General features: G+C 35.5%; 95 protein-coding genes, 39 pseudogenes, 1 riboswitch and 1 other annotated feature (2 of these 136 cut by a window edge). Of the genes and pseudogenes, 60 read left to right on the top strand and 74 right to left on the bottom strand.

Translation table 11 applies throughout. The annotated features are described in order from the left end of the window. The 3 genes in view from prmC to hemA are tightly spaced (at most 29 nt apart) and all read right to left on the bottom strand, a layout consistent with a single transcriptional unit that may run on beyond the window. A protein-coding gene (gene prmC / locus ARADI_RS02430; RefSeq protein ID WP_119711016.1) for a peptide chain release factor N(5)-glutamine methyltransferase crosses the window boundary here: on the bottom strand, window positions 1–246 show its 5' end (the start). Its footprint begins 606 nt before the window's first position; the window shows 246 of its 852 coding nt (coding positions 1–246); it begins with the start codon at window positions 244–246; its stop codon lies off the left edge, out of view. Continuing rightward, window positions 246–1,328 carry a peptide chain release factor 1 gene (prfA, locus tag ARADI_RS02425; protein ID WP_119711015.1) on the bottom strand — a complete coding sequence of 361 codons (1,083 nt, stop codon included), beginning with the start codon at window positions 1,326–1,328 and terminating at the stop codon, window positions 246–248. The genes prmC and prfA overlap by 1 nt, the downstream gene beginning before the upstream one ends. Before the next feature lie 29 nt (window positions 1,329–1,357). Next, entirely contained in the window at window positions 1,358–2,620 is a 1,263-nt protein-coding gene (hemA, locus tag ARADI_RS02420) for a glutamyl-tRNA reductase (protein ID WP_119711014.1), read from the bottom strand. Between the two features lie 244 nt (window positions 2,621–2,864). On the opposite strand from hemA, the gene lolB reads away from it, so the two are divergent. The 3 genes from lolB to prs all read left to right on the top strand — a co-directional run bounded on the left by lolB (window position 2,865) and on the right by prs (window position 5,391). After that, window positions 2,865–3,518, top strand: coding sequence for a lipoprotein insertase outer membrane protein LolB (gene lolB, locus ARADI_RS02415; protein WP_119711013.1), 654 nt, complete (start codon window positions 2,865–2,867; stop codon window positions 3,516–3,518). After that, window positions 3,515–4,381: a 4-(cytidine 5'-diphospho)-2-C-methyl-D-erythritol kinase gene (ispE, locus tag ARADI_RS02410; protein ID WP_119711012.1), complete on the top strand. Its 867-nt coding sequence runs from the start codon at window positions 3,515–3,517 to the stop codon at window positions 4,379–4,381. Before lolB ends, ispE begins: the two co-directional genes overlap by 4 nt. Window positions 4,382–4,443: 62 nt before the next feature. Beyond that, window positions 4,444–5,391 (top strand): ribose-phosphate diphosphokinase, encoded by a 948-nt coding sequence (gene prs, locus ARADI_RS02405; RefSeq protein WP_119711011.1) that lies wholly within the window; start codon window positions 4,444–4,446, stop codon window positions 5,389–5,391. 143 nt (window positions 5,392–5,534) lie between these two features. Here prs and ychH read toward each other — a convergent pair whose 3' ends face one another. Then, on the bottom strand, window positions 5,535–5,756 hold the full coding sequence (gene ychH / locus ARADI_RS02400; protein ID WP_119711010.1) for a stress-induced protein YchH: 222 nt from the start codon (window positions 5,754–5,756) through the stop codon (window positions 5,535–5,537). A gap of 295 nt (window positions 5,757–6,051) precedes the next feature. Here ychH and pth point away from each other — a divergent pair. Further along, window positions 6,052–6,641 (top strand): annotated as a pseudogene (pth, locus tag ARADI_RS02395) (aminoacyl-tRNA hydrolase). A 119-nt stretch (window positions 6,642–6,760) separates the two neighbouring features. Beyond that, entirely contained in the window at window positions 6,761–7,852 is a 1,092-nt protein-coding gene (gene ychF, locus ARADI_RS02390; protein WP_119711009.1) for a redox-regulated ATPase YchF, read from the top strand. 171 nt (window positions 7,853–8,023) lie between these two features. On the opposite strand, the gene ARADI_RS02385 is transcribed toward ychF, so the two are convergent. The 9 genes and pseudogenes from ARADI_RS02385 to ARADI_RS17105 all read right to left on the bottom strand — a co-directional run bounded on the left by ARADI_RS02385 (window position 8,024) and on the right by ARADI_RS17105 (window position 11,998). Next, window positions 8,024–8,239 carry a hypothetical protein gene (locus ARADI_RS02385; protein WP_119711008.1) on the bottom strand — a complete coding sequence of 72 codons (216 nt, stop codon included), beginning with the start codon at window positions 8,237–8,239 and terminating at the stop codon, window positions 8,024–8,026. Then, window positions 8,223–8,393 carry a hypothetical protein gene (locus ARADI_RS02380; protein ID WP_182853038.1) on the bottom strand — a complete coding sequence of 57 codons (171 nt, stop codon included), beginning with the start codon at window positions 8,391–8,393 and terminating at the stop codon, window positions 8,223–8,225. Before ARADI_RS02380 ends, ARADI_RS02385 begins: the two co-directional genes overlap by 17 nt. An 80-nt stretch (window positions 8,394–8,473) precedes the next feature. Beyond that, window positions 8,474–8,647, bottom strand: a complete 174-nt coding sequence (locus ARADI_RS02375) for an SGNH/GDSL hydrolase family protein (protein ID WP_182853037.1) — start codon at window positions 8,645–8,647, stop codon at window positions 8,474–8,476. Beyond that, window positions 8,637–8,954 (bottom strand): hypothetical protein, encoded by a 318-nt coding sequence (locus ARADI_RS02370; RefSeq protein ID WP_119711007.1) that lies wholly within the window; start codon window positions 8,952–8,954, stop codon window positions 8,637–8,639. The genes ARADI_RS02375 and ARADI_RS02370 overlap by 11 nt, the downstream gene beginning before the upstream one ends. Window positions 8,955–9,788: 834 nt before the next feature. Then, window positions 9,789–10,581, bottom strand: a pseudogene (gene phoH / locus ARADI_RS02365) (phosphate starvation-inducible protein PhoH). Window positions 10,582–11,006: 425 nt separating this feature from the next. After that, entirely contained in the window at window positions 11,007–11,183 is a 177-nt protein-coding gene (locus ARADI_RS21505) for a sunset domain-containing protein (protein WP_439647070.1), read from the bottom strand. A 173-nt stretch (window positions 11,184–11,356) separates the two neighbouring features. Next, window positions 11,357–11,512: pseudogene (locus tag ARADI_RS21500) on the bottom strand (endonuclease); the annotation flags it as partial. Next, window positions 11,470–11,661, bottom strand: coding sequence for an endonuclease (locus ARADI_RS19385; RefSeq protein ID WP_255420592.1), 192 nt, complete (start codon window positions 11,659–11,661; stop codon window positions 11,470–11,472). The pseudogene ARADI_RS21500 and the gene ARADI_RS19385, both read right to left, overlap by 43 nt. 136 nt (window positions 11,662–11,797) lie before the next feature. Continuing rightward, entirely contained in the window at window positions 11,798–11,998 is a 201-nt protein-coding gene (locus tag ARADI_RS17105; RefSeq protein WP_238149078.1) for a hypothetical protein, read from the bottom strand. A gap of 203 nt (window positions 11,999–12,201) precedes the next feature. Here ARADI_RS17105 and ARADI_RS02355 point away from each other — a divergent pair, with 203 nt between their 5' ends. Next, window positions 12,202–12,378 carry a hypothetical protein gene (locus ARADI_RS02355; RefSeq protein ID WP_182853036.1) on the top strand — a complete coding sequence of 59 codons (177 nt, stop codon included), beginning with the start codon at window positions 12,202–12,204 and terminating at the stop codon, window positions 12,376–12,378. Here ARADI_RS02355 and ARADI_RS02350 read toward each other — a convergent pair. The 4 genes and pseudogenes from ARADI_RS02350 to ARADI_RS02335 form a co-directional block, all read right to left on the bottom strand. Further along, a pseudogene (locus ARADI_RS02350) lies at window positions 12,375–12,843 on the bottom strand (threonine/serine exporter). The gene ARADI_RS02355 and the pseudogene ARADI_RS02350 overlap by 4 nt on opposite strands. Further along, window positions 12,834–13,632 (bottom strand): annotated as a pseudogene (locus ARADI_RS02345) (threonine/serine exporter family protein). Before ARADI_RS02345 ends, ARADI_RS02350 begins: the two co-directional pseudogenes overlap by 10 nt. Window positions 13,633–13,869: 237 nt before the next feature. After that, window positions 13,870–14,259: a universal stress protein gene (locus ARADI_RS02340; RefSeq protein WP_238149231.1), complete on the bottom strand. Its 390-nt coding sequence runs from the start codon at window positions 14,257–14,259 to the stop codon at window positions 13,870–13,872. A 185-nt stretch (window positions 14,260–14,444) separates the two neighbouring features. Beyond that, on the bottom strand, window positions 14,445–14,873 hold the full coding sequence (locus ARADI_RS02335; protein ID WP_119711006.1) for a universal stress protein: 429 nt from the start codon (window positions 14,871–14,873) through the stop codon (window positions 14,445–14,447). Between the two features lie 432 nt (window positions 14,874–15,305). On the opposite strand from ARADI_RS02335, the gene ARADI_RS20525 reads away from it, so the two are divergent. Next, the gene (locus ARADI_RS20525) at window positions 15,306–15,446 is read left to right on the top strand and encodes a DUF2594 family protein (RefSeq protein WP_119711005.1); all 141 of its coding nucleotides are present in this window, start codon (window positions 15,306–15,308) and stop codon (window positions 15,444–15,446) included. A 39-nt stretch (window positions 15,447–15,485) separates the two neighbouring features. Here the strand turns inward: ARADI_RS20525 and htpX are convergent, their stop codons facing one another. Next, on the bottom strand, window positions 15,486–16,367 hold the full coding sequence (gene htpX / locus ARADI_RS02325; protein WP_119711004.1) for a protease HtpX: 882 nt from the start codon (window positions 16,365–16,367) through the stop codon (window positions 15,486–15,488). 873 nt (window positions 16,368–17,240) lie between these two features. Here htpX and ARADI_RS02320 point away from each other — a divergent pair. Continuing rightward, entirely contained in the window at window positions 17,241–17,522 is a 282-nt protein-coding gene (locus ARADI_RS02320) for a hypothetical protein (RefSeq protein ID WP_119711003.1), read from the top strand. A 305-nt stretch (window positions 17,523–17,827) separates the two neighbouring features. On the opposite strand, the gene prc is transcribed toward ARADI_RS02320, so the two are convergent. The 3 genes and pseudogenes from prc to ARADI_RS02305 form a co-directional block, all read right to left on the bottom strand. Next, window positions 17,828–19,852, bottom strand: a complete 2,025-nt coding sequence (gene prc, locus ARADI_RS02315) for a carboxy terminal-processing peptidase (protein WP_119711002.1) — start codon at window positions 19,850–19,852, stop codon at window positions 17,828–17,830. Between the two features lie 19 nt (window positions 19,853–19,871). Beyond that, entirely contained in the window at window positions 19,872–20,594 is a 723-nt protein-coding gene (proQ, locus tag ARADI_RS02310; RefSeq protein WP_119711001.1) for an RNA chaperone ProQ, read from the bottom strand. A 94-nt stretch (window positions 20,595–20,688) separates the two neighbouring features. Continuing rightward, a pseudogene (locus ARADI_RS02305) lies at window positions 20,689–21,173 on the bottom strand (GAF domain-containing protein). 509 nt (window positions 21,174–21,682) lie between these two features. Between ARADI_RS02305 and ARADI_RS02300 the strand changes: the two are divergent. Then, window positions 21,683–21,822 (top strand): annotated as a pseudogene (locus ARADI_RS02300) (DUF1480 family protein); the annotation flags it as partial. A gap of 391 nt (window positions 21,823–22,213) precedes the next feature. Here the strand turns inward: ARADI_RS02300 and ARADI_RS02295 are convergent. Together ARADI_RS02295 and ARADI_RS02290 are read right to left on the bottom strand one after the other, a co-directional pair. Continuing rightward, on the bottom strand, window positions 22,214–22,561 hold the full coding sequence (locus ARADI_RS02295) for a YebY family protein (protein ID WP_119711000.1): 348 nt from the start codon (window positions 22,559–22,561) through the stop codon (window positions 22,214–22,216). Between the two features lie 183 nt (window positions 22,562–22,744). Then, window positions 22,745–23,173 (bottom strand): annotated as a pseudogene (locus ARADI_RS02290) (ferritin-like domain-containing protein). Between the two features lie 341 nt (window positions 23,174–23,514). Here ARADI_RS02290 and ARADI_RS02285 point away from each other — a divergent pair. Next, a complete protein-coding gene (locus ARADI_RS02285) occupies window positions 23,515–23,745 on the top strand; it encodes a DNA polymerase III subunit theta (RefSeq protein ID WP_119710999.1) in 231 nt (76 codons plus the stop codon). 107 nt (window positions 23,746–23,852) lie between these two features. On the opposite strand, the gene ARADI_RS02280 is transcribed toward ARADI_RS02285, so the two are convergent. Beyond that, a complete protein-coding gene (locus ARADI_RS02280) occupies window positions 23,853–24,179 on the bottom strand; it encodes a YebF family protein (RefSeq protein WP_119710998.1) in 327 nt (108 codons plus the stop codon). 103 nt (window positions 24,180–24,282) lie between these two features. Continuing rightward, window positions 24,283–24,453 (bottom strand): YoaH family protein, encoded by a 171-nt coding sequence (locus tag ARADI_RS02275; protein WP_119710997.1) that lies wholly within the window; start codon window positions 24,451–24,453, stop codon window positions 24,283–24,285. A 123-nt stretch (window positions 24,454–24,576) separates the two neighbouring features. On the opposite strand from ARADI_RS02275, the pseudogene pabB reads away from it, so the two are divergent. The 10 genes and pseudogenes from pabB (at window position 24,577) to ARADI_RS02230 (ending at window position 33,396) form a co-directional block, all read left to right on the top strand. Beyond that, window positions 24,577–25,937 (top strand): annotated as a pseudogene (gene pabB, locus ARADI_RS02270) (aminodeoxychorismate synthase component 1). Continuing rightward, window positions 25,931–26,155 carry an NUDIX hydrolase gene (locus ARADI_RS20520; RefSeq protein ID WP_369406914.1) on the top strand — a complete coding sequence of 75 codons (225 nt, stop codon included), beginning with the start codon at window positions 25,931–25,933 and terminating at the stop codon, window positions 26,153–26,155. Before pabB ends, ARADI_RS20520 begins: the two are co-directional and overlap by 7 nt. A 60-nt stretch (window positions 26,156–26,215) precedes the next feature. Beyond that, a complete protein-coding gene (locus ARADI_RS20515) occupies window positions 26,216–26,515 on the top strand; it encodes an NUDIX hydrolase (protein ID WP_369406913.1) in 300 nt (99 codons plus the stop codon). Between the two features lie 168 nt (window positions 26,516–26,683). Next, window positions 26,684–28,031, top strand: a pseudogene (locus ARADI_RS02260) (L-serine ammonia-lyase). A 448-nt stretch (window positions 28,032–28,479) separates the two neighbouring features. Then, entirely contained in the window at window positions 28,480–29,448 is a 969-nt protein-coding gene (gene manX / locus ARADI_RS02255) for a PTS mannose transporter subunit IIAB (RefSeq protein ID WP_119710996.1), read from the top strand. Between the two features lie 72 nt (window positions 29,449–29,520). Beyond that, entirely contained in the window at window positions 29,521–30,321 is an 801-nt protein-coding gene (locus ARADI_RS02250; RefSeq protein WP_119710995.1) for a PTS mannose/fructose/sorbose transporter subunit IIC, read from the top strand. Window positions 30,322–30,336: 15 nt separating this feature from the next. Then, window positions 30,337–31,194, top strand: coding sequence for a PTS mannose transporter subunit IID (locus ARADI_RS02245; protein ID WP_119710994.1), 858 nt, complete (start codon window positions 30,337–30,339; stop codon window positions 31,192–31,194). A gap of 100 nt (window positions 31,195–31,294) precedes the next feature. Continuing rightward, window positions 31,295–31,750, top strand: coding sequence for a DUF986 family protein (locus ARADI_RS02240; protein WP_119710993.1), 456 nt, complete (start codon window positions 31,295–31,297; stop codon window positions 31,748–31,750). Window positions 31,751–32,143: 393 nt separating this feature from the next. Next, window positions 32,144–32,551 (top strand): manganese efflux pump, encoded by a 408-nt coding sequence (locus ARADI_RS02235; RefSeq protein ID WP_439647069.1) that lies wholly within the window; start codon window positions 32,144–32,146, stop codon window positions 32,549–32,551. 488 nt (window positions 32,552–33,039) lie between these two features. After that, a complete protein-coding gene (locus tag ARADI_RS02230; RefSeq protein WP_119710992.1) occupies window positions 33,040–33,396 on the top strand; it encodes a helix-turn-helix domain-containing protein in 357 nt (118 codons plus the stop codon). A 160-nt stretch (window positions 33,397–33,556) separates the two neighbouring features. Here ARADI_RS02230 and lplA read toward each other — a convergent pair. The 18 genes and pseudogenes from lplA to ARADI_RS02140 form a co-directional block, all read right to left on the bottom strand. After that, window positions 33,557–34,555, bottom strand: a pseudogene (gene lplA / locus ARADI_RS02225) (lipoate--protein ligase). 71 nt (window positions 34,556–34,626) lie between these two features. Continuing rightward, window positions 34,627–35,121 (bottom strand): annotated as a pseudogene (locus ARADI_RS02220) (C40 family peptidase). A gap of 141 nt (window positions 35,122–35,262) precedes the next feature. Then, window positions 35,263–35,655, bottom strand: coding sequence for a 4-amino-4-deoxy-L-arabinose-phosphoundecaprenol flippase subunit ArnF (gene arnF / locus ARADI_RS02215; protein WP_119710991.1), 393 nt, complete (start codon window positions 35,653–35,655; stop codon window positions 35,263–35,265). Continuing rightward, window positions 35,652–35,990, bottom strand: coding sequence for a 4-amino-4-deoxy-L-arabinose-phosphoundecaprenol flippase subunit ArnE (gene arnE, locus ARADI_RS02210; RefSeq protein WP_119710990.1), 339 nt, complete (start codon window positions 35,988–35,990; stop codon window positions 35,652–35,654). The genes arnF and arnE overlap by 4 nt, the downstream gene beginning before the upstream one ends. After that, window positions 35,987–37,651 (bottom strand): lipid IV(A) 4-amino-4-deoxy-L-arabinosyltransferase, encoded by a 1,665-nt coding sequence (arnT, locus tag ARADI_RS02205; protein WP_119710989.1) that lies wholly within the window; start codon window positions 37,649–37,651, stop codon window positions 35,987–35,989. Before arnT ends, arnE begins: the two co-directional genes overlap by 4 nt. A 6-nt stretch (window positions 37,652–37,657) precedes the next feature. After that, window positions 37,658–38,551: a 4-deoxy-4-formamido-L-arabinose-phosphoundecaprenol deformylase gene (gene arnD / locus ARADI_RS02200; protein WP_119710988.1), complete on the bottom strand. Its 894-nt coding sequence runs from the start codon at window positions 38,549–38,551 to the stop codon at window positions 37,658–37,660. Continuing rightward, entirely contained in the window at window positions 38,551–40,551 is a 2,001-nt protein-coding gene (arnA, locus tag ARADI_RS02195; RefSeq protein WP_119710987.1) for a bifunctional UDP-4-amino-4-deoxy-L-arabinose formyltransferase/UDP-glucuronic acid oxidase ArnA, read from the bottom strand. Before arnA ends, arnD begins: the two co-directional genes overlap by 1 nt. Then, window positions 40,551–41,543, bottom strand: coding sequence for an undecaprenyl-phosphate 4-deoxy-4-formamido-L-arabinose transferase (gene arnC, locus ARADI_RS02190; RefSeq protein ID WP_119710986.1), 993 nt, complete (start codon window positions 41,541–41,543; stop codon window positions 40,551–40,553). The genes arnA and arnC overlap by 1 nt, the downstream gene beginning before the upstream one ends. Beyond that, the gene (gene arnB / locus ARADI_RS02185; RefSeq protein WP_119710985.1) at window positions 41,543–42,688 is read right to left on the bottom strand and encodes a UDP-4-amino-4-deoxy-L-arabinose aminotransferase; all 1,146 of its coding nucleotides are present in this window, start codon (window positions 42,686–42,688) and stop codon (window positions 41,543–41,545) included. The genes arnC and arnB overlap by 1 nt, the downstream gene beginning before the upstream one ends. Window positions 42,689–43,063: 375 nt before the next feature. Beyond that, on the bottom strand, window positions 43,064–43,360 hold the full coding sequence (gene ihfA, locus ARADI_RS02180; RefSeq protein ID WP_119710984.1) for an integration host factor subunit alpha: 297 nt from the start codon (window positions 43,358–43,360) through the stop codon (window positions 43,064–43,066). Window positions 43,361–43,364: 4 nt separating this feature from the next. Then, on the bottom strand, window positions 43,365–45,752 hold the full coding sequence (gene pheT, locus ARADI_RS02175; RefSeq protein ID WP_119710983.1) for a phenylalanine--tRNA ligase subunit beta: 2,388 nt from the start codon (window positions 45,750–45,752) through the stop codon (window positions 43,365–43,367). Between the two features lie 14 nt (window positions 45,753–45,766). Beyond that, window positions 45,767–46,750: a phenylalanine--tRNA ligase subunit alpha gene (pheS, locus tag ARADI_RS02170; protein ID WP_119710982.1), complete on the bottom strand. Its 984-nt coding sequence runs from the start codon at window positions 46,748–46,750 to the stop codon at window positions 45,767–45,769. A 65-nt stretch (window positions 46,751–46,815) separates the two neighbouring features. Continuing rightward, window positions 46,816–46,935: a sequence feature (Phe leader region), on the bottom strand. After that, the gene (pheM, locus tag ARADI_RS20510) at window positions 46,890–46,934 is read right to left on the bottom strand and encodes a pheST operon leader peptide PheM (protein ID WP_225507512.1); all 45 of its coding nucleotides are present in this window, start codon (window positions 46,932–46,934) and stop codon (window positions 46,890–46,892) included. Its footprint overlaps the feature before it by 45 nt. 95 nt (window positions 46,936–47,030) lie before the next feature. Next, the gene (rplT, locus tag ARADI_RS02160; protein ID WP_119710981.1) at window positions 47,031–47,387 is read right to left on the bottom strand and encodes a 50S ribosomal protein L20; all 357 of its coding nucleotides are present in this window, start codon (window positions 47,385–47,387) and stop codon (window positions 47,031–47,033) included. Window positions 47,388–47,444: 57 nt separating this feature from the next. Then, entirely contained in the window at window positions 47,445–47,642 is a 198-nt protein-coding gene (gene rpmI / locus ARADI_RS02155) for a 50S ribosomal protein L35 (RefSeq protein WP_119711609.1), read from the bottom strand. Window positions 47,643–47,729: 87 nt separating this feature from the next. Then, window positions 47,730–48,269 carry a translation initiation factor IF-3 gene (gene infC / locus ARADI_RS02150; protein ID WP_119710980.1) on the bottom strand — a complete coding sequence of 180 codons (540 nt, stop codon included), beginning with the start codon at window positions 48,267–48,269 and terminating at the stop codon, window positions 47,730–47,732. 3 nt (window positions 48,270–48,272) lie between these two features. Continuing rightward, window positions 48,273–50,195, bottom strand: a complete 1,923-nt coding sequence (gene thrS / locus ARADI_RS02145) for a threonine--tRNA ligase (protein ID WP_119710979.1) — start codon at window positions 50,193–50,195, stop codon at window positions 48,273–48,275. 437 nt (window positions 50,196–50,632) lie between these two features. Beyond that, window positions 50,633–51,292, bottom strand: a complete 660-nt coding sequence (locus tag ARADI_RS02140) for a transglycosylase SLT domain-containing protein (RefSeq protein WP_238149077.1) — start codon at window positions 51,290–51,292, stop codon at window positions 50,633–50,635. A 215-nt stretch (window positions 51,293–51,507) separates the two neighbouring features. Here ARADI_RS02140 and ARADI_RS02135 point away from each other — a divergent pair. The 6 genes and pseudogenes from ARADI_RS02135 to ARADI_RS20500 all read left to right on the top strand — a co-directional run bounded on the left by ARADI_RS02135 (window position 51,508) and on the right by ARADI_RS20500 (window position 55,051). Continuing rightward, window positions 51,508–52,422: pseudogene (locus tag ARADI_RS02135) on the top strand (metal ABC transporter substrate-binding protein). Window positions 52,423–52,424: 2 nt separating this feature from the next. After that, a pseudogene (locus ARADI_RS02130) lies at window positions 52,425–53,299 on the top strand (ATP-binding cassette domain-containing protein). Between the two features lie 3 nt (window positions 53,300–53,302). Further along, a pseudogene (locus ARADI_RS02125) lies at window positions 53,303–54,193 on the top strand (metal ABC transporter permease). 4 nt (window positions 54,194–54,197) lie between these two features. After that, window positions 54,198–54,445 (top strand): annotated as a pseudogene (locus tag ARADI_RS20505) (metal ABC transporter permease). Beyond that, window positions 54,346–54,924, top strand: coding sequence for a metal ABC transporter permease (locus ARADI_RS02120; RefSeq protein ID WP_369406971.1), 579 nt, complete (start codon window positions 54,346–54,348; stop codon window positions 54,922–54,924). The pseudogene ARADI_RS20505 and the gene ARADI_RS02120 overlap by 100 nt, the downstream one beginning before the upstream one ends. Further along, on the top strand, window positions 54,806–55,051 hold the full coding sequence (locus tag ARADI_RS20500; protein ID WP_369406970.1) for a metal ABC transporter permease: 246 nt from the start codon (window positions 54,806–54,808) through the stop codon (window positions 55,049–55,051). Before ARADI_RS02120 ends, ARADI_RS20500 begins: the two co-directional genes overlap by 119 nt. Before the next feature lie 510 nt (window positions 55,052–55,561). Here the strand turns inward: ARADI_RS20500 and ARADI_RS02115 are convergent. Then, a pseudogene (locus ARADI_RS02115) lies at window positions 55,562–56,101 on the bottom strand (YniB family protein). A 179-nt stretch (window positions 56,102–56,280) separates the two neighbouring features. On the opposite strand from ARADI_RS02115, the pseudogene hxpB reads away from it, so the two are divergent. The 3 genes and pseudogenes from hxpB (at window position 56,281) to ARADI_RS02100 (ending at window position 59,264) form a co-directional block, all read left to right on the top strand. After that, window positions 56,281–56,958 (top strand): annotated as a pseudogene (gene hxpB, locus ARADI_RS02110) (hexitol phosphatase HxpB). Window positions 56,959–57,145: 187 nt separating this feature from the next. Beyond that, window positions 57,146–57,739 carry a metal-dependent hydrolase gene (locus ARADI_RS02105; protein ID WP_119710978.1) on the top strand — a complete coding sequence of 198 codons (594 nt, stop codon included), beginning with the start codon at window positions 57,146–57,148 and terminating at the stop codon, window positions 57,737–57,739. A gap of 160 nt (window positions 57,740–57,899) precedes the next feature. Beyond that, window positions 57,900–59,264: an L-cystine transporter gene (locus ARADI_RS02100; protein WP_119710977.1), complete on the top strand. Its 1,365-nt coding sequence runs from the start codon at window positions 57,900–57,902 to the stop codon at window positions 59,262–59,264. A gap of 256 nt (window positions 59,265–59,520) precedes the next feature. Here ARADI_RS02100 and thiD read toward each other — a convergent pair whose 3' ends face one another. Together thiD and ARADI_RS02090 are read right to left on the bottom strand one after the other, a co-directional pair. After that, window positions 59,521–60,318, bottom strand: coding sequence for a bifunctional hydroxymethylpyrimidine kinase/phosphomethylpyrimidine kinase (thiD, locus tag ARADI_RS02095; protein ID WP_119710976.1), 798 nt, complete (start codon window positions 60,316–60,318; stop codon window positions 59,521–59,523). Between the two features lie 1,702 nt (window positions 60,319–62,020). Continuing rightward, the gene (locus tag ARADI_RS02090; protein ID WP_182853035.1) at window positions 62,021–62,161 is read right to left on the bottom strand and encodes a helix-turn-helix domain-containing protein; all 141 of its coding nucleotides are present in this window, start codon (window positions 62,159–62,161) and stop codon (window positions 62,021–62,023) included. A 398-nt stretch (window positions 62,162–62,559) separates the two neighbouring features. Here ARADI_RS02090 and ARADI_RS02085 point away from each other — a divergent pair, with 398 nt between their 5' ends. The 13 genes and pseudogenes from ARADI_RS02085 to ARADI_RS02025 all read left to right on the top strand — a co-directional run bounded on the left by ARADI_RS02085 (window position 62,560) and on the right by ARADI_RS02025 (window position 70,719). Beyond that, the gene (locus tag ARADI_RS02085) at window positions 62,560–62,859 is read left to right on the top strand and encodes a phage holin family protein (protein WP_119710975.1); all 300 of its coding nucleotides are present in this window, start codon (window positions 62,560–62,562) and stop codon (window positions 62,857–62,859) included. An 871-nt stretch (window positions 62,860–63,730) separates the two neighbouring features. Further along, window positions 63,731–63,901, top strand: a complete 171-nt coding sequence (locus tag ARADI_RS02080) for a hypothetical protein (protein ID WP_182853034.1) — start codon at window positions 63,731–63,733, stop codon at window positions 63,899–63,901. Between the two features lie 172 nt (window positions 63,902–64,073). Further along, on the top strand, window positions 64,074–65,000 hold the full coding sequence (locus ARADI_RS02075) for a hypothetical protein (protein ID WP_119710974.1): 927 nt from the start codon (window positions 64,074–64,076) through the stop codon (window positions 64,998–65,000). Next, window positions 64,948–65,343: a hypothetical protein gene (locus ARADI_RS02070; protein WP_119710973.1), complete on the top strand. Its 396-nt coding sequence runs from the start codon at window positions 64,948–64,950 to the stop codon at window positions 65,341–65,343. The genes ARADI_RS02075 and ARADI_RS02070 overlap by 53 nt, the downstream gene beginning before the upstream one ends. Before the next feature lie 415 nt (window positions 65,344–65,758). After that, on the top strand, window positions 65,759–66,364 hold the full coding sequence (locus ARADI_RS02065) for a DJ-1/PfpI family protein (protein WP_119710972.1): 606 nt from the start codon (window positions 65,759–65,761) through the stop codon (window positions 66,362–66,364). Window positions 66,365–66,446: 82 nt separating this feature from the next. Continuing rightward, window positions 66,447–67,031, top strand: a complete 585-nt coding sequence (locus ARADI_RS02060) for a chorismate mutase (protein ID WP_119710971.1) — start codon at window positions 66,447–66,449, stop codon at window positions 67,029–67,031. Between the two features lie 190 nt (window positions 67,032–67,221). After that, window positions 67,222–67,398, top strand: a complete 177-nt coding sequence (locus ARADI_RS02055) for a hypothetical protein (RefSeq protein WP_182853033.1) — start codon at window positions 67,222–67,224, stop codon at window positions 67,396–67,398. Between the two features lie 300 nt (window positions 67,399–67,698). After that, window positions 67,699–67,938: a hypothetical protein gene (locus ARADI_RS02050; RefSeq protein ID WP_119710970.1), complete on the top strand. Its 240-nt coding sequence runs from the start codon at window positions 67,699–67,701 to the stop codon at window positions 67,936–67,938. Between the two features lie 189 nt (window positions 67,939–68,127). Next, a complete protein-coding gene (locus ARADI_RS02045) occupies window positions 68,128–68,346 on the top strand; it encodes a PsiF family protein (protein WP_238149076.1) in 219 nt (72 codons plus the stop codon). A gap of 478 nt (window positions 68,347–68,824) precedes the next feature. After that, window positions 68,825–69,369: pseudogene (locus ARADI_RS02040) on the top strand (DUF924 family protein). Window positions 69,370–69,631: 262 nt separating this feature from the next. Continuing rightward, window positions 69,632–69,799 carry a hypothetical protein gene (locus ARADI_RS02035; RefSeq protein WP_182853032.1) on the top strand — a complete coding sequence of 56 codons (168 nt, stop codon included), beginning with the start codon at window positions 69,632–69,634 and terminating at the stop codon, window positions 69,797–69,799. 352 nt (window positions 69,800–70,151) lie between these two features. Then, the gene (locus ARADI_RS20495) at window positions 70,152–70,409 is read left to right on the top strand and encodes a glycosyltransferase (protein WP_369406969.1); all 258 of its coding nucleotides are present in this window, start codon (window positions 70,152–70,154) and stop codon (window positions 70,407–70,409) included. Window positions 70,410–70,455: 46 nt separating this feature from the next. Continuing rightward, window positions 70,456–70,719: a hypothetical protein gene (locus ARADI_RS02025; protein ID WP_119710969.1), complete on the top strand. Its 264-nt coding sequence runs from the start codon at window positions 70,456–70,458 to the stop codon at window positions 70,717–70,719. An 80-nt stretch (window positions 70,720–70,799) separates the two neighbouring features. On the opposite strand, the gene ARADI_RS02020 is transcribed toward ARADI_RS02025, so the two are convergent. Then, the gene (locus ARADI_RS02020) at window positions 70,800–71,225 is read right to left on the bottom strand and encodes a hypothetical protein (RefSeq protein WP_119710968.1); all 426 of its coding nucleotides are present in this window, start codon (window positions 71,223–71,225) and stop codon (window positions 70,800–70,802) included. Between the two features lie 39 nt (window positions 71,226–71,264). Further along, window positions 71,265–71,600 carry a glycosyltransferase family 25 protein gene (locus ARADI_RS02015; RefSeq protein ID WP_182853030.1) on the bottom strand — a complete coding sequence of 112 codons (336 nt, stop codon included), beginning with the start codon at window positions 71,598–71,600 and terminating at the stop codon, window positions 71,265–71,267. Window positions 71,601–72,112: 512 nt separating this feature from the next. On the opposite strand from ARADI_RS02015, the gene ARADI_RS02010 reads away from it, so the two are divergent. Beyond that, window positions 72,113–73,144: a glycosyltransferase gene (locus ARADI_RS02010; protein ID WP_119710966.1), complete on the top strand. Its 1,032-nt coding sequence runs from the start codon at window positions 72,113–72,115 to the stop codon at window positions 73,142–73,144. A gap of 100 nt (window positions 73,145–73,244) precedes the next feature. Here ARADI_RS02010 and ARADI_RS02005 read toward each other — a convergent pair. Together ARADI_RS02005 and ARADI_RS02000 are read right to left on the bottom strand one after the other, a co-directional pair. Further along, a pseudogene (locus ARADI_RS02005) lies at window positions 73,245–74,206 on the bottom strand (aldo/keto reductase). A 143-nt stretch (window positions 74,207–74,349) separates the two neighbouring features. Then, window positions 74,350–75,739: pseudogene (locus tag ARADI_RS02000) on the bottom strand (DASS family sodium-coupled anion symporter); the annotation flags it as partial. On the opposite strand from ARADI_RS02000, the gene ARADI_RS17100 reads away from it, so the two are divergent. After that, window positions 75,639–76,094, top strand: coding sequence for a hypothetical protein (locus tag ARADI_RS17100; RefSeq protein WP_238149261.1), 456 nt, complete (start codon window positions 75,639–75,641; stop codon window positions 76,092–76,094). The pseudogene ARADI_RS02000 and the gene ARADI_RS17100 overlap by 101 nt on opposite strands. Before the next feature lie 585 nt (window positions 76,095–76,679). Here ARADI_RS17100 and gnd read toward each other — a convergent pair. Then, window positions 76,680–78,092 (bottom strand): NADP-dependent phosphogluconate dehydrogenase, encoded by a 1,413-nt coding sequence (gene gnd, locus ARADI_RS01995; RefSeq protein WP_119710965.1) that lies wholly within the window; start codon window positions 78,090–78,092, stop codon window positions 76,680–76,682. 233 nt (window positions 78,093–78,325) lie between these two features. Between gnd and ARADI_RS01990 the strand changes: the two genes are divergently transcribed. After that, on the top strand, window positions 78,326–79,912 hold the full coding sequence (locus ARADI_RS01990) for a TerC family protein (protein WP_119710964.1): 1,587 nt from the start codon (window positions 78,326–78,328) through the stop codon (window positions 79,910–79,912). Between the two features lie 40 nt (window positions 79,913–79,952). Here ARADI_RS01990 and asmA read toward each other — a convergent pair whose 3' ends face one another. From asmA to apbC, 4 genes are all read right to left on the bottom strand, one after another. Continuing rightward, complete coding sequence (asmA, locus tag ARADI_RS01985; RefSeq protein WP_182853029.1) at window positions 79,953–81,779, bottom strand: outer membrane assembly protein AsmA; 1,827 nt, start codon at window positions 81,777–81,779, stop codon at window positions 79,953–79,955. Window positions 81,780–81,919: 140 nt separating this feature from the next. Next, the gene (gene dcd / locus ARADI_RS01980) at window positions 81,920–82,522 is read right to left on the bottom strand and encodes a dCTP deaminase (protein ID WP_119710962.1); all 603 of its coding nucleotides are present in this window, start codon (window positions 82,520–82,522) and stop codon (window positions 81,920–81,922) included. Window positions 82,523–82,565: 43 nt separating this feature from the next. Next, window positions 82,566–83,207 (bottom strand): uridine kinase, encoded by a 642-nt coding sequence (gene udk, locus ARADI_RS01975; protein WP_119710961.1) that lies wholly within the window; start codon window positions 83,205–83,207, stop codon window positions 82,566–82,568. Window positions 83,208–83,391: 184 nt separating this feature from the next. After that, on the bottom strand, window positions 83,392–84,507 hold the full coding sequence (gene apbC / locus ARADI_RS01970; RefSeq protein ID WP_119710960.1) for an iron-sulfur cluster carrier protein ApbC: 1,116 nt from the start codon (window positions 84,505–84,507) through the stop codon (window positions 83,392–83,394). A gap of 217 nt (window positions 84,508–84,724) precedes the next feature. Between apbC and metG the strand changes: the two genes are divergently transcribed. The 4 genes and pseudogenes from metG to ARADI_RS01950 all read left to right on the top strand — a co-directional run bounded on the left by metG (window position 84,725) and on the right by ARADI_RS01950 (window position 88,955). Then, window positions 84,725–86,755, top strand: coding sequence for a methionine--tRNA ligase (metG, locus tag ARADI_RS01965; protein WP_119710959.1), 2,031 nt, complete (start codon window positions 84,725–84,727; stop codon window positions 86,753–86,755). Between the two features lie 140 nt (window positions 86,756–86,895). Continuing rightward, window positions 86,896–87,285, top strand: a complete 390-nt coding sequence (locus ARADI_RS01960) for a CidA/LrgA family protein (protein ID WP_119710958.1) — start codon at window positions 86,896–86,898, stop codon at window positions 87,283–87,285. 59 nt (window positions 87,286–87,344) lie between these two features. Beyond that, a pseudogene (locus ARADI_RS01955) lies at window positions 87,345–88,036 on the top strand (CidB/LrgB family autolysis modulator). Window positions 88,037–88,392: 356 nt separating this feature from the next. Continuing rightward, window positions 88,393–88,955: pseudogene (locus tag ARADI_RS01950) on the top strand (YdcF family protein). 22 nt (window positions 88,956–88,977) lie between these two features. Here ARADI_RS01950 and ARADI_RS01945 read toward each other — a convergent pair. The 6 genes from ARADI_RS01945 to ARADI_RS19380 all read right to left on the bottom strand — a co-directional run bounded on the left by ARADI_RS01945 (window position 88,978) and on the right by ARADI_RS19380 (window position 92,729). Continuing rightward, window positions 88,978–89,217 (bottom strand): DUF418 domain-containing protein, encoded by a 240-nt coding sequence (locus ARADI_RS01945; RefSeq protein ID WP_238149226.1) that lies wholly within the window; start codon window positions 89,215–89,217, stop codon window positions 88,978–88,980. Between the two features lie 439 nt (window positions 89,218–89,656). Continuing rightward, complete coding sequence (locus ARADI_RS01940) at window positions 89,657–89,890, bottom strand: hypothetical protein (RefSeq protein ID WP_119710956.1); 234 nt, start codon at window positions 89,888–89,890, stop codon at window positions 89,657–89,659. A 6-nt stretch (window positions 89,891–89,896) separates the two neighbouring features. Beyond that, the gene (locus ARADI_RS01935; RefSeq protein WP_182853028.1) at window positions 89,897–90,067 is read right to left on the bottom strand and encodes a hypothetical protein; all 171 of its coding nucleotides are present in this window, start codon (window positions 90,065–90,067) and stop codon (window positions 89,897–89,899) included. Between the two features lie 14 nt (window positions 90,068–90,081). Continuing rightward, entirely contained in the window at window positions 90,082–90,741 is a 660-nt protein-coding gene (gene folE / locus ARADI_RS01930; RefSeq protein ID WP_119710955.1) for a GTP cyclohydrolase I FolE, read from the bottom strand. 1,068 nt (window positions 90,742–91,809) lie between these two features. Further along, window positions 91,810–92,604 (bottom strand): NAD-dependent epimerase/dehydratase family protein, encoded by a 795-nt coding sequence (locus ARADI_RS01925; protein WP_119710954.1) that lies wholly within the window; start codon window positions 92,602–92,604, stop codon window positions 91,810–91,812. Continuing rightward, entirely contained in the window at window positions 92,595–92,729 is a 135-nt protein-coding gene (locus ARADI_RS19380) for an NAD-dependent epimerase/dehydratase family protein (protein ID WP_119710953.1), read from the bottom strand. Before ARADI_RS19380 ends, ARADI_RS01925 begins: the two co-directional genes overlap by 10 nt. Before the next feature lie 564 nt (window positions 92,730–93,293). Here ARADI_RS19380 and moeA point away from each other — a divergent pair. Both moeA and moeB read left to right on the top strand, forming a co-directional pair. Further along, window positions 93,294–94,536 (top strand): annotated as a pseudogene (gene moeA / locus ARADI_RS01915) (molybdopterin molybdotransferase MoeA). A 2-nt stretch (window positions 94,537–94,538) separates the two neighbouring features. Then, window positions 94,539–95,286 (top strand): annotated as a pseudogene (gene moeB / locus ARADI_RS01910) (molybdopterin-synthase adenylyltransferase MoeB). Between the two features lie 103 nt (window positions 95,287–95,389). Here the strand turns inward: moeB and ARADI_RS01905 are convergent. Further along, window positions 95,390–95,924 (bottom strand): annotated as a pseudogene (locus ARADI_RS01905) (LOG family protein). Between the two features lie 332 nt (window positions 95,925–96,256). Here ARADI_RS01905 and rhtA point away from each other — a divergent pair. The 3 genes from rhtA (at window position 96,257) to ARADI_RS01890 (ending at window position 98,303) form a co-directional block, all read left to right on the top strand. Then, window positions 96,257–97,132 (top strand): threonine/homoserine exporter RhtA, encoded by an 876-nt coding sequence (gene rhtA, locus ARADI_RS01900; protein WP_119710952.1) that lies wholly within the window; start codon window positions 96,257–96,259, stop codon window positions 97,130–97,132. A 248-nt stretch (window positions 97,133–97,380) separates the two neighbouring features. Beyond that, window positions 97,381–97,839 (top strand): DNA starvation/stationary phase protection protein Dps, encoded by a 459-nt coding sequence (gene dps, locus ARADI_RS01895; RefSeq protein WP_119710951.1) that lies wholly within the window; start codon window positions 97,381–97,383, stop codon window positions 97,837–97,839. A gap of 218 nt (window positions 97,840–98,057) precedes the next feature. Next, window positions 98,058–98,303: an alkylphosphonate utilization protein gene (locus tag ARADI_RS01890; RefSeq protein WP_119710950.1), complete on the top strand. Its 246-nt coding sequence runs from the start codon at window positions 98,058–98,060 to the stop codon at window positions 98,301–98,303. Window positions 98,304–98,319: 16 nt separating this feature from the next. Here the strand turns inward: ARADI_RS01890 and dinG are convergent. Next, window positions 98,320–100,444, bottom strand: a pseudogene (gene dinG / locus ARADI_RS01885) (ATP-dependent DNA helicase DinG). 249 nt (window positions 100,445–100,693) lie between these two features. Here dinG and sseA point away from each other — a divergent pair. Beyond that, window positions 100,694–101,464 (top strand): annotated as a pseudogene (gene sseA / locus ARADI_RS01880) (3-mercaptopyruvate sulfurtransferase). A 72-nt stretch (window positions 101,465–101,536) separates the two neighbouring features. On the opposite strand, the gene ARADI_RS01875 reads toward sseA, so the two are convergent. The 5 genes and pseudogenes from ARADI_RS01875 to ARADI_RS01865 all read right to left on the bottom strand — a co-directional run. After that, window positions 101,537–101,788, bottom strand: a complete 252-nt coding sequence (locus ARADI_RS01875; RefSeq protein ID WP_119710949.1) for a GlsB/YeaQ/YmgE family stress response membrane protein — start codon at window positions 101,786–101,788, stop codon at window positions 101,537–101,539. A gap of 273 nt (window positions 101,789–102,061) precedes the next feature. Then, window positions 102,062–102,289, bottom strand: a complete 228-nt coding sequence (locus ARADI_RS17095; protein WP_238149075.1) for a hypothetical protein — start codon at window positions 102,287–102,289, stop codon at window positions 102,062–102,064. Further along, entirely contained in the window at window positions 102,286–102,345 is a 60-nt protein-coding gene (locus tag ARADI_RS19375) for a hypothetical protein (protein WP_255420637.1), read from the bottom strand. Before ARADI_RS19375 ends, ARADI_RS17095 begins: the two co-directional genes overlap by 4 nt. A gap of 130 nt (window positions 102,346–102,475) precedes the next feature. After that, a pseudogene (locus tag ARADI_RS01870) lies at window positions 102,476–102,937 on the bottom strand (tRNA-dihydrouridine synthase). A gap of 169 nt (window positions 102,938–103,106) precedes the next feature. Continuing rightward, window positions 103,107–104,258 (bottom strand): annotated as a pseudogene (locus ARADI_RS01865) (DEAD/DEAH box helicase); the annotation flags it as partial. A 248-nt stretch (window positions 104,259–104,506) separates the two neighbouring features. On the opposite strand from ARADI_RS01865, the pseudogene hlyD reads away from it, so the two are divergent. The 4 pseudogenes from hlyD to ARADI_RS01845 all read left to right on the top strand — a co-directional run bounded on the left by hlyD (window position 104,507) and on the right by ARADI_RS01845 (window position 109,479). Continuing rightward, window positions 104,507–105,486 (top strand): annotated as a pseudogene (hlyD, locus tag ARADI_RS01860) (secretion protein HlyD). Then, a pseudogene (locus tag ARADI_RS01855) lies at window positions 105,483–107,217 on the top strand (ATP-binding cassette domain-containing protein). The pseudogenes hlyD and ARADI_RS01855 overlap by 4 nt, the downstream one beginning before the upstream one ends. Further along, window positions 107,214–108,369, top strand: a pseudogene (locus ARADI_RS01850) (ABC transporter permease). Before ARADI_RS01855 ends, ARADI_RS01850 begins: the two co-directional pseudogenes overlap by 4 nt. Window positions 108,370–108,378: 9 nt before the next feature. Then, window positions 108,379–109,479: pseudogene (locus ARADI_RS01845) on the top strand (ABC transporter permease). A 62-nt stretch (window positions 109,480–109,541) separates the two neighbouring features. On the opposite strand, the pseudogene ARADI_RS01840 reads toward ARADI_RS01845, so the two are convergent. The 5 genes and pseudogenes from ARADI_RS01840 to moaA form a co-directional block, all read right to left on the bottom strand. Continuing rightward, window positions 109,542–110,247 (bottom strand): annotated as a pseudogene (locus tag ARADI_RS01840) (Bax inhibitor-1/YccA family protein). 177 nt (window positions 110,248–110,424) lie between these two features. Then, a pseudogene (gene moaE, locus ARADI_RS01835) lies at window positions 110,425–110,890 on the bottom strand (molybdopterin synthase catalytic subunit MoaE). Beyond that, a complete protein-coding gene (gene moaD / locus ARADI_RS01830; protein ID WP_119710948.1) occupies window positions 110,891–111,136 on the bottom strand; it encodes a molybdopterin synthase sulfur carrier subunit in 246 nt (81 codons plus the stop codon). Next, window positions 111,133–111,484: pseudogene (gene moaC, locus ARADI_RS01825) on the bottom strand (cyclic pyranopterin monophosphate synthase MoaC); the annotation flags it as partial. The pseudogene moaC and the gene moaD, both read right to left, overlap by 4 nt. A gap of 15 nt (window positions 111,485–111,499) precedes the next feature. Next, window positions 111,500–112,483, bottom strand: a pseudogene (gene moaA / locus ARADI_RS01820) (GTP 3',8-cyclase MoaA). Next, a riboswitch (molybdenum cofactor riboswitch) is annotated at window positions 112,473–112,622 on the bottom strand. It overlaps the preceding pseudogene by 11 nt. Before the next feature lie 277 nt (window positions 112,623–112,899). On the opposite strand from moaA, the pseudogene ARADI_RS01815 reads away from it, so the two are divergent. Continuing rightward, a pseudogene (locus tag ARADI_RS01815) lies at window positions 112,900–113,789 on the top strand (gluconeogenesis factor YvcK family protein). A 101-nt stretch (window positions 113,790–113,890) separates the two neighbouring features. Here the strand turns inward: ARADI_RS01815 and uvrB are convergent. Then, window positions 113,891–115,343 carry the 3' portion of an excinuclease ABC subunit UvrB gene (gene uvrB / locus ARADI_RS01810; RefSeq protein WP_119710947.1) on the bottom strand. Its footprint extends 560 nt past the window's final position, so 1,453 of the gene's 2,013 nt are visible here — the last part of the coding sequence; the start codon falls outside the window, past its right edge — the gene reads right to left on this strand; its stop codon occupies window positions 113,891–113,893.

Raw genomic sequence — 115,343 nt, 5'->3', positions numbered from 1 at the left:
CATTGGTAACGACCAAAACTCTTTTTCTTCTACTAAATAGGCCATAGGCTCACCCTTAGCCCGACGAGCTAATAGATGTTCAAGCTGCTGTTGTTGCTTAACGGTTAATTCTGTTTCTCGAAATGCAATAAGAAAAGTCCGTGTTTTTCCGGTTATATATTGCAACAAAATTTCAGCATCACGTTTAGCACTATCACTGTGGCAAAGTTTATTAGCCGCATAGGCTAACCAATGCTGATAATTCATTAATCCCGTTCTGATAAAGCAGAGAGTTGATCTGCTTGATATTCGTTAATAATCGGTTGGATTAATATATCTAATTTTCCCTCTATCACTTCATCTAAACGATAGAGAGTTAAATTGATACGATGATCAGTAATGCGGCCTTGGGGAAAATTATAAGTTCTGATCCTATCGGAACGATCACCTGAGCCGAGTAAATTACGGCGCTCAGATGCTTCTGCTTCATGGCGTTTTTGCATTTCCAATGCACGAATACGGGCAGCTAAAACTGACAGCGCTTTGGCTTTATTTTTATGCTGAGAACGTTCATCCTGACACTCGACCACAATTCCGGTTGGAATATGGGTAATACGGATCGCGGAGTCAGTGGTATTAACGTGCTGTCCGCCAGCGCCTGATGAACGAAAAGTATCAATTCTTAAGTCACTAGGGTTGATATCCGGTAACTCTGTTGCTGGAATTTCAGCCAGAATGGCTACTGTACAAGCAGAAGTATGAATACGCCCTTGAGATTCAGTCTCCGGTACGCGCTGGACACGATGTCCCCCTGACTCAAACTTTAGGCGGCCATATACACTATCACCAGAAACTTTAGCGATAATTTCTTTGTAACCACCGTGTTCTCCTTCACTGGCATTCATAACTTCAATCCGCCAGCGTCGGGATTCAGCATAGCGGCTATACATTTTAAAAAGATCACCGGCAAATATCGCCGCCTCATCACCACCGGTACCGGCCCGAATTTCTAAAAAGCAATTTTTTTCATCATCGGGATCTGTTGGTAACAATAAAATCTGTAACTGTTGTTCAAATTCCTCATTACGCTTTTTCGCTTCTTTTAATTCGTCCTGAGCCATCTCGCGCATTTCAGGATCATGCAATAATATTTCAGCCGTCTCAATATCTTGCTGAACAGTGCGCCATAACTGAAAACATTTGGTTACATCTGTTAACTGAACATACTCCTTAGACAACGCCTGGAAACGCTCTTGATCTGCGATCACCTCAGCATCAACCAGGTGTGCTTGAATTTCTTCGTAGCGTTCCTGCAATGCTTCTAACTTAGCAATTATTGAAGGCTTCATTCGTTATGTTAGACCTTACTAAAGGTAGTTTAATTTTGCTCCAGTCCTAAGCTATCTTTTAAAATATTAAGACGGTGAATATCACCATCTGTCGCTGCTTGCTGGAGTGATTTGGTTGGTGTGTGGATCAGGCGATTCATTAACTGATAGGTCAATTGATTGATCACTTGCTCGTTATCTGCGCCATTTCGCAGCGAAGCAAGTGCTTTTTCTGCCATTTCAGCCCTAATTTGCTCTGCCTGACCACGATAATCACGAATTGTATTGACTGATGACTGAGAACGCAACCAATCCATAAAATAAGCACTTTCTTGCTCAACAATAAGCTCAGCCTGAACTGCCGCCATTTTCCGTTGTTCGACATTGCGTTGCACAATCGCATACAAATCATCAACGCTATAGAGATAAATATTATTTAATCTGTCAATATCAGGTTCAATATCTCGCGGAACAGCAATATCAATCAGCAACATCGGCTTATTACGGCGGACTTTCATTGCCCTTTCAACCATCCCTTTACCAATGATCGGTAAAGGGATGGCAGTAGAACTAATCACAATATCCGAATCGGCTAAACGGGTATCAATTTCAGCTAAAGTGATAACTTCCGCACCAACTTGATTAGCAAAACGTGCAGCGCGTTCTCGAGTTCGGTTAGCGATAATCAAATGCTTAGCATGATGTTCACGCAGATGGCGCGCAGCCAGTTCGATAGTCTCGCCGGCACCTACCAGTAAAATATGCAATTCAGACAGTGATTCAAAAATTTGACGAGCTAGCGTACAAGCGACAAAAGCAACTGAAACTGCATTAGCGCCAATTTCGGTTTCCGTACGAATACGTTTAGCAACTGAAAATGAACGTTGAAATAAACGCTCCAACTCACTAGATAACTTTGTATAGTGCTGAGATTTAGAAAATGCTTGTTTAACTTGACCTAAAATTTGCGGCTCACCTAAGACTAATGAATCTAATCCACTGGCAACACGCATTAAGTGGCTAACAGCAGCATTATCTTGGTGCCAATAAATACTTGTTCTAACATCATTTAAATTTAAACGATGATAGTTACATAACCAATCAATTAATTGATCTTGTAAGGATTCTTGTGAATCAACGCATAGATAAAGTTCAGTACGGTTACACGTAGAGAGTACAACGCCACTGTGAACAAGTGGCTGCTGAAGTAAATTATCCAGTGCGTGTTCAATTTTTTCCGGCCCAAAAATTAACCGTTCACGTAACGTTATAGGCGCGGTTTTATGGTTTATACCGAGTGCAAGTAATGTCATATTCACTAAATCAAGTAACTAAATGGTTTCTAAACATCTGTTAAGCACACAAAAATAAAACCAATAACTTTAATAAGGAAATTTTGAGGTAGTATTCTACTTTATGCAACTAGGCAATTAAAGATGTTAAACTAAGCAAATGAATAATTCGGGCATTTTTTCCCAATTGTAGTTACATTTACCTTAATAATTTTCTGATCGATATCAACAAATTAATACCACTTGTGTGAATAGGAAATATTTAATGATACTCATTGCCAAGCAGTTTGCCAATTTACGTCACTATTGTTGCAAATTTATTCCACTAATTGCTGTTTTTTTGACCGCCTGTACATTCAATCAACAATTAACAACTGAAAAAAACGGCTCATTAACCAATCCATTATGGATAAACCACCAGCAGCAACTGGTCAAGTTGACAAAATTTCAAACCCATGGTGCTTTTGCCTATATTGGCCCAGATAATAAAACCTATGCCAAATTCTTTTGGCAACAATATATGCTGTCTAATTACCGCCTGTTACTGACCAATCCATTAGGGACAACAGAATTAGAGCTCAATGTAACCCCTGGCGTTACTCAACTAATGGATAGAGAAGGTAAAAAATATGTCAATCATCATCCAGCACAGATGATTTATCAATTAACAGGTATGGAAATCCCAATTGAAAATCTGTCCTATTGGTTAATCGGTTTACCCACTAATGCCACATCATTCACATTAGACGAAAATGGCCTGTTAAAAACCATCGAATATAGGCAAAATGGCGAAACCTGGCATTTGAACTACCTTGCTTATCATCAGGATAGCCAGCCTAAACTACCTAGCCGAATTGAATTAACCCAAGGTAAACAACGTATTAAGTTAAAAATGGACAGTTGGACGCTAAACGAATGACATTAACCTGGCCCTCTCCAGCAAAGCTTAACTTATTTCTATATATTACCGGCCGTCGAGCTGATGGTTACCATCAACTTCAGACTCTGTTCCAATTTCTTAACTATGGTGATGAAATTACAATCAAACCACGTGAAGATAATCAAATTCGGCTGCTTACACCCTTTACTAATCTGCCAGCAGAAAATAACCTTATTGTTAAAGCAGCGCGTTTATTACAGCGCTATTGCATTGAAGTAGATCGCGCTAATAATCATCAAGGTGCCGATATTTATGTTAAGAAAAGGTTACCTACGGGTGGTGGTTTAGGTGGTGGCTCCTCTAACGCAGCAAACACATTGATTGCCTTAAATTACCATTGGCAAACTCATATTGATGATAATACTCTAGCCGAGCTTGGCCGTCAGCTCGGTGCCGATGTTCCGGTATTCGTAATAGGTCATGCCGCTTTTGCACAAGGCATCGGTGATCAACTTTTACCGGTCAATCCGGCAGAAAAATGGTATTTAGTGGCCCACCCTGGAATAAATATTGCTACTCAACAAATTTTTGCTGATCCGGAATTAAAACGAAATTCAGCAAAACGCTCGTTAAGCGCATTGTTACAAGGGCCATACGCAAATGATTGTGAACCAATCGCAAGAAAACGTTTCCTTGAGGTTGAAGAGCTTATTTCATGGCTGCTAGAATATACATCATCACGTCTTACCGGCACAGGTGCTTGCGTTTTTGCTGAATTCGAAACTGAAGCTGCTGCCCGTAAGGTGTTAAATAAAGCCCCAGAGTGGGTGCAGGGTTTCGTTGCGCAAGGTGTTAACCAGTCTCCTTTGCATACATTCCGCGCTGGGATTTCCAGATATTGAAACCATCAATAATATTTTTTGGTCGATAATATCTTTATAGACGCAAGCCTGAGGTTTTTTACGTGCCTGATATGAAGCTTTTTGCTGGTAATGCTACACCGGAACTTGCTCAACGTGTTGCTAACCGACTGTATACGAGCCTTGGCGACGCTGCGGTTGGTCGTTTTAATGATGGTGAAGTTAGTGTACAAATTAATGAAAATGTCCGTGGTGGTGATGTTTTCATCATACAATCAACATGTGCACCAACAAATGACAATTTAATGGAGCTTGTTGTCATGGTTGATGCACTACGCCGTGCATCTGCTGGTCGGATCACCGCTGTCATTCCCTATTTTGGTTATGCGCGTCAAGATCGCCGTGTACGTTCAGCGCGTGTGCCTATTACCGCTAAAGTAGTGGCCGATTTTCTTTCCAGTGTCGGTGTTGACCGGGTCTTAACTGTCGATCTACATGCCGAGCAAATCCAGGGTTTTTTTGATGTGCCGGTAGATAACGTTTTTGGTAGTCCGATCTTGTTAGAAGATATGCTACAACAAAATCTAGACAATCCGATCGTCGTTTCACCCGATATAGGTGGAGTAGTACGCGCCCGCGCCATTGCCAAATTATTAAATGACACAGATATGGCCATTATTGATAAACGTCGGCCACTAGCAAATGTTTCCCAAGTTATGCATATTATTGGTGATGTCGCTAATCGAGACTGTGTACTAGTTGATGATATGATAGATACCGGTGGTACCTTGTGTAAAGCCGCTGAAGCACTTAAGGAACGAGGCGCTAAACGGGTCTTTGCATATGCTACCCATCCCATATTTTCCGGTAATGCCGTCGCTAATATTAAAGATTCAGTTATTGATGAGGTGGTTGTTTGTGACACTATTCCCTTATCCGCTGAAATCAAAAAGCTCAATAAGGTTCGCTCATTAACGCTATCAGGCATGTTGGCTGAAGCTATTCGCAGGATCAGCAACGAAGAGTCAATCTCAGCGATGTTTGAACACTAAATAATAAATTACGCATAGTTAAATTTTTAGCTGCCGCATTTATTAACTTAATACTACCGAAAACCCTTTGATATTTATCACGGGGTTTTTCTTTACTGTAAAATAGATTACCGACGATGGCGCTCGTCAAAATTTCGTAGCCACTAATAACGATCAGCAATGCCTTCACGGCCACTCACCCTGGCACCGGCTAACCAAATCAAAGCACCAATAAAAAGACTAATCAGTGATATTTCTGCTAAATATTCTGGTAGATCTAATTCAAAAACATGATTGCAAATATTATATGCAATACTGATCACCATAATAGCCATGCCAGTTACCATCAAGCAATTACCTAATAAAAAAGACTGTTTTCTTTTCATATCATACCCTCCAAAATACTTATCACTATGTATAATATTGAATAATAAAAATACCTGCTCTTTTGCTATATTATAGTAATAGTTTTCCGACTCAGATTGAGGAAATGATCACATTAGATAATATTTTACTCACAAATCTATACATAAAATTATTTTTTTTGAAAAAATAGTAGCTATTATGCAGCTAACCTGATCAACCTATTCTACTGTCATCAAATTTAACTTTTTGTAGTCGGTTATCAGAAAAGGTAAGCTATGTTCTTTAATTAAAACCGCTCAATAGTGAAAGAATATGGTGAGTAACATAAAACTGATCGTCGGTCTGGCTAATCCAGGTTCTGAATATGCCCTTACTCGGCATAATGCAGGCGCCTGGTATGTCGAATTATTAGCCAAACAACATAATCAATTACTAAAAGAAGAAAGTAAATTCTTTGGTTATACCGCCAGGATCAACTTTTCGAATAATGACGTTCGCTTACTGATACCGACAACATATATGAATCTCAGTGGAAAATCAGTGTTAGCATTAGCCAGTTTTTATCGCATAAAGCCGCTGAAATTCTTGTCGCCCATGATGAATTAGATTTAATGCCAGGTAGCGCCAAAATAAAATTAGGCGGCAGCAATGGCGGACATAATGGTCTTAAAGATATTCAAAACAAACTAGGCAACAACCCTAATTTTTACCGTTTACGCATCGGGATTGGTCACCCCGGTGATAAAAATAAAGTTGTCGGCTTTGTGTTGAATAAACCCACCCTTAAGGAACAAAAATTAATCGATGATACCATTGATGAAGCAATACGTTGTACACCGATCCTGCTTAATGAAGGCGTCAATAAAGCAGTAAACCAGTTACTCGCTTTTAAACCATCGAGTTAATACTATTACATCATATCTTCGGCAAGGTAACTTTTACGTGTATAATCATCGATAAATTCATTCATATTTATCAATTAGCGATACGCGATTGAACAGATAAAAACTAAGGTAACATATTTATGGGATTTAAATGCGGTATCGTTGGTCTGCCAAATGTAGGAAAATCAACGCTTTTTAATGCACTGACCAAAGCAGGCATCGAGGCAGCAAACTTCCCTTTTTGTACTATTGAGCCTAATACCGGTGTGGTAACGATGCCCGATCCTCGTCTTGATCAATTGGCGCAAATTGTCAAGCCACAGCGAGTACTACCCACAACAATGGAGTTTGTCGACATTGCCGGACTGGTAAAAGGCGCATCTAAAGGTGAAGGTTTAGGCAATCAATTCTTAACTAATATTCGTGAAACTGAAGCGATAGGCCATGTTGTTCGCTGTTTTGACAATGATAATATCATCCATGTTGCCGGCCAGGTTGATCCACTAGCGGATATTGATATCATTAATACTGAATTGGCTTTAGCTGAATTAGATAGCTGTGAACGCGCTATTCATCGCATTCAGAAAAAAGCTAAAGGTGGCGACAAAGAAGCAAAAATTGAATTAGACATTTTGACAAAATGTTTACCGCATCTTGAAAACGCAGAGATGCTACGAACTCTAGTGTTAAGTAAAGAAGAAAAAGCCGCCATCCGCTATCTCAGCTTTTTAACCCTCAAACCAACTATGTATATTGCCAATGTGAGTGAAGATGGCTTTAACAATAATCGCCACCTAGATGCAGTGCGGGCCATTGCTGAAAAAGAGGGCTCGGTGGTGGTGCCAGTATGTGCTGCCGTTGAAGCCGATATCGCCGAACTGGATGAAGATGAACGCGACGAATTTATGGCTGAACTGGGTATTGAAGAACCGGGACTAAATCGTGTGATCCGCGCCGGTTATAAGTTACTTAATTTACAAACTTACTTCACTGCCGGAGTCAAAGAAGTTCGCGCCTGGACCATCTCAATTGGTGCCACCGCACCACAAGCGGCAGGTAAAATTCATACCGATTTTGAAAAAGGTTTTATCCGCGCCCAGACAATCTCATTTGCCGATTTTATTCACTATAACGGCGAGCAAGGCGCCAAAGAAGCCGGTAAAATGCGCGCCGAGGGGAAAAATTATATTGTGCAAGATGGCGATGTAATGAACTTTTTGTTTAATGTTTGATCCATTCTAGTCGGCTTTATGGCATCTCAATACAATCTATAAAGATCGGAAAAAAACTTAACGCCCACGCAATTTACGTGGGCTTTTCTTTTCCATAGGGATACAATTTTTTATGCTAGCTCAATCAAAGCCGAGTACAAAATTGAGTATCACTATGATTACAACCCTTGGTTACCGGAAGCATGCCAAAAGTGTAGCCTCTTTCCCACAAATTTTTTGCCATACCATGCGATAGACACGATCTGTCGGATGAGCTTTATCTGAAGTAGACACTTTACTGTTATGACCCATAATAATATCGTAATTACAGCTATCGATAAATTGATTGCTAGCTCCAACTTTTTGCACCCCTTCTGATAAATGTAACTTTTCATACAGATTTGACATCGATTCTGGCTTCAGTAATCTCTCTTAGTGTGTGGTTAAATAACATCGTCCCACTTTCAAAATTATTAATTTGTCGCCTAACTTCATCATAAATACGTTTAGCTTTCTTCTCGTTGGTAGACGTTTGATATTTCGCTTTGGCAGAACTAGCCATCTCCTGATAACGAACAGCCTATAGTGGAAGTCCCATATTTATATAAATAAAGTGTGCATTACTTAAACCAACAATGTTAACTAATTCTTCTCTAGCTTATGAGCAATTTTAATTGCCACTTTATGCATCTCGGTGGCAGGCAAACCTGCCGTGTATAGGTCGTTAGCGCCAAACCAAACAATAAAAAGAAAATTTTCATTATTTATAACTTGTAATGAGAAATCTTTCTCAAAAGCCTTCACCTCATTTTTCATAGTAGTAAGTGAACATATATGTGCAATAGCGTGCGGTATTCCCCACCGTAGCACCACCAACTGCATAATTAGCATATCGAAACCACAGGTCAGAACCTTGTCCCCAGCTGGATTCTTGAGAAAATGATTGATGCTTGCTAGTTAATTTTTTCGAAGTGCTAGCATTAGCCATCACAAGTGATCCTCCACCTGTCGCCGCTTCATACATATAATCTGTCCAGTTACGGCAATAACTGTAACGACCTGTCGGATTCACCGTCATGGCACCGAATGCGCTAGCTAGCTTGCCAATATAGGAACTGGCCATAATACCTGTGTCAGACAAGCTGTCCAGAAAACAATAACATTACGAAATCGTGTCGTTTGCATTCCTTTTCCCTCGCTCACATTTTAGCATCATTAAATGATGTCATAAATTAAATAAAACATTTTTCGTTAATAGTAAGAACAACCGAACAATCGCATTGCTGTTCTGTCAGTTTGTTTGTCATTTCTTACCGTAAGTTTTATACATCCAATTCACAGAAATTGAGTGACTTTATTGAATAAATAGGACTATTACGAAAAAACTCACCAACTATTGCCAGCCTTTTGCAGTTGGGTTTACTAACTATTATTTCAGCCAGGCATGCGTGAACAGGTAGAAGGTATAAAACCGTCCTTTGTAACACTGGCCACAGTATCAACAGCAGACCAAATAAGTGGTTAAAACGGTAATTAACGCAATGATAATGGAGGGCTAAATCAGGCAGAGTGTAGCGGAAATTAATTAAAATACCGGTTATATAGATAAAAAAGATAAGTAACGGATCAATGCAGTGATGACAGTCGGCTACCTGCCACCACTGCTAACCACGCAACTAATAAGATCAGTCACAATAGTCAGCAGCGATTATAAAGTAAAATCCCAAACGATGAAACAACCAACTGTAAAATCAAGATGATATGCAACCGGTTAGTCATTTTGCCAATAAAAACCAAACTTTAACCCGCAGATAGAGATTAGTAGTAATTGGTTGAATATATTGTGTTTAATTTAGCTGAGCATTTCACCATCAGTTACCGAGCAAGCTGTTAAGTTTGCCAAATAAATAGCGCTCAGATGATCTGAGCGCTATTCAAATTAACAATAGATTGTTTATCAAAGCTCGTAGGCTAATAAGGCTTTGTGGCAGAGTTCAGAGCGGACACAATCACCAATGGTAAATTTGACGATGGTAACCAAATCGTCACAATCAAAGTGTCGTAACGCATCTTACAGAACAGACATGATCCCTAACGACAAGTCACATTGGGAAACATCGCCATTGACGACGACAGTCACGTTTTCTCCTAAGCGAGTTAAAAACATTTTCATTTGATTAGCCGTGACATTTTGTGCTTCATCCAGTATCACAAACGCGTTCTCAAATGTTCGGCCACGCATGTAAGCAAAAGGTGCAATTTCTACTTTGCCTATTTCTGGTCGTAAACAGTATTGTAGAAAAGAGTGTCCCAATCTTTTGGCTAAAATATCATATACCGGCCGAAAGAAAGGTGCGAATTTCTCTGCCATATCACCCGGAAGAAACCTAAATCCTCCTCTGCTTGTAGAACCGGGCGAGTTACAATAATTTTATTGATTCTTTATTAATGAGAGCATCAGCAGCCATTGCAGAACTAATAAATATTTTACCACATCCTGGCTTCACACCATTTGCCAAAATCAATTTTTGCCACTTAATAGCTTCAATATATTTTCTTTGTGCTTCACTGCGAGGAATAATCGGAGAACGATCACGAGTTTCACATGCCATACCAATGGTTTCAATACCTGTAAAATCAGCAAAAGATGCCACATTGTTGATCTCTTTTAAACGAGATGAGCGACTCTCTTTTCTTAAACATCTTCTTAATTTTCGGGGTGCTCTTGTTGCAGCTTTCTGTCTACTCATAGTTTTACCTTTCGATAGTCTATATGTCGATGGTAATAATATTTGAATATCTACACAAAAAAGCTATTTAAAACAGAGGATTGTCTCCAATTTTATGATTTGCAAGAAAAAACCGGTTACAAATTTCTCCATCTTGCATGTTATGGATAACTTATAACCGGTTAATGACTGAAGAGTATATTTTAAACATTTTATCATCTATATCCCCTATGCTAAACATCCTCAAGAGCCTAATATTATTTTATATCCATTAATTGACTATAAAAATATTTTAACATCTCTGATACAAAAAATATTGTCGATTATTGCTTGCCGGTCAACTTTATTACGCAAACAATTACCTTAAGTCATCTGATAATTTATTAATAACCGCAGTTAACGTGATCAACTTGATAATATGCTATTTGTTTGATAATAAGTGTTTTTTATTGTCGCGTGCAATTTTTGGCTAATCGATAACCCGCAGCAATAGCGGCCTGCTCATTTTCAAAAACAATACTATTTTTGGCTGATAAAACCTTATATCCCTGACAGTAAGAAAAGTGGTATATTTGGCTAATTTGATTACCTTTAATCGCAGCAGTAAGATAATTGCGCGCCATAGTAGAAATATTACTTTTTGTTTTAATTGATTTTTTTCTATTTCAGTAGTTGCAACTGATAAACCAGCCGCCTGATTTCTATGACCTAATTGCCAGGTTAATTCACCGGTGACAAAAAACGGGTTATAGTGTCCGGTAATTTTGCCAATTCGCTCATTTTGCAACTTTTCCCAACGATTAACCGGAAATTGTCGATCCCAAGCCATTAATAACTGTTGTTGTTGCTTAGACATAGTAAGATTATATCGGTCATACATATAGAACATTACACGAGCAACCTGGCCTTTTACTTCATTTCTAGGCTCAAAAATACTATTTTTAAAATCCACCTTGCTTTGGCATTGGCCATAAGGTGATAAAACTCTGAAGAGGCTAATTGACCATAATTAAAATTGCTTCTATCACCATTTACTTCGCCAATAGAAGGCGCAATGTTATACAGATCGGCTTCGATGGCGCGAAAAACAGGATCTGTCATGACATAATTCTTTCGTCCCCCTTTTTGCTAACATTGACGCTGATGACCAAATACCTATGCCGGCACAATATGTTCCCACTCTATTCGCTGTGCTCTATTTATTTGTTTTCTTACTGGTAACCGCAGCTAGTTAAATCTACCCTAACACCACTTTTACCCATCCATTGCCATCCGCAATAGAGCGTTCCTTGATTTCCACCAGCTTGATCAAAGTAAATTTCATTACGGGCAATTTTTTTGCTTCATCAAAGCTAATCGGTGTTGCTAATAAATTAAATGGCGCACAAAAAACTACCATCACGGTAATTATTACCGTTAAAAAATGTATTAATTTCAAAATTAACGTCCTGGTTAAAATTAATAAATAAATCGACTATTTTAGTCATATAATTTTTTCATTATTATCGACAATTGTATGAAAAAATTTAATTTTATTTTCTTATTTTATATGATGAATATCTATAAAAACCTTATCTTTTTTTGTATAAAAATATAATTAATTATTTAAAAATAAAATTTAATTTTCATTTAGGAAATAAAATGAATACATTAATAAAACATTTAAAAGAAGAACTAATTGATGTGACAAAAAAACATGCTCAAGAAAATAATGTTAAAGTCATTATTGCTAAATATTCAGAAGAAGAACTTAATATTCAAATCATAATATCTGGTGAGCAACAATTTGATATTACCTTAAATTCAATACAAGATTAAACTCGTGGACGCTTACGATAACCATAGTCCAGGAATAGATAAACCAACCGATAAAGCACCGACAATAAATAAAGTTTTAATAAAATGTGTTACTAATGTTTCAAGTAACTCCGCGTTATAGCCCAAATGAGCAATTTTTACTAACGATATTATTGCTATATAAGCACTTATACTTGGTAACATAGGAATAAGTGCCGCAACAGTAAACACTTTGGGATGTGCCAACCACCAACGTGACCATTGAATACCAATAATGCCAATTAAAATTGCCGCACAAAAACTTGCCCATTCAATGCTAAAGCTAATTTCCATCAGTATCATACGAAAACCATAACCAATAGTACCCAGCAAAGCACAATATTTTAACGCCCGTACTGGCACATTAAAGACCATGGCAAAACCGGCTGCAGGTATGGCTGCCAATAACATTTTTTCAATTAAGGTGAGTAAAAATATTATGCCCAATTTCTTAATCCCCAAACCGCCATAGCCATGGTTATACCGATACAAGTCGCTAATGTCATCAAACTCGCTATTGCCCAACGCGCTAATCCAGTATTAATATGACCTTTAAACATATCGACCACAGAATTAATTAATGGAAATCCAGGAACTAACAGTAAAACACTGGCTGCCATTGAAATCGTCGATGCATTGGAAAAATAAGGAATATTTAACACAAAACCAGATACTGTAGTAGCTACACAGGCGGTAATACAAAAATTAATCAATGGATTCATATATTGAGCTGTAAGGATTTGTTGAATGTACATTGCACAACCGCTGGCAATAAAAGTGACCAAGCAATCATCCCAGCCACCCCCATTCAGCTTACAAAAACAGCCACAAGATAATTCCGATCATAAGCACTAGTAACCAACGAGGATAACGTAGTAGTTTTATTTCAGCCAGACGCTGCTGAACCTTATCGCAATCTAACAATTTTATATTCAGACAATATCACCGTGTGCTGAACCTTAGTCACCAAATGCATATTTATGCCATGATCAATATTTTTACGGGTTGACGTCATACAGCGACTGTTAATTACAGTTGTTAAAAAAATCGCATTAGAAGATATTGCGCTATCAACTTGATCCACGCCTAAGGCAATACCTAATCGGGTTGATAATTGTTCCACTAACATACTTTTAGCGCCGTGTTAAAAAGGAGTTGAGCGCATTGAATACAAAAGCGAGTAATTTTTCTCTGCCTTTCTGCTTCAGTATGATAATTAGATTCAATATATTCCATTTTGTAGCCTCTATACACCTGCAGAATTTTATTAATAGTAATGATAGCAATTAAGTTATTGCTCAATAGCAGACAACATAATTAATAGCGCTCTTTTTAAATCAAAATTAGCAATACTTTTCATAAGTAATCTGATTTACAACAACGAAATAATTACTACGTTTTTTTATTTAATATAATTAACTTAACTAAAAAAGCAGGTAAATTAACTAATTTTTTGCATTATAATAATATTAACTACCAAACTATCAATATCGAAATCGGCGCATTAGAAACAATAGCCGAAGGATTCGAATCTAACAAATGCGTGGCAATATTGGGTCGGTGGGAGCCAGCTACTATCAAATCAGCGCCTATTTTTTCTGCTTCTGATAAAACTTTATCTCTAGGTGACCCCATCTCCACCGAGTAAAAAATTTTTTCTTTAGGATAATCAATATGCTTAATTATTTGTTTTAATTGTTTTTCTGAACTTTCGATCGTTTTCTTGGCAAAATTAGCTAATAAATCATAATGATAACTATAACTCATTGAATAACTAGACATATCAGGGGCAACATGCAAGAAATGCAATTTAGCATCAGATAATCTAGCAATATAAAGCGCATGTTTGAGTGTTTTTTTTATTAGTTTTTTTTCTTAGATATCAATTGGAACTAGAATTATTTTATACATATTTACTCCTTCAAACGATAAGCACTAAATCTTGGTTCCTTTATGATTAATATAAAATACCGTACTAAAGCCATAAAATTGATTAAACTAGTTGTTAAAATAATAAATAATTAACTTGTAATTTTGATGGTTAATTGTTATCTGACCACCAGTACAGAGGTTTTTGCATAACGTACAACACCCGCTGCCATAGAACCTAACAGATGAGTTGTTATATTGGGACTTCTTGAACCAAGGATGATGATATCAGCATTAATTTCTTCCGCTCGACTGATAATTTCATCACGCGGAGAACCAAAAGCAATAGTATAGCCTAGGCGATCAGCTGGTAACTCGATCGGTTCAAGTAGGTTTTGCATATCATCTTCTGCTTTTAGGGTGGCACGATCTTTTATTTCCATATATCCCAATGCATAAGCATTTATAATTGCCGATGAAATAGGCAATACATGGATAAAATTTAGTTTAGCTTCTGAAACTTTAGCAAATTGTACAGCTTGTCGTATAGCTTTACTCGTTAGTTCTTCTTGAGCAATATCAACAGCCACTAAAATAACTGTATACATACACACCTCCATCTAAAAATTTTTATTCTAACTTTTAAAGTATAAGATAAAAGTGATAAAATAATTGTGAATATCTTTACATGGAAATTAAATATTTTTACCTAAATGGCAATAATCGCTGCACCTATCAGCAACCCTGTTTTCGATTACCATTCTTCGTCATTTAAAGGTCCGACACAATTGCAATAACCAGATATTATAGAAACTAAAATCAAATAGTTAATATAATATTAAATATATTTTTTAAATTAAAAAAGTTGTATTAAAAACGTATATAAAATTCCACAACTATGTAAAATACGCCAAAGTAATTATTGCTTTATTTTTTAATTCATTGAGGCAAAAAAATGACAAATGATTGTTCGAGTAGTAGACCTGATAGGGCAACCATTACTACTGAAATTACTTGCTTGAAAACTTTTATAACCTTATATATTAAAAGCGCTAAATCAAGCCGATGCAGGAAGAGCTATACTCAATATGGAAAAAGAAAGTCTTGCTATGCAAGATCCTAAACAAACAGAAGTTTTTCAACGAATAATCGAACAAATCAAAATAGCCTATCGAAGTTAATAACCAATCCCACCTCATCAGGTGGGATTGGTTATTGTTTTACCGATTAAGATAAGTGCCCATACGTAAAGCTTCAATGCGCTTATCAAGAGGAGGATGGGATAAAAACAACTCACAAGATTTAGAGCGTCCGTTGATGCAAAAAGCCATCATACTGCCAGCTTCCTGTGGCTCATAACTTGTTTTCAAACGCTGTAATGCAGCAATCATTTTTTCTCTACCCACTAAATGGGCTGAACCTGCATCTGCACGGAATTCACGATAACGCGAGAACCACATAGTAATAATACTGGCCAAAATACCAAATACAATTTCTAACACCATTGATACCGCAAAGTAAATTATTGGGTTACCCTGGCTACTTTCATTGTCATTATTATTATTTGATAAAACTCCAGACGCCAGCTGAGCAATAATACGTGAAATAAAAATAACAAAAGTATTTACTACTCCTTGTAATAAAGTCATTGTTACCATATCACCATTTGCTATATGGCTAATCTCATGGGCAATAACCGCTTCGGCTTCATCACGCCCCATACTTTCTAGCAAACCTGTACTAACAGCAACCAATGATGCATCACGACGAGCCCCAGTAGCAAAAGCATTAATATCGGGTGCATGATAAATAGCAACTTCTGGCATTTTTATGCCAGCTTGATCAGCCTGACGCTTGACGGTATTTAACAACCAATGTTCCGTTTCTGTTGTCGGACTTTCAATCACCTGCGCACCAACAGAACGTAATGCCATCCATTTTGACATCAATAATGAGATAAATGAGCCACCAAAACCAAAAAGACCAGCCATAATCATTAGCCCTGGAACGCTTTGTCCCTGGATGCCAGTCAAACTCAAAATAATTCCAAATACAAACATTACTGCCAAGTTTGTAAGTAAAAACAAGGCTATTCGCATCATAAAAATTGGTTTCCTTTATTAATTAACAATGATTAACATTAAATTAGTAATATAAATAATGTTTTTTAATTACTTTTCAAGCCCTTTGTTGTGCAGATATTAAAAAAAACACTCAACTTTACATTTTTACAAAAAACTAGTACAAACTGGCATTTTTATTATTTTAAAACAATAATTTTTTATATAATTTATTGTTTTCTATAAACCACTATAGTTAAAAACTATACAAAATAACCGTATGCGGGTCAATTACGGCTTATTTTTTTACTCAATGAATTAAAAAAAATTGGTTTAGCTAAGCAAAAACTACTTAACTAGTCAGCAAAAAAATAATATTCATATTTTATTAATTAATAATTAAATTAGTAACAAATCATTAATAATATGCTAAAAAATATTAAATGTTATTATATAAATAAACCCAATTATATACTTTAAAATTTTTAACTATAAGTAATTAATTTAATTAAAATACAAAAAACCTCACTATTACGAAACAAGTTAATTAGATAAAACTTAGTATTTTTGTGAAATTGAGAAGCGGATTAACTTACATAAGCAATAATTTATAAAATAATAAATACAAAGTAAAAAAATTAAAGTAAATATTTGTTAAGGAAACTATAATGAAAAAATTAATCTATGTAATAACTTTACTATTTATCTTAATTAATTATGCCACAGCGATACCAAATGATAATGTTATAAAAACCTTTAATGGCGCATATTCACCTAGCTTTGTCGATTTAAAAAACTAAATTATTACCATAGAAATAACAAATAAAGGTAATAAAGTGATTAATGGGACAAAGAAAGGCTATGTTGTCCATACCAATCACCCAATTGGTGAAGAAAAATGTTTAGTGAAAAAATATGCCCAAGGTTAACATGCGACTGTTCGATAACTTATCCGCCAATACTTTGTGGCGGCTTGCTACCGCCAAACTGCGCGCTATCGCTATATATAGCCCTACTAAAAGTGTCGATGCACTAAAAAACTTATTTAGCGTTAAACCTATTTTGATGCAAGGCTATAAAGGAAATGCTTTTATTACCACCAATACCATCATACATGATTTAAAAGCAGGATGTACCTATGGCACGACTTGGTCACCAAACCTACAGGATTTTACTAAAGTCTGCTTTGTAAATTAATTTGTTATTGCCAAATATTGTAGGTGAGTTAAGAATAAATATAAGCTCATTCCATAAAAGAGTTTGTCGCTAATAGAGAGTGAGTATGAAATAAATAATATCAAACATAAATAATAAACCGATATTTTAATATGTCATTTAGACGACTAGATTTAGGTCATATTGAAAATGATCTAGTAATCACTTAAATAAGTGAGTTATCTCTTCTGATGAAAAGTGTAAAGATAAATAATATTGAGTTAATGTGAAAATTTTTATTAAACATTTACAAACTTTTTAGTATAAAAATGAATTTTAATTATTTTTTAGTCTGATGCGCCGCTTGCAAATCTGCAAGAATCAACTGCAATTTTCATTGTTTCATCGAGATAGGGATCTGGTAATTCATAATTTTTAGGTAAATCCTCTATCGTTTTTAATGGTGCTTTCCCTTGTCGAGCAAAGCGTTCATTAATACGACCTAATTTAATTGTGTCCGCTTCTCGATTTTCCTTTTCACGCTTAACATAATTAAGCGAAATAATATTTTTACTCGTCTTCATAGCGCGATAGCGGGCAATATCTTCCTCAATATATTTAAACTCAGGATTTTTCGCTATGCGTTCCTTATAATTAGCAATTAAATTAGCAATATATTGTCTAATATTACCGACAACACTATAGCTAGCAGGCATAATGCTATCCCAAGGTAAGGCATTATCTTCAAAATTCTCACCCGTTTCAGCTGGATCGATACCCGTTGGCATAACGATATCCGGTGTAACACCTTTGCGCTGGGTACTACCACCATTGATGCGATAAAACTTCTGAATAGTATATTGGACAGAGCCTAAAGCCGGCCAATCTGGACGTAACATATGATCATAGACACGACTTAAAGGATGATATTGCTGAACGGTACCCTTACCAAAAGATGATTCTCCAACAATTAATGCACGACCATAATCCTGCATTGCCGCAGCAAAAATTTCTGACGCTGATGCACTAAAGCGATCGATTAATACCGTAAGTGGCCCTTTATAATAAACGACATCATCATCCACATCCTGACGAATTTTACCATTGTTATCACGTACCTGAACAATTGGACCACTTGGAATAAATAAACCAGATAATGATACTGCTTCGGTTAAAGCACCACCGCCATTGCCACGTAAATCAATGACAAGTGCCGTGACATGACTTTTAGCCATTTTTTGTAACTGTGTTTTAACGTCATTAGTTAATCCAACGTAAAAACCCGGAATATCAAGTACGCCAACTTTTTTCTTGCCAACATTTTTGATCGTGAGTTTCACCGCCCTATCTTCCAGTCGAATATTCTCACGAATTAATGTCACGCTATGGGGCTTGGCGCGTTTCGAATCTGAAATAACTTCAAGGCGTACCTTACTGCCTTTAGGTCCTTTGATAAGGGCAACAACATCATCTAGTCGCCAGCCAACAACATCTGTCATCAACTTACCCGTTTGGCCTACACCAATAATCTTATCGCCGATCTTTAATAATTTACTTTTTGCTGCCGGGCCACCCGCCACCATTGAGTTGATAATGATATAATCTTCATCTTGCCGAAGTACTGCGCCTATACCCTCCAATGACAAACTCATTTCTGAGTTAAACTGTTCGGTATTACGAGGAGAGAGATAGTTAGTATGTGGATCTATTTCTCTTGCAAAAGCATTCATAATCAACTGAAAAACATCTTCACTTTGCGTTTGCGCAAGACGTTTTAATGCAAAATTATAACGTTTTGTTAATATTTGCTTAATTTCGCTGTCATTTTTACCTGACAACTTCAGATTCAACCAATCAAACTTAACTTTTGCATCCCACAGCTTATTTAACTCCTCAACGGTTTTAGGCCAAGGAGCTTTACCTCTATCAACTTCAATGACATCGTTATTAGCAAAATCTAGCGGCATATTAAGCCGCGATAATGCATATTGAAAACGTTCATAGCGCCGCTGTTGAGCTAAATTAAATGTTGCATAAAGCTCATTTAGATGACCGGTTTCAAGCTGCTGTCCTACTTTGCTTTTCTCACTAGCAAATTTGTCAATATCCGATTGTAAAAAAACATTATGACTGTAATCCAACAGATTTAAATAACGAGCAAAAATCTTACTAGAAAAGTTTTCATCCAAATTAAATTGGCGATAGTGAGAACGGGTAAAACGTGAAACAACTCTTTCGCTAATAATGGCATGCTGGCGTTCCTGTTGAAGCTTCTGAGTTGTTATTAGTGTTGGAGGCGCTACAGTATCTGCGAATGAAGTTGCCATTGCAGTTATACCAAACACAAAAGCCAGTTTAATATAATTATTCATACCGTGATTGGCCTCCGTATCAGAACTTTAAATGCTCAGCGCGTACAATCATTGCCAATCCTGTCGGCAATTGTACCCGAACACCATCATTAGCTATCTCAAGCACTGACGCATCTACGATACTTTGGCCAACCATAACCTTTAATACTTGACCAATTTTTAATGTAGAAATATCCGTTACAGACTGTAATTTGGCTAGATTGGCCATTTTACTATTATGAGTTTTTTTAGCTTGATTTTTAGAGTAAGAATGATGTTTATGTTTTTTATTTATTTCCTTATTCTTAGTCGTTGAGCGAGAAGACTCACTTTTTTTACTAGAAGTTGCCGATAAGATCTTTTCGTTTTCTACCTTATGGACTTTCTGTTGAAAGTCCCGTTTTCTTACTTTTTGCTCTGTTCGTTGAGCCTGAATACGAGCCTTTGCATCCATTAGCTGCTGACACGCATACTCCACATGTTCTGATTCCAGATCACCACAATCATTGCCATCCAAATCAACACGTTTAGCCCCTTCTTTGACACTATACAGATAACGCCAACTAGAGGTATATATTCGCAAAGCAGATCGCAATTGGGTTTTACTGATACCATCCTCTTCAGTCAGTCTTGCCACAATATCCTGAAAGATTCCAATCTTCAGTGGACGAACCTCACCTTCAGCAATAAAGCATTGAGGAAAACGCTTAGCCAAAAAAGCAATTATTTCTTTACTACTATTCAACTTAGGTTGATTTTCCATGAAATTTCCTGATTACAACGGTTTTGTCAACCAACGCAGCATGAACAGGCGATATTATAATAGCGTTGCAGACAATTGACACGCAAACCAACTGTTAAATTACATTAATTTGTGGATATTTTGGTATAAAACACGCTTTCAAGTGGTTATAAAGTATTACAACTAAGGCTTTCAGACCATTTTCATCCTCTTCATCAAAACGATCAAAAATAGGACTATCAATATCTAATACGCCAATTAACTGCTAGCGGCAAAACTATCTCTGAACGACTGAGACTATCGCAAGCAATGTGCCCAGTAAACGAATGGACATTAGCAATAAGCTGTACTCTATTTCCATAAAAGCAGTCCCACAAACACCTTTTCCTTGCGTAATACGTACACATGCGACCTTGCCCTGAAAGGGGTTAAGCACAAGCGTATCATGACTTTTCAGATAAAACCCTAGCCAATTAATATTATCTAATCTTTCAAATAGTAGTGCACTCGTATTTGCAAGCGTGGCAATGAAATCATATCACCTGCAATTAAGCTAGTTAAATCACATGAAAGATCATGATAAAAAACTTTTTTCCCTATAACATTCCCGTTTGTCAAATTCTACATATACTCATCTGGTAGATAAATCACCAATATAGCGATTTTTTATCTCTCTAGGTTAACAACTCACTATATTAATCGTTATATTTTTTAACTTATTGTAATTTAACTGGCCGGTCAAATCACACAATAAATGAAATTAATTCAAATTTTAGCTAATTATTAAATATGAAAAAAGTTTTAATAAAAAAATTATAAGCATTTTCAGTAATAACATATAACAAAAAACCGACGATAATCATTTTCGGCTATCTTTTTATTCTATTAACCTAAGCCCTATTTCTATTTAAATTAGCAATATTGATTCATCGCAATTTATTTGTAATTTAGTAGCTTATAATTTCGTCTAAAGTACATTTTTCATTAAGATAAAAGTTATTTAAAACTGTTAATTTTCAATGAATAATAGTAAAAAAACTACCAGTTTACCACCATCCCAATAATTTTGGAAAAGCGTTCCATTTATACTATTCTAAAAACTTAAAGTATCAGATACTGAATTTTGTATGCAACTTGATGGCTGGGATGAAAATACAAGCATTCCGGCTACACTAGACAATAAACCTGTTCTTCTATATCGCCAGTACTATAATAAGAAAAGCATCATTGGATTATGAGAATAGTTTAGTTACATCAGCATTAAAAAAAGAGACCGAGCTAATTCCAATACTCGGTCTTGGGAAATGGCTCTAGAGAGCCGTGCGCTAAAAGTTTGTCATAGAGACGTAACAAAATGCAATTTAATACTAACTGTCAGTTACAAAATTAGCCTGCGATAAAAACATATTTATTACATTAAATTAATATTAATTGTTTTCATAGAATAAAATATTTACTAGCTAAAAATTAAATTTGAATTGCCCTTACTTTCTCTCAAATTCGAAATATATTCTATATACTTTCCTAATGTTGGACAGTCGCCAAAATTAATAATTTCTTTAAAAATCGGCTTCATTTAAATAAAATTGCAAGCCAAACTATTTCTAAAGAAATCATAAGGCAAATAATAATTTTTTTAATTAGTTTTTACAAAGATTTTGTGCGGTTTTTAATATCGGAGTGATGTCTATTTTCTGCTGTGATAAATCTGCCGGTTTGAGTAATATAGTTGAAAGTGGTGATGCGATAATTTTACGCTTTTTCATCTGCTCTGCCGCTATACTATTAAGAGGAAATTGCATTAAGGTACTAGGATTTATAACCAATAATGCGCCATTGGTGCGACACTCAAGCATTACTTCCTCACGCTTAAAAATCCATTTGTCACCAAACTGTTTTTTACTAACCGTCATAATGGGTAGGGATGAAATTACCGGAAAAGAGACTGTTATTGTTAATAGTAATACCAACCTACTAAACTTTACCATATCAGTATTTCCTTATAATTTATAATAATGAGATACAATTACTTACAATATCATTCATATTATCAGAAATAATTTTTATAACCGTTTTTTATTTTTGAATTATTTAAAATAAGATAAAATAAAATGCTAAATGATAGTAGAGAAAATAAATTTCCCACTATATTCAAAGTGGGAAGTTATAAATTAAACATGCACAGCGTTAGACATTGCTTTCAAATCTTTATCTAATAAAAATAGTGACTTACCTTCTTCACCAACTAGCTCAAACTTATCCAAAATTGATTTGAATAACTTCTCTTCTTCATGTTGTTCTGCAACATACCACTGCAAAAAATTAAATGTCGAGTAGTCTTGCATCTCCAATGCCAGATGTACAAGTGCATTAATTTCATGTGTAATATTTTGTTCATGTTGATAAGTTTTTTCAAAAACCTCTTTTACAGAATTAATTCCGCAGGCGGGGCATCAATTTGACCTAATATCGGCATTTCACCAGTATTGCTGAGATAGTTAAATAAACTTTGCATATACCCCATCTCATCTCTTCCTGAGAATGCGTTTTTAAAACACCGCGGCTCCTTCAAAACCTTTATAATTACACCATGCACTCATTTGCAGATAGAAATTTGCTGAAAAAAACTCTAAGTTAAGCTGTTTATTTAATTTTTTAACCATTTCTTGCTGTAACATTGTTCACACTTCCTATGTTTTTAAATAAAAGTTCAATTTTATTATCTTCAGTTATACAAATGATAAAAGTGTTGTAATTAAAATAAAACTAAAATTAACCATTATTTGATCAAAATAATGGTCTAAAATAGATCACTTTCATTACAATCACTATTAAAATATTATAGAAATAATAAATAGTTACATATTTATTCAAGACAAACTATGTCCCGTTTACTAAAATTAATGTAGAAATCATATTTGATGGTGTCGAAAATACGAGTATGAGTTACAATCTTGCCGAATTAGCAAAAGAGGAGAGGGAAAAACTAAATCTTAATCTTGCCGCTGCAAGTGTGGCATTTAAAGAAAGATACAATATGCCGGTTATTGCCAATAGAGTTAAAGCAGAGCAAGCGGTACATTTGCGAGAGTATTTTCGTAAGCGGCTTAAGCTATTTCGCAAAATTTCTCATACTCTGGATCAATTACCTTACGATCCGCGAAAAGGATAATATAAAAATAACCATAAATGTTAATATGCAGACAACTTTTTGCTGTTAGTTTATTAATCGCTTTTAATTTGATAAGTAATAGTTTCATCCTGGCAATTAACAATCACCTAATAGCTAAGATCTTTTTTCGTACCCCTAACACTCAAAGGGATTCTATAACCATGTTTGATTGCTGTAATACTATTATTATTTATCCATGCAACTACATTCGAACCACCGAGTAGCTTTTTATCCTTATTCCAGTATGGCAAACGGGTTTGAAGAAAATCATTCTTCATTTTTGCACCAATTTGCTGCGGGTTTAAATTATCACAATTGATGAATTTAGCCGTTCTTCCCTCATTAATTTCAATATCCTGAGCTGTTATTGAAAAAGATACTAACGTGGATAATATCATAGCTAACAACATAAAAAGTATCTTCATCACTTTCATTTACTCCTAAACATTTTGTTATGAAAAGTCAGGATAATTAGAGGTGTAAAGGCATATCCATCATATCAATAATATGCAATAACATAAAAAAATGTTATTTCTTTTATTTAAGGTCGTTATCAATTTGCTTTTTAACAGTATGCTTTGCACGGATCTCCTTAGCGACTAAAGCAATCGCTTCCCCACTACTCATTCCATCAGCCATCAATTGATGAATACGTTCAGCAGCTTCTTGTTGCTCCTGATGATTTAACCTTGGCATATCTGAAAACATTTATTTTTCACTCATTTTTTATTTAAACATCATTATCAATACAACATTAGCATAGTTTGACCTATGAAAAACGTTATTTTATGGTAATATATTCGTTAATAACCTTATCGTTGCCTAATAAATATGCGCCTGCAAAAAATTCAATTATCTTATTCATTAGATGCCGCTTTAAATTATTTTAATGCTATAGCCAACCAGCCATGGGCGATGTTATTACATTCGGGTAATGCAAGCCATCCACATAACCGTTTTGATATTGTAGTCGCTGATCCAGTAATCACACTAGAAACGAGAGACAGTATCACGCAAATTCAACGTGAAAATGAAAAAATCAGCTCAGAACTTGATCCATTTGAGCTATTAAAAAGTGAAATGCAACATTTAAATCTCACTTTCACAGTGAATAGCGATCTTCCTTTCCAAGGCGGAGCTTTAGGTATATGGGGCTACGATTTAGGCCGGAGAATAGAAATTCTGCCCGAACTGGCTAAGAAAGAATTAAACTTTCCCGATATGGCGATCGGTGTTTATCTTTAGGCATTAAGTGTTGATCACCATAAAAAAATAGTAACTTTACTTAGTTATCAAAATGTTGAACAACGCTTGTCATGGTTAGAAAACCAAACGAAAATACCAACTGAACAGTTTCAAATGTGTGAACCATGGCAAAGTAACATGTCAAGACAACAATATCACCATAAAATTAACCAAATTCATAAATATTTGCGCGATGGTGATTGTTACCAAATTAATTTAGCGCAACGTTTTAAAGCCAAATATCAGGGTAATGAATGGGAAGCGTTTCTTAAACTTAATCAAAATAATCAGGCCCCTTCTCTGCCTTCATTTATTTAGAGCAACATTGCGTGCTCAGTGTATCACCTGAACGTTTTCTTTGGCTGAACGACAATTCAATTCAAACCCGTCCAATTAAAGGCACATTGCCTAGGCTGACTGATGCCCAAGAAAATCAAAAACAGATAAAACGTTTACAATTATCAACCAAAGATCGCGCTGAAAACGTAATGATAGTTGATTTATTACGTAATGATCTTGGTAAAGTTGCAATACCAGGAACAGTCAGTGTACCAGAACTTTTTGTGGTTGAATATTTTCCGGCTATTCATCATTTAGTTAGCACTATTGTTGCACAATTACCTTCTAGCTATCATCCCACTTATCTATTAAAAGCCTGCTTTCCAGGCGGCTCAATTACCGGTGCGCCAAAAATACGTTCAATGGAAATTATTCATGAACTTGAACCTCATCGTCGCCATAGTTACTGCGGAGCGATTGGTTATATCAGTTTTTGCGGTACGATGGATACAAACATCAGCATACGTACCTTATTAACTGAAAATCAAAACCTTTATTGTTGGGCGGGCGGTGGAATTGTGGCAGATAGTACCGCCGAAAAAGAGTATCAAGAGACTTTTGATAAACTGAGTCGAATATTACCCGTATTAGAAAATAATCTATGTTAATGAATATTCTAGATAATTTTATTAATCGATTTCAATTAATATTACCTATCGCCACTGGTATCGCTCAACCTGTTAATACCGATAGCGCAAAAAAAAGTGCCGCCGTACTATTACCCATTATTTGCAAACCTGAACCCACTCTACTATTTACCAAAAGAACTGATAACTTCTTGCGCCTTCATGCTAGTCAAATTTCTTTTCCTAGTGGCGCTCGCTAACCCGATCATCATAATTCAATTGAAACGGCCTTAGGTGAATCTTATGAAGAAATTAATATTTTGCCAAATCAGGTGCAGATCCTCGGAAAAATGCAGCCAATAAAAAGTCATAGTGGCTATTTAGTGACGCCTATTGTTGGATTACTATCAGCAAAGGTTTCTTATTACAAAAATCCAGCCGAAGTAGCCGCTATTTTTGAAGTCCCTCTGAAGCACGCCCTCACCTTAACTCATCATCATTCCATTATGATCAATAATACAGGTCATAAAAAGTGTCTGTTCTTTTATCGCTACAATCAATATCTAATTTGGGGATTAACTGCAACAATTTTCAATAAATTAACCTTACAACTTATTTAAAATAGGCAAAAAATAAAAAGTCTTTTTATTTTACATTTTATTCACTGCTACTAGTAAATTTCAAAAAAACGATAAACTGGCAATTCATTATAACACGTTAATATTACAACCATAACATTTAGTCTTAAGTGATTACTTTATCGTTTTTATTTTTCCAGGGGGTTCTTAGTGATTAGTGTTTTCGATATGTTTAAAGTAGGTATTGGCCCATCCAGTTCTCATACCGTTGGTCCAATGAAAGCGGGTAAAGAATTTGTCGATCAATTGGTAGAAAAAAATCTACTTTCCGCCATCACTCGTATCGCTGTTGATATTTATGGTTCCCTTTCATTAACCGGAAATGGACATCATACTGATATTGCTATTATTATGGGTTTAGCGGGTAATTTGCCAGCAACCGTTGATATTGAATCAATTGCAGATTTTATTGCTAATGTTGAGCAAACTGAACGTTTATCTTTAGCAAACATAAGCCATTATGTTGATTTTCCACACCAAGGCGGGATAAATTTTCATTATAATAATTTACCATTACATGAAAATGGTATGACCATTACCGCTTTCAATAATGATAAGCAAATTTTCAGTAAAACATATTACTCGATAGGTGGTGGCTTCATTGTTGATGAAGAACATTTTGGCCAACAAACATCTACTAATAAAAAAGTACCCTATGCCTATATAACTCAGTGGCTGAACTGTTACTTCATTGTAAGAAAACCGGTTTACCTGTTTCTAGTCTTATGATGAAAAACGAATTAGCACTGAATACGAAAGAAGAAATTGACCACTATTTTGCTAATATTTGGCATACCATGCATGCCTGTATCGATAGAGGACTTAATACTGAAGGTATTTTACCCGGCGCGCGCCGGCATTACATCGTATGTTGACCGCTTCCCAAAAAATGTCTAATGACCCAATGGATGTCGTTGATCTGATCAATATGTTTGCACTAGCGGTCAACGAAGAAAACGCCGCGGGTGGTCGTGTTGTAACAGCACCCACTAATGGTGCCTGCGGCATCGTTCCTGCTGTGTTAGCTTACTATGATCATTGTATAGAATCTATTACACCGGCTCTTTACAATCGTTACTTTTTAGCTTCAGGGGCAATAGGTATTCTTTACAAAATGAATGCCTCTATATCAGGTACTGAAGTCGGCTGCCAAGGTGAAGTCGGTGTTGCCTGTTCAATGGCCGCTGCTGGATTAGCAGAATTGCTGGGTGGCAATCCTGAACAAGTCTGTATTGCGACTGAAATTGGTATGGAGCATAATTTAGGTCTTACCTGTGACCCGGTTGCAGGACAAGTTCAAGTCCCTTGTATTGAACGTAATGCGATTGCGTCAGTAAAAGCTATTAATGCGGCAAGAATGGCATTACGTAGAGCAAGTGAACCCCGAATTTCTTTAGACAAAGTTATCGAGACCATGTATGAAACAGGTAAAGATATGAATGCTGAATACCGTGAAACTTCTCGCGGAGATTTAGCTATTAAAGTTCAATGTGATTGATTTATCACGCATCTTAAAATATACTCCTTATCATTTATAACCCTTTCCATAAAAAGGGTTATTTTTATTTATTACACATTTTCATATCCAATTAGTTAAAAATCTTCCCTGTATTAAAGTACAGTTTATATCTATAGAATTACAAATTAAATTCTATTATTATTTCATACAAGATAATAACAACTATAACAAAATCAACTTGCCTGATAAAATTTATCTTTCTCTAAATATATTTATATGTATTTTAAATTTTCTGATCAGCGGCATACTTTTTCTTATATTTAAATGATAATCTATAAACTAATTAATTAGTTTCAATAATGGTTAATGCTTTATAACATGAAAAACTATTCATATTAGTGATTATTTGATTGTATTCATCCGTCAACGGAGAGTACACTCTAATAATCATTTTTATTATTTAACCTACTTCTTAAGGGGAAAAGTAGTGAGTGTAGCTATTATAATTAGCACTCATGGTGTTGCTGCAAAACAGTTGCTCATGACCGCTGAAATGTTGATTGGCGAACAACAAAATATCGCTTATATCGATTTTGTTCCAGGTGAAAACGCTAATACATTAATTGAAAAATATAATCAAAAGCTTAATGAGCTCGATGTTTCTCAAGGTGTGTTATTTTTAGTAGATATGTGGGGAGGCAGTCCATTTAACGCCGCTAGTCGAATTATCGAAAGTAAAGATAAAGACAAATATGATATAGTTACCGGAGTTAACGTCCCCATGTTAGTTGCTGCGTTACTATCCCGTGATGATGATCCTACTTTTAGTGAATTAGTCAACACTGCTATTGAAACCGGTCGCAGCGAAATTAAAGCACTCAATAGTCAGCAGACTAGCGATAAACCACAAAATTCACCGATGCCAACTCCCCCTCCAAAGGTAACCAATTCAGCTACGCAAGGCCATATGTTTATTGCCCTTGCACGAATTGATGATCGTTTAATTCATGGTCAAGTGGCTACTCGCTGGACCAAAGAGACAAAAGTTAAACGTATTATCGTAGTCAGTAATGAAGTTGCTAAAGATCATGTTCGTTCAACCTTATTAAAACAAGTTGCGCCGCCGGGTGTCACTGCGCATGTAGTCGACGTAGAAAAATGTATTCGTGTCTACAATAATCCTAAGTATGCCGGTGAACGCGTTATGCTGTTATTTACCAATCCAACAGACGTTTTACGCCTTGTGGAGGGCGGTGTCAAAATAAAGTCTGTTAATATTGGTGGCATGGCATACCGTGAGGGTAAAACACAGGTTAACAATGCAATCTCGATCGATAATGAGGATATTGATGCTTTCAATCAATTATCCAAACGAGGCATTAAACTTGAAGCGCGTAAAGTTTCTAGTGACAACAAACTGGATATGTTAGCTCTTATCAAAAAAGCAAAAAACTGAGTTTCCTTTTTGGTTATCCATTCCCGACTTAAAAATAGATTCACCAACGTTGTTGGTTACAGGAGATAAACAATGGAGCTTACCGTTGTTCAAATCATACTCGTTTTCCTTGTTGCCTGTATTGCAGGTATGGGTTCTGTGCTAGATGAATTCCAATTTCATCGTCCTTTAATTGCTTGTACACTAATTGGTCTTGTACTTGGTGATCTAAAAACAGGGATAATTATCGGCGGCACGCTAGAAATGATTGCGCTCGGATGGATGAACATCGGCGCAGCCATGGCTCCCGATGCTGCCCTAGCCTCAATTATTTCTACCATTCTGGTTATTGCCGGCGGGCAAGATATTGGTACCGGTATTGCACTAGCAATTCCTTTAGCTGCCGCAGGACAAGTATTGACCGTTATTGTTCGGACAATTACTGTTGCATTCCAACATGCATCTGATCGCGCTGCATTATCTGCTAATTTACGTGCATTAACCATAATTCATATCTTAGCTCTGTTATTACAGGCTATGCGTATTTCTATTCCTTCTTTAATTGTTGCTATCTCTGTAGGTACTTCAGAAGTCCAACACCTACTGGATTCAATTCCTGAGGTTGTCACTAAAGGGTTGAATATTGCTGGCGGTATGATAGTTGTTGTCGGTTACGCTATGGTAATCAATATGATGCGTGCAGGTTATCTAATGCCATTCTTCTACTTAGGCTTTGTAACTACTGCATTTACCAATTTCAACCTAGTTGCACTAGGCGTGATTGGTGTTGTGATGGCTATTCTCTATATTCAACTCAGTCCAAAATACAACCAATCACAAATTACTGCTTCGCAAAATAACGGCAATAGTGATTTAGATAATGAATTAGATTAATTAAGGAATGTAATAATGGCAGATACAACTTCAGTAAACCAAACAAATCTAAAAAAGCTTACTGCTGGTGATATTCACAGAGTTTTTTTACGTTCCAATCTTTTTCAAGGATCGTGGAACTTTGAACGTATGCAAGCCCTTGGCTTTTGTTTTTCAATGATCCCAGTGATCCGCCGTTTATACCCTGAAAACAGTGAAGAACGTAAACAAGCCATTAAACGCCATCTTGAGTTTTTTAATACCCATCCTTATGTAGCAGCGCCTGTTTTAGGTGTCACCATAGCGATGGAAGAGCAAAGAGCTAATGGCGCGGATATCGATGATGGTGCAATTAATGGTATCAAAGTAGGTTTAATGGGCCCTTTAGCGGGTGTTGGTGACCCTATTTTTTGGGGCACAGTACGTCCAGTATTTGCGGCTCTAGGCGCCGGAATTGCAATGTCAGGTAGTCTACTAGGACCGCTACTATTTTTTATTTTGTTTAATTTAGTTCGCTTATTAACCCGTTATTACGGTATCACCTATGGCTATAAAAAAGGGCTCGATATTGTTCATGACATGGGGGGTGGCTTTTTACAAAAAATGACCGAAGGTGCTTCTATCCTAGGGCTATTTGTCATGGGCGCATTAGTCAATAAGTGGACTAATGTTAATATCCCTTTAGTCGTATCAGAGATAAAAAACCCCAATACTGGTGAGGTAACAATTACCACCGTACAAACTATCCTCAATCAATTAATGCCTGGTTTAGTGCCATTATTACTAACCTTTGGTTGTATGTGGTTGTTGAGACGCAAGGTTAATCCACTATGGATTATCATTGGTTTCTTTATTCTAGGCATTGTTAGCTATTGGGCTGGATTTTTAGGCTAACAGACTCAATTTCTTAATTGTCAATTGCGGGAGGTTGCCAACCCTCCCGTTTTTAATTTTATCTTTACAGCAGATTAATAATCGATTGGAGTCTTTGCTTATGAATATGAATAATATTGTATTGACTGTCTTTATCCTACTAATGCTAATTTATGCTATCTATGAAGAATTGATTGTCAACTTATTAAATGGAAAAACAAAATTAAAAATAAAGTTAAGGCGTAAAAATAGAATCGATGCCGTTATTTTTATTATACTGATCGCGATTGTTATTTATCATAATATTATTCAACATGGTAGTCAGCTAAAAACCTATTTATTAATGATTACAGTTATTATTGCTGTTTACTTAACATTCATTCGTTATCCTAAGCTTTATTTTAAAGATAAAGGTTTTTACTACGATAATATCTATATATTGTACGAAAATATTAAAACAACTAATTTATCGAAAGATGGAATATTAATAGTCGGTTTAGCAAAAAGAAAAATTTATATTGCTGTTAAACAGTTTGATGATTTAGATAAAATTTACAATTTTATAATAAATAAATAAATAAATAAATAAATAAATAAATAAATAAATAAATAAATAAATAAATAAATAAATAAATAAATAATATTGTTATATTATTCTTATATATTTAATCAACTGGAATTATTATTTTTATTAAAAATTAAATGATATTAATTCTATAAATTAATGAAAATTTAAATAATTGCCTTTTATTATTTTTATGATATCTTTTGTTATAAGTCATTGGGGAGTAGCATGTTCTAAATAAAATTGTCTATAGCGATTAATTTAGAAATTTCATGTCAACATACTCGTTATGATCCATAACTTGGCATGAATATCTGACAAGGTTGGTGAGACCATAGACATATTTTTACTCTAGGTTGAAAGTAAAAATATGTGTATGGATAACTTTCCAACTGAGACGGTATAATGAACTTATACGCAACCCTAGCTTTATCTCTTACATTATCGATGGATGCTTTTGATGCATCTGTTTGCAAAGGTGCTAGCCTATTTAATCCCTCTTTACGTGAAGCATTAAGAACTGGTTTTATTTTTGGTATCACACCCATCATTGGCTGGAGTTTGGGACTATTAGTCAGCCAATATATTATTAAGTGGAATCATTGGATAGTGTTTAGTCTATTATTCATGTTGGGTATCCAAATGATATATAAAAATTACCATCATGCAAAAAACAATAGCAAACCTCAGCCTATCCACTGCCACAATTCTTTTACGCTTATTACTACTGCCTTAGCAACCAGCTTGGATGTAATGGCTATTGGTGTCAGTCTGGCCTTTTTGCAAATTAATATCATCCATACAGAGCGATGACAATCGGACTAATGACCATCATGATTATGGCAACACTTGGAATATTATTAGGTCGTTATATTGGTCCATTATTAGAAAAAAAGCCGAAATGATTGGCGGTGTTACGCTAATCATTATCGGATTTAGTATAGTGTATCAACATATTTAATTTATTAAATAATTAATTCACATCTATGTTTTTAATGCTTTTTTAGGTTAAAAATGATAGCAAAAAGACACTAAACAATAAGAGTTTTAAACATTACTCCCCCAAATTATTAATTGAAAATCTTTAATGTCTAATATTTACTAACAAAATAGCTAATCATTTGATTGATTACATTATTTTAAAATAGAATAGAATATATACTGATGATAATAATTTTTATTAATTACAGATGGCATTTTTTGCCTATCTATAAATATCAAAAATCATAAGATAGAACTTATAAATAAATCAATAATTCTTTACAGTTAGGCTATTTACCCACTGATTGTGGAAGGTGAACATGTCGGAAAATGTAATCAATGATATTGTTAATTGGTTAGAAAGCCAATTACAACGAAATGAAGGCATTAAGATTGATACCATTGCTAATAAAAGTGGTTATTCTAAATGGCATTTACAATGGATCTTTAAACAATTAAAAGGTTGCACTTTAGGTGAATATGCTCGTAAACGTCGATTACTGGAAGCAGCCAGGTTATTACGAGAAGATAAATTTTCTATTTTGGATATAGCCCTACAATACGGTTTTAGTTCCCAAGCAACTTTTACCCGTATTTTTAAAAAACATTTTAATACTACACCTGCTAAATTTCGCCAAAATGGGCAGTTACCCGACTTTAATCAATTTATGGACTAATCTAGAATTATTAATTTTTAGACTTTAGTTATTATATGCCAGTCTAAATGCTGGTTTTACGGCTGTTTGCAATAAAATTATGCTTGAATATATCTCTTTGCAGCAATGGATGCTAATAATTAACAACCATTAATTTGATTCATGCTATTTCATTGACTAATCAATTTTCGAATTGTATAAGCTGCTGATGAAAATTTGGATACTGACACTGGATCTCAGCGACTAATTGCTTAATTGTCGCTATTTGGTATTTTTTGCCAATCAACTTTTGACTAAAAAGCTCTAATGGCGATGGATCTAGACTATCCGTATAAATTTTGCTAGTTGAAATGTTTCCTTTATCAATATCAAAATGAAGTTCAACACCACCCAGGCAAATCGGGTTTCAAGTATATGACTAAAAGCTGGCGCGTGACCAAAATTCCATTGCTAGCTAGATTGTTCAGCATAAATGTCAATAAAACCGGGTAAATCAGGCAAATTAGTCGGGGAAATTATTTCTGCCTTCACTACCTCACCATAATAGTTAAAAAAATTGTTTGCTAAGGCGTTACAAATTGCATGATTACTAATCTGAACATCAATTTCAGCTAAATTCATTACCCTAGAACGTACGGAGGTAATACCTTTATTAATTAATGTCTTCGGATCTGGATTTAAATAACTGGCTAAACGGTTTAAATCTGTATTAATAAGTAAAGTGCCATGATGAAAACCGCGATCGTGTGTTTCAAAATAAGCTGATCCGGAAATTTTACGCTCACCATAGGCGGAATGGACAACTAAATCATTTCGACCTGAAACTTGAGCCTTTATCCCAACCTCAGCTAGTCCTGCAATAATAATTTATGTTGAAATAGTTTTATCATAGACTGGTTTACCCGCCATAAAGGTAAAACAAGTGTTTCCCAAATCATGAAAAACCGCACCACCACTCCACTCTGCGGCGGCGAGCTAATTTGACTCCATCTTGGGCCATTTTTCGAGTATTACACTCTTGCCATGGATTTTGTCCCTGACCAATAACGACAATATTATTATTGCGCCAAAGAAACATAATCCGCTGCTTGACTGACATTTGGCGAAAAATAGCCTCTTCAACAGCTAAATTAAACCAGGGATCAAATGATTCAGAAATAAGAAGACGTATTGAAGCCATAAAAATTTTGCCAGCCTATATTCATTTTGTTATAGCAAAGACCCAACAGTTATTATAACTAAAAATGACATTTAAATACGGCGTGCCTGCCAGAAAACCTTACGCCAGTATTATATTTTGTTTGTTTAACGAAGAGCGAATAACGCCTTTGCTAGTTGAAGCATGAATAAAAGTATTATCCGTATCATAAATACCAACATGTAGACAATTTTCACCTGAGCCGGTTTTTAAAAAAAAACAAATCGCCCGGCATAAGATCCTTAATATTAATACGGGTGCCACAAGTGGTTTGAGCTATTGTCGTGCGCGGTAATTGAATGGCAAAACGATCACTAAAAGTTCTATAAAAAAAGCCTGAACAATCAATTCCACTTGATGCTAAACCACCCACCATAACGATATGGTGTACCATACCATTGTAATAGCTGCTCCTTAAGTTAAGCGATAGTCATAATAGGATCAGAAAGTTGGCTTTTTAACGGCGGAGCTGTTCTGTTTACTGAAGAAGAACAGCCAATTAAAGTAAGGTAAAATAAAAAAAGCAAGTGTTTAATTCTTATTAGCATAAAGCACCTTTATCGCTTAATAGGATAATTAAATAGACTTTAATCAGTGTTTATAAAAAACAAGTTTTTATTAATCGGTAATCGCTATTTTTAAGCAATACACTGGCTATAAAAATAAGTATTCTGCCCAGTTTTTTAGCTTTATTTGCGCGTTACTTCAAGCCGAGAAATAATCCAAATACCAAGCAAAATAAATACTACTCCGACAAATTTAATCAATGTCGCCGATTCATTAAACCAAGGCAAAGTAACTGCGAATAAATAAACTAACACATAGCTTAAACTAATCAGTGGGTAAGCTTTACTTAATGCTAAAAATTTCAAGGCAAATAACCAGCAAACCATCGAAAGCACATAGCCAATTAAACCGATAAAAATCAGCCCAAACGCCGGCAGATTTTCAAATAACCAATTAACATCCATCCACTGATGATTTAATTTAAACTCAAGTAATATAGTTACTCCAGCTTTTAAACAAAGCTGAGCTAAAGTGATCAATATTACACTACCGATACCCCAAAAGTAGCCTTTCATATATTTAATAAAACAATACCCAACATGATAATAAATACGCCGATCCAATGTTTGATACTGATCTTCTCTTGATAAATAAATTGTCCAATCAGTGTAACGATAACAAAGTTAATGCTTAACATAGGATAAGCAATACTAAGCGGTAAAATTTGTAGTAATTTAAGCCAAAATAGCATGCCTAACACGAGCAAAATAATCGCTGTTAGTAGCCATTTAATGGCTAAACTATTTTTTGTCGGCAAACCACTTTGCCAATATATCACTGCTTGCTTTTGGCAAACCTGTCCAATACAAGTTAACAGGCTAACAATTATTAATAATAAAAAATGTGTCATGGCTGCTGATAATAGGTCATTATTGCCATTCTTGTATTGCGAACTACATGATCAGGCTTAGGAATATCATCAGGCAGCCCTTCATTTCTACGTAATAAAAGAACCACTGAAATTTGTCCTTCTTTTCGTGACAAACTAAGCCATTTAGCAAAATTTCTTTGTTTGATTAAGCGAAATTGGCTATCGGGATAATTTAAGCCGTATCTTAATTCACCTGATCTTTCATATAAATAAATATCACCTTGATGTAATTCCCATGCCAAAGCTGCGCTTAGTCCAACATTATCCGCTAGCACAAACTTACTTTGTTTCAACAAAGATATATTGTACCGTATTAATTGTTGCGGTAATTTAGAATCAATAGTGTCTTGCGGTAATGTAAAACTTATTGATAAGCTCAAGGCTAAAGAACATGCAGCGCACCACAACCAATACCTGGCATTGGATATCAGACTAAAATAGCCAATAATCAGCCAAACACAAAAAACCGTTATACTTAATACCAGTTTTGGCCACTCCAATGGGGTATATAGCGGATGCTCAACAAATAACCCCATAATAATAAAAGTAATAATTGCCAATATGGCAAAAGCGATATTGGTAAACCCGTTAAATTTAATTGCTGCCAAATGACGATTTTTAACACAATCAACCGCATATTTTGCCATCATTAATACAAGCGGTGCCATCACTGGCAACATATAAGTAAGTAATTTACCCTTAGCGATACTAAAAAATACAAAAGGGACAATAAACCAACAAAGCAGAAAAAACATTTCCGGTTTGATTTTTCGTTCCTGCCAACTCTTTAATAATGTACCGGGTAAAAGTCCTAGCCAGGGTATTACACCAAGTAAAATAATAGGAATATAAAACCAAAAAGGCGCTTTATGTTGGGCATCCTCTGATGAGAAGCGCTGAATATGTTCTACCCAGAAAAAGAAATGCCAATAATCCGGTTCATATTTATTGACAGCTAATGCCCAAAGAAGGCTTATTAATGCCGCACTGATGATAGCTATGCCACCAAATTTGAGCATCTCAGTAAAACGTTTTTGATACAGCATAATTGGCAGCATGACGATAACCGGGATAGCTAAGGCTAAAAAACCCTTGGTCATAAATGCCATACCACAGGTAAGCCCCATAACTGCCCAGGCAAGTAACTTTGCAGCAGCCGTTGATGCTTTTAATAACCAAAAACAACATAGCATACAAGCAGTAAGCCACATGGTAAGCATCGGATCGAGTACGCTATAGGTACCAACCGCAAAGACTAAAAACATCGAAACATACATCAAAGTAGCAACAAACGCGACATTTCGATTACGCCACATTACCATCGCTAACCAGTAAATTAAGCCAGCGCTGATCATAGTTGCAAACACAGCACCAAAACGAACAGCAAAATTGGTATCACCAAATATCATTTGACTGATATTATTTATCCAATATCCAGCCACTGGTTTTTCAAAATAGCGAATATTAAGCAAGTAAGGCACAATCCAATCACCTTTTTGCAACATTTCTCGGCTAATTTCTGCGTAACGCGTTTCATCTGGCTGCCACAGCAGTCGGCTATTTAACGGTACTAAATAGGTGAAAATAAAAAAAAGTGCTAATAAAAAAGCACCTATTTTTTGTAACTGTTTAGTTAACATCAAGCGCTATACCTCGTGTTGACACCCTAGCCAACCCTCACGACCTGGAAAAGATGAACGAATAATTTTTCCGTGTAGTAAAGAATCAAGATCATTTGGTATTAATTCACGCAACGGACAAAATACTATTTGTTCTGCAATCATTCTCGCTAGTAAGTTGTCAAATTGCATCGATTTAGACATACCTTCTACTTCAGTATGAATAGTATAAACAGGCGTTCCTGCATCTTCCTGCATCGCGTTAATAATAAAATCATTAAAGTTTTCATCTTTAACCAAAGTGCCAACAACTTCATCATAAGTCGGTAGTGTTACTGGAATTTGTACAGTACCAATCGAACCATCCGCTAAAATAGGACGAAAAGGATGGGTACCACGGCAATCACTATTATAGTCAAATTTAAAATTTTCTTTCGCCGTTAATACGCGTTCATCGGCCCGCCAACCAGCGACAGCTGAACATTTCACGGTAGCGCCTATTACGGCTTCAAGAGCATCCACGCCTAATTTAATTTGTTCGACTAATTTGGTTCTTGGCCATTTACCTGCATTAGCTTGCCAGCCTTGATGATCCCATGCATGTAGCCCAACTTCATGACCTGCATCCAATGTTTGTTTCATTAAGTAACCTAGATCATTAGCTATTTTTTTACCTGACCAGGTTGTACCGGCTAATAAGATATCCCAACCATAGAGTGATGTCGCATTCGATCTTAACATTTTCCATAAAAATTCAGGTCGAAACAGGCGCCATAAATGACGCCCCATGTTATCTGGGCCGACACTAAAAAAAAAACTGGCTCGAATTTGATATTTAGCGAGCACTTTAAGTAACTGTGGCACACCTTCTTTGGTACCTTGATAGGTATCCACATCAATTCTTAAGCCAATTTTCTTCATTATTTTTTACCTAATTCTTCCGTCGCAGCTTGCAAAAAGAAATCTAAAGTTTCATCAATAGTCTGTTTCATATCAACAGTTGGCTCCCAATCGAGCAAGCGCCGCGCATTTTCAATACTCGGTCTACGGTGCTCAACATCTTGATATCCTTTACCATAATAACTACTACTTTCAATCTTTTTAAGACCAGCAAATGGAGGAAAGTGTTTACGTAACGGATGTTTTTCAAAACTGTCAAGTAGCATATAAGCTAATTGAGCAATGCTTGCTTCATTGATTGGATTACCAATATTAATAATTTGACCATCACATTTTTCATCTTTATTTTCAATAATGCGAAATAATGCTTCAATACCATCTTTAATATCGGTGAAACAACGCTTTTGAGCACCGCCATCAACTAATTTTATCGGTGAACCTTCGACCAGATTTAAAATTAGTTGGGTAATCGCTCGCGAGCTTCCAATACGGGCAGAATGTAAACTATCGAGACGTGGGCCCACCCAATTAAACGGTCTAAATAGAGTGAATTTCAACCCTTCTTTAACACCGTATGCCCAAATAACGCGTTCTAATAGCTGTTTAGAAACCGAATAAATCCAACGCTGTTTGTTAATTGGCCCGACAATTAAACGGGAAGTATCTTCATCAAATTCTTTATCATCACACATCCCGTAAACTTCAGAAGTTGATGGGAACATAATACGCTTATTATATTTTACACAATAACGCACTATCTTTAAGTTTTCTTCAAAATCTAACTCAAAAACTTTTAATGGATTGCGAGTATATTCAATCGGTGTTGCAATAGCAACCAGCGGTAAAATGATGTCACATTTTTTAATATGATATTCAATCCACTCAGTATGAATACTGATATCGCCTTCAACAAAATGAAAACGCTGATCATCGCCAAAACGGGGATCATTAATAAAACGTGCAACAGCAGAAGAACTAATATCCAAGCCATAGATATCATAGTGACCATCTGCTAATAAACGTTCGGTTAAGTGATTACCAATAAAACCATTTACACCCAAGATCAAAACACGCTTACGCCGTTTTACCTCGGTCGTCGGTTTAGCACCAACACGCACGCCATTGACAATTCCCATTTCAGCCGCTAAACGCGATCCTTCAACGTATAATCCAGCTCCACTCTGCCCGGTCAGAACTTCAAGCACACCTTGACCACAAACTATTTGCAATGGTTCGGTAGAAATGATTGTACCCGGTAATTTATCGTGTGATTTTTCTAGCACACGGGCACGCCAAACAATCATTTTATTCTCAGCCAAATAAGTAAATGCACCTGGATATGGCTCGGTTACCGCTCGTACTAAGTTATTCACTTCGCTAGCAGATTTAGACCAATCAATTAAACCATCTTCAGCGCTACGACGGCCAAAATAGGTTGCCTTACTTTCATCTTGTGGTGTTGCTGAATAATCACCTATTTTAATTAAGGGTAATGTATCAGCCAAAAGCTGTTCAACCGCCTGACGAATTTTCTCATGTAACACTAATCCGGTATCTGTGGCTTCAATAGAGATTTTTTTCTGTGCAACAATATCACCCGCATCCGGTTTGGCTATCATCTTATGTAATGTGACACCCGTTTCTGTTTCACCATGCAAAATAACCCAATTAATCGGCACACGACCACGATATTTAGGCAATAAAGAACCATGCAAGTTAAAAACACCTTTAGCGGCTAACGCCAATAACTCTTGACTAAGCATGTGGCGATAGTAAAAAGAGAAAATAACATCCGGTTGCATTTTCTCAATACGCTCAATCCAAAGTGAATGATTGACATTTTCTGGAGCAAATACAGATAAGCCCATCTCAGCCCCCAACCGCGCAACTGAGGAAAAGAAATGATTCTCTTTAGGATCATCTGTATGTGTAAAAACAGCCTGAATTTCAAAGCCCGCCTTCTGTAGCGCCTTTAATCCCACACAACCAATATCATGGTAAGCAAAAACAATAGCTTTCATTATTTTTTTTCCTGATTTTCGTCAGTATCTAGATGAACCCCAACTATCTTTTGAATAAAGTAACGGGGACGGGCACGAACATCATTGTACATTCTGCCAATATATTCACCGAGTAGTCCCATGGCAATAAATTGGGTGCCAATAAATATGAATAGAATAGCAAACAGCGTAAAAACACCCTCTGCAGCCCACATTGCACCAAAAATAAGACGCAAAATAATTAACAGAACCGCCAGTAAAAATCCACTTACCGCAATAAAACTACCAACTACACTCAACAAACGTAACGGGGTAGTAGTTAAACAAGTGAGTAAATCAAACATTAAATTTACTAGCTTCATCAAGCTATATTTTGAATCACCAAACTCACGTTCTGCATGGGCAACATCAATTTCGATCGTTCTTTTAGCAAACGTATTTGCTAAAATAGGAATAAATGTACTGCGTTCATGACACTGTAGCATCGCATTAATAATATTACGCCGATAAGCACGCAACATGCAGCCATAATCGCCCATGGTGCGCCCAGTCGCTTTGGTAATCATGGCATTAATGATTTTTGACGCTGTTTTACGAAACCAAGAATCTTGCCGATTCATCCGTCTGGTCCCGACTACGTCATAGCCTTCTTCCGCTACCTGTACCAGCTGTGGAATTTCTTCAGGCGGGTTTTGTAAATCAGCATCTAAAGTGATCACAAGATCACCGGTTGCCTGTTTAAAACCAGCCATAATGGCAGAATGTTGACCATAGTTACGATTTAAAATCACTGCGATAACGTGATTTGCCAGATTTTCAGCAGCATCCATCAGTAATCTAGCTGAATTATCAGTACTTCCATCATCAACTAAAATTAATTCATATGGCTGTTTCAATCTCTGACAAGCAGCCAATGTTCTTTCTAATAACTGGGGTAAGCTTTGCTCTTCGTTATAAATAGGGATAACGATAGAAACTTTTTTTATTTCTTCAAAATCATTTTGAAAAAACACTATCTCGGCTCCGAAAAAATTTCATTAATAGCAACAACAACGCGATCAACATCTTGAACACGCATGTCAGGGAATAGTGGCAATGAACATAAGGTCTTCGAGTTCCATTCAGAATTAGGTAGAGAAAGCGATGGATAATGTTCTCTATAATATTTTTGCGTATGAGACGCCCGGAAATGTAGACCAGTACCAATATTCTTCTCTTTTAAGCGGTCCATAAAACTATCACGGTCAATACCACAGACAGCTTTATCGACTCGAACCATAAACAGATGATTGGCATGTAAATGGGGATAATCGGGTACATCCAACATTTTTAACGGCAGATTGGCAAGCGCTTGTCGATAATAAGCAACAAGCTCTGCTCGACGTTTATTTATCTGTGTTAATTTTGTTAATTGAACAACAGCAATTGCCGCATGAATATCAGAGAGATTATATTTAAATCCAGATTCAACAACCTCAGCCTGTGGTTTACGACCTTGTATTTGTCGATCGAAGGCATTTACACCTAAACCATGAAATTTTAAACATCGCAGACGTGTGGTCAAGGCATCATCATCGGTAGCGACTAAGCCACCCTCGGTGCAAGTGATATTTTTAATCGCATGAAATGAAAAAATGGCGGTGCCATGTTGACTAATCCATTCACTTTGATACTGAGTACCTACGGCATGAGCCGCATCCTCGATCAATGCGATATTGTTTCTTTGTGCAATCTCACGTAACGCGTTAAGATCACATGGCGCCCCAGCGTAATGTACCGGAATAATCGCTTTTGTCTTAGGGGTAATCGCCTTCTCAACGACATCAGGCTGAACCATTAAAGTGTCACGATCTACATCAATCATGACTGGATGTGCCCCTAACAAGGTAATCATATTAATGGTTGAAACCCATGTTAATGAGGGGGTAATAACTTTATCTCCAGGACCACTTCCTAAGGCCATAAGCGTTATATGCATACCCACTGTTGCCGAACAAAAAGCAATTGCATGCCGACAACCAAATTTATGGCGAAAGTCTTCTTCGAGTTGATGATTTTGCGCCCCGGTAGTGATCCAACCAGAACGTAATACATTTTCTACCGCCCAGATCTCTTCGTCACCTATTGCTGGGCGAGAAAAAGGAAGAAAATCATTCATGAGATTAACCTACTAGCAATTCACCTAATATTTTTTTAGAGTCAGTTATCTATAATATCATAAAATAGCTTAACTACACATCAACATGACAATAACTTTCCAATCTAACTAATCAGATCGGATTAATTTGTTAAATATACTTGACTAAAGAGAATTTCATATTAGTTAAGTAAATTAAAAAAAACAAAATAAAATCCCTAATAATTCTTATCAATAAGAAAGTGAATAAATAATGATAAGTAAATTTAAAGTCAATATTAGTGCAATTTTGTTAATAAGTGTTTTTGATTAATAGAGCAAAATAACGAACTTTTGTTTAGGATTATATTGAATAATAAAAAAGCCGCTTTAGCGGCTTTTTAGAATAATAATTCATTATTTATGAGGCTTTATCTTTTCAACCCGGCCTTTCAACTTTTGCCCTGGTCGAAAAGTCACCACTCGACGAGCAGTGATCGGAATATGTTCTCCAGTTTTTGGATTTCGACCTGGTCGTTGACTTTTATCACGCAGATCAAAATTACCAAACCCTGACAGTTTCACCTGCTCCCCATTTTCTAATGAACGACGAACTTCTTCAAAGAAAAGTTCAACCAGGCCTTTCGCATCACGTTTGCTTATACCCAGTTTTTCGAACAGACTTTCTGACATTTCAGCTTTTGTAAGCGCCATAGGTTTAGTCCCTCAAGGATGCTTGGAATCGCCGTTTTAACGCAGCAACACATTTATCAACAGTTGCGGCAATCTCTTCTTCTTCCAGAGTACGATTTGTATCCTGTAAGATTAAGCTAATAGCAAGGCTCTTATAACCTTCCGCTACACCTTTACCACAGTACACGTCAAACAAGTTTATGCCAACTATATGATTTATGCCAATTTTCTTGCATTCAGCTAATACGTCCGCTGTTGCTACCTTTTCTGGTACTACAACAGCAATATCCCGTCGGTTGGCAGGGAAACGTGAAATCATATTTGCTTTAGGAATAACACGTTCTGCAACAGTATCCCAAAGCAATTCAAAAACAAGTGTCCGACCATTCAAATCTAGCTTATTTTCCAGTTTAGGGTGAATAACGCCTATATATCCAATATAATCATTATTCAGATAAATCCCAGCGCTTTGTCCGGGATGAAGTGCAGGATTAGAATGAGCCTTATAAATAATATTGTCTAATTTTCCGGTTAATGCCAGTATTACTTCGACGTCACCTTTGATATCAAAAAAATCAACAGCGCGTTTTTCTTGTGACCAGTGCTCTTCATAGCGATTGCCAGTAATCACACCGGCTAACATCAATTCTTGCCGAATACCATGCTCTGCTATTAAATCCGGCACAAATCGTAATCCAGTTTCAAACAGACGAATGCGATTTTGCTGACGGTTTTGATTGTAAATTACTGTCGTTAATAAGCCGGGCAATAAAGAAAGCCGCATTACTGACATATCTGCTGAAATAGGATCCGGTAAAATCATTGCATCAGAATCTGGATGTAGTAGTTGCTGAATTTTAGGATCTACAAAACTATAGGTAATCGCTTCATTGTAATCACGATCAATTAATAACGTTTTTACTCGTTTTAATGGCAGCGCTGACTCACAACGGGGGGTCATAACTAAATCTACATGTAACGGTACATCAGGTATATTATTATAACCATAAACACGGGCTACTTCTTCAATCAGATCTTCTTCAATTTGCATATCAAAACGCCAAGAAGGGGCAACCACCTGCCAATTATCTTGCTCACCATTCACTTGGCATCCTAAACGCTGAAGGATCTGGGTAACGTTAATATCTGGAATACAATGACCAATCAAGCGATCCAGTTTTTGCCGAGTTAGGGTTATTATTGCCACTTTCGGTAAGTTTATTTGATGGCTAAAATCAATAATATTTCCAACTTGGCCACCACAAATTTCAACGATTAATCTAGTCGCACGTTCCATAGCTTTATATTGCAGCTGAGGATCAACGCCCCGCTCAAAACGGTGTGAAGCCTCAGTATGAAGACCATAATTACGTGCCCGGCCAGCAATCGCCAGTGGATCAAAAAAAGCACTCTCTAACAGGATATTAGTGGTTTTTTCATTAACGCTAGAGTACTTACCACCGAAAATACCAGCAATCCCTAAGGCATTCCTCTCATCGGCAATGACTAAAGTATCTGGCTTCAAAGTTACCTTGCTGTCATCGAGCAAAACTAATGTTTCATCCTGTTTTGCCATTCGAACAATGATCATGCCATTTAAGCGATCAAGATCATAGGCATGCAAGGGTTGACCTAATTCTAATAACACAAAATTAGTAATATCAACCACCGGATCAATACTACGGATCCCCCCTCGACGTAATTTTTCGCTCATCCAGCTAGGGGTTTGCGCTGTAACATCGATGCCTTTTATTACTCGTCCTAAAAAGCGTGGGCATGCCATAGGCGCTTCCACCTGAATAGGAAAAATACTAGCATCAGTGGCTTTAACTGGTTCAATTTCTATTGTATTTAACTCTAGGTTATTGATAGCTGCAATATCGCGAGCGATACCTATAATACTTAAACAATCAGCACGATTCGGTGTTAAACTTACATGAAAAATATGGTCATCTAGTTGCAAGTAGTTACGAATATCGGTACCAATAGGCGCGTCCTGTGGTAGCTCAATAATACCAGTATGATCATCCGAAATACCAAGTTCAGAATAAGAACAAAGCATACCTTCAGAAAGCTCACCGCGGAGCTTTGTCGCTTTTATTTTAAAATTATCGGGTAAAACCGCGCCAATTGTTGCCATAGCGACTTTTAATCCTTGACGACAATTTGGTGCTCCACAAACAATATTGAGTAACTGTTCAGTGCCAATATTGACCTTTGTTAACCGCAACTTATCTGCATTAGGATGTTGAACACATTCAACAATCTCACCGACTACCACACCCTGGAATTGACCGGCGACAGATTTAACATCATCAATCTCCAAACCCGCCATGGTCATCTGCTCTGATAAGGCTTCACTGCTTATTGCTGGATTTATCCATTCACGTAACCAAAATTCACTCAATTTCATGTGATAATCCTGCCTTATCTAAATTGTTTAAGAAAACGAAGATCATTTTCAAAAAAAGCACGTAAATCCATCACACTATAGCGTAACATCGTTAAACGCTCCATTCCCATTCCAAAGGCAAAACCAGAATATAAGTCAGGGTCAATGCCAACATTGCGTAATACATTGGGATGTACCATGCCACAACCTAACACTTCTAACCATTTACCATTTTTATCCATCATATCAACTTCAGCTGAAGGTTCAGTGAATGGAAAATATGATGGCCGAAAACGAACGCAGGTTTTTTCTTCAAAAAAATGATTTAAAAAGTCATGTAATGTACCTTTTAAATTGGTAAAACTAATATTTTTATCAACAATCAAGCCTTCTGTCTGATGGAACATTGGCGTATGGGTTTGATCATAATCATTTCGGTACACTCGACCAGGGGCAACAATACGAATTGGGGGTTGTTTACCCTTCATGGTACGAATTTGCACACCAGAAGTTTGTGTGCGTAATAGACGCGTAGTATCAAACCAAAAAGTATCATGTGAAGCACGAGCCGGATGATGAGCAGGAATATTTAAAGCATCAAAATTGTGATAGTCATCCTCTATTTCAGGGCCGGAAACAACAGAAAAACCAAGTTCAGCAAAAAATTCTTCAATACGATCAATGGTACGGGTTACTGGATGAAGACTACCATGTTCGATCTGGCGACCTGGCAATGAAATATCTATTTTTTCTGCCGCTAATCGAGCATTCAATATCGTATTTTCTAACTGCTCTTTACGCATATTCAATGAATTCTGAACTTGTTGTTTCGCCTGATTAATAACTGCTCCTGCTGTAGGGCGCTCTTCTGCAGGTAGATCACGCAACGTTGACATCTGTAGTGTTAAATGACCTTTTTTACCTAAAAACTCAACACGCACTGAATCCAACGCAGCAACATCCTGAGCTTTTTCTATGGCTGCTTTTGCCTGCGCAACCAACTCGACGAGATGTGGCATTGTTCCCTCTTCTTACGACCATTTAGTCTAATCATTGTTGAAAATAAAATTTTTTAGCAATGACTAACAAAAAAGCCTCCATTTGGAGGCTTATCACGGTTTTTCATTTCTTTTCTTAAATGCGCGAAAGCCCCAAATTTTAGGTGCTAAAATAAAAAAAGAAACGAAAAAAAACAATTTTCATCTTTAAGCGGCTATTCATAAAATAACTGTTACTTATAATACAACGGATCATCGATAATAAAAAAGAGGGAGCTAAGTCCCCCTTAATTTAACTGATTTAAGCTAACGCGCTTTTTGCCTTCTCGACTAATGCTGCAAATGCAACTTTATCAAAAACAGCAATATCAGATAAGATTTTACGGTCAATTTCAATTGAGGCTTTCTTCAAACCATTAATAAAACGACTATAAGACAAACCATTCTGACGAGCAGCAGCATTAATACGTGCGATCCACAATTGGCGGAACTGACGCTTACGCTGACGACGGTCACGATAAGCATACTGACCAGCTTTAATTACCGCCTGGAAAGCAACACGATAAACACGCGAACGAGCACCATAGTAACCTTTCGCTTGCTTTAATATTTTTTTGTGACGTGCGCGGACTATTACACCACGCTTTACGCGAGCCATATATACCTCCTATCACTTCGAATTAAATTCGATAATCTTAAACTAAAAAATTCAAACTTATGCGTATGGTAAACAAGCCACTACCAAACCCAGGTCACCTTTAGAAACCATGTTTTTTGGTCGTAAATGACGCTTACGCTTAGTTGACTTTTTAGTCAGAATATGACGAAGGTTAGCGTGCTTACGTTTAAAACCACCACTGGCAATTTTTTTAAAACGCTTTGCCGCACCACGTACTGTTTTAATCTTTGGCATTTTAAATATCCACTTCGCATTGTTAATTATAACTAGCCAGGCGAGTAGTTTTCCATCTAGATAGAGCACTATTACTTGGTTGCCTAACTATTTCTTTTTCGGTGCAAGCACCATGATCATCTGACGGCCTTCGATCTTGCTTGGAAAAGATTCGACGACTGATATCCCATCCAAATCGTTTTTGATACGATTAAGCATATCAATACCGATTTGTTGGTGCACCATTTCACGACCACGAAATCGTAACGTGATTTTGGCTTTATCACCATCATCCAGAAAGCGAATCAGGTTGCGTAGTTTGACCTGATAATCACCTTCATCTGTACCAGGTCGGAATTTAATTTCCTTTACCTGAATAACTCTTTGTTTCTTTTTTTGCTCTTTGAGCGATTTACTCTTCTCATAGAGGAACTTGCCGTAATCCATGATACGGCAAACCGGCGGCTCGGCATTTGGACTGATTTCGACTAAATCAATACCAGCTTCCTCGGCTTTTTCAAGAGCTTCTTTTAGACTGATAATACCAATCTGCTCGCCATCTAAACCAGTTAAACGAACTTCAGAAGCACGAATCTCCGTATTAATACGATTCGGGCGCGCCGTTTGAATTCTTTTTCCGCCTTTAATACCTTATTCCTCCAGTTGATAAATACGACGAGTGCGAATTTCATCAAGCACCCTTTCTGCAAATTCTGTGACGTCAAATGTTCCTAAATTTTTACCATTACGAGTTCGAACAGATACCTGATCCGATTCAACTTCTTTATCACCACAAACTAACATATAAGGAACACGACGCAAAGTATGCTCACGAATTTTAAAACCTATTTTCTCGTTTCTCAAGTCCGCTTTTGTACGAATACCAAAATCACTCAATTTTTCTACTATTTTTTGTACAAAATCAGCCTGTGCATCCGTGATATTTATTATAACAATTTGTAATGGCGCTAACCAGGTTGGGAAAAAACCGGCATAATGCTCAGTTAAAATCCCAACAAAACGTTCAAGTGATCCTAAAACAGCACGATGGATCATTACTGGTACCTGACGTTCATTATTTTCATCCACATAGGAGGCACCTAAACGACCCGGTAATGAGAAATCGAGCTGTACAGTACCACATTGCCAAGCCCGATCCAAACAATCATACAGGGTAAATTCAATTTTAGGCCCATAAAATGCACCTTCACCGAGTTGATAATCAAATACAATATCCCCCAGTGCCTTGGCAAGATCGGCTTCTGCGCGATCCCATTGAGCATCTGTGCCTATTCGTTTTTCTGGCCGGGTTGACAATTTAACGGCAATTTTTTCAAAGCCAAAGGTTGCATACATATCATAAATCATTTTAATGCAACTTTTTACTTCAATTAAAATCTGATCTTCAGTACAAAAAATATGCGCATCATCTTGGGTAAAACCACGCACTCGCATCAAACCATGTAAAGCGCCAGATGGCTCATTACGGTGACAGTTACCAAACTCTGCCATACGTAATGCTAAATCACGATAAGATTTCAAGCCTTGATTAAATATTTGTACATGCCCTGGGCAATTCATCGGTTTTATACAATATTCTCGGTTTTCCGATGATGTAGTAAACATGTTTTCTTTATAGTTTTCCCAGTGACCTGTTTTTTCCCAAAGAATGCGATCCATCATTAATGGACCTTTTACTTCTTGGTATTGATATTCAATCAATTTAGTCCGGATAAAAGTTTCCAATTCACGAAATATTACCCAACCATCATTATGCCAAAACGCCATACCTGGTGCTTCTTCCTGCATATGATAAAGATCAAGTTGTTTACCTATCTTACGATGATCTCGCTTAGCCGCTTCTTCTAAACGTAATAAATAAGCAGCTAATTGTTTTTTATCAGCCCAGGCTGTTCCATAGATCCTTTGTAGCATTTTATTATCGCTATTACCGCGCCAATATGCACCAGCCACTTTTTGTAATTTGAAGTAATGACAAAAACGCATATTAGGGACATGCGGCCCACGACACATATCAATATATTCTTCATGATAATAAAGTCCAGGATGATCATTTTTATTAATATTTTCATCCAAAATTTTAACTTTATAATCCTCACCTCGAGCAACAAACGTATCCCTAGCTTCCTGCCAACTAACCCGCTTTTTGATAACATCATAGTTCGTTTCAGCCAGTTCGTGCATACGCTGCTCAAGTTTTTCTAAATCTTCCTGGGTTAAAGAGTGTTCCAGATCAACGTCATAATAAAAACCATTTTCAATGATAGGACCAATTGCCATTTTAGTCGTTGGCCATAATTGTTTAATCGCATGGCCAAGTAAATGTGCGCATGAGTGACGAATAATCCCTAAACCATCGAGATCTTTACTAGTAATAATGGCTAATTGAGCATCATTATTAATTATATCACTTGCATCAATAAGTTCACCATTAACACGACCAGCTATACAGGCTTTTGCAAGACCTGAGCCAATATCCTTTGCAATATCCATTACTGAAACAGCATGCTCATATTGACGTTGACTTCCGTCAGGAAGAGTAATAACTGGCATTTAAAATCCTTAATTTACAGTGGTGACCTATACGCAAGATCACATGTATAGAAATATATTTTTATTAAAAGTGAGTTAAAGCAATTTCTTACTTCGCCTTGTAAGTGATATACGTGATGAAATACCTAAAATAGAGCAAAAGGAATACGTACTCGCATTAACTCAGCGGCGCATATTACCATCATGCAGGTCTAATTAATAGATTAAATCTGGGATAATAAGAATAAAACGCTAAAAAACTAGTGACAAAATAATTGTCAGCTAGTTAAATTTTGATTAATTAACTTAATTTTATTTTTTTATTATACAATGAAATAGCAATAAAAAACTAGTTTAACCTATCACTAAAATTTTATTCAGTTTGGTTCGCTATGATTTTTAGTCAAAAATATATTACGATAAAAATCATTATCAATTTTCTTATTATAAATCAATAACTAATTTATCATAGCTATTGAGTTGTAAGCGTTTTTAATTTTCCAAAGATAGCGTGGTGCCTGCGCATTAGGGTGTTTTGTTTGAATATGTTTATAAAACTCTTCTGCTGTTAGTTCATTAATTTTATCGATTGCGACATGACGATTTTTATCAAAAATTCGCAATAATGCCCCGGCACCATTAACATAAGCAACCACAGTTGCATAATAAAGTACTTTTGGATCACGAATACCAACTAAATCATTTTCTTGAATAAAACGAATATAGGCGGTTCCCACATCAATATTGATCACCGGATCTTTAAGTTGACTCGTGGTAGGTTGCCCCGCTTTACCTTGTAACCGATACGCATCACGACCAGCAGTAGAAGCCTTAACTTGCATTAAACCTATTGCATTGGATTTACTCACAGCATTAACCTGAAAATTAGATTCCACTTTAATAATTGCTCTAATTAAATTTTCATCAATCGCATAACGTTGCGCCGCTTGTCTAATTACACCATCGTAAGGGGTTTTTGACAGTACACTTTCGGTTTGCTCTTCCATGAAATAGCGTAGATAATTGTTCTGATAAACTGTTTTGGGGTTATTAGATTGTTTGCTTGAACAGCCGATTAATAAAATAATGAATACGACTCCACAACTTTTAAATTTCACCTTATACTAATCCTCTAGTGGTATGATCTATTTAGCATAGACTAATAAGATAAAAATAAAAAATTACCCTCTTTAGCGTTGAGTTGTAAAGAGGTTCTCATATCTGCTGCTTACATTACAATTACAATAATTGATCGTATTGACATCTTCCATATATAGTCGATAATCATTCTCATTAAAGTGCGATTTACTACTTTTTTACCGGGAAACCACTTATGTATAAAAGATCCAACCTTTCATCTAAGCACACTTTTACTGGTTTAATAATAATTGCTGTTGTTCTTCTTTTTAATCTAATAGCTTACGCAAAAAAATTTACCATTGTAACAGCTTTTACTATTATTCAGAATATTGCGCAAAATATGGCAGGTAATGCTGCCAATGTCCAATCAATTACCAAACCGGGGGCTAGAAATTCATGAGTATCAACCAACCCCCAAAGACATATTAAAAGCGCATAATGCTGATTTAATTTTATGAAATGGATAAGGACTTGAAACCTGGTTTAATCGTTTTTTTGAAAACTTCAAACATATTCCTGCCGTTACTGTTACTAAAGGAATAAAACCGATGCCTATTCGAGAAGGTGAATATCAAGGCAATCCTAATCCTCATGCCTGGATGTCTGCCCAAAATGCATTGATCTACATTGAAAATATTCGGGCAGTACTAGTAAAATGTGACCCTAAAAATGCAGATATTTATAACCAAAATGCGAAAATATATGCTAGTAAAATCAGCAAAATTAATGCACCTCTACGAAAAAGACTGGCGCAAATCCCGCAGCAAAAACGTTGGCTAGTAACCAGTGAAGGTGCTTTTAGTTATCTGGCTAGCGATTATGGTTTTAAAGAAGCTTATTTGTGGCCAATTAATGCAGAAGAGCAAGGTTCACCGCAACAAGTTCGTAAAGTTATTTATACTGTGAAAAAACATAATATTCCAGTTGTGTTTAGCGAAAGTACCGTTTCTGATAAACCCGCGAAACAAGTCAGCCGAGAAACCAGGGATCAATATGGTGGGTGTACTCTATGTTGACTCTTTGTCTACCCCCCGATGGCCTAGTTCCAACATATATCGAATTATTAAAAACTACCGTTGATACTATTGCAAAAGGTTTTGGTCAATAATAATGAGTAACAATATTTTTTACGAAAAACCAAACTTAGTTGTTGATAATGCTACTGTTACATACAATAATGGGCATACTGCTATTTATGATGCCAGTTTTAATATTACTGGTGGTTCAATTTGTGCGCTAGTAGGCGTTAATGGTAGTGGCAAATCAACGCTGTTTAAGATAATAATGGGTTTAGTAACACCAACAAAAGGACGTGTAACATTAAACAATGCTGCGATCAAAACAGCGCTTAAACAAAATATTATTGTTACGTACCGCAAACTGAAGAAGTTGACTGGAACTTTCCGGTTCTAGTTTCCGATGTAGTTATGATGGGGCGCTACGGTAAAATGGGTATTTTACGTATTCCAAACCAGCAAGATAAACAAATTGTTGCTGAAGCATTAGCGTGGGTTGATTTTACCGGTTTAGAACAACGACAAATAGGTGAGCTTTCTCTGGCGGCCAAAAAAAAAGAGTTTTTCTTGCGCAAGAAGGGATAGTATTACTGCTTGATGAACCTTTTACCGGCGTCAATGTAAAAACAGAAAATGCGATTATTGAGCTTTTACGCTCTTTACGTAGCAATGGCTATTTAATTTTGGTTTCTACACATAACTTGGGAAGCGTGCCTGAATTTTGCGATCAAGTTATTTTAGTAACCCGAACTATACTGGCTAGTCGGCCGATCAAAACAACCTTTACCCAAAAAAAATCTTCAACTCGCCTTCGGCGGTGTACTACGCCATATTAATCTCTCTGGTGCAGAACTTCATGATGATCCTCCTCCTCGTTCATTAACTGTTATTACTGATGATGAAAGAGCAGCTGTTTTTTATGGCAACCATGAACAAGCATCCGTCATTAAAAAGCAACCAGAAGAATAAATCATGTTGGATCTATTACTTCAACCTTTTGAATATAACTACATGGTTAAAGCAATCTGGGTTAGTGCTATCGTTGGAGCAGTCTACGCTTTTCTCTCAGCTTATCTAATTGTTAAAGGGTTGGTCGTTAATGGGCGATGCCCTTTCCCATTCAGTTGTTCACGGTGTCGCAGGTGCCTATGCATTTAGCCTTTCCTATTCTATAGGGGCTTTTTTTACCGGTATTCTTGCCGCACTTTCCAGGGCATTCGTGCGCCATACTTTCAAAACTAAAAGAAGATGCTGTAATTGGTTTCATTTTCTCCACCTTCTTTGCCATAGGATTGCTAATTCTTTCATTAAATCCCACTTCCGTTAATGTACAAACTATTATCTTTGGCAATATTTTAAGTATTGCAGATGAAGAAGTACTACAAGTTGAAATTATTATTATGATTTCTTTTATTATACTTATGTTTATCTGGAAAGATTTACTTGCCATATTCTTTGATGAAAATCATGCTCGTTCTATTGGACTAAATTCCCTAAAATTAAAAATTATTTTTTTATCCTATTAAGCGCCTGTACGGTTGCTGCCTTACAAACTGTGGGAGCCATACTTGTTATAGCAATGGTTATTACCCCAGGCGCTACAGCTTATTTACTCACTGATCAATTCAAACGGTTACTTATTATTGCCATACTGATCGGATTTACTTCTAGTGCTCTTGGCGCTTATATATTTATTTTATTAATGGTGCAACAGGCGGAATTATCATTACTTTGCAAACACTGATTTTTCTTTATGCCTTCTTTTTTGCCCCTAAATATATTTTATTTGCTTCCCGCCGCAAAGCACGACAAGAAATTGTACACCTCAAACAGTTAAAACAAGAGGTAAGCAACAGTGAATGATTTGATGGAATTATTAATAACACCTTTTACTTTTCCTTTTATGCAAAAAGCTATTATTACCACCCTTGTAACCGGAACAGTGTGCGCTATGCTTTCTTGCTTTTTGATACTTAAGGTTGGTCTTTAATGGGTGATGCTATTTCTTATGCTGTATTACCCGGTATCGTTATCGCCTTTTTGTTATTGGTATTCTTTTATCAATTGGTGCTTTTATATCAGGAATTTTTTGTGCATTCGCGACCGGTTATCTGAAAGAAAATAGCCGTATAAAAGAAGATACTGTCATGGGTATTATTTTTTCCGGTATGTTTGCCTTTGGATTAGTACTATTTGCCCGTATCGATACAGATCAACATCTTACCCATATTCTTTTTGGTAATATCCTTGGCATTACCAAAGCTGAATTTAAACAAACGCTTTGGATCTCAGCTTTTACTATCACGATTATCCTGCTAAAGCGCAAAGATTTTATGCTTTATTGTTTTGATCCTAATCAGGCAAAGGTTATTAGTTTACCCGTTAAACTTTTACATCATGGATTACTCTCTTTATTGGCACTTACCATTGTGGCATCTTTAAGCGGTAGGAATAATTCTGGTCATTGCTATGCTTATTTCCCCTGGAATTATAGCTTTTACACTCTGTCAAAATTTCAGTCGAATGTTAGTTATTGCGGTTATTGCCTCAATCATATCCTCTTTAATAGACACTATTTTAAGTTTTCATATTGATGCAGCAACGGGGCCTTGTATTGTAATAACTCAAGCAATTTATTTTATTGCTGCATTAATCTACAACTATATTAGTAAAATAAAAAAACGCTCTTCTTTCGATAAAATTTCAATTCATTCTCCTTAAGTTAAGCTAAGAAATATATTAAAAATAACCAGAAAAAATTAGGATTATCTTATTTATTACAGATGATAATCCTTAGTTTCTCATACAAATTCTATTTATTAACTATAAATTGTCATAATATGTGCTCAAAAATTGAAATGCATAATGCAATAACTAGAATGCAAATAGGTAATAATTCATTTCATTATTCAAATTAACATTTTGCCATCATAAAAATCTTTACTAAAGCTAAATTAAAAAGCAATATATTTAACAACCATAGCAAAATAAATATTCTAATTAATTTATTTTAAAAATAATTAATTGTAATTTAGTCAAAGCTGGCTCGTGAAAAAGTTGACTTTTGCTTGTCAGCTTTGATAAGCATTAATTGATATATCAAAGCTGTTATTGTTAAATTGCTATAATAACATTCAAAACAATAGTTTTATTGCTAGATAAGTTATTAGTGATGGTCTTCATTCAACTGTTCAATAAAATTATTTTTCAATTAATTATAATATAAAAAAACTACCAGCCTAAAATATTCATCATGAAGTAAAGTATTCCTTCTAATATAAACGGTAATATATACAGAATAAAAAACTGCTGGAAAATAGTATGACGAGGAATAGTAATTTTGGCTTCTATCTCTTCTTTTGATACTTCAGCACCTTTTGCTCTTTCAAAAATAAGATGATCTTCAATACTTTTTTTAATAAATTTCAATTGACGATTCATTCTGTTACTTGAAGCACTCAAAGCTTGACCAACAAACATCTAGAAAAATAGCAAAACAAAACCAAGATTAGCTGTCGAAAATCCTATATGAGCACTAGTAATTGGTGAATTATGCCAAAAAAAATTTAAAAAGACCGTGTTTTTCCGTATCATATCAACCATAATTTTAATAAAATCATTGGCTACATCACTTAAACCATGCCCTTGTAAACCTTGCTTTTCTGCTAGCAGAACTAATGAAACTACAGTAGACACCAGTGCTAAAGAAAAAATTATCCATCCTAGAACACGCTTTGTAATCGCGATATAAAATGCTGTTTGATAATTCATTAAATCTCCTCATATTTCTTATATTACCATTTATATTAAATGATAAAATGTTATCAAAAATATATAAATGTTATTTTATCACTAACCAAAATAAGACCTCACCTACCTATATTAAAAGATTTCTTTATTTTAAATTGATAGAATTAAGCAGCAAATCATGAATAATAGGAGTGCTTTTAATGTCTAATGAGCTATCTATCAAAGCTGCTATTTTTGACATGGATGGGTTATTGATTAATTCTGAACCCCTTTGGAGCCAAGCAGAAAAAGAAATTCTTAGTAAACTTGGTGTTAATACTTCAATTGCTAATCAACTTCCTGACACTCTAGAATTACGTATCGATCAAGTGGTACAACTGTGGTACTTAGCTGCACCTTGGCAAGGAACCTCATTAGAAGAGGTGGAACAAAAAATTGTTAGACGGGTTATTGAACTTATAGAAGAACAACGACCTTTATTACCAGGTGTTAAACATGCACTTCAACTATGTCAGGATAATAATTTAAAAATTGGATTAGCGTCAGCTAGCTTTACCAAAGCACATATTAGAGAAAGTACTCACTATGTTTAATATTCGCGAGTACTTTTCAGCCGTAAGCCCGTAGTATCAGTAACACCATTACCCTACAGTAAACCCCATCCAGAAGTTTATTTACAAACAGCGAAACTGCTAGCTATAGAACCAACACATTGTGTGGTTTTTGAAGACTCTTTTCATGGTATGGTTGCGGTTAAAGCTGCACGTATGCGTAGTATCGTTGTCCCACCAAAAGATCATTTCACTGATCCACGTTGGACATTAGCAGACGTCAAACTCAATACGCTGGCTGAATTAACAACTAAGCATATCGTTTAAATTTGATCAATTCGCAGTAATTTGATGCATCAGTATACTGCCAAACTAATGCAATATCACTTCTCTTAGAAAAAATTGCTCTTATTATTTAATAAATAAGATATTTTTTTTGATTACACTACTCAAACTAAGCCAAAACTATTATACTTTGTAAACTGTATAAATAAACAGTTGGATATTATATGCTATGACTGCCACCGGGCATCTGTTTTTTTCAGTATCATCATTAATACTTGTGCATAAACTAGCAATTACACCTGAGTTTGCACATGGTGATTGGCTTAATTTATTAGCCGGTGCGCTACTTGGCGCACTGCTACCCGATATAGATCATCCATCCTCTTCTCTCGGACGTTTATTTCGTTTCATTTCTGTGCCAATTTGTCGTTTATGTGGTCACCGTGGTTTTACACACAGTTTACTCGCATGGCTGCTCATTATGTTATTATCAACTCAATTGCCCAATAGTTACTGGCTTTCTGATGCCCTAATTCAAGCATTCTTATTAGGTTATTTTAGTCATTTAGTCGGGGATATGTTAACCGCAAAAGGGATACCTTTCTTATGGCCAGTAAAAATTTCTTTCTGTTTTCCTATCTTAGGTAATAATTCTAATCAAAGAGCAGAACACTCTATCACCATATTATTAGCTATTTGTGCGATATTAATTCCATCGAACTATCAATTACCACTACAACCGCTGTTACAAGAAACAAAAAAAAACGTTATTGCATATGTAGTTAATGAACTAAACGATTTAATTTTATTCCATTCACGATGAAACATTATGAATATAAAATTGCATTTAGTTATAAGAAAATTATTTTTATTACTGATAATATATAAGGGAAAATGAGTTTCATTGGAAGTTTTCATCATCTTACTTTACCAATGACAAAGAATCTTATACCTAGAACAATAAACCGAGCTGGAGAGTGGGTATGAATTTCCCTGTAATTCTGAATGTACTTATCTTTATCCTATTATTGCTGTTATTGGCCAAAATAAGTGCAGATGGATGGAGTCTATCAAAAAAAGTTTTTGTGGGTCTTCTTATTGGTACTGTTTTTGGTGTTGTTTTACATTTAGTATATGGTATTAATAATCAAGTAGTGCATGATTCATTATCTTGGTTCAATATTGTAGGCAATGGGTATGTGAAATTACTTCAAATGATTATTATGCCTTTGGTATTTGCTTCCATACTAAATGCAGTAGCACGTTTGCATCAAACCTCTTCATTAGGAAAAATCAGTTTTTTCACCATTGGGATCCTTCTTTTTACAACAGCAATTGCCACTCTCATCGGGATTATTATTACATACTGGTTTGGCTTAACTGCAGAAGGTCTGGTACAAACTAGTAGTGAAACTATTCAACTTGGGATAATAAAAAATAACTACATCCACAAGGTTTCTGATTTAACAATACCTCAATTAATATTATCATTTATTCCTAAAAACCCATTTGCCGATCTGGCAGGAGCTAATCCAACATCTATTATTAGCGTTGTTATTTTCTCTACCTTTTTAGGCATAGCGGCTCTCCAATTAGTTAAAACTAATCCCGAAAAAGGTGAAAAAATATTATCTGCTATTGATATTTTTCAATCCTGGATCATGAAGCTGGTTCGGCTAGTTATACGACTTACACCATATGGAGTAATGGCTTTAATGATTAAAGTTGTTGCTAATTCAAACCTACAAGATATTATTAAACTTGGTAGTTTTGTTATTGCTTCTTATTTAGCATTATCCTTAATGTTTATTGTCCATGGTATACTTTTTTCTTTCTCTGGCATTAATCCGATAAAATTTTTTAAAAAAGTCATTCCTGTATTAATTTTTGCATTTACTAGTCGTTCTAGTGCTAGCAGTATTGCATTAAACGTTGAAACACAAACTCAGCAATTAGGTATTCCTGAATCAACTGCTAATTTTTCAGCATCCTTCGGCACAACAATTGGTCAAAATGGATGCGCAGGTATTTACCCCGCAATGCTTGCTGTAATGGTTGCCCCAACGGTTGGAATCAATCCACTGGATCCTATATGGATCGCTACACTTGTTGGTATTGTGACCATAAGTTCTGCCGGGGTGGCTGGCGTAGGTGGGGGAGCAACTTTTGCTGCATTAATGGTTTTACCCGAGATGGGATTACCAATTACTTTAGTAGCGTTACTTATTTCGATTGAACCATTAATCGATATGGGAAGAACTGCATTAAATGTTAATGGCTCAATGGTTGCAGGAACAATTACTAGTCAATTGATGCATCAAACGGATAAAAGTATTTTCGATAAATAATATTTCAACCTTGTAATCTCTATCCAAAAGTCCTATTAGAAATCTCTTTAGGACTTTAAAGCAACTAATCAATTTTATGAAATAGATTATTTTTATTATTGACAATAACAATTAATTTGAACCTTAAATAATTATTACGTCTATTAATAATTTTCATTTTAAATCCACTAGATAACCAATAAATGTATACTATCAAATAAATATCCTGTTTCTCACAATTGTAGAATAATTAATAGTTTTTTTACTAGATGAAAAATTACCACCAGGTATAAAAATGGTGAACAGGTCCAATACCTTCTCCAACACTTAATCTATTGGCATGCTTCAAAGTATTTTGCACATAATTTTTAGCTGCAATAATTGTATCTTGCCAGTTGTCAAAATAAGGGCGTTTAGCAGCCAACGCTGCAGACAATGTACAACCAGTACCATGAGTATTTTGTGTTCTTACTTTAGGTAATGAATATCGCCATTCACCACTATGTGTAATAAGCCAATCTGGGCTTTCTTTATTATCAAGATGTCCACCCTTCATAAGCACAGCCTGGCAGCCAAATGATAATAGTTTTCTTCCTTGAGATAACATCTCCTGCTCATTTCTAGCCATATTGCAATTAAGAAGTACTGCTGCCTCAGGCAAATTGGGGGTAATAAGAAACACTTTAGGTAACAAAATATGAATAAGACTATCGATTGCATCAGCATCCAATAATGGTACCCCACTTTTCGCAAGCATAACGGTATCTAGTACCGTAAAAGATAATGAATATTTTTCTAGTGCCGCTGCTACTATGCATATATTTGTAGCATTTGATAACATACCAATTTTCACACTATCAATTCGAACATCAGTTAATACTGATTCAAGTTGTGAAGAGACAATTTCGCCAGGAAGATTATGAATTGACTGTACTGCGCAAGTATTTTGCGCAACTAATGCTGTTATCACAGCTGCACCATAATTTCCTAATGCTGAAAATACTTTCAAATCAGCATGTATACCTGCACCACCCGTTGGATCAGTTCCAGCAATTGATAAGGAATTATAAATCATAAATTTTCCTAATATTAAAATATTAATCAGAATAATTTATGCTACCTTACTTGACTTATTAGATTAAACCAATAGTTATTTTATATCACGACAAATGAATATATTACCTTTACTTCCCTATTTCACTATTTTTTGTTTAGTATTGAAATATAATAAAAATCATTCTCATTATATATCTTTTATCAATTTTGTATTTTTAATGAAATAACCTAAATACAACTAATTTTGTAGCACTTAAGCATAATATTCTTCTTATCAAGAATGGCTTTAAATCTAAAAGATTTTATCGTATTTTATAAAATGAAATAATAAATTATTTATAAAAATAATTTATCTATCAATAGCACTCATTTACAATAAATAAAGCCAATGGATATCGCAGATTAGTCCCTTGCTTTAGCATAAAATAGTATTCAATATTGACAAGTTTATTGATAGGAACCGGTTTTATCAAAAAAAATTAAAATAAATTTTTTTCAAAACAAAAAGTAACCCTATTATTGGATTATATTATCTTTCAATAATGAATATTACAAGACTATCTGTTTTTATTAATTTAAATAAAAATTTTTATATAGATAATAGTACATTAAAAATTGGATACCTAATACTAATTAACAAATACCATTTATAACTAATAAAATGATTTAACTGCATAAAAAATTAATGTAGCGCATAAAATGGCATTTCTTATACTTTATTATTAAATAAAAATTTAATAATAAAGTATAAGAAATAAAAAAATGCGCCGACAATCTTGTTATTAATGCTAATGTTATTTTTATTGAAATGCCAAACTCTCAACAACGCTTTAATATTCAACTTATCTTAATGTAAATTTTTTTATTACTTGTCCTTTAACTAACTTAGCGGCTGTGAAATATAGTTAAAACATTTTCTATGCATAACCAAATACTATAGATATTTTAAGCATGATAAATATTTAACTTTAATAATTCATGCTATTGTGAGATAATTCACTTGAAAGTTAATATATAACAATTCTTTCTTCTATCTAAAAATATAACTAATAAGCTATAAACACATTGATTAGTCGATAATCATAACTTTAGAATAAAAACATGACATTAATGATTTTAGTTAAATTAGTTGATAAAATTAATAATGTTGTTTGATAATTTAATTGATTCATTGTTATTACAATTTAATATTAAAAAAATACTTACACTAACAATACTTAATTAATTTATAATTTTAGCAATAATGGACTATTTTCCAAAATTGCATAATTAAATAAAAAATATTTAATTAACATATAGATATAATTTTAAAATTTCATTTAATGTTTATATTATTTTCAATAAAAAAATTATAATCAATCTTACATACATTTAAGCTACCGTGATTTCCCTGGTGTAACATGGCGATTTTAATTATATACTATAAGATAATACTATTTTAATTTTAGATAATAATCTGAGATAAATTATAATTTAATTTATAATTTTTTTAAATAATTGTAGATGTGAGTAATAAGAAGATATCGTTTAGGGGGTTTTTCATTCCATAATATTTCCGTACCATCTTTTATAATTGCATAAATCATACCATTTGGCATTCTTTTCAAATCAATATAACCACTAACATTGTAAAGTTTTTTGCGTACTCTAGAAAAAAATTAGCTAACGTTATTTGCTGTAATACTCCTATATCTATTCATCCACACATACTGAATAAGGTGTTATAAATCCATCGTATCCTTTCCATGAGAAAAATTGAGGATAACTTCAAGAATAAGAAATTCTTTAGGGGTTAATTTTACAACTTCATCTTCTACTTCAACCGTCCTACCAACGCTATTGATAACTATATACGACTTCATAGCTTCCTCCTCCTGATAAAATATAAATAAACTAATATAGTTATACTTATATCAATAAAGAATACAAAACTATACTTTTTTATTGAACTAATGTTCAAAATTTTGATAATAGTTTTTTTGAAGACTAAGTTAACTAAATTCATTTTACAGCAATAACAGGTTTAATTAACATAAATTTTATTTTATTATTACTAATTATGAAAAATTTTAAAGCCATCTTTATCTCTTTTATTAAAAAATCAATTATATCTTTCCAAACAGTATACTTATAAAATAAAATAACGCACAAATCATTACAGTATTCGTAATAGTTGTAACAATAAAGTTTAATATTTGTCTTATTTTTTTCAATAAAATCCTTTAAAAAAGTAAATCTAGAATCTGGGGGTTATACCTATATGCATAAAGAAAATGATGTTCTTTTATGGTGTCTTATAGGTTTGTTTTCTGAATGGGGAGGTGCTACTAGATATATATTAAATACGGAAAAAAAGAAATCAAAACGACGATGGATAGCGATGATATTTGAAATGATTATATCTTGCTTTACTGGATTTATTGGAGGCTTATTAGCTATGGAATATGGCTCTAGTGACTATATTGCACTAGTAGTTGCCGGCTTACTAGGATCCATGGGTGGTACAGGATTAAAATTACTATACCAAAAATTTTTCAATTTAAAGGTTGAGAAAAAATAATTTACTTTTATAACTGCCATAATTATAGATATTCAATTATAACTAGCTATGTTTTCTTTTCACTATAATTATCACTAAGGGTAGTGTTGCAATAAAATTCTACTTTTAGTGGATATCTACTTTATCATTCTGATAAATAACATATTATATTCACAGCTTATTTACCAAATAGATAATTTTATTTAAATGCAATCTTAACTATATTATATTATATTATATGTTATGTTATGTTATGTTATGTTATGTTATGTTATGTTATTAAAGATAATAATTATTAACTTACTACATTTAAACAACAGAAAGAAATTATAGTTTTTAATATTATTTTTCCTTTGCATTAATAACACATTATAAATCATAAAATTTATCTCATGCATTTATTAATGCGTAATAAGCAAAAAAGATAAAATAAAAAATAACATTTATAATATAAAAAATTCATTTTTTATATATTTAATAATATTAAGCAAAATTAGCTTCATTTTATTCTGTTGAAACATTAAGATCCTTAATCATATTTTTGACCATATTAACAAATAGTAAATAGAATGACTCAGGAAAAAATGAATATAAAAAATATGCAGAAAATAGCAAAATAATACACATCAATCATAACTTTATATAAGATAATCAAAGCTCCTTAATTAGAACTTTTGTTATTGAAGATGTAAATGTTGAATTTATACGATTGGTATTTACTTTGGCCAATATGCCATCTGGTTCATACATAGAAATTACCGATCGTAAGAGACAGCATACTTGAATTTTTCTACTAAATAAAGGTTCTACGCTGAATCTAACTTTTTATACTAATTGCATTGATATTAAAGTTATTTTACCAAAAAATCATCACTATTGTGATAATCAAATAATGGAACTTGCTTATTATGAAGCACTTCCGCTTGATTTAACACAAATTGTTGAAGATAGTAATAATGGGCGACAACCCTATATGTGGTATAAAATACGCCTTTTTTTAACCCAGCTCGCGCTGTACATTTTGTCGCATTTAATGGTTATGGTGAAACTTGCTCATTTATAGGTTCAGCTAATCACGTATTAACAAACCGCCATGTCGCTTTAGGTCCCAATAGTCAAATTGATCCAGAAGCGATAAAATCCAGTGAAATGTGGGTTAACAAACATAATATCGCCAACGACTTTTCATCACCCGAAACTGATACTATTCATTTCATTTTGATGTCGATAAAATATTGACGCACGGAGAGTCAAATGGAGGGCTTGGTGATTATGCCTTATTTACTATTGCGGATTTTGATTATCACAATGCTCACGTTAAAACTTTATTTGGTGGTTTAAAGCTGCAAGAAACGTTAAATAAAAAATGCGAAAACATCTATATCCCACAACATGGTGGCGCAAAACCTTTACAAATTAGTGCCCGACTAAGGGATTCTATGGATCCTTTTGCATCAATAAATTCCGATGTACCAGATGGTACATTACTCATTCATGGAGATATAGAAGCAAGATCCTCAGGCTCCCCCCTGGTTGGTCGAGAAACTCACAATATACTAGGAATTTTATGGGGTCGTTTTATAATTTTCCAACAAGGTATTTCATCACCATATCTGCTCGATAAGCTTAAAGAATTTATTGCAGATAGTAATACTCAAGTCAAAGCACAAGATAATATTGTGTCACACAACATTGAATCCACCCCGGTGGATCACGCTGAAATTAAAGTGATATTTCGCGATAAAGAACAATTAATTCCTTTTGGTACCGTTCTAGTTGAAAACCATGATGGCTACTCTATTATTGAAATGGCTGACTTAGATCTAACAACCAAAACGACTTTGCCAGTAAAATATAAAGTATTGGCAATTATGTCTAATAATCAGGCGACCCATCTCAATGATCCTACCTTAACTGGTGAAGTAACTCTGCGATTTATCTCTTATCAACATCCACAAGATACTATTATTAAAAGCTGGTTTGTTGCTCGAATAGAACGAAATGGTGAAATCGTAAATAATTATATTGCACGTATATTAAGCTATAACTACGATATTTTCGAAATACCATTCGATGTTAAAAAAGCAGATTGCATGCCATTAATATTTGATGCCAAACAAGCTAATACTATTCTACATCCATTTACTGAAAACAATCCCTAACTTATCATTTTATACTCTACGCCATGGACAAGGACCAGAAAATATCGTTGAAATTAGTGATGGCTACTCAATTTTAAAAACACAAGTTATCAATGAAAAAGAGTTAGTTACTTTCCAGGCATATGGAATTAAATCTATAACAGAAAGTGAGCCCTACCCTTATATCTCTATGCCAAGCAGAATTAATGTGAAATGTAATTATAACATTAAAGGACTATCATATTTAAGAGTCTGTTATTACCCAGAGGATAATCAGCATTTAATTGGTAAAGGAACATTCAAAGGCATTATTGCGTTCCACGCAAGCGATTCTGCTGAGCGATTATGTAAAAATATTCTTTAGATATTACGATAAACGGATAATTTAATAATGTTGTAATAGCAATAAATAGTAATACTCATTTAAATTAACTGGGTATTATTCATAATAAAACCATAATAAATAATATTAGATATTCAATCAATTTTATGTGGCAAAAATAAGCTATTATCAATAGCACTGAGTTCTATTTTGATGCTGTTAATAAAAATAAATATTTAAGATTAATAGTAATAAATTAAGTTAACAGCATAAAAGTATTAACTTGGAATTTAACTTTCTCTTTATAAAATTAAATAGGTCATAATATGAAAGAAGAAAAAATTACTACTGAAAAAAAGATTTAATTTTTGCATTTGTTCTTTTTCCAGGAATGACACCATTAGATATTATTGGTCCTGCCACGCTATTACAAAATCAAGGATTTACGATATAATATATTTGGCATGATAAACAACCAATCTCGACAGAAATTAATTGTGTAACACTCACACCTACCACAACATTTGATAAATTAGATGCTGTAGATATCTTATTCATTACCGGTTCACATAATCCTTTTCCAGCACTTAAAGATACTAAAATGTTAAAATGGATACACAAAGTTAGCCAAAATGCTAGCTATATTACTAGTGTATGTAATGGCTGTATGTTTTTAGCCGCGGTAAATCTTTTAGATAACTATAGATCTTCGGTGCATTGGAGTTGCAATGAATTTTTAGCAAACTTAGGTGCTACTGTTTCTAACGAACGGGTTACCATTGATAGAAATAGAATTTCGGGTGGAGGCGTAACCGCTGGTATTGATTTTGGGCTGCACATATTATCAATTATAAAATCAGAAACTGATGCAAAGGTAATGCAACTACTTACCCAATATGACCCTCAACCCCCTTTTCAATCAGGAAATCCGGAAACAGCTGAACCAGAAATAGTGAATGTAGCGTGTGATAAAATTAAAACATCATTTGACACAGAAACACCTGATTATCTTGAAATACTTGAACGTGCTATTGAAAGAAAAAAAGACTTTATTAATAATTAAATTATATATTCAATAATGTTGAATATTATTTAATTTATTGATACATTTGAGTTATTTTCACAATATAGCATCCAGATGTATTATGATTAATAAGCTTAAGCGCCATAAACCCTGTGCAGTTATATTGAAGTACTCTTTATCTACGCTTTTTTTCATCTCATTTACAGCTACTGCTCATCAATACCAAAAAATTGCAGATCTTATTGAGCAACGCCTTTCTTACATGAAATATATAGCTAAGTATAAATTTGAAAAACAATTGTCAGTTGAAGATCGCACACAAGAAAATAAAGTTATTTTAAACTCTATTAATAAAGCAGAAATTTTAGGCCTGGATAAAAAGTCAATAAAGCCTTTTATGATATCCCAAATAAATGCCGCTAAAGCTATTCAATATCGCTATAAGGCAGACTGGCTAGCCATGCCAGAAAAGATAGTTCAACATGATGATTTAGCAGTTATTCGTTTAAAAATTAGCAAATTGACTGATGACATCATACAATTAATTGCGAAAGAATTAAAAAACAACGGCCAAATAAAAAATCAGATCTGTTCATATATAAATAAAATCCAGCTGCATAATCTTAAAGTCGCTGATAAAAAAATAATCTGCTCATCACTTGAGCAAATATCTTTAAAAAATAAAAATACAACCTCAAAAAAATAATCTGGCAATCAGCAAAATTTTCCATTTAGTTAATTTATATTCTTGATAAAAATTAATATGCTTATATCACTATTAACTTCTGTTTCAGCATTTCCATCTGAGCAATTAAATAATAAAGAATATAATATCGACAATTACAATAATAAATTATTAGAATTTAATAAAAATTAATGACTCTACGAATATATCATTGAAACAAAAAATAGAATTTAACAATGAAATTATAGGATTAATTAATGAAATTAAAAAATTGCATGATAGACATTTGGAATCAAGTGAAAATAACAATGAAAATTTTATAGCAGAGTTACAAATATTAAAAATAAAATTTGGTATGGTCGCCATAAAATATGCTGATACTGACTGAGAAAGTTTTGGCCTTTCCGAAGAAATATTTAAAAATAATCATCAATTTTTGAACTCACCTTTATGTCGATTATCATTAAATGAGCAACAACGGCAAAACATAACCGACAACGATATAAATCAAGTTTAGTATTGTTGTCTATATAATTTTGCCTATGAATTAGCTCATAATAAAGTTGCCCCTCCAGCAGATAAATATCATACTGAATATTATTCCATAGTAGATAAATTAAAAGCAGAGAATTTACCAGAAGATACGATTTTTGCGATAGCAAATGCGCGAAAGGCGCTAATTCTTTGTATGCATTCTTTTGTTACAGAAATTCCTAAAGACAATGCTTTACTTATAGCATTAAAAGAAGTTAATAAATTTTATGATAATTTTCTCAACATTAATGAAAATACCAATATTGAACAATTAGAGCTAGAATGCGAGATTCTAACGCAAGAAAAATCACTCTATATAGCTGAATCAATAAAGCAGGAATTCCAGGAACTGAAAAAACGATTGACTCAATCAATTGAATTTATAAATAGCTAAATTCAATATACATAACGACTATATATGCCAGTACTCCAGCTTATACAACAAAAGAAGCAAGGTAGTTTAGTTCACTAAAATAGCAGAAATTATTTTATAGAGAATATTATTCTTTGATGACTATTTTCTCAACAAATCATAATTTACTGCTATTGTTGTATTGATATCTTGTAAATTCGGAGTTCTACTATGAAATTGAAAATATTATTTATTATATTAATCAGCGTGTTATTACTAAACCCTGTTTTATCTGCCGAAAAAATGACAGAAAAAGATATGTCAGTACAACAACGTAAAATGGGGAGTTGTAATTCTAAAGCACATGAAAAATCATTAAAGGGTGAAGAAAGAAAATCCTTTATGAAATCCTGCCTTAGCAATAAAAAAACAAGCAAAATGAAAGAATGAAGAAGTGTAGTGAAGAAGCAGGAAAAATGAAATTTAAACAAGGTAAACGGTAAGAATTTATGCAAAAATGCCTAAGTAATAAAAATAATTAATTTAATATATGAATAAAGCCACTTTATTTTAGTGGCTTATTTTTTATTTCTAGAATATTGCTTTATTTTAATTAAAATAGAAATGACACCATTGAATATTTAATAAAAAATAAAATAGTAAATCCTTTATCAAAAACTGCCACTTTTGATATATTAAAAATAATAATTATAATTTAAAAAAATAACGTTATTCATTTTGCTCATACTAATGGCATGATATAAGATTACATTATCATCACATATCAAGAAAATTTATAAAATAATTTACTTCATTTAACAGAATTTTTCTTATAAAGTAGCTATATTATATTTTCATCTTCATTTTACTATTCAGAATTATAGATGGTTTACAGCGGGAAAATTGCTAACCTAAAGAGATAAATATAATGCATAATGAATGGCAAGAAGTTTTAGATTTCTGGTTTAAGGAATCTACCAATAAACAATGGTTAGAAAAAAACCACAATTTGACTTTATCATCCGGGATAGATTTAAACTAACTACTGAAAAAGCGAGTCGTGGTGAACTTGCTTATTGGCGTTGTTCAATAAAAGGTAAATTAGCTGAAATTATCGGGCTTGATCAGTTTTCTCGTAATATTTGGCGTGATACAGAAAAAGCTTTTTCACAAGATAATATGGCGCTTATGTTAGCTCAAGAAGCAATTAAACAACCAGATTATACACACTTACCAATAAAAGAACGTAAATTAATTTTAATACCATTTATGCATTCAGAATTACCTTTCATTCATCAACAAGCAGTTCCTCTTTTTACTGTATTAAATGATAAAATAACACTTGAATTTGAAATACGGCATAAAGAAATTATTGATCATTTTGGCTGCTATCCACACAGAAATGGAATTCTTAATAGAAATTCTACTCCTGAAGAAATATTATTTTTAAAAAAATTAGGTTCAAGTTTTTAGCTTATAAGTAGAAAAGTAGAGTATATGTTTAAAATATGTACTCTATTTTATGAATTAACAAACCAATGATCTTTTTGTAACTTTTAAATTAAGTTATTGTTCAATTATTTTTTAAATATTTCTCTGAAATAACCAGAATATTTTGATAAAAATGCGCCATAACCACTATTTTAACTATTTTATTAATGACATAGTATTTATTTAAAATAGATAAGATTGACAGATATTATTTTAATTAAAAACTTGATGAGATTAGCAGACGATGCCAAGCAAAATATTAATAACCAGCTACAATATTAGTAGTTTTGGTGGTATGGAAACCATTTGTCGTGAATTTATTTTGTTATTAAAACAACGGCGACCAGATATAACTGTCAGTTTTGTGTTTTTTTTAATGATAAACAAACGCAACCAAATGATGCTTGGTTAGATAACATAAAATATAATCGATTATATTCCAATATTAAAAATGGCAAGCGGCGGCGTATTCATTATGCTTTGCAGCTGCGACAACTACTTAGCGAGCAAAAAATTAACGCAATTATCGTCTTGGATTCGATTGCCTGTTACAACTCAAATATCAGTAGAAAACTTATCTTAGCCAGACAAATACCACTAATTTCCTGGCCACACTTTTCCATTAATGGAAGTTATAAAAAAAATATCTTTTAAAAGCAGATTACTATTACGCGATAAGCTCAGGTATAGCGAGGAAATTAGTTGCTCTCGGCGTCGATGAAAATAATATTTTTACCTTATTCTAATCCAATAAAAAACAGAACATTGTTATCCAGCGACCTAAGGACAAAACTGTTTTTCTCTATTTAGGGCGAATATTTTTTACGGGGCAAAAACAACTGGCGTTTCTATTTACTAGCTTGGCGAATATCAGCGGTGATTGGCAACTCAATATTGTTGGTAGTGGCGAAGAGCACGAGATCAATCAATTAAAACAGCTAGCTAAAAAACTAAATATTGAAAAAAAAATAACTGGTGTGGCTGACAGCCTGAACCATGGGTTTATATACGCAATAACATAAAAACAGTTTCGGCTTTACTACTAACGTCCAGCATTGAGGCCTTGGTATGGTTCTTCTTGAAGCCATATCCTATGGTATTTATGCAATAAGTTCAGATTGCCCAGATGGGCCGGAAGATATTATTAAAAACGATATTAATGGAGAATTATTTCCTATTAATGATCTACCGTGTTTCGTTAATATATTGCAGAATATTGTTGATAATAAAACCTTACCCCCACAGGTTAGCATAAAAAATTCCATCTCAGATTTTTATGAAGATAGCTATTTTGACAGAGTTAATTCATCCCTTAAGAAAATTCTAGCGTGATAGCATTTAGCGGATTAATCATAATGATTAATCCGTGCAAAAACAATATTAGATGGCAATCTCTCAAAACGACATAACCCCTATTTTTGCCAAAAAATTAAACAACGTAAAATACGCCTTATTTGTAGCAAAATATAAGCTAAAGCAAACTCAAGATTGCCTCGAGTTCTTCTTTTTTCTTTAATAACATACTTTTTTCTATCAGCCTCCAAATTGCTATTTTCAACGAAAACAATGGGATGCTTAATAATTTCGGCTAAATAATATCCTTTAATTGCCTGTTTTCTGTATAACAGGCCCCACGAATCAGCAACAAAAAATTGTCTTTCAAATTCAGCGATTATTCTTTTACAGGTGTTGCGATGAATTAAGTAACAACAGGCACGAAAAATTTTATCCGGACTATAAGTTAATAGACGAAAGGTCACATTAGCGATGGTTATTTTATTAAAAAAACTTAACGAAATTCGTTTTCTAGAACTCAGCCCTTCTTGACCACCTAGCAAATAAACATAATCTTTTTTTAATAAATCACTTTTACCCTGTTACAACGCTTTGATTAGAGTGGATAATTTTGTATCAATGATAACGTCTTCCTTTAGGATCAATGTACATTCGATATCATTTTTTACAATATGTTGATAAATTGATTGATGGCTCAAACTACAAGTAATTTCATTCATTCCGCTTGCTTTCACATCAAACTTACCTGAATTAGCGGATTCAAACCAAGGCATGTCACCCTGAGTTAACTTAGCACCTTCGATGGCACCAACTATCGTGAAAGGTAAAGCTTGTGACGACAAAGCTTTACTAATTTTTCTTCTTCTATCTGTATTCTTTTTTAATGAAACAATAAAAATAGGGCAAGATTTACTCATTAACGCCACCAAAACTCTATATTTCATAATATGTTAACTAAATTATAACTAATCAATTTTATTTTACTACCTATTTTATCAGCAGAATAATATCATTTATTCTAGTATTTATTGTAATATAAGTATAATAATTGCCAAAAAAACACAAAATAATTTTTTATGTTGAAATTTAATATAAATTATTATTTACTTTGTGTGAAAAATAATTAATTAATTTAATCACTTAAATATATTATATAAAAATAATATTAATTTAATTACTATATTTGCCCATTATGATATTTACCTATCATAAAAATCAAAACAAAAACTAATTCATCTTATATTTTCAAATAATTACTTAATTTGACATAAGAAAAAACTGCTTAGCAACAGATCAGAAACCATTTTAAAACATCTCATTTCTAAAAAATATAATGATTATTAATCAATTTTTATAAAGTATAATGGTTATAGCAATGGTTTTTTCTTTCCACTAACGCTAGAATCAATAACAATTTACTATAAAATTAATGCCAGCTTTGCCAAAAGGAAACTTAATGTATTTCAATAGTAAGGAGATGATACTAACAAGCTATGAATTTTCATCTGCTAGGATAAAAAATTGCCAGTTTCATATTGCTTACGGAGCAGATATGAATTTCGCTCTTGGTACTGCGATCTCTATCTGTTCGATTCTACATTTTAATAAAGATTATACCTTCCACCTTTATATCTTCATTGATATGATTTCTACAGGTGAACTGAAAAAATATGATAAACTAACAAAAATATATAATACAAAAATAACAATATTACTTATCGACACTCTGCAGCTAAAAAAATTACCAACCAATAAATTGTGGTCTCATGCAATCTATTTTCGCTTTATCATTGCAAATTATTTTCACCAAAAAATAAATAAAATTTTATATTTAGATTCAGACATTATTTGTTCGGGTGATATATCAGAATTATTCACCATCAATTTAAGCCATCATATTATTGCGGCTGTCGCTGACCGAGACCAATACCTATGGAGAAAGCGGGCTGAAATGCTAGCAACACCAGCAATAGCTAATGGCTACTTTAACTCAGGCGTTATGCTAATCGATACCGATAAGTGGTATAAAAATAAAGTAACTGAGAAAACGATAAATGTATTACTTGATGATAAGACAAAAGCAAAATTTATATTTTATGATCAGGATGCATTAAATATATCTCTGGTAAATCAAGTTTTATTTTTAGAGAAAAAATTTAATACCCAATTTAGTATCAATTATGAATTAAAAAATAGAATATTATTCCCTACAATTGATAATGTAAAATTCATTCATTATATTGGCCCAACCAAGCCATGGAATAACTGGTCTGAATATCCCAGTACAGATCTGTTTATTACAATAAAAGAAAAATCTCCTTGGAAAACAACTCCTCTTATAGCGGCATCAACGTCAAACCAATATCGATATGCAGCTAAACATATGTTTAATAAGAAAAAATATATTCAATGGCTATTAAATTATCTCTATTATTTTGTTATTAAAGTTTTATATAAATAAAAAATAGCATAAACCGTCAAATTGGATAATCGTCATTTGATGATAGACAATCATCCATTTTTATAGCTAAATTTTCAATTAATAGATATAGAAAATATTTTCAATTTAATTTACTTTCATAATCTATATATTCGAATTGCGCTTTGGTTAAGGTTAAATTAATAGCGTTAACAAAACTTTCAGCCTGAGCAGCAGTAGTTGCACTAGCAATCGGGGCGATGATCCCATTGAAAGCCATTAACCATGCAAGGGCAACTTCTCCTAATGTAGCTTGATGAGCATTAGCAACTACCTGCAATGCCTTGAGAATTCTTTCACCTCTTTGATTAAGATATTTATCGATATCACTTTTTCTAGGGCTACTATTTAAATCGTTTTGACGACGATATTTTCCGGTTAAAAAACCAGATGCCAAACTATAGTAAGTGACAACCCCAATATTTTCTTTGATACAGAGTTTCCTCAACTTATCATCAAAAGCAGCGCGATCGTAAATATTATATTACGGTTGTAATACCTGGTATCGCGGTAAATTGTGACTATTCGCCACATCTAACGCTGTTTTCAACTGTCCTGCATCCAAATTTGAGGCCGCCCCTATAGCACGAATTTTGCCTGTTGTTAAAAGCTTCTTATAAGCGTTTAACGTCTCTTCATAAGGTGTATTGATGTCAGGCCAATGAGAAAATAGAGATCAATATAATCTGTTTGTAAACGCCGTAATGAGTCCTCAACCGGGTTTATAATCCAGCGAGCAGAGAGCCCACGCTTACCTGACGAACCTAAATCTGCGCCCACTTTGGTAAAAATAATTAATTTATCTCGGGCAATAGAATGTTTAGTTAGCCAATTTCCAATGAATAGTTTCAGATTCTCCACCACGATTACCTGCTGCCCAACTTGAATAAACATCTGCCGTATCAATTGCAACTAAACAGTTATCATAGAGCGCATCTAAAATGGCAAAACTCTCTTTTTCATTGATAGTCCAACCAAATACGTTACCACCAAAACAAGTGGTGGGATAACAAATCCAGTTGAACCTAACCTACATAATTGCATATTTCCTCACTTATTTTTAAATAAAGCGAATGTAATAGCTAGAATATTTTAGTGGTACTTTTACAGCAAGATTGTATTTATTAAATGTTAAACCCTATTTAACTTACAAATTAGTCCAGCAATTTAGATATGTTAATTATAACTTACCAATAGCCCAATAACTTCCACCATAAACCACCAATGACTAACCAAATTAAAAGATTAACTACACTTAATATAAAACCCATTTTCCACCATTCAGCTAAAGTTGTATAACCAGAACTAAAAATAATCGGCGCAGTACCTGTAGCATAATGGGTTAACGACATCATTAATGATGAAGAGAAAGCCAGGATCAGACCAAACAAAATAGGTGGCGCCGCCCAATGCTAATCCAGCAGTAAAAAATGCTGCAAACATTGCCATAATATGGGCTGTGGTGCTGGCAAAAAAGTAATGAGAATAGACATATATTAAAACAAGTAACAACATGCCACCAATCTAGCCGATCCCCAGATGATCAATAGCGTTTCCAACTGTTTGAGAAAACCAATTAGTCAACCCAAGCTTACTTAGGAAAGATGCCATCATGACCAATGCAGCAAACCAAGTAATTGTATCCCATGCCCCCTTGGTTTTCAAAATATCATCCCAAGCTAATACACCGGTACAAAGTAAAACGGAAAGACCGATAAATGCCGCAGCGGTAGGGTTAATAGTAAAAGCGATGCCAAAAATAAGCGCAGGCACACCAGCCCACATCAGCAGAAGCATGGCAAATACTGCTAAAGTAATTTTTTCTGCTGCTGAAATAGGCCCTAACTTGTGTAATTTTTGTTTCGCGAAATTTGGTGCATCTGGTATTACTCTAATTTCAGGTGGATAAATCCAATAGATAATTAATGGCATAATCAATAACGAAATAATACCTGGTATAAAAGCGGCTATTGCCCACATTCCCGAACTTATCTCAAATTGAGGGGTGGTATTTCCCATAATCAAACTGACAATCAATGGATTAGGTGCAGTTGCCGTAATAAACATTGCAGATGTAATTGGGTTGATATTAAAATTAATCAATGACAGGTAACGGCCAATTTTGTGTGAGCTACCTGATTCTGGATCAGAGCCGAAGCTCTTTGCAATGGAGCGCATTATAGGATGAATAATACCACCACCCCGTGCAGTATTGCTTGGTGTAACTGGTGCTAATATTGTCTCTGCAATCGCCAATGAATAAGCGATGCCTAAGGTCTTTTTGCCAAATAAAGAAATAAAATAATAACCAATACGGGCACCTAAGCCGGTCTTATTTAGACTAATAGAAATCATTATTGAAACTCCTATCAACCAAATAAGTTGATTTGAAAAACCGCTCAATGCATTATTAATAGCTTCCGTCGGATTATTAGGATTAATTACTCCCGTAATAGCAATTAAAGCAATTGCGATAATGGAGATTGCACCTATTGGTAAGGCTTTACCTATGATAGTTATTATAGTCCCAATAAAAAGCGCAAATAATTGCCAAGCATTTACCTCAACAGCAGCAGGAGTAGAAGTAGGAGTAGGAGTAGGAGTAGGAGTAGGAGTAGGAGTAGGAGTAGGAGTAGGAGTAGGAGTAGGAGTAGGAGTAGGAGTAGGAGTAGGAGTAGGAGTAGGAGTAGGAGTAGGAGTAGGAGTAGGAGTAGGAGTAGGAGTAGGAGTAGGAGTAGGAGTAGGAGTAGGAGTAGGAGTAGGAGTAGGAGTAGGAGTAGGAGTAGGAGTAGGAGTAGGAGTAGGAGTAGGAATAATAAACCAGATGATGAGAGTGATTGTAATAGCAATTATGGTTGGTAAAGGTTTGAATGGGGTCAATTTATCCATATTGTATTATCCAATTGGTGAAATATATCTACACAAAAAATAATTAATAACTTATAAAATCACGCTAACAAATCATACAACTACTTATTATATAAATTTATAGATTAGTAATCTATATTTATTTTTATCGAGCTTAATAATAAATATTAATTTATAAGTTTATTAAATTATCCAATTTATTCTTTTAATTTTGATCTCTTTAATTGTAAGAATAAGTTATTTTCATATGTTAAGACTTTGATATGTATTACAAAAATCACAATAAATTTTATTCATTAATTCACTGGGATAAACTATTTCTATTTTTTCAGTCTTAGTGATTTTCATAATATAGCAAATTAATCATAATTATTTATGGTTAATTTTATTAAATAACAAATAAGTTTATTTGTTTTATTAAAAAAACAATAGATTTATTTGAAAATCATAATTACTTTATAAAAAATAATATATTTTATATTACAATATAATGTGTAAATCTATTTATTTTTGGATAGATATAAAATTGAAGTCAAAAAACAGCAGCAAATCAATATGTCCATTTGTGCTAACCCAAAGCCAATAAAGATGGTCTTTATCGTTAATGATAAAGACCATTCAATATGATTTTATATCAGTTCAGCTAGACCTATTTCTCTAACCATTCAGTATGAAAGATACCCTCTTTATCAATCCGCTTATAAGTATGAGAGCCAAAATAATCACGTTGTGCCTGAATTAAATTTGCCGCTAAAAAAGCAGAGCGATAACTATCATAATAAGAAATTGCTGCCGTAAGCGTAGGTAATGGAATACCAGTTTGTATACCAAAACAGACGATATCCCGTAATGATTGCTGATATTCATCAGTAATATTCTTAAAATAAGGCGCTAACATTAAGTTTGCTAGAGATGGGTTTTGGCTATAGGCATCGGTCATTTTTTGCAAAAATTGCGCTCGAATAATACAACCAGCGCGGAAAATCCTGGCAATTTCGCCATAATTTAGCTGCCATTGATATTCATCCGATGCTGCTTTTAATTGCTGAAAACCCTGTGCATAGGAAACAATTTTACCTAAATAAAGTGCCCGACGAACTTTTTCAATAAATTCCTGCTTATCACCTTTAAATGAATTAACAACCGGCCCAGTCAGGATGTTTGCTGCTGCTACCCGCTGCTGTTTTAAAAAAGAGAGATAACGCGCAAATACCGATTCAGTAATAAGCGAAACAGGTACCCCCAAGTCTAAAGCACTTTGACTGGTCCATTTTCCAGTTCCTTTATTAGCGGCTTCATCCAATATGACATCAATCAAATAATTACCGGTCTGGTCTTCTTTTTTACGAAAAATATCAGACGTAATTTCGATTAAATAACTACTTAATTCCCCTTTATTCCATTCAGTAAAAATATCCGCCAATTCTTCATTATTTAATTTTAATGCGTTTTTAAGTATTGAATATACTTCAGCAATAAGCTGCATATCACCATATTCGATACCATTGTGCACCATTTTTACATAATGTCCTGCACCATCGGGACCAATATAGCTGACACAGGGCTCACCATCGGCCTTAGCTGCAATTTGTTGCAAGATAGGTGCCACTAAATCATAAGCCTGTTTCTGTCCACCAGGCATAATAGAAGGCCCTTTTAATGCACCTTCTTCACCACCAGAAACGCCGGTTCCAATAAAGTTAAACCCTTGTGCTGAAAGTTCTTGGTTACGTCGAATAGTATCCTGAAAATAAGTATTACCACTATCGATTAGGATATCACCTTTATCCAGATAAGGTGTTAAGGAAGCTATGGTTTTATCTGTCGCCTCACCCGCTTTTACCATTAATAAAATACGACGGGGTTTTTCTAATGAATCAACAAATTCTTTAATCGTATGACAGGGAATTAATTTTCTACCTGGATTTTCTGCGATCACTTCATCGGTTTTTTCTTTAGAACGATTAAAAATCGAAACAGAGTAACCTCGACTTTCAATATTGAGCGCTAAATTACGTCCCATAACAGCCATACCAACTAAACCAATTTGTTGTTTTGACATGAAAAACTCCTGTCTGACACTTCATTACCCACAATTAACGAGCAAATATATTTTTACGTATTGAGATATTAACTTACTCTATAGTTTGATGATAGTGATTTCATGCCTTCATGGATAGGATATTTCGGCTAAAAACGATTAAAAAAACGTTATTATATTGAAATTTTTGTTCAAAGTGCCCATTATTCTAAAAGTCGGCATAAGCCGTCATATTAGAAGGTAAAATAAATTTTATGGAATGGATCACTGATCCTACGATTTGGGCGGGGCTTCTTACTCTTATCGTACTCGAAATCGTGCTTGGCATTGATAATTTAGTCTTTATCACTATCTTAGCTGATAAATTACCGGCTAAATTACGCAACAAAGCAAGAATAACTGGTTTAACCTGCGCACTTTTTATGCGCATCATCTTATTGTTTAGTCTCACTTTACTCGTTTCACTAACCAATCCTATCATTGATATTTGGGGTCACCCATTTAGTGCGCGAGATATTATAATGCTTGGCGGTGGGCTGTTTCTGCTTTTTAAAGCCACTATGGAGCTTAATGAACGGTTAGAAGGTAAAGATGAACGATCTGGCAAACAACGCAAAACAGCCAAGTTTTGGGCTGTTGTAGCACAAATTATTGTATTAGACGCTATTTTTTCACTTGATTCGGTAATTACTGCCGTAGGCATGGTTGAACATATTGGCATTATGATTGCCGCAGTCACTATTGCTATGATTTTAATGATTATCGCTAGTAGACCATTAACCCTGTTTGTTAACACCCATCCAACTATTGTTATTCTCTGTCTCAGTTTCTTACTTATGATCGGTTTTAGCTTAGTTGCTGAAGGATTTGGTTATTTGATACCGAAAGGCTATTTATACGCTGCTATTGGTTTCTCTATTATGATCGAATCACTTAACCAATTTGCATTATTTAATCGACGCCGTTTTTTAAAAGGCAGCAAATCACTGCGGGAAAGAACCGCAGAAGCAGTATTGCGGGTTTTAGATGGTCAACATGAACGCGCTGAATTAGATCATCGCACCTCTGATTTAATCGCTGATAATAATGGTATTTTTGATCCACAAGAACGACAAATGATTGTTCGTTTATTAGGATTCGCTCAACGTAATATTAGCAGCATAATGACTTCGCGCCATGACGTTGAATATATTAATATCAACAAGCCTGCCGATAAGCTACTTACATTGCTAGAAAAAACACCCCATACCCGTCTTGTTGTTACGGATGAATTGATAAGCGATGAACCGGTAGGGGTTATACACGTTATCGACATATTAAATCAACAATTAAAAAAACAAAAACTTAACTTACATGCCTTAATTACTCAGCCACTAATTTTCCCTGAAGGCTTATCCCTACTTCAGGCATTAGAGCAGTTTCGTAAAGCTCATACCCATTTTGCCTTTATTGTTGATGAATTTGGCTCTGTCGAGGGAATTGTTACGCTGACGGATATTATGGAAACTATTGCCGGTAATATGCCAATCAGCGAAGCAGAGGTGGATTCTCGTCATGATATTCAACAATTAGAGGATAGCCGTTGGGTTGCTAATGGCTTTATGCCTTTAGAGGATCTGATCCTGTATGTGTCAATTACGCTTGATGAAAAACGTGAATATGAGACGATTGCTGGATTATTAATGGAGCATCTACAACGAATGCCTGTGGTAGGTGAACGTATCAAAATTGAAAATTGGATTTTTGAGCCGTTGGAAGTCACCAGCCACCGCCTTAAAAAAGTGTTGATTACCCCCCTCCTGCAACTAGCTAAAAATGATGTTAAACAGAATATTACATAAAAATAACGCACTAATCATTTGTTATAAATTTAAGCTAAAACTAATTTTTCGATTTAACTTCTTTGTCTAACAACTTATCCAGTGCTTTTTTAGCTTGTGATTGAAACTCATCATGCAGCAATTTTTCAATATTCAATTGATATTGTAAATTTTTCCACTTACCATAAATACGTATAGGAATGGACAATTGATTAATTTTATTAATAAAATTATCATTTCCATCCCAGCCTTTATTGATATTAACCAGCAATTTCACGTCTGCTGATTTCCCCGCTAAATTTAGCCAACCGTTACCATTGATAATCATAGCGTCGTCTGAAGAAGCAACTAGATTTGAGAACGATAGCATGCCCTTATTAAGTTTTGTATCAACGGTTAAATTTTCAATTTGCGTATTATCGTCAAGATTTTGCGGGGTATCAATTTTATCAGTAAGGCGTGAAAAGGCGTGTTGGATCAGTGAAGCTATATTTAATCCTGTTAACTGTGCCTTGGATAACATTACATTAGCGCTACCGGACCAAAAATTTAGCCGCGCAAATTTATCATATCCAGGCCCTGATAAATTTGCTGCTAACATCAATGAACCATCTAGTTTGGTCGGCATATCAAAGGATTGCAGCAAAGGAGCTAACCTAACATGATTAAATTTGGGTTTAGCAGCGACGATAACCGGACTATTTTGATAATTTAAACTAATAGGTAATTCAAAATTTCCACCTAATAATCGACCTTCTAGCTGACTAACATTTAATAACGCTTTTTTATTGGTTATCTTAGACTTAAAGCTATCAACAACTAAACCTCGATATATAAGTTTATCGGCAGAGATTGTTGCCTGAAATGGAAATTGCTTTAAATAACTTAAATCATAACTATCGGTTTCAACCGTCGCAATAACAGGCTTAGGACTTACTTGAGGAGTTATCTTTGTCTCTGTTAAAGGTTGTAATAAAGATTGCCAACCTAAAATCTTATCTAAATCCAGTTTTGTGGAAGTAATATTTAATTGATAATCTAGTGATTTACCTAAATGAGCAACTAAATTTCCAGTTAAATTACTATCATTAACGTCAATAGCTAAATTAGACAGGGTTAATATTGGTTGCTGATCATGCAAATAATCAAACAATAAAGTTGCATTGCCGCTAATGCCATCTGTTGGTAAATTAATACCACTAATTTTATATTCTAATTGATTGATTTCCCCAGCAATCTGATGCGGATAATCTGCAATATTTAACTTACTTTTTAAAGAAAAATTGAGATCCTGCTGATCCTTACTTACATTGCTACTAAAATTAACGCTAATAAAATGATTATCTTCCCTTCTGAGCGACAACATAATATTACGCATATTTAGCTGGGTATCATTATCCAACTGCCAAATTAACAAACTATCAGTTAGTTTTATTTTATTAATCTCAAATAACCATTTGCTATCACTATTATTTTTCCTACTAATACGGTTAAGGCCTTCTGGAGCAATCGAGGCATCTTGATTTAATTTTGCTTCACTATCTAGAGTAGCGCGCAAAACTGCATTACTGATTACAATCTGTTCAACAGACAGTTGGTGGGAAATTAACGGCCATAAGGAGACATCAAGCCGCATGTTATCTGCACTAATAGCCGACTTAGTCGCGCCCGGCGCGGTGAGTGAAATCGGCCCAGTAATAATACTTAGCCTAGGCCATACATGCCAGCGCATTTCGCCTTGAAAAACTAAATGATAGCCGCTTTTTTGTTCAACTTTATCAATTAAATAGTGACAAAAATCATTGGGATTAACGAGCAACACTAGCGCCGTTAAGCCTGCTAAAATAACCACCATCAGAATAGCTAATGTGGTCAAAAATCGTTTCATCACTGTCTCCATCAATGGTATTCAAACAAACAATTAATGACTTCACCTTTAGATAGCTTATTTTCCGTGATCTGAGAAAATAAAATTATTTTGGTTATAGCATGATTTCAGCAAAACACCGAATTAATTAACTTAAAATATCACAATTTATGATTACTTTTATCATCTTCACTAATTCTACTCCCTACCGCACCTTGTTGATTTTTATATTTTGCGTCCTGACGACGATTATAGGGGCGCTCAGCTGAACCGGATAAAATTTCAAAACTTAATGAGCCAATAACCATACCCGGCCATAGTGCCAATGGTAGTTTACCTGAATTATAAAACTCTAGCACAATCTGACCACACCAACCGGGATCAATACGGTGAGCAGTAACATGCACCATCAATCCCAAGCGGGCAAGAGAAGAACGGCCATCAAGCCAACCAACAGCATTATCAGGCAAAGTGACTGATTCTAAAGTGACCGCCAATGCTAATTCACCCGGATGCAAAAAAAACGCACCATTCTGGTTTAAGGTAATTTCATCACTCATCACCCGATCTAATGCAGCATTAACTTCATTTTTAGGCCCACTAAGATCGATATAAGGTGCAGTATAGCCCTGAAATATTCGAAATTTATTACCTAAACAAACATCAACAGTTACCCCATTGATCCGTTCAATTGATGGGCGTGGTTCAATAACCAACTTCTTTTCATCAAGCCATTTAATTATATCACGGTCACAAAGTCGCATTTTTCCATCTCCTTGCGAGAATGCCTAATCTATTTATAGATAATTATTGGCAGAATTCCGCTATTTTAGCTTTTAGAATATCAATCGCCACTCGATTTTTTCCACTACGAGGAACAATAATATCTGCATATTGTTTCGATGGCTCGATAAATTGAAGAAACATTGGGCGAACAGTTTTAGTATATTGTTCAATAACAGAATCTAATGTTCTTCCTCGTTCATTGACATCCCGTTTAATTCTTCTTACTAAGCAAATATCCAATGGCGTATCAACATAAATGGCAAAATCCATATTCTTACGTAAGCGCTTATCAGTTAATAATAAAATACCTTCAATAATAATCACTTTTTTAGGCTGAAAAAACATGGTTTCATGCTTACGTGTATGCTGAGTATAATCATATTGTGGCAGATCAATGCCTTTTCCTGCCTTCAACAATTCCAGATGATGAAAAAGCAGATCATGATCCATTGAATTGGGATGGTCGTAATTTACTTTCACTCGTTCTTCCATCAGCATGTCATGTTGATCTCGATAGTAACAATCCTCAGTGATCAGACCAATATTGTGGTCACCCACTTGAGTACGTAATTCATGATAAAGCGTTTTCGCAATAAGACTTTTACCTGATACTGAAGCACCTGATATACCGACAATAGCGCACTTATGTGCTGGATCAGCCATTTTAAATAACCTGAGTTTAAATAATGGGAATTAATATAATTAAATATTATGAGCGCCGGAATTATAAGGGGTTATTATAGTATCTTCCAGCATTTAAAATTAGGTCTGGCTAATTTTAATAACAAGACCTAATAATTATCACTTCATATTTATTTTCAAGCAATAAGTTATGGAATTAATCAGTTTAAATAGCACGGAAAGCAATTTCAGTGTGAATTTTCTCTCCTGCCCAATACATTTGAGCCGAAATCGTCGATGCTATTTCCCGATAAATAGCAGCGAATTCACCATTAGGATCCCGCATTACTGTCGGTTGACCTTGATCTAAATCCTCACGCAGAGAAATATGTAACGGGATCTTACCTAACAGCTGGCACTGGTATTTTTCAGCCAATATTTCTGCACCACCAGAACCAAAAATAGGCTCCACGTAGCCACAATTGCTACAAATATGTAGACTCATATTTTCAACAATACCCAATACCTGCACTTTCACTTTGTCAAACATCGCGATGCCTTTCATCGCATCAAGCAAAGCAATATCTTGTGGTGTGGTAACAACAATCACCGCGGTAACTGGTATATTCTGTGCTAAGGTTAATTGAATATCACCGGTTCCAGGTGGCATATCAATCACTAAATAATCTAAATCTGGCCATTCGGTATCCTGTAACATTTGCATCAAAGCCTTGCTAGCCATTGGACCACGCCATATCATCGCATTATCATCATTAATCAAATAACCAATTGAATTAGTCGCTAGCCCATGATAAGACATTATCGGTACCATATGATGTCCATCAGGTGATGTGGGCCGCTGATTTTTAGTTGCCAACATAGTCGGAATAGAGGGACCATAAATATCAGCATCCAGAATACCTACCTTCGCTCCTTCTTGCGCTAATGCCAACGCCAAATTCAATGTTGTGGTTGATTTGCCAACCCCTCCTTTACCTGAACTGACAGCAATAATATTACGTACTCCATTAATGCCAGGCAAATTATTAGCTCTACGTAAAGTATTGATATTATGACGTAATTTCCACTCTACTGTTTGTGCGCCAGTTATTTTTCGTAATTGCGGTGTCAGTTGCTCAATTAATAACTTAAACGGTGTTTTCCAGGCAAAGGGCATGACTAATTCAATATGTAAAACATCATCGAGTAATACACAATGACATAATGCCTTTAATGTACTCAGATTACTTTGCAGTGTTGGATGAGAAAATGTGTCTAAAACCTCAGCAACTTGCTGAGTTAACTTTTCTGCTTTTGTTTGTTTCAAGGATCCTGAATTCATCGCAGCTCCTTTTATTTAGTATTAAATTATCAACAATTAATCACTACATCATACCAGAGAACAGTTTAATTAAGATAAATAGATAATAAAATGACGCTTATCAAGCAAAATTACGATAAAATAATGATTGATTAGTCATGTTCAGGCCTAGCCGAAAAAAACTCAATCAGTTAACATCAAATTATTGTTCAATTTTTATGGGAATTAGATCCTTACTATGTCTCAAGTCGCGAAAAAACTTTTGGTAACCTGTGCGTTACCTTATGCTAACGGTTCAATACACCTTGGCCATATTTTAGAGCATATTCAGGCCGATATTTGGGTTCGTTATCAACGAATGCGCGGCAAGCAGGTTTACTTTATATGTGCCGATGATGCTCATGGCACTCCAATTATGCTAAAAGCTCAGCAATTCAGTATAACGCCTGAGGAGATGATTAGTAAAGTAAATCAGGAACATCAACATGATCTTGCTGACTTTGCCATTAGTTATGATAATTACCATTCAACTCATAGTGTAGAAAATAAAACATTATCTGAACAAATTTATTTAACACTAAAAAAGAGTGGCTATATCAAAAACAAAACTATCTCGCAACTTTATGATCCCAAGCAAGGTATGTTTCTACCCGATCGCTTTGTTAAAGGGGGTTGCCCAGAATGCCAAGCCGCTGATCAATACGGTGATAATTGTGAGGTCTGTGGCGCAACTTATAACCCAACAGAACTTATCAATCCCTACTCGGTGATTTCTGGTGCAACGCCTGAAATGCGTGAAACAAAGCATTTTTTCTTTGATTTACCCGCATTTAGTCATATGCTACAAAGTTGGACACGCTCAGGGGCTTTGCAACCACAAGTGGCAAATAAAATGCAAGAGTGGTTTGAGGCAGGTTTACAGCAATGGGATATTACTCGTGATGTCCCTTACTTTGGTTTTGAAATCCCTAATGAGCATGGCAAATATTTTTACGTCTGGTTAGATGCTCCTATTGGTTATATGGGGACATTTAAAAATCTATGTGACAAACAACCCAATATTGATTTCGATAGTTATTGGCACAAAGATTCTACTGCCGATCTTTACCACTTTATCGGTAAAGACATTGTTTACTTCCATAGCCTATTTTGGCCAGCAATATTAGAGGGTAGTGGTTATCGTAAGCCTACCAATATCTTTGTTCACGGTTATATCACTGTAAATGGCGCAAAAATGTCCAAATCACGGGGCACTTTTATTACCGCGCGCGCCTATTTAGATCAGCTGGATGCTGATTGTTTACGTTACTATTATGCCGCTAAGCTTTCTTCCCGCATTGATGATATTGACCTTAACTTAGAAGACTTTGTCCAACGGGTAAATAGCGACATCGTGAATAAAGTCGTCAACCTCGCGGCTCGCAATGTTGGATTCATTAATAAACGCTTTGATGGTAAGTTATCATCGCAACTTGCGGCTCCTGAGCTTTACCAGCAATTTATTGCCGCAGCAGACAAAATTGGTCAACAATTTTGTCATCGTGAATACAATAAGGCAATTCGTGAAATTATGTTACTTGCCGATCTAGCCAATCGCTATATTGATGAGCAAGCACCCTGGGTAGTCGCTAAACAGGAAGATCGCGAACAAAATTTACATGATATCTGTTCGATGGGTATCAATTTATTTCGCGTGCTAATGACTTATTTAAAACCTATATTACCGTGGCTCACTAATCGGGCAGAAACTTTTTTAAATATTTCACTCAACTGGGATGATATTAGCGACCCTTTGTTAAATCATAAAATTACGCCATTTAAAACCTTATTCCAGCGAATTGAAATGAACAATATAACTACTATGTTAGCGGCGGCATCTAGCCAAAATATAACGGCACAAACGATGACTAATCAACAAGATCCAGAAAATTCTCTCCAAAATATCATCAGTTTTGATGACTTCGACAAAGTAGACTTACGAGTTGCTTTAATTAAGCAAGCTGATTTAGTTGAAGGCTCCGATAAGCTGCTAAAACTCCAATTAGATTTAGGTGATAGCAACCGACAAGTTTTTTCTGGTATTCGCGCGGCTTATCCTGATCCGAAAGTACTTGAAGGGCGCTTAACGATCATGGTCGCTAATTTAGCGCCACGAAAAATGCGGTTTGGCATTTCAGAAGGAATGGTATTAGCCGCCGGTCCTGGTAATAAAGATATCTTTCTATTAAGTCCAGATGCTGGTGCCAAGCCCGGTATGAAAGTAAAATAGGTTACAAAAAACATTAAATTAAAATGGCGACAATCGCATTTTCGCCATTTTTAATCCTAGAGACTACAAGCAGCCTGGCACATTAAGTGAGCTAGTTGTATTATCAGTATGTTTTATTATAGGACTGGTATTATGTTGTTTTGCAAAAATATCCTTATATTAGTTGGCAATATTTACGTGCTTTTTTATTCATTTATCTATGCCTAATAATAGAAAACCTAATATCAAATTTGCTGCCTTTTTCTCTGCCAGGTAGTATAATCGGTATGCTGGTGTTGTTTAGCTTATTAACCGTCCAAATCATACCTGTCCACTGGATACAACCCGGCTGTCATTTGCTACTCAAAAATGTAACATTGCTATTTATTCCAATCGGAGTAAGCATAATGAATTATTATGATATGTTTAGCCAACAAATTATCCCTATTTTACTCTCCTGCATTATTAGTACCTTAATTATTATGATTATTGTTGCTTATAGCTCACACTGTATTCATCGTGAACCTAATTTAAATTACCTCGGATGCTAGTAAGCAGCAGAAAAAAACCAAAGTAAGCAAAAAAATAGGCCAAATAACGAATAACAACAATGTTAAATCATATCTGGTGGTCACTACCTTTCATTATCGTTTTCTTATTAGCGAGAAAATTATCCCAAAAATATCGATTAACTATTTTAAATCCGCTGTTAATTTCAATCAGTATCATTATTGATACTTTACTAATAACACATACTTCATATAGCCATTATTTCTCTGGTAGCCGTATTCTCAATGATTTGTTACAGCCGGCAGTTATTGCCTTGGCTTTGCCATTATACGAGCAATTACATCAAATTCGTGCCCAATGGAAATCCATTATTAGTGTTTGTTTTATCGCAAGTCTGATTGCTATGGTAACAGGAACCGCTATTGCGTTATGGGCAGGCGCGAGTGTCGAAATGGCTGCTTCAATATTGCCAAAATCTGTTACAACACCGATTGCGATGCTGTTTCACAAGGGATTGGCGGCATACCAGCCATTAGTGCAGCTTGTGTGATTTTAGTTGGCATTTTTGGTGCTATGTTTGGGCATGTACTGTTTAATTTTTTGCGTATAAAAACCCCTATTGCTCGAGGATTAGCGATGGGAGCAGCCTCACATGCAGTAGGTACTGCGCGTAGCGCCGAGATAAACTACATTGAAGGTGCCTATAGTTCTCTCGCATTAATGACATGTGGCATAATCACCTCATTAATTGCCCCTTTCATTTTTCCTTTAATAATCGATTTATTATATTAAAGTGATTAGCTATAAAAAATGAATCAATAACATGGTAATCACTTTCTGTCTATTTTATGTAGAAAAGTTAATCTTACTGGCGGGCGATAACTTTAATTTTTAGGCTATTTTAGCTGAATAAATTTAAATCAAATCTAGCCAGTTGCCACAGTTGTCTTGAACAATGTGTTAAAGTAACTAATTCGAGGTAATTTCAGCTAGTCTGAATATCGTATTTACAAACTTGCTGCCTTCTGGCTATTATAAGTCTTATCTAGCAATAAGCTGTTGAATTAATCAGCGGCCGCGCATGATAATAAGTAAAATAGCCCTTATTAAGCTGACTTTCTCTATCCTGTAATCTATAGGCATAAATGATGAGGAAATTCCTTATTTATAGCTTATTACTTACCATTATAGTAACTGCAACCGTTGCTACTCTGGCATTCGATCATTGGATTAGTTGGAAAACTGGTGACTATATCTATGATGATGTAAAAAAATTACCACCTCGCGGCGTTGGTATGATTTTAGGCGAGTCAAAATATTATTCTGCCGGTTTACCTAATGAGTACTATAAATATCGAATTCAGGGCGCCATTAATGCTTATAATAGCGGTAAAATAAAATACTTGACTCATCAAGTGTTTGCCACTAACAACTTTACTATTATTACCCAACGTTTCCATTGTGAAAGAATATTATTTATCGCTATGAAAAAAGGGATAGATGCTCAGTGCTATGCAGTTTCCTCACCAAAAAAAATCATTAAAGTTTGTTTACGCGAGGTTTTTTTGCCCGTATTAATGCCCTAATTGATCTCTATATATTAAAAAGTGAACCCCGTTTTTTGGGACAACAGGAATCTATTCCCGCACCGATAAAAATGCCTGATGGCATCAAAGGATATCCTGCCGTTTTACCTGAAGAGCTGAAATAATTTCAGCTAGCAAGTAGCGAATTTATTGGTTAAATAACGCCATAACAACTCTATCGGCCCTTGCGTAAAATATTTCAACCAACATAGCAAATATAATATTAATAAACCAAATCAGCGGCACAAAACTAAGTAATGCTAAACGGCCAAATTGAACAAAAAAACCAAACCGATAAAAAATAGTGGTACAGATCAGCGTCTGTAATAAGTAGCTATTTAAAGCCATACTACGGCCAACTGATTGCAGCCATTTAATAATGAAGATATTTTTTATTTGTGGCCAAAAACCATAAATAATAGCAATATAGCCAATAATTTGAACAGGAATAATAATCTAATTAATAATAAAACCTAATAACCCAGTTACAATATGACTCCAATCATAGTAATACTGGATAGCGATAGAAAAAAGTTGAATAAAAATAGTTAGTGGGATTGTCCAATAAGCAACATAGCGATAATGAAACAAAGAAAAATTTCACGTTAACCAGCCAATTCTCACTAATGCCAATAACTGCCAACCATAATGGATCACTAAAATAATTAATCTTTGTGCTACCGATTCAGCCCGCTATTTTAATGTTGATCTCATTAGTAAAATCATTTTCTGCTGGATACCAAAATAACGAAGCATCAGTAAAATAACTAAAACTGCAAAAAATAATTAAGCCGGATAAATAAATAACAATAGATTGATAATATAGCTATCTAGTGTTATTAAGATAAATAAATTTTATTACCAATAGCCCCGTCAAAGCATAAGGCAATAGAATATCCCCATCCCATAACCCAATGCCATGCAGCAGACCAATAATAATAGCCAACACAAACAGACGAATTTTATTCCAATATAAACCCTGCTTAGACAAAAATTCAAAGCTTGCACCAAATAACAAACTAAAAATTGCCAGAAATTTTCCCTGCAAAAAGATATTCAAAAATACCTAGCACCAAATATCCCCGGCTGTTTTACTAGCAATATAAACTGGATTCACATAAGCTAATTCAGGTAGCGCAAAAGCAAAAATATTAACCAGTAAAATTGCAAAAATAGCGCTTGCACGCAGCAGATCAATTTGTTCAATCCGCTGCCGCCTGGCTTTAATAACAAACATTAATTAGCGGTAATTCAGCGAGAAATATTGCGTAAAAACTCCTGACGAGTATTTTGACTAGATTTAAATAAACCTCCTAGCGAGGTTGTCATGGTACTACTGCTTACATCACGAACGCCTCTGGCTTTCACACAATAATGAACAGCATCAATTGAAACCGCGACATTACTTGTACCTAATAAAATTTGTAGCGCAATTAAAATCTGCTGGGTCAAACGCTCCTGAACTTGTGGCCGTTGAGAAAAAAATTGAACAATACGATTAATTTTAGATAAACCAATCACTTTATCCTTTGGAATATAGGCCACAGTCGCCTTACCATCGATAGTGACAAAATGATGCTCACAGACACTAGTTAACGTAATATCGCGAACCGTTACCATTTCGTCGAAATCCATTTTATTTTCGATCAAAGTAATTTTAGGGAAATTATTATAATCGAGGCCTGAGAAAATTTCGTCAACATACATTTTAGCAACGCGCTTAGGTGTTTCCGCTAAGCTATCATCTTTAAGATCGAGATTAAGTAAACGCATAATTTCAATCATGTGTCCTTCAATCTGTTGTTTACGCTCATTTGAGGAAGAAAGAGATTGACCGCAAAGAGGGGTTTCAAGACCCCGTACTTCTAGTGCTTTACGAACAAGATGCGCTTCTTGACTGAGCGATGACATGCATTTCTCCAACAATAAAATTTAACTAAACATTCAATAAATGGATACCATTATCCGATTACAATAGCCTATCATAACAAAATATTTTTTATATCGCGCTAATTTTCATATCAGAGTCATTATTTATTCTTTTTTTCTGTTCATTTATATCAAAACATCAATTTATATTACTATAAATAATCAATTTACTGACTATACCCTCATTTTAAACCAATCGAATTTCGACTAAATATTTTATCAAAAAAATGAGCATGTTAGCTAGCAAAATTGATTGCTGTAATATCACAACACAATAAATAGTGGCTGTCGTTTTTGTATACTTATATTGTTATTCATTGTGCGTGACAGAGCGCTAAATCAATAAGAACGCAAAGGATAGTCAAAATTGAATAATTATTTAAAAAAGATCGTTATTATTTTGTATTTTTGTCAGTATTTCTATCAAATTATTAATTTCTTTTTCAGTTAATCCATAGCTAACCCTTTCACATATTGAAAGGGAAGTTTTTATTAACTGCTGCTCTAATTGTTTCCCTTTTTCTGTTAAAAAAGCATTAGAAATCTGGCGGTTGTTTTCAGGTACTACTTTTTATATAAAACCTTCCCCCCCACCCAGGTGCATTAGCATACGAGTAATACCGGTCTTATCTTTAATTAACTTATCAGAAATAATGGTTTGATTTATTCCATCCTCTTCCTATAAACATTTCATAATCAATAACTGTTCTGGTGATAAATTAAACGGATTCAGTATCTCTTTTATTTTACATGTCAGTAACAGATCGGTTTGATGAATAAATTTATAAAAAAATTTCGCTTAATGCACTCCTAATATATGAATAATTTACTAAGGCAAAATTTCTTTATGATCAGTTTAACAAAATCCTGGCTTAAAGAGAAGTCAGCGGCAAATTTTAACATCAAGAGTGCAATTTCAGTCGACTTTATTTTTTACCTAATATTTTGTTATTTTTAACGCAATATCCTTGTTAACTTAAATTATAATTGTAAGCTAACCTGACCATTCAATGTCGCATTAATTAATGCGACAGCTACAGATTTATCTCCTTAAGACCTACTCATAATCGTAACAATTTCTTTTTCAATTGAATGATGACTAGGTATCCATCCTAATAACTCTCTTGCTTTAGCACTATTTAAATTGCTATTCACTCCAATGACGAGCGATACAATTTCTCCCCATAGCTGTTTAGCTTGTGCAAAATTTATGCTGGCAACGGTTCGCTTTCTTGTCATTTTTTTATTAATCATCATAACAAGATCTTTAACTTTCATCTCAAAGCTAGAGGGATGATATAATTCGCCAGCCGCTGATTTTTCTAATGCTAACCAATAGAGTTCCGCTAAATCCTGCACATGCACAAACAACAGCATATTGTCACCATTATTAATATAAAATAGCTTATTATGTTGTAATGCCTCAGCAATTAAGAAAGGTAAAATAAAGTTGCCACCTTTGCCATATGGATGATGGTTCCTAATCACGATGGTTCTTATTCCATTTTTAGCCTCATTTAAAACTAAATTCTTAGTTTGTACTCTTTTAGCTATAAATGCCGGAGGAACCTTAGCAACATAATCTTCGGCCAATGCAGTGCCTTCGCCACCGATAGTCTGTAAATCAGCCACTACCATCGCACCACTGGAGTAAATAAAAGTTTTATTTGTCCCTCTCATAGGGGCAATAATGGTTTCAACAGCTAAATAATCATGTTCAAACACCGATGTTTCATTACCAAATACACCTGGCATCGCGCTATAGATAACCGCATCAACTTTTTTCACCATAGGTTTTAAGCTATCAAGCTTCAAAATATCACCACATACTAGCGTTATAGCCATTTTTTTATCTTTTCCGCAGCGGAGGTTGATCTCGCTAACCCATAAAGCTCAACAGGTCGGGTTTTCAATTTCTCAACGATAGCTGAGTCAATATAACCAGTTCCGCCAATAATTAATATTTTCATCTAGCTACACCTCAATTTATTTTATTTATTACTATTAACGTATGTAATACGTTAACCAAATAACAGTCGATTAGTCAACTGTTATTTGGGCAATAATTGACTAGATGAAATAGGTTGTTATAATAAATAAAATTTAATTAATTCATATATTTATATAATAAAGGACGAAATTTCAAACCAATTAAATTGCTAAAGCTAGTATGTACTAATCACTTTTTTTGATAAATAATGATAAAAATTGGCGGGCGCCCACACTAATTTTCCATTAAGTAGCAGGTATGACAGAGCAGAAACCATTTTGCCATCTGCTGCATTTTCCCATGCTAATCTCAATAAAAACGAATGTTTATTCTGGCACTAGCAACAATTTGTACAAACCGGCACGATGTAAACCTGCATAATTATGTTTTCAGTCTTGAATACTAAATTAAATTAATCCATAAAGAGGCAATAAAGTAGATAACTTCTTTGTTAATAAGTGAGATTGTTATCATAATGCACTGAAAATATTTGGCAAAATTATGCCAATATCAGTCAAAATGGTAGTATTATTTGGAGCCAGATATGGAGCATTATCATACCAAAGAATTATTATCGCTGCAGGAAGCATTAAATAATATATTTACCTTAATACCCCAATTGCAAAAAAAAAAGAAATTATCCAACTAACAGAATCGATTAATCGTATTACCGCCCGAGAAATTATATAGCCAATTAATGTCCCTCCATTCGATAATTCAGCTATGGATGGTTATGTAATACGCTTTAATGATTGGCAAGACGTCGCCCCATTGGTTGTTGCGGGTACAACGCTAGCTGGTTCTCCTTTTCGCGATCCGCTACCAGTCAAGTCTTGTATTCGCATTATGACAGGAGCGCCGATCCCCTCTGGTGTTGATATGATCATCATGCAAGAAAACACCCAATTAGTTGATAATACCATTAGTTTCACTCAGCCAATAAAACCAGCTAGTAATATTCGTTTTGCCGGCGAAGATATTTGACAGGGTGATACGGTCTTGACAATAGGCAACAAACTTTCCGCCACTCAGATATCTCTTATTGCATCATTGGGAGTCAGTGAGATTGAAGTTTTTCGCCAGTTGAAAGTGGCTATTTTCTCTACTGGTGATGAACTACAAACTATTGGCCAGCCACTGGCTGCTGGTCAAATCTATGATACCAATCGGCTGGCAATACGCTTGATATTAGAAAAAATGAACTTCCAAGTGATTGATTTAGCAATTATTGCCGATGATCCTGACAAACTCTATCAAGCGTTTGAACAAGCAGATCAACAAGCCGATCTGGTTATTAGCAGCGGTAGTGTATCGGTGGGGGAAGCTTATTGTACTAAGCAGATCCTTAATGAAATAGGCAGCATTAATTTTTGGCACCTAGCAATCAAACCTGGTAAACCATTTGCCTTTGGTAAACTAGAATCTGCCTGGTTTTGTAGTTTACCGGGTAATGCCGTATCCGCTATAGTCACCTTTTATCAACTGGTACAACCCATTATCAATCACCTTTCCGCTTTTAGCCAATGGCAAAGTACACCCTATTTAAAAGCACGCACCACCAACCTGATAAAAACATCACCAGGACGCCTTGAGTTCCAACGAGGGGTTGCCCGGGTAAATTCTCAAGCCGAGTTAGAGGTAACCCCATGCACAGCAAGGTTCACACATTTTGAGTTCCTTTAACCAAAGTAATTGTTTTATCGTTTTAGAGCAAAATCGTGGCGCGGTTAACGCAGGTGAATTAGTTGATTATTGAGTATTTTAATCATTTATTAATAAGTGAATAAGTATGGCTATTGAATTATCTGACCAAGAGATACTCCGTTATAATCGCCAAATTATTGTACAAAACTTCGATTTTGACGGACAAGAAAAATTAAAAGCAGCAAAAGTATTAATTGTCGGAATGGGTGGTTTAGGTTGTGCCGCCGTTCAATGTTTAGCCGCTGCTGGCATCGGACAGCTAACACTATTGGATTTTGATACCGTCTCTCTATCAAATTTGCAACGGCAAATCCTATACAACGACCAATCTATCGGTAACGCAAAAGTTGACTCGGCCAAAACCGGATTACATAACATTAATCCACATATAGAAATTTCTACGGTTAATAGAAAACTGGCAGAATATGAACTGAATACTTTAATTAAACAACAAAATGTAATCGTTGATTGTACCGATAATGTGACTATTCGCGAACAGCTTAATCGCCTATGTTTAACGCTAAAACGCCCATTAGTATCAGGTGCAGCTATTTGCATGGAAGGACAACTGGTGGTATTAACTTATCAAGATAATACCCCCCTGCTATCACTGTTTAAGTCGTTTATTTGGTGAAAATAATCTCTCTTGTATCGAAACCGGCGTTATGTCTCCACTGGTTGGTATTATGGGTAGCTTGCAAGCGATGGAAACACTAAAATTATTCACTAACTTTGGTAAAGTTATCAGCGGAAAAGTGCTATTTTATGATGCTATGTCAACAGAATTTCGAACGATTAATTTAATGCCTGATCCTAATTGTGAAGTCTGTTAGGCAACCACCATATAGAGCTAACTTTTATAGCTGTGAAACCAATATATCACTTTTTAATTATTTATTTTATTAGTGCTAACCAAGTGATGGAAACTCAACACAGCTATAGATCATCATAAGTTTTTACTGAAGGCGCCGTATAGTGTAAAAAACGATCAAGTAAATTGGCCGCCTTATCTTCAACAATCGCCATACGTCGATATTTTTCTTGTAAAAACTTTTCATCAGCCATTTTTTCTATCATAGTAACTAACGGCGCCCAATAATTATTAACATTTAATAACCCACATGGTTTTGTATGTAAGCCAATTTGACCCCAAGTAAAAACTTCACTAAATTCTTCCAGGGTACCAAATCCCCCTGGTAGAGCAATAAATCCATCAGCCAAATCAATCATTTTTTGCTTACCTTGATGCATAGTATCGATAATATGGATTTCACTCAAACCTGTATGAGAAATCTCACGTTCAACTAATAAATTAGGCATTACTAGGCATTACACCAACCACTCAACCACCTTGCTCCAATACCGAATTAGCTAAAACACCCATAATACCGACGCTGCCACCGCCATAAACCAGCGTTATTTTTCTGTTAACTAGTTCCGATGCCAATGCAATTGCCTGCTGTTGATAAATATCACTGGCTCCTACACTAGATCAGCAATAAACTGTTACACTATTTATCTTATCCACATTATCCTCCTTAACTTAAATTTACTAATGTCAGCCCTAGCAGACATTAATCAAATCTAACAAACACATAAATATTTTTTATGTCATTTCTTTTTTAAAATTAACAATTATTATAGTGAATATCCTATTTACAATCGGCATTGAAAAGAATATCTGTTTACTTATTTTTTATGTAATAATTACACAATATCATTAACCAAATCTTGCTGTTACTGAGTTATTATTTAGTTTCCTAACATTTATTTTATTCTCTATTTTTGAGGGGTTACCTCCAGATGTCATTTGTCTTAAATCAAAAGCGTAAAACGCTGTTGCCCGTATTGTTGTTGCTATGCGCAATGATATCAATACAAAGTGGAGCTTCATTAGCAAAAAGTCTATTTCCAACTATCGGTGCACTTGGCGTAACAGCTTTAAGACTATTTTTGGCAACAATTATTCTTTTTATAATTTTTAAGCCTTGGCGAAAAAAATTACGCGGCCATTCATTAAAACATTTAGTTATTTATGGTATTTCCTTAGGCTCAATGAATTCGCTGTTTTATCTATCGCTAGAAAGAATCCCATTAGGGATCTCTGTTGCATTAGAGTTCACTGGCCCTTTAGCCTTAGCAATGTTCTCATCTGACCGCGCGATTGACTTTGTTTGGATATTAATGATTATTATTGGATTAGCCTTTCTACTACCTTTTGGAAACAATATTAATAGTTTAGATCCAGTTGGTATTACTTATGCTTTAGCTGCCAGTATTTGCTGGGGAACGTATATCATCTTTGGTCAGCGGGCTGGGGCGGGTTATGGTACAGCAACAGTGGCTTTAGGTTCGTTTATCTCGACATTGATTTTTTTCCCGGTCGGCCTTCTTACCGTTGGCATTGAACCCCTATTTGATCTGTCAATTCTACCAATTGCCCTTGCGGTGGGTATTTTGTCAACGGCCTTCCCTTACACGCTTGAAATGTTTGCTCTAACACGTATGCCGGCAAAAACATTTGGTACCTTAATGAGTTTGGAACCAGCAATGGGAGCCTTGATGGGCATGATATTTCTTAATGAACACTTAACATTAACCCAGTGGTTCGCGCTATTTTGTATCATTGGCGCATCAATTGGTTCAACGTCTACCATGAAAAAAAAACGAAACGGTTGAAATCAATTAAGTCGTTTTCATGCTCAAACAGTGTGAATTCAAGCCTAAATTCACACTGTAACTTGTTGCTAATTTCCCTTGCATTCCTATTTTTTATCACCATATTTATAATTGTAAGTAATAAAATAACGCTTACATCAATATTACCTATCAATTTAATAGGATCAAATGATAAGACTATTGATTAATAATAAGTTATTGTTTAGATAAAGTATTAATACATTATTTGATATAATGGGAGCGTAATAATGAGCACAGCTAAATTAGTTAAAGTACCGAAAATTGATTTACTTTATACCCGTAATGATATTAGTGATAGTACTAAAAAACACGCTATTTCTGTTTTAAATCCGCTAGTTGCACAACTTATTAATCTATCATTGATGATAAAACAAGCACATTGGAATCTGCGCGGTAGAAACTTCATTGCTGTTCATGAATTATTAGATGAATTTAATTCCTCTATTTTAGAACATCAAGATGAATTAGCGGAACTCGTAGTACAAATAGGTGGTACAGCTATGGGCACACTAGAAAGCGTTCATGGCCATACACCATTAAAAGCATACCCAACCAATATTCACGATGTACAAGATCATTTGAAAGCTTTGGCCGATCGGGCTGCGGTGGTTGCCAATAATGTGCGTAAAGCAATTGATGAAATTGGTGAAGTGGATGCAGAAGATATTCTCACCGGCGCTTATTGAAAAATAACCGTTGTATCTCTCGATAACTATATAAAAACAAAATGTCGTCATTTAGCCACACAGGAGTGTGGCTTTTTTATGTTTATTTATCCACTTAATATCAATCATTTTTTTACTATAATTGTTAGCATTGTTAGCATTGTTAGCATTGTTAGCATTGTTAGCATTGTTAGCATTGTTAGCATTGTTAGCATTGTTAGCAATTAATAAGGATTTTCATGGATATTGTCGTTAAAGATGCTAATGGCGCACACTTAAGCGATGGAGATAGTATGCAAGTTATAAAAGATCTGAAAGTTAAAGAAACATCAAAAACCCTAAAACGAGGTACGGCAATAAAAAACATTCACCTAACGCAAAATAAAGATGAAATTGAGTGTAATGCAGAAGGAATTAAAGGTTTAGTGCTAAAAACCTGCTTTCTGCAAAAAAATCAGCTAATTTCAATAAGGAGTAATAAGTAGCAGATAAAAAGGCTTATTACTCCGTTTTTTTAGGAAATATCGAGGATATTTCCGGTTCAACAATCGGAAACACCGGTAATAAAGCTAATAAACGAGCACCATACTGCTTGGTTCTTAGTCGTTTATCATAGATAATAATCTCACCATAACAATCATGGCTACGGATTAAGCGACCAACTTGCTGAATTAACGTGAACGAAGCAGTTGGCAAACTTTGTACTTCAAATGGATAAAGATTTAACGTTTTTAACCATTCATTTTCTGTAATAATAATAGGGTTTGTGATCGGTGGACAAGAAATTTTTTGAATATGTGCCTGCGACAAATAATCGCCTTTTAGATCCAAACCTTCAGCAAAGGATTGTAATCCAACTAAAACGCTAATAAGCCCTTGATCAATACGTTGACAATGAGTCTCTACCAACCGATAACGCGGTTTATCACCCTGAACCAACAATTACTCGCGTAACTCCTTAACCTGATTCAAAAAACCTTCCATTGCTCGTTGACTACTAAACAAAAATAGGATACCCCGATGTTTTCCAGACTGGAGTTGTTGTTTAAAATAATCAGCCATTTCCGCTAAATGTAATATTTCATTTTACCAAGTCGGTTCGATTGACATTTTAGGGATCACTAATTGCCCCTGTTTTACATGATCAAAATAAGCTTCTAAACTAACAAAGCGATCATCTTCACGCTCATTTAACCCGGTTAACTCCGTGAAACGGACATAACTATCTAATGAACGTAAGGTAGCTGAAGTCACTATGATGTGCGGAATATTTTGCCATAACAGCTGATTTAATTGTTCATTGACCCGTATACCTGCACAATGAAAATAGTAATGTAACTGATTTTTGTCATAATGACGGCTCAACCATTTAGATACTGGCGTATTTGATAACGTTTCACAGCCAGCTAAACGCCAAAGTTTAACCATATTTTGCCAATAACTGAGCATCTTACTCCTGATTAACAAGGCTACGATGCAAAGTAGCGGCATCATGTTTGCCAGTTTGTTCAGACAAGTGCTCGACTATTTTTTCAGTAAGCACAACGAAATCATGGCTAAGTTATGTAAAAGTTGTTGGCAACAAACATCTAATTCCGCTGGTAATTGACCTAATTTAAACAGATAAATCGGATCCTGACTATTGTCAGGTAATAAATACTGAGTAATAGCGATAACCTGACTAAAGCAATCAATTAATTTTTATCTATGCCGGATTAAATGATTAGCTTTGGCGAGTTTTGGTGGTTTAACTGGGCAGTATTGGCTCAAATAGTGCCCTATATGACGGACAAAATTATCTAACTGCGCGGTTAGATGAGGTAAAGTAATATTCGCTTCAACTTCTAAGCTATCTCGGGCCACATCTGCGATATGATGCGCTTCATCAAGGACTAATAACATCTTTTTAGTCAGGTAAAACTGAGCCACTTTCCATTGCTGCCATCACTAACGCATGATTAGTAACTATGACATCAACTTGCTCAATTTTCCATCTGGCCAAAAAAAAATGGACAGCAATGATAAAACTGACAATTTCTGGCTAAACATCCGACTTTATCGGTACTGATTTTTTGCCATAAACTATCATCTAACGCTGTTTTATAATGATCTCTACCCCGTCCCAATGACCGGCGATAAAATCAGCATGTAGCTGCTGACAAACAGTGCGCTCTTGTTGACTGGTTACCGCTATCTCCTGCTGCAATAAGAACATCAAGTCAATTTGCGGCTGATCTGCCGCACAAATAGCAGTCAAATTGTGTGGGCACAAATAACGCCTGCGGCCAAAAATAGCAATAAATCGTAGATCAGGAATAATTTTAGCCAACAAAGGGAGATCTTTATGTAAAATTTGATCTTGCAAAGCAATATTGGCCGTACTAATGACTAAGTGCTTGCTATTTGCCCGACTAATAGCAATACCCGCAATTAGATAAGATAGGATTTTCCCTACTCCGGTTGGTGCTTCAATAACCAGATGACAGCCTTGTTCACCTGATAATGTCTTAGCTACTTCAGAGATCATTTGCCGTTGGGCAATACGTGGAATAAAGCCGTCAATATAAGTCGATAGCGACTTATACCAAAGGCTTATCTGATTTTTAATTGCGTTAGATAGCGCCATAGAAATCTTATATAAAAATATCAACCATTTTGTTGAGTATAAAACGATAAAAATATTAAATTTATCATAATGTTATTATCAATAAGATAAAAATTTAATCCGCATTTAATTTCTCACAAAAAATCGATATACTAGTTTTAGTTAATATTCAACCCCAAGTTAAATTATTGCTTATTATAGAAGGATATTATGTACGAAGTATTTTTTGTTACCCCACAATGGCTTCATCGGCATTGAACGGATGAAAATATTGTCTTAGTTGATGCTTCTGCTCTGCCACCACCTACCGATCCAACTGATTATCAGCAACGATATTATCAAGGACATATTCCCAATGCGTAATTTTTCAATTTGGATATTGTTGCTGACCAAAGTAAGAATCTACCCCATATGCTGCCTGATGAAATATCTTTTACTCAAGCGTTTGTGAGCAATTAGGCATCAGCAATCATCATCAAGTTGTTATTTATGATCAAGGCGCACTCTTTTCCGCACCGCGCGCCTGGTGGACCTTTAAAACATTAGGCTGTAATAATGTCAAAATTTTAGCCAGTGCGCTATGTGGATGGAAAAAAGCGGTCTATCTCTGCGATATGTGAAAGACAGTATTTTACCGCTAAATGCATTACTGATCAAGCTTTATCCCAACAACAAGTTATTACCCTTCTTCAGCAACCTAATGTCCAATTTATCGATGCACGCCCTACTGCCCGTTTCAGCGCACAACAGCCGGAACCGCGCCCAGGATTAAGGATGGGACATCTGCCAGGCAGTAAAAATGTCCCTTGGGATTGGTTAGTCAATGAAGGTTGTTATAAATCACCAGCAGAATTAAAAGCTATTTTTGCCAAACAATAAGTTGACATTATGCAGCGCACAGTCATTAGCTGTGGTTCAGGTATGACTGCCGCTGTAGTATTACTTGCTTTAATACTTTTAGGTAATAAGAATGTCAAACTTTATGATGGCTCATGGGCTGAATGGGGCCAAAATAATGGATTGCCAATTGAAACGAAGTAAGATAAAAACACAACTGCTAAACTGGCAGTTATGTTTTTATATGAGAAATGCTTATTATCTTTAGATAGTGGGCTATGGGCGAGCGAGCATTCCGGTGATAAAAAGGACAACGATAGCACCAATTACGGAAACAATAAAACTGCTTAAATTAAAGCCATCCACTTTGCCTTTACCAAAGAAGGTACTGATATAACCGCCGACAACTGCGCCGACAATACCGAGGATAATGGTCATGATAATCCCCATATTGTAAGCACCTGGCATGACCCACTTAGCAATAATACCAGCGATTAAACCAAAAATAACCCAGGACAAAATACCCATACACACCCTCCGAAATATCCAACATATCAAATAAGTTAAAAAACTAACTTGCTAACATTTCAAATATATGAACACTTTTTAGTAAAGAACCTAACCGCCAGAAATGCAAATAGATAAGCTATTTTTTATCAAAAATTTGTGATAATCATTTTATATTAGTCGATTAGGCGCCTTATAATATGTTGTATTTTATACTGTTTTTTAAGTATGTTGTGACAAGTCAACAAAAAGTATGACGTTCAATTATATTAGCAATAGCGGCCGATTTTTTCTTTACTCTAATCTGATTAAATAACTCAGCCGCTTCAACATACTTTTACACAAATAACCTAACCACTGTTTAATACGTGCTGCGTGATATTGACCGTTATCACCTTGTTTTTCCAGCTGAATATATTTAAACAGAATTTGCATAACCTGCGGCCAAGCCATCGGTTCAGCTTGATATTTGATCACCTGAGCCAGATTAGGAACATGTAATCCACCTCGGCCAATCATCAACGCGCGTCACAGCCGGTTATCGTCCTGCACTCATTTGCACTATGCCAATCCCAAATTTCGCCATTGGCGATAACCGGTATAGTTTAATTTTGGGTGTATCCGGCCGATAGTTAGCCAATCGATTTTTTATGCCCGATACCCCTCTGCCTTAGTTCGGCCATGAATGATAATTTCTGTCGTACCAGCCTATTGCACCGCATCGGCAATTTCAAATGCCAGACAACGATCCTCCCAACCTAACCTGATTTTTACTGAAGTAGGTAAATTCGTAGGTACTGCCGCCCGGATCGCCTTAGCAGCCTGATATATCCGCTCAGGATCCTTTAGTAGTGTCAGCCCACCGCCATGGCCATTAACTGTCGGGAGACGGGCAGCCACAATTGAAATCCACCCCCCTCCCCAAGAGCCTAACTCTACTGCTCATGCCGCATTTTCAGCTAACCATTGTGGATGCTGACCCAGTAATTGAATACGTACTAATGTACCTGATACAGTTTTACTTGCTTGATATAATTCAGGGCATATTCGATAAAATGTTTTGGTTGGTAATAAACTATCGACTACCCGCAAAAATTCGGTGATACAAAGATCATATTCGTTAACTTCAATTAATAACTCACGCACTAAAGAGTCTAGAACCCCTTCCATCGGGGCGAGTAATATTCGCATTTATCTGTTACCTGGATTTTTTTGGTGCTAAAGCTTTAGTATTAACGTTGCTGGTTGTCGGTTGTTTTAGTGGTTTACTCTTAGCATGAGAAGCTTTTACTACCGATTTACGTCTGCGTTATTTGCTTGCTGAACTCTTTTTTGGTGTTGGTTCTGGCTTAATAGTCGGATCAGGTTCATAGCCTGTGAGTACCATACGCGGGATACTCTATTTTAACAATCGCTCAATCGCTGTTAATAAACTTTGCTCATCAATAGCAACTAGCGACACTGCCAAACCGGTCGCTACCGTACGCCCAATGCGATGTACATAATCCTCTGCCACATTGGGCAATTCGTAATTTACCACATAGGGTAACTGTTCAATATCCAATCCCCTGGCAGCAATATCGGTTGCTACCAGTACTCTAATCGCGCCTGATTTAAAATCTACCAGCGCCCGCGTTCGCGCCGCCTTAGCTTTTATTACCATGGATTGCCATCGCTTTAATCCCATCCTTAATCAGATGTTCAGTTAACCGATTAGCGCCAAATTTAGTGCGGGTGAAAACCAATACCTGCTGCCAATTTTCACTACCAATCAGATAAGAAAGCAATTCAGCTTTACGTCGCTTATCAACAAAATGAATAAGCTGTTTGACCTGCTGTGACGCGGAATTGCGTGGTACCACTGCCAATATGGTCGGATTATGCATTAAACTATTTGTCAACTGTTTAATTTGGTTAGAAAAAGTGGCTGAAAAAAGTAAGTTTTGGCGTTTTGACGGTAATTTATTTAATATCCGTCGAATATCATGAATAAATCCCATATCTAACATTCGATCGGCTTCATCTAATACTAAAATCTCAACCTTTGACAAACTAACGGCATTTTGCTGCACTAAATCAAGCAAACGACCTGGGGTTGCCACTAAAATGTCAACTCCTCCCCGTAATTTCATCATTTATGGGTTGATACTAACACCACCAAAAACCACCAGAGATTTTAAGCGCAAAAATTGGCTATAATCACGCACATTTTGTCCAACCTGAACGGCTATAATTCACGAGTTGGTGCCAAAATTAACGCCCTGACCGGTTTTCTGCTTTTTACAACAAAGTATGTATGACTAAGATACTGTAATATGGGTAAAACAAATCCGGCGGTTTTACCTGTTCCTGTTTGCGCACTAGCTAACATATTTTTTCCCGCTAATATGGCCGGGATTGCCTGCCGCTGAATTAAAGTCGGCTTTTCGTATCCGACCGCTTTAATCGCCGATAAGATCTCTTCAGATAAACCCAATGAGTTAAAACACATAAATATAAAATACTCCAAATTTCAATTGACTTAATTTCAGTCAACTGAATATAAAAACCATCACTATAAGCTATTAAAAATGGCGGTTAATGACAGTAAAATAACTGATTACTGGCAACCGTTATCACCAACTAATAAAAACAAAATAAAATAATTAACATAAATTCATCAAATAACCATTAACCCGATAAAATTAATTATACATAACCTTATTTTATTCCATATTATTGAACTATTTTAAGGATGCTATGAAAAAAAATCTGCGATTATTATCTATTGCTATCATCTGCCTACTTATCGCTATTATAGTGGCCGGATACTACTACTATCAAACCTATCCGAATAAAACGCTCATTCTGTATGGTAATGTTGATATTAGAACGGTCAACTTAAGTTTCAGAGTCAACGGTAAAATTCAGACACTGAATGTCGATGAAGGGGATAAAATTAGCACCGGTCAGATCTTAGCTTCTCTGGATAATACTCCCTATAAAATAGCCTGCAACGCGCAACAGGTATTCTTGCTAGCGCAAAAGCTAAATTAGATATATTAGAAAGTGGTTATCGTAGCCAAGAAATTGCTCAGGTTGAAGCCGAAGTGGCGCAACGGCAAGCAGCCTGGAAGTGTGCTAATAGTTTTTACCAACGTCAACAAGGGCTTTGGACACAACGGGTAATTTCCGACAATGACTTGGAAAATGCGAAAAATAATCGAAACCAAGCGCTTGCAGCGCTAAATGCGGCAAAAGATAAATTAAATCAATTTCAGACCGGCTATCGTACTGAAGAAATAGCCGCCGCGCGAGGTGAATGGAAACAGGCGGTCGCTGCATTAGCGCAAGCAAAACTGGATCTGGCAGATACGATATTAACCACACCCTCGCCAGGTACTATTCTTACTGCCGGCAGCACTGTTTTTAGCGTTTCGTTGATCCGACCTATCTGGGTTAGAGCTTATGTCAGTGAACCTCATCTCGGCGAAGCAATACCTGGGCGAGAAATATTACTTTATACCTACAGTCGTCCAGATCAACCCTATCATGGTACTATCGGTTTTGTCTCACCAACCGCGGAGTTTACGCCTAAAAGTGTACAAACCACCGACTTACGTACCGATTTAGTCTATCGTATTCGGGTCATTGTTAATGATGCTGACGATATGTTGCGCCAGGGTATGCCGGTGACGCTTCATTTTGCAGAAAAAAAAACACTAAGGCTTAATGAATGATCAGTACTGTTCATAAGATTACATTGACTGAGGTCGAAAAACGCTTTTTTGGTTTAGCTTCACCTGCGGTGGCAAAACTCACCACTGAGATCACCGGAGGCTCAGTGACCGGCTTAGTTGGACGTGATGGTGTAGGAAAAACAACCCTAATGCGTATGCTGGCCGGTTTATTAAAACCCGATAGCGGTAATATCACTATTATGGGCTTAGATCCGATTAGTCAAGGTGTTGACGTCCGTCGCCATCTTGGTTACATGCCACAAAAATTTAGTCTTTATGAAGATCTCACCGTACAAGAAAATCTGGATCTATATGCCAGTTTATGTGGCGTGATAGGAGAAAGTCGGCAACAAACCTATCAGCAGTTGCTAGATTTTACCGACCTTAGCTGTTTTACCCAACAACTGGCAGGTAAACTGTCCGGTGGCATGAAACAGAAGCTTGGCCTGGCCTGTATATTAATCAGTCGGCCAAAAATTCTGTTGCTAGATGAACCAGGGGTGAGTGTCGACCCTATTGCTCGTCAAGAGCTTTGGCGAATGGTTCATGAACTGGCTAGCGATGGTATGCTGATCCTTTGGAGTACATCCTACCTAGATGAAGCTGAACAATGCCGAGATATTTTACTGTTAAATCAAGGGCAGCTACTTTATCGGGGGATACCGCAGGCATTAACTAATAAAATGGCTGGACGCTCATTTTTACTGCAAGTTCCAACATCAAAACGCCGCGCATACTTACAATATGCACTATTATTACCACAAACTACCGATTGTGTTATTCAAGGGCACTGTATTCGCCTGATCTTAAAATAAAACAGCCAGCAAACCGATTTCCTCGCCAGTCTGAATTTAACTGATAGTAAACTTACTATCGCTAAACCCCGCTTCGAAGATGCTTTTATTGATTTATTAGGTGGTAGCCCATCGCAACGTTCTGAGCTTGCAGAAATTATGCCGCAAATTCCAGCTGCTCCCACTGAAACCATCATTGAGGCACAAAATCTTAGCAAACTATTCGGTGACTTTGCCGCTACGGATCATGTTAACTTTACGGTTAAACGCGGTGAAATTTTTGGCTTGCTAGGTCCTAATGGCGCTGGCAAATCAACAACATTTAAAATGATGTGCGGATTAATGGTACCAAGCGCAGGCAGGGGATTAGTCTTGGGGATGTATCTAAAAATAAGCTCGAATAAAGCTCGCCAACATCTTGGCTATATGGCGCAAAAATTTTCACTGTACGGTAATTTAACAGTTGCTCAGAACTTGAAATTTTCTCTGGTATTATGGCCTTAGTGGCAGTCAGCAATAGCAAAAAATCAGTAACATGATCAATGTCTTTAATTTAAATCCAATACTGCACCAAACCACCGATGAATTGCCATTAGGCTTCAAACAGCGACTAGCCTTAGCATGCTCGTTGATGCATGAACCGGACATACTTTTCTTGGATGAACACACTTCAGGTGTGGATCCCCTGACGCGAAGAGAATTTTGGTTACATATTAATGGCATGGTAAATAAAGGCTTACCGTAATGGTTACCACTCACTTTATGGACGAAGCGGAATATTGCGATCGAATTGGCTTGGTTTACCACGGTACAATTATTGCTGCCCGGCACACCCGATGAATTAAAAAGCCAAATCGCCACGGCAGAAAATCCGGATCCGTCAATGGAACAGGCTTTTATTAGTTTGATAGTTAACTATGACCCAGGGAAACAATGAGCCAAACAGAAAAACAATCAGCCCACGAAGCGCAGTTTTCCTGGCGTCATTTACATGCCCTATGTATTAAAGAAAGTAAGCAGATTTTACGTAACCCGAGTAGTGCGCTGATTGCCGTCGTTATTCCATTAATGCTGCTACTTATTTTTGGCTACGGCATCAATCTGGATTCAAGTAAATTACGGCTTGGCATTTTGGTCAATCAACAAAATAATCAAGTGCGAGAATTTGTCGCTGCCTTTACCGGCTCCCCTTTTATTGATAGGGCAATTAGCGATAATCGAAAATTGCTAATAGATAAAATGCAGGCAGGCGAAATCCGCGGTATGATAGTGATCCCGATCGATTTTGCCAGTCAGCTTAATCGTCCCTCCGAACATGCATCGATCCAGGTTATTACCGATGGTAGTGAGCCAAATACCGCCTATTTTGTACAGGCTTATACTAAAGGCATTTGGCAAACCTGGCAGCAGCAAGGCGAAAACGCCGGTTATGCTACTCAACCATTAATTGTTACTGAATTACGCTTCTGGTTTAATCCGGCAGCCATTAACCAACATTTTATTATTCCAGGTGCAATCAAGTATCATTATTACCGTAGTCGGTGCCATTCTGACTTCATTGGTGGTTTCCCGCGAGTGGGAACGAGGCACAATGGAAGCCCTGCTTGCCCCCCAAATAACCTGCACAAAATTGCTGCTTTCCAAACTATTACCATATCAATTGTTAGGCACCTGTGTCATGCTACTTTGCATGTTAGTCACGGTATTTATTCTGCATATTCCTTATCGCGGTTCACTCTGGTTGTTATTTCTTATTACCAGTCTCTATCTGGCTACTGCCCTTGGTATGGGATTACTGATATCTACCTTAACCCGTAACCAATTTAACGCCGCTATCGTTGCATTAAATACCGCTTTTTTACCTGCCATAATGTTGTCAGGGTTTATTTTTGAAATTGATAGTATGCCGATAGTTATTCAATGGGTAACCTATTTGATCCCGGCTCGTTACTTTGTTAGTAGTTTACAAACTCTATTTCTGGCCGGTGATATTTATGTTGTCCTGTTGACCAATTTTCTTTTATTAGCCACCAGCGCCATCATCTTTATTGGGCTCACTGCATTAAAAACGCGTCGCAGACTTGATTAGGGAGAGAATATGCTACATCGGCTCTATACACTGATTATCAAAGAATTACAGTCACTACTACAAGAGCCTCAAACCCGCGCAATATTAATCCTACCTGTTATTTTCCAAATGATCTTATTTCCACTGGCCACTACTCTAGATGTCACTAACACTACAATAGCTATCTTTAATGCGGATAAAGGCCAATATTCAATTGAATTAACACAACGATTGGCAAAATCGACGACTTTCTCTAACGTCTTACTACTCAATAATAATCAACAAGTTGTTGAAACAATCAATAATCGTAAAGCATTTTTAGGGGTACATTTTCCGCAAAATTTTAGTGCTCAGCTGGCACAAAGAAAATCGACCCCGGTTCAACTAATACTTGATGGTAGAAATTCTAATAGTGCTCAAATCGCCGCTAACACAGTTAGCCAAATTAGCAACAACAATTAACAAACCAGCAGATAGCGCATAATAATAGCGAATTAATTATTCGTCATTGGTATAACCCTAATCTTGATTACAAATGGTTTATTGTTCCATCCCTGGTAGCATTAATTACTACCATTGGTGTATTAGTCGTCACTTCATTGTCAATTGCCCGTGAGCGTGAACAAGGCACACTGGATCAGCTACTGGTTTCACCCCTGACTAACCTGGCAGATCTTTATCTGCTAAAGCAGTGCGAGCATTACTTATTGCCACCTTTCAGGCAACATTGGTGCTGATTATCGGGATTTTCTGTTACAAAATTCCATTTTCTGGTCCATTGTTTATTTTTTATACTACGATGGCGATTTATGGTTTGTCATTAGTGGGTTTTGGTTTATTGATTTCCGCTATATGCTCAACTCAGCAACAAGCGTTTATTGGTGTGTTTGTCTTTATGATGCCGTCAATATTGCTATCAGGTTACGTTTCACCTATAGAAAATATGCTGGTTTGGTTACAAAATGTCACCTGGATCAATCCTATTCGGCATTTTACTGATATTACTAAACAAATTTATTTTAAAAATGCCGATTTGGCCGTACTATAGAACCACTTGTGGCCATTACTGATTATTTCATTATTTACCCCACATGCCTGGCTTATTGGTTATTTCGCCGAAAAATTGCCTAAATGGTAAAATAAAAAAATCCCGCTAACATTATAAGCGGGATTTTTTTAACAAACAGATTAAATTAACGGCGATCGCCTAGAATACGTAACATCATTAAGAACAAGTTAATAAAATCTAAATAGAGTGTCAATGCACCAAGAATAGCGTATTTACGTATACCTTCTTGATCACGGCTATCAATTTGGCTACCCGTGTCTTTCAGTTTCTATGTATCATAAGCCGTCAAACATGCGAAAATTAACACACCGGCGTAGGTGATAACCAACGTTAAGCCAGAACTTTACAGCCAAATATTGACCAATGAAGCAATAATTAGCCCGATTAGTGCCATAAATAAGAAACTACCCATACCACTTAAGCTGCGTTATGGTTGTATAACCATAAAAACTAAGTGCCCCAAACATAGCAGCAGTGATAAAGAAGGTGCTGGCAACCGAAGCGCCAGTGTAGGCAACTAATACGAGAGAAATGGTTAAGCCTGTCAGCGCCGAGTAGAGCATAAACATGGCCGTTGCCAGCGCGCCACTCAATTTGGGCAACAAAAATGATAATCCTATGACTAATGCAAATTCAGCAACAATGAGGCCTATCAATACCCAACTATGCGACGCCAGATACATAATGATATTACTATTATTAATCGCATACCAAGCAACAAATGCAGTTAATAACAAACCTACCGTCATCCAGCCGTATACTTGCACCAGCGCGCTGGACGATCGAATCATTTTGATGTTCAAATCGATTTGATGTTCAAATCGATCCATGATGATTACCCTCATCACTTACGTTAAAAATAAAGCTACTTAGTAAACTAAATAACTCAGTAAATTTAAGTTAATTCTATCATAATTTCTGGCTAAAACCATGGTTTGATATGCGCAAATAAGAGAAGGTTTTACATTACTTTTACTTTATTTAGCTAAATTTCAATAAAAATTGTGTTACCAACGCTGAAATGCGACTTGATCACTCTGTCTGGCCTCAATCCAACGACTGCTGTGCCCTTGCGCTAAATGCTCTTTTTTCTAAAATGTCGCTTTTGTTTTCATATAATCCATAATAAATTCTGCCGCTAAAAAAGCACTACTAAGATGACCGCTAGTAACACCCACAAACACGATTTCCTCACCTGGCTTAAAGTACCAATCCGATGAATAATACAGATACGTTGCAACTGCCAACGACCACGCGCTTCATTGGCAATATCCTGTAACGCTTTCTCTGTCATGACTGGATAATGTTCAAGAGTAAGGTAAGGGTGTGTTAATTACTATCACCCAAGTTGTAATTACGCACCTTACCGGTGAAAGTAACCACCGCACCACCATCATGACATTGTGCTAACCATTCATATTGTTCACCAACATTAAAATTCGCTTGTTGAATAAGCAATCGTGTATCTGTCATTTATCCTCCCGTTACCGGTGGAAAAAATGTGATTTCATCGCCGGCAGTTAATGGATGATCTGACTGTACAAAGGTATGATTGACCGCAAAAAGCAGTTTTTTGTGTTCTAGTGCTAATGCACAGCGCTCACCGCGTTGGCTTAATGCATCCCGTAATTCTTCTATGGTAGAATAACGATTTTCTAACTCTAACCTATCAGTGCCTGACAATTCACGGACTTGGGCAAAGAAAAGCATTTTGATCATGGTGTTACCTTAAAATCACCGGATTTACCACCCGTTTTTTCCAATAATCTAACCGCACTAATCACAATATCTTTCTGCACCGCTTTACACATGTCATAAATGGGTTAATGCGGCAATTGATGCAGCGGTCAACGCTTCCATTTCAACGCCAGTTTTACCGGATAGCCGACAATATGATTCAATTCGAATGCGATTATTGCTTGTTTGTACTTCCAGTAAAACTTCCATTTTACTGAGTAATAGCGGATGGCAAAGCGGGATCAGATCCCACGTTTTTTTGGCGACCTGAATACCAGCAATCCGCGCAGTAGCAAAAACATCACATTTATGATGACTACCATTGAAGATCGCTAAAAATCGCATTTATCCCCCAATAATTGAAAGATTTGACGTAATACTACTATCTCCTTGATGAAGAAAATGGCTTGCACGTTTTAATTGTAATTCTGCCTGAATACATGCTTTTAATACCTCAGATTGGGATGCATCAACCAATAGATCACGTAAAATAATACTGCGCTCGCCAAACAGACAGAGACGAAGATGACCGATAGAAGAGACCCGTAAGCGATTACAACTTTGACAAAAATTCTGCTCATAAGGAATGATTAAACCAATTTCACCACTATAATCAGGGTGCTTAAAAACCTGGGCTGGTCCATCAGAACGACCGCGTGGTACTTGCTGCCAATTTTGCTCTAACAAGCGCCGACGGATCTTTTCGCCTAAGACATGGTGACGACGAAATATTTTATCACTCTCACCGGTTTCCATTAATTCAATAAATCGTAGTTGGATTGGCCGCAATTTGATCCAGTTGATAAAACTCGCTAAATTACTGTCATTGATGTTTTTCATCAACACAACATTGACTTTTATTTTGTCATAACCTGCCTCTAAAGCAGCATCAATTCCGGCCATGACTTAAAAAAATTTATCTTGCCCGGTAATGGCTAAAAACTGCCGCGGATCAAGACTATCAACACGGACATTAATGTCCGTTAAACCGGCATTTTTCCACTAGCTAACATTTTTGGCCAGCCGATAACGATTAGTAGTTAAGGCAATTTTCTTGATCGCATGGTTTTGTTTGATGGTAGCAATAATGTCAATAAAATCTCGGCGCATGGTGGATTATTCGCCGCCTGTTAAGCGAATTTTTTCGGTACCAAGCTCAGCGGAAGCTTTAGTCAGAAAAGCAATTTCCTGCAACGATAAAAAGGCTTAATCACCATTCGATTTATATCCATTTGGTAGACAATATGTGCAGCGAAAATTACATACATCCGTTATGGATAGTCTTAAGTAGTAGAATTTACGGGCAAAAGTATCAATAAGTTGAGTCATAATAACGCCTTTACAAATACGGGAGATGCAGGCATTTCTACCTTGCACCCTGGCGGCTGATAAATGCCACGGCCTTAATACCCTATTTAAATGTTAAGTTCATAAACTTAGGTAAAAAGGCTAGGAGTTAATAACACCACATACAATAATAGCGTAATGTGATGATTGCTATAAATCTTATTGCTAAATATTTAAAAAAGCTATTCAGCACTCAAATCTATAGGTTGCAATTCAACAAGTTAATCAATTAGCTGAAAATAATGTAATATAAAAGAATGACAAAGTTATTGTTTAATATTACGTTAATTCAATAAGGTCTGATATTTGATAATCAATTATGTCAAACCGCTATTAAGCAGATAATAAAATAGGGGAAGTAATGTATAATCGCAGTATTCTTAATAATTTAGGGCAAGTTGTCCGCACTGGGTGGTGGTCATGGCTTGGGTCGTGTGATGTCATCCCTTGCATTTCTAAATTCTCAATTAATAGGGATTGTCACTACAACCGATGATGGGGGCTCTACCGGGCGAATTCGCCGTTCTGAAGGTGGTATTACCTGGGGAGATACGCGCAACTGTTTAAACCAATTAATTACGGAACCGTCGATTGCATCAACTACGTTTGAATATCGTTTTGCCGGTAATGGTGAACTTGGTGGCCATAATCTGGGTAATTTAATGCTAAAATCGCTTGATCATCTCAGTGTTAGGCCGTTAGATGCGATCAACTTAATCCGTAGTCTATTAAAAGTAAAGGCGCATCTTATTCCTATGTCCGAGCAACTAGCTGATTTGCTAGCAATCGATTTGATGGGCAATGAAATCTACGGCGAAGTTAATGTTGATCAACTCTCCTCACTACCACAAAAATTAATGTTATCTCCTCAGGTAAGTTGCACGCCAGAGGCTCTCGATGCTATCCATAATGCTGATTGATCATCATTGGCCTAGGGAGCTTCTTAACCAGCCTGATGCCTTTATTTCTAATGAATGACCTAACGCAAGCATTACAAGCATGCCGGGCAGCAATCATTTATATTGGTAATCTTGGTAAAGAACTAAATCAACCCGCTGCCAATATGCAACTAACCGAAAAAATTGCAATGATTGAAAAACACATTGGCCAAAAGAAAATTGATGCGGTTATCGCTGGTCCAATAACCGATATATCAAGCCTACCAGATTGAATCGTGCTCCAAAGAAAACTCGCTGACCAAAATGTCTGTTACCGTCATGATAGAGACTTATTGCGTCAGGCTATTGAAGACATGGCCCACAAAATTCATCAACTTAAAACCTTTTAACTTCTCTCCTTACCTGAATGCAAGCTAACGGCTTGCTTGGCACCCACCCCGCCTTAGAGGGCGAGGTTGCGCCGCACTGCGGATAAAAATTGTCTAATGCTTTAAGAATTAGCAATAAACTGTTCACGTAGCAATTGAATTTGATCGCGTAAACTGGCTGCTTGTTCAAATTCAAGATCTTGTGCATAACGATACATTTGTGCTTCTAATGCCTGAATTTTAAGCTCCAATTCTTTGGTCGAAAGTTTCTGATAATCTTCGATAATCTGTGATACTTGCGATTGTTTATGTTTGCCTTTTGACGATACTGGTACACCGACTTGTAAAATATCGCCAACTTTTTTATTTAAACCTTTAGGCACAATACCATGCTTTTGATTAAAGGCGATTTGCTTTTCGCGACGACGTTCCGTTTCTTTAATCGCTTTTGCCATTGAATCAGTAATCTTATCGCCATATAAAATAGCTTTACCTTTCAGGTTACGTGCTACACGACCAATCGTTTGAATTAATGAGCGTTCTGAACGTAAAAATCCTTCTTTATCTGCGTCTAAGATAGCAACTAACGATACCTCTGGCATGTCCAGCCCTTCACGCAATAAGTTGATGCCCACTAAAACATCAAATAAGCCTAACCGCAAATCACGAATAATTTCGACCCGTTCAACGGTATCAATATCTGAATGCAAATAACGAACCTTTATGTCATGTTCTTGCAGATAATCGGTCAAATCTTCTGCCATTCTTTTGGTTAACGTTGTTACTAACACTCGTTCATTTACCGCTGTACGCAAATTGATCTCAGATAACAGATCATCAACTTGGGTGGCTACCGGACGAACCTCAATTTCGGGATCAAGTAAGCCAGTTGGCCGGACAACTTGCTCAATAATTTCATTCGCCGATTTTTCCAATTCATACTTACCTGGCGTGGCAGAAATATAAATTGTTTGTGGGGAAAGTACTTCAAATTCTTCAAAATGTAACGGGCGATTATCCAGCGCAGAAGGTAAGCGAAAACCATATTCTACCAATGTCTCTTTACGGGAGCGATCACCGCGATACATACCGCCAATCTGTGGGATGGTGACATGCGATTCATCAATAACTAATAAACCATCCGCGGGTAAATAATCAAATAGCGTTGGTGGTGATTCACCGCTTGCACGGCCAGAAAGATAAGGTGAATAATTTTCAATACCAGAACAATAACCCAATTCATTCATCATCTCTAAATCAAACTGGGTACGCTGTGTTAACCGCTGCTCTTCAACAAGTTTACCATTTTCCAGTAGTAATTTACGTCTTTGTGCCAATTCAGTTTTAATCTGCTCCATGGCTTCAAGGATACGCTCACGTGGAGTTACATAGTGGGTTTTAGGATAAATGGTAAATCGCGGTACATTATGTTGGATCTGTCCGGTTAAGTGATCAAAAAGCGCTAGCCGTTCTACTTCCTCATCAAATAATTCAACTCGTAACGCATATTGATCTGATTCGGCAGGAAAAATATCAATCACTTCCCCTCTAACTCTAAATGTACCTCGCTGAAAT

The sequence above is a fragment of the Arsenophonus endosymbiont of Aleurodicus floccissimus genome (genome assembly GCF_900343025.1).
In the GTDB taxonomy this organism is placed as follows: domain Bacteria; phylum Pseudomonadota; class Gammaproteobacteria; order Enterobacterales; family Enterobacteriaceae; genus Arsenophonus.
This window is presented reverse-complemented; position numbering and strand designations above follow the sequence as displayed.

Bases quoted from the DNA above. Each gene is read 5' to 3' on its own strand.
- prfA (WP_119711015.1), bottom strand. From the start codon at position 1,328: ATGAAGCCTTCAATAATTGCTAAGTTAGAAGCATTGCAGGAACGCTAC.
- hemA (WP_119711014.1), bottom strand. From the start codon at position 2,620: ATGACATTACTTGCACTCGGTATAAACCATAAAACCGCGCCTATAACG.
- lolB (WP_119711013.1), top strand. From the start codon at position 2,865: ATGATACTCATTGCCAAGCAGTTTGCCAATTTACGTCACTATTGTTGC.
- ispE (WP_119711012.1), top strand. From the start codon at position 3,515: ATGACATTAACCTGGCCCTCTCCAGCAAAGCTTAACTTATTTCTATAT.
- ychH (WP_119711010.1), bottom strand. From the start codon at position 5,756: ATGAAAAGAAAACAGTCTTTTTTATTAGGTAATTGCTTGATGGTAACT.
- ychF (WP_119711009.1), top strand. From the start codon at position 6,761: ATGGGATTTAAATGCGGTATCGTTGGTCTGCCAAATGTAGGAAAATCA.
- ARADI_RS02385 (WP_119711008.1), bottom strand. From the start codon at position 8,239: ATGTCAAATCTGTATGAAAAGTTACATTTATCAGAAGGGGTGCAAAAA.
- ARADI_RS02380 (WP_182853038.1), bottom strand. From the start codon at position 8,393: ATGGCTAGTTCTGCCAAAGCGAAATATCAAACGTCTACCAACGAGAAG.
- ARADI_RS02375 (WP_182853037.1), bottom strand. From the start codon at position 8,647: ATGAAAAATGAGGTGAAGGCTTTTGAGAAAGATTTCTCATTACAAGTT.
- ARADI_RS02370 (WP_119711007.1), bottom strand. From the start codon at position 8,954: ATGGCCAGTTCCTATATTGGCAAGCTAGCTAGCGCATTCGGTGCCATG.
- ARADI_RS21505 (WP_439647070.1), bottom strand. From the start codon at position 11,183: ATGGCGCGCAATTATCTTACTGCTGCGATTAAAGGTAATCAAATTAGC.
- ARADI_RS19385 (WP_255420592.1), bottom strand. From the start codon at position 11,661: ATGACAGATCCTGTTTTTCGCGCCATCGAAGCCGATCTGTATAACATT.
- ARADI_RS02355 (WP_182853036.1), top strand. From the start codon at position 12,202: ATGAATACATTAATAAAACATTTAAAAGAAGAACTAATTGATGTGACA.
- ARADI_RS02335 (WP_119711006.1), bottom strand. From the start codon at position 14,873: ATGTATACAGTTATTTTAGTGGCTGTTGATATTGCTCAAGAAGAACTA.
- htpX (WP_119711004.1), bottom strand. From the start codon at position 16,367: ATGATGCGAATAGCCTTGTTTTTACTTACAAACTTGGCAGTAATGTTT.
- ARADI_RS02320 (WP_119711003.1), top strand. From the start codon at position 17,241: ATGCCCAAGGTTAACATGCGACTGTTCGATAACTTATCCGCCAATACT.
- prc (WP_119711002.1), bottom strand. From the start codon at position 19,852: ATGAATAATTATATTAAACTGGCTTTTGTGTTTGGTATAACTGCAATG.
- proQ (WP_119711001.1), bottom strand. From the start codon at position 20,594: ATGGAAAATCAACCTAAGTTGAATAGTAGTAAAGAAATAATTGCTTTT.
- ARADI_RS02295 (WP_119711000.1), bottom strand. From the start codon at position 22,561: ATGGTAAAGTTTAGTAGGTTGGTATTACTATTAACAATAACAGTCTCT.
- ARADI_RS02285 (WP_119710999.1), top strand. From the start codon at position 23,515: ATGAGTTACAATCTTGCCGAATTAGCAAAAGAGGAGAGGGAAAAACTA.
- ARADI_RS02280 (WP_119710998.1), bottom strand. From the start codon at position 24,179: ATGAAAGTGATGAAGATACTTTTTATGTTGTTAGCTATGATATTATCC.
- ARADI_RS02275 (WP_119710997.1), bottom strand. From the start codon at position 24,453: ATGTTTTCAGATATGCCAAGGTTAAATCATCAGGAGCAACAAGAAGCT.
- ARADI_RS20520 (WP_369406914.1), top strand. From the start codon at position 25,931: ATGTTAATGAATATTCTAGATAATTTTATTAATCGATTTCAATTAATA.
- ARADI_RS02250 (WP_119710995.1), top strand. From the start codon at position 29,521: ATGGAGCTTACCGTTGTTCAAATCATACTCGTTTTCCTTGTTGCCTGT.
- ARADI_RS02245 (WP_119710994.1), top strand. From the start codon at position 30,337: ATGGCAGATACAACTTCAGTAAACCAAACAAATCTAAAAAAGCTTACT.
- ARADI_RS02240 (WP_119710993.1), top strand. From the start codon at position 31,295: ATGAATATGAATAATATTGTATTGACTGTCTTTATCCTACTAATGCTA.
- ARADI_RS02235 (WP_439647069.1), top strand. From the start codon at position 32,144: ATGAACTTATACGCAACCCTAGCTTTATCTCTTACATTATCGATGGAT.
- ARADI_RS02230 (WP_119710992.1), top strand. From the start codon at position 33,040: ATGTCGGAAAATGTAATCAATGATATTGTTAATTGGTTAGAAAGCCAA.
- arnF (WP_119710991.1), bottom strand. From the start codon at position 35,655: ATGAAAGGCTACTTTTGGGGTATCGGTAGTGTAATATTGATCACTTTA.
- arnE (WP_119710990.1), bottom strand. From the start codon at position 35,990: ATGACACATTTTTTATTATTAATAATTGTTAGCCTGTTAACTTGTATT.
- arnT (WP_119710989.1), bottom strand. From the start codon at position 37,651: ATGTTAACTAAACAGTTACAAAAAATAGGTGCTTTTTTATTAGCACTT.
- arnD (WP_119710988.1), bottom strand. From the start codon at position 38,551: ATGAAGAAAATTGGCTTAAGAATTGATGTGGATACCTATCAAGGTACC.
- arnA (WP_119710987.1), bottom strand. From the start codon at position 40,551: ATGAAAGCTATTGTTTTTGCTTACCATGATATTGGTTGTGTGGGATTA.
- arnB (WP_119710985.1), bottom strand. From the start codon at position 42,688: ATGAATGATTTTCTTCCTTTTTCTCGCCCAGCAATAGGTGACGAAGAG.
- ihfA (WP_119710984.1), bottom strand. From the start codon at position 43,360: ATGGCGCTTACAAAAGCTGAAATGTCAGAAAGTCTGTTCGAAAAACTG.
- pheT (WP_119710983.1), bottom strand. From the start codon at position 45,752: ATGAAATTGAGTGAATTTTGGTTACGTGAATGGATAAATCCAGCAATA.
- pheS (WP_119710982.1), bottom strand. From the start codon at position 46,750: ATGCCACATCTCGTCGAGTTGGTTGCGCAGGCAAAAGCAGCCATAGAA.
- rplT (WP_119710981.1), bottom strand. From the start codon at position 47,387: ATGGCTCGCGTAAAGCGTGGTGTAATAGTCCGCGCACGTCACAAAAAA.
- rpmI (WP_119711609.1), bottom strand. From the start codon at position 47,642: ATGCCAAAGATTAAAACAGTACGTGGTGCGGCAAAGCGTTTTAAAAAA.
- thrS (WP_119710979.1), bottom strand. From the start codon at position 50,195: ATGCCAGTTATTACTCTTCCTGACGGAAGTCAACGTCAATATGAGCAT.
- ARADI_RS02105 (WP_119710978.1), top strand. From the start codon at position 57,146: ATGACTGCCACCGGGCATCTGTTTTTTTCAGTATCATCATTAATACTT.
- ARADI_RS02100 (WP_119710977.1), top strand. From the start codon at position 57,900: ATGAATTTCCCTGTAATTCTGAATGTACTTATCTTTATCCTATTATTG.
- thiD (WP_119710976.1), bottom strand. From the start codon at position 60,318: ATGATTTATAATTCCTTATCAATTGCTGGAACTGATCCAACGGGTGGT.
- ARADI_RS02090 (WP_182853035.1), bottom strand. From the start codon at position 62,161: ATGAAGTCGTATATAGTTATCAATAGCGTTGGTAGGACGGTTGAAGTA.
- ARADI_RS02085 (WP_119710975.1), top strand. From the start codon at position 62,560: ATGCATAAAGAAAATGATGTTCTTTTATGGTGTCTTATAGGTTTGTTT.
- ARADI_RS02080 (WP_182853034.1), top strand. From the start codon at position 63,731: ATGGAACTTGCTTATTATGAAGCACTTCCGCTTGATTTAACACAAATT.
- ARADI_RS02070 (WP_119710973.1), top strand. From the start codon at position 64,948: ATGCCAAACAAGCTAATACTATTCTACATCCATTTACTGAAAACAATC.
- ARADI_RS02060 (WP_119710971.1), top strand. From the start codon at position 66,447: ATGATTAATAAGCTTAAGCGCCATAAACCCTGTGCAGTTATATTGAAG.
- ARADI_RS02050 (WP_119710970.1), top strand. From the start codon at position 67,699: ATGCATTCTTTTGTTACAGAAATTCCTAAAGACAATGCTTTACTTATA.
- ARADI_RS02045 (WP_238149076.1), top strand. From the start codon at position 68,128: ATGAAATTGAAAATATTATTTATTATATTAATCAGCGTGTTATTACTA.
- ARADI_RS02035 (WP_182853032.1), top strand. From the start codon at position 69,632: ATGCCAAGCAAAATATTAATAACCAGCTACAATATTAGTAGTTTTGGT.
- ARADI_RS02025 (WP_119710969.1), top strand. From the start codon at position 70,456: ATGGTTCTTCTTGAAGCCATATCCTATGGTATTTATGCAATAAGTTCA.
- ARADI_RS02015 (WP_182853030.1), bottom strand. From the start codon at position 71,600: ATGAGTAAATCTTGCCCTATTTTTATTGTTTCATTAAAAAAGAATACA.
- ARADI_RS02010 (WP_119710966.1), top strand. From the start codon at position 72,113: ATGCCAGCTTTGCCAAAAGGAAACTTAATGTATTTCAATAGTAAGGAG.
- ARADI_RS17100 (WP_238149261.1), top strand. From the start codon at position 75,639: ATGGAGATTGCACCTATTGGTAAGGCTTTACCTATGATAGTTATTATA.
- gnd (WP_119710965.1), bottom strand. From the start codon at position 78,092: ATGTCAAAACAACAAATTGGTTTAGTTGGTATGGCTGTTATGGGACGT.
- ARADI_RS01990 (WP_119710964.1), top strand. From the start codon at position 78,326: ATGGAATGGATCACTGATCCTACGATTTGGGCGGGGCTTCTTACTCTT.
- asmA (WP_182853029.1), bottom strand. From the start codon at position 81,779: ATGAAACGATTTTTGACCACATTAGCTATTCTGATGGTGGTTATTTTA.
- dcd (WP_119710962.1), bottom strand. From the start codon at position 82,522: ATGCGACTTTGTGACCGTGATATAATTAAATGGCTTGATGAAAAGAAG.
- udk (WP_119710961.1), bottom strand. From the start codon at position 83,207: ATGGCTGATCCAGCACATAAGTGCGCTATTGTCGGTATATCAGGTGCT.
- apbC (WP_119710960.1), bottom strand. From the start codon at position 84,507: ATGAATTCAGGATCCTTGAAACAAACAAAAGCAGAAAAGTTAACTCAG.
- metG (WP_119710959.1), top strand. From the start codon at position 84,725: ATGTCTCAAGTCGCGAAAAAACTTTTGGTAACCTGTGCGTTACCTTAT.
- ARADI_RS01935 (WP_182853028.1), bottom strand. From the start codon at position 90,067: ATGTTTGTTATTAAAGCCAGGCGGCAGCGGATTGAACAAATTGATCTG.
- folE (WP_119710955.1), bottom strand. From the start codon at position 90,741: ATGTCATCGCTCAGTCAAGAAGCGCATCTTGTTCGTAAAGCACTAGAA.
- ARADI_RS01925 (WP_119710954.1), bottom strand. From the start codon at position 92,604: ATGGCTATAACGCTAGTATGTGGTGATATTTTGAAGCTTGATAGCTTA.
- ARADI_RS19380 (WP_119710953.1), bottom strand. From the start codon at position 92,729: ATGAAAATATTAATTATTGGCGGAACTGGTTATATTGACTCAGCTATC.
- rhtA (WP_119710952.1), top strand. From the start codon at position 96,257: ATGTCATTTGTCTTAAATCAAAAGCGTAAAACGCTGTTGCCCGTATTG.
- dps (WP_119710951.1), top strand. From the start codon at position 97,381: ATGAGCACAGCTAAATTAGTTAAAGTACCGAAAATTGATTTACTTTAT.
- ARADI_RS01890 (WP_119710950.1), top strand. From the start codon at position 98,058: ATGGATATTGTCGTTAAAGATGCTAATGGCGCACACTTAAGCGATGGA.
- ARADI_RS01875 (WP_119710949.1), bottom strand. From the start codon at position 101,788: ATGGGTATTTTGTCCTGGGTTATTTTTGGTTTAATCGCTGGTATTATT.
- moaD (WP_119710948.1), bottom strand. From the start codon at position 111,136: ATGATCAAAATGCTTTTCTTTGCCCAAGTCCGTGAATTGTCAGGCACT.